Annotated in this window: 109 protein-coding genes, 6 tRNA genes, 1 other RNA gene and 1 riboswitch (1 of these 117 running past the window's edge); of the genes, 60 read left to right on the top strand and 56 right to left on the bottom strand. The window is 66.6% G+C overall.

Features of this window, described 5'->3' with window-relative positions:
• The first annotated feature begins 274 nt into the window (after positions 1-274).
• From fdxA to WS87_RS12640, 8 genes are all read left to right on the top strand, one after another.
• The gene (gene fdxA / locus WS87_RS12605; RefSeq protein ID WP_006753067.1) at positions 275-598 is read left to right on the top strand and encodes a ferredoxin FdxA; all 324 of its coding nucleotides are present in this window, start codon (positions 275-277) and stop codon (positions 596-598) included.
• Between the two features lie 103 nt (positions 599-701).
• Positions 702-777: transfer RNA gene (locus WS87_RS12610), tRNA-Asn, on the top strand.
• A gap of 75 nt (positions 778-852) precedes the next feature.
• Positions 853-928: transfer RNA gene (locus tag WS87_RS12615), tRNA-Asn, on the top strand.
• Between the two features lie 107 nt (positions 929-1,035).
• Positions 1,036-1,521, top strand: a complete 486-nt coding sequence (locus WS87_RS12620) for a CreA family protein (protein WP_059816104.1) — start codon at positions 1,036-1,038, stop codon at positions 1,519-1,521.
• A 61-nt stretch (positions 1,522-1,582) separates the two neighbouring features.
• Positions 1,583-2,485, top strand: a complete 903-nt coding sequence (locus WS87_RS12625) for an AraC family transcriptional regulator (protein WP_059816107.1) — start codon at positions 1,583-1,585, stop codon at positions 2,483-2,485.
• 122 nt (positions 2,486-2,607) lie between these two features.
• Positions 2,608-3,381 carry an AzlC family ABC transporter permease gene (locus WS87_RS12630; RefSeq protein ID WP_059816114.1) on the top strand — a complete coding sequence of 258 codons (774 nt, stop codon included), beginning with the start codon at positions 2,608-2,610 and terminating at the stop codon, positions 3,379-3,381.
• On the top strand, positions 3,378-3,716 hold the full coding sequence (locus WS87_RS12635; RefSeq protein WP_059816118.1) for an AzlD domain-containing protein: 339 nt from the start codon (positions 3,378-3,380) through the stop codon (positions 3,714-3,716). The genes WS87_RS12630 and WS87_RS12635 overlap by 4 nt, the downstream gene beginning before the upstream one ends.
• A gap of 158 nt (positions 3,717-3,874) precedes the next feature.
• Positions 3,875-4,651 (top strand): DUF4088 family protein, encoded by a 777-nt coding sequence (locus WS87_RS12640; protein WP_059816122.1) that lies wholly within the window; start codon positions 3,875-3,877, stop codon positions 4,649-4,651.
• Between the two features lie 117 nt (positions 4,652-4,768).
• Here WS87_RS12640 and WS87_RS12645 read toward each other — a convergent pair whose 3' ends face one another.
• Entirely contained in the window at positions 4,769-5,179 is a 411-nt protein-coding gene (locus WS87_RS12645) for a hypothetical protein (protein ID WP_059816124.1), read from the bottom strand.
• Positions 5,180-5,458: 279 nt separating this feature from the next.
• Between WS87_RS12645 and WS87_RS12650 the strand changes: the two genes are divergently transcribed.
• From WS87_RS12650 to fumC, 3 genes are all read left to right on the top strand, one after another.
• Positions 5,459-5,677, top strand: coding sequence for an RNA-binding S4 domain-containing protein (locus WS87_RS12650; RefSeq protein ID WP_006753074.1), 219 nt, complete (start codon positions 5,459-5,461; stop codon positions 5,675-5,677).
• A gap of 129 nt (positions 5,678-5,806) precedes the next feature.
• A complete protein-coding gene (gene norM / locus WS87_RS12655) occupies positions 5,807-7,195 on the top strand; it encodes a multidrug efflux MATE transporter NorM (protein WP_059816127.1) in 1,389 nt (462 codons plus the stop codon).
• A gap of 142 nt (positions 7,196-7,337) precedes the next feature.
• A complete protein-coding gene (fumC, locus tag WS87_RS12660; protein ID WP_059702519.1) occupies positions 7,338-8,732 on the top strand; it encodes a class II fumarate hydratase in 1,395 nt (464 codons plus the stop codon).
• Positions 8,733-8,788: 56 nt separating this feature from the next.
• Here fumC and WS87_RS12665 read toward each other — a convergent pair whose 3' ends face one another.
• Positions 8,789-9,301, bottom strand: coding sequence for an acyl-CoA thioesterase (locus WS87_RS12665; protein ID WP_014897688.1), 513 nt, complete (start codon positions 9,299-9,301; stop codon positions 8,789-8,791).
• A 145-nt stretch (positions 9,302-9,446) separates the two neighbouring features.
• Positions 9,447-9,587, bottom strand: a complete 141-nt coding sequence (locus WS87_RS33970) for a hypothetical protein (protein ID WP_175915183.1) — start codon at positions 9,585-9,587, stop codon at positions 9,447-9,449.
• A 177-nt stretch (positions 9,588-9,764) separates the two neighbouring features.
• On the opposite strand from WS87_RS33970, the gene WS87_RS12670 reads away from it, so the two are divergent.
• A complete protein-coding gene (locus tag WS87_RS12670; protein ID WP_059523783.1) occupies positions 9,765-10,472 on the top strand; it encodes an ArsR/SmtB family transcription factor in 708 nt (235 codons plus the stop codon).
• A 162-nt stretch (positions 10,473-10,634) separates the two neighbouring features.
• Positions 10,635-13,148 carry a DUF6600 domain-containing protein gene (locus WS87_RS12675; RefSeq protein WP_059816130.1) on the top strand — a complete coding sequence of 838 codons (2,514 nt, stop codon included), beginning with the start codon at positions 10,635-10,637 and terminating at the stop codon, positions 13,146-13,148.
• A gap of 25 nt (positions 13,149-13,173) precedes the next feature.
• Here the strand turns inward: WS87_RS12675 and WS87_RS12680 are convergent, their stop codons facing one another.
• On the bottom strand, positions 13,174-14,145 hold the full coding sequence (locus WS87_RS12680) for a thymidylate synthase (protein WP_059816398.1): 972 nt from the start codon (positions 14,143-14,145) through the stop codon (positions 13,174-13,176).
• Positions 14,146-14,187: 42 nt separating this feature from the next.
• Positions 14,188-15,585 carry a sigma-54 dependent transcriptional regulator gene (locus tag WS87_RS12685; protein ID WP_059523787.1) on the bottom strand — a complete coding sequence of 466 codons (1,398 nt, stop codon included), beginning with the start codon at positions 15,583-15,585 and terminating at the stop codon, positions 14,188-14,190.
• A 608-nt stretch (positions 15,586-16,193) separates the two neighbouring features.
• Between WS87_RS12685 and WS87_RS12690 the strand changes: the two genes are divergently transcribed.
• Positions 16,194-16,412, top strand: coding sequence for a hypothetical protein (locus WS87_RS12690; RefSeq protein ID WP_236873186.1), 219 nt, complete (start codon positions 16,194-16,196; stop codon positions 16,410-16,412).
• 291 nt (positions 16,413-16,703) lie between these two features.
• Positions 16,704-17,204, top strand: coding sequence for a dihydrofolate reductase (locus WS87_RS12695; RefSeq protein WP_059816134.1), 501 nt, complete (start codon positions 16,704-16,706; stop codon positions 17,202-17,204).
• An 83-nt stretch (positions 17,205-17,287) separates the two neighbouring features.
• Here the strand turns inward: WS87_RS12695 and pmbA are convergent, their stop codons facing one another.
• Entirely contained in the window at positions 17,288-18,658 is a 1,371-nt protein-coding gene (gene pmbA / locus WS87_RS12700; RefSeq protein ID WP_059523791.1) for a metalloprotease PmbA, read from the bottom strand.
• A 128-nt stretch (positions 18,659-18,786) separates the two neighbouring features.
• Here pmbA and yjgA point away from each other — a divergent pair, with 128 nt between their 5' ends.
• On the top strand, positions 18,787-19,392 hold the full coding sequence (yjgA, locus tag WS87_RS12705) for a ribosome biogenesis factor YjgA (protein ID WP_272482631.1): 606 nt from the start codon (positions 18,787-18,789) through the stop codon (positions 19,390-19,392).
• Positions 19,376-19,993: a molybdopterin adenylyltransferase gene (mog, locus tag WS87_RS12710; RefSeq protein WP_081259227.1), complete on the top strand. Its 618-nt coding sequence runs from the start codon at positions 19,376-19,378 to the stop codon at positions 19,991-19,993. The genes yjgA and mog overlap by 17 nt, the downstream gene beginning before the upstream one ends.
• Positions 19,994-20,009: 16 nt before the next feature.
• On the opposite strand, the gene orn is transcribed toward mog, so the two are convergent.
• Entirely contained in the window at positions 20,010-20,630 is a 621-nt protein-coding gene (gene orn, locus WS87_RS12715; RefSeq protein ID WP_049030222.1) for an oligoribonuclease, read from the bottom strand.
• Between the two features lie 117 nt (positions 20,631-20,747).
• Between orn and WS87_RS12720 the strand changes: the two genes are divergently transcribed.
• Genes WS87_RS12720 through WS87_RS12730 form a run of 3 tightly spaced genes read left to right on the top strand, consistent with a single transcriptional unit; the run spans position 20,748 to position 23,321 of the window.
• Positions 20,748-22,007, top strand: a complete 1,260-nt coding sequence (locus tag WS87_RS12720) for a M48 family metallopeptidase (protein ID WP_059816142.1) — start codon at positions 20,748-20,750, stop codon at positions 22,005-22,007.
• Entirely contained in the window at positions 22,004-22,945 is a 942-nt protein-coding gene (gene rsgA / locus WS87_RS12725; protein WP_059816145.1) for a ribosome small subunit-dependent GTPase A, read from the top strand. The genes WS87_RS12720 and rsgA overlap by 4 nt, the downstream gene beginning before the upstream one ends.
• Before the next feature lie 58 nt (positions 22,946-23,003).
• The gene (locus tag WS87_RS12730; protein WP_059816149.1) at positions 23,004-23,321 is read left to right on the top strand and encodes a putative signal transducing protein; all 318 of its coding nucleotides are present in this window, start codon (positions 23,004-23,006) and stop codon (positions 23,319-23,321) included.
• A 78-nt stretch (positions 23,322-23,399) separates the two neighbouring features.
• Here the strand turns inward: WS87_RS12730 and WS87_RS12735 are convergent, their stop codons facing one another.
• From WS87_RS12735 to rpsP, 6 genes are all read right to left on the bottom strand, one after another.
• Positions 23,400-24,338, bottom strand: coding sequence for a CobD/CbiB family protein (locus WS87_RS12735; protein ID WP_059523804.1), 939 nt, complete (start codon positions 24,336-24,338; stop codon positions 23,400-23,402).
• A 120-nt stretch (positions 24,339-24,458) separates the two neighbouring features.
• Entirely contained in the window at positions 24,459-25,145 is a 687-nt protein-coding gene (locus tag WS87_RS12740; protein WP_059816153.1) for a CoA pyrophosphatase, read from the bottom strand.
• A gap of 87 nt (positions 25,146-25,232) precedes the next feature.
• Positions 25,233-25,625 carry a 50S ribosomal protein L19 gene (gene rplS / locus WS87_RS12745; protein WP_006753174.1) on the bottom strand — a complete coding sequence of 131 codons (393 nt, stop codon included), beginning with the start codon at positions 25,623-25,625 and terminating at the stop codon, positions 25,233-25,235.
• A gap of 133 nt (positions 25,626-25,758) precedes the next feature.
• Positions 25,759-26,553 (bottom strand): tRNA (guanosine(37)-N1)-methyltransferase TrmD, encoded by a 795-nt coding sequence (trmD, locus tag WS87_RS12750; RefSeq protein WP_059816158.1) that lies wholly within the window; start codon positions 26,551-26,553, stop codon positions 25,759-25,761.
• Complete coding sequence (gene rimM / locus WS87_RS12755; RefSeq protein WP_059816162.1) at positions 26,553-27,230, bottom strand: ribosome maturation factor RimM; 678 nt, start codon at positions 27,228-27,230, stop codon at positions 26,553-26,555. Before rimM ends, trmD begins: the two co-directional genes overlap by 1 nt.
• A 42-nt stretch (positions 27,231-27,272) precedes the next feature.
• Positions 27,273-27,527 carry a 30S ribosomal protein S16 gene (gene rpsP / locus WS87_RS12760; protein WP_006476550.1) on the bottom strand — a complete coding sequence of 85 codons (255 nt, stop codon included), beginning with the start codon at positions 27,525-27,527 and terminating at the stop codon, positions 27,273-27,275.
• A 153-nt stretch (positions 27,528-27,680) separates the two neighbouring features.
• Here rpsP and WS87_RS12765 point away from each other — a divergent pair, with 153 nt between their 5' ends.
• The gene (locus WS87_RS12765) at positions 27,681-28,820 is read left to right on the top strand and encodes a PQQ-dependent sugar dehydrogenase (protein ID WP_059816167.1); all 1,140 of its coding nucleotides are present in this window, start codon (positions 27,681-27,683) and stop codon (positions 28,818-28,820) included.
• Between the two features lie 110 nt (positions 28,821-28,930).
• Complete coding sequence (locus WS87_RS12770) at positions 28,931-29,398, top strand: NINE protein (RefSeq protein WP_059523814.1); 468 nt, start codon at positions 28,931-28,933, stop codon at positions 29,396-29,398.
• Positions 29,399-29,420: 22 nt separating this feature from the next.
• On the opposite strand, the gene WS87_RS12775 is transcribed toward WS87_RS12770, so the two are convergent.
• The gene (locus tag WS87_RS12775) at positions 29,421-30,599 is read right to left on the bottom strand and encodes a PA0069 family radical SAM protein (protein ID WP_059816170.1); all 1,179 of its coding nucleotides are present in this window, start codon (positions 30,597-30,599) and stop codon (positions 29,421-29,423) included.
• 91 nt (positions 30,600-30,690) lie between these two features.
• A complete protein-coding gene (locus tag WS87_RS12780; protein WP_006762687.1) occupies positions 30,691-31,179 on the bottom strand; it encodes an Lrp/AsnC ligand binding domain-containing protein in 489 nt (162 codons plus the stop codon).
• Positions 31,180-31,323: 144 nt separating this feature from the next.
• Between WS87_RS12780 and WS87_RS12785 the strand changes: the two genes are divergently transcribed.
• Positions 31,324-32,610 carry a D-amino acid dehydrogenase gene (locus WS87_RS12785; protein WP_059816173.1) on the top strand — a complete coding sequence of 429 codons (1,287 nt, stop codon included), beginning with the start codon at positions 31,324-31,326 and terminating at the stop codon, positions 32,608-32,610.
• Between the two features lie 187 nt (positions 32,611-32,797).
• Here the strand turns inward: WS87_RS12785 and WS87_RS12790 are convergent, their stop codons facing one another.
• From WS87_RS12790 to WS87_RS12810, 5 genes are all read right to left on the bottom strand, one after another.
• On the bottom strand, positions 32,798-33,733 hold the full coding sequence (locus tag WS87_RS12790; RefSeq protein ID WP_059816176.1) for an electron transfer flavoprotein subunit alpha/FixB family protein: 936 nt from the start codon (positions 33,731-33,733) through the stop codon (positions 32,798-32,800).
• Positions 33,734-33,749: 16 nt separating this feature from the next.
• Entirely contained in the window at positions 33,750-34,499 is a 750-nt protein-coding gene (locus WS87_RS12795; RefSeq protein ID WP_059678648.1) for an electron transfer flavoprotein subunit beta/FixA family protein, read from the bottom strand.
• 229 nt (positions 34,500-34,728) lie between these two features.
• The gene (locus WS87_RS12800) at positions 34,729-35,523 is read right to left on the bottom strand and encodes a MetQ/NlpA family ABC transporter substrate-binding protein (protein ID WP_059529974.1); all 795 of its coding nucleotides are present in this window, start codon (positions 35,521-35,523) and stop codon (positions 34,729-34,731) included.
• A gap of 28 nt (positions 35,524-35,551) precedes the next feature.
• Entirely contained in the window at positions 35,552-36,205 is a 654-nt protein-coding gene (locus WS87_RS12805) for a methionine ABC transporter permease (RefSeq protein ID WP_059529977.1), read from the bottom strand.
• Positions 36,195-37,229 carry a methionine ABC transporter ATP-binding protein gene (locus tag WS87_RS12810; protein WP_059509785.1) on the bottom strand — a complete coding sequence of 345 codons (1,035 nt, stop codon included), beginning with the start codon at positions 37,227-37,229 and terminating at the stop codon, positions 36,195-36,197. Before WS87_RS12810 ends, WS87_RS12805 begins: the two co-directional genes overlap by 11 nt.
• 216 nt (positions 37,230-37,445) lie before the next feature.
• On the opposite strand from WS87_RS12810, the gene WS87_RS12815 reads away from it, so the two are divergent.
• A complete protein-coding gene (locus WS87_RS12815; protein ID WP_059816179.1) occupies positions 37,446-38,369 on the top strand; it encodes an alpha/beta hydrolase in 924 nt (307 codons plus the stop codon).
• Between the two features lie 22 nt (positions 38,370-38,391).
• Here WS87_RS12815 and WS87_RS12820 read toward each other — a convergent pair whose 3' ends face one another.
• Positions 38,392-39,315 carry a histone deacetylase family protein gene (locus tag WS87_RS12820; protein ID WP_059816182.1) on the bottom strand — a complete coding sequence of 308 codons (924 nt, stop codon included), beginning with the start codon at positions 39,313-39,315 and terminating at the stop codon, positions 38,392-38,394.
• Between the two features lie 43 nt (positions 39,316-39,358).
• Here WS87_RS12820 and mltB point away from each other — a divergent pair, with 43 nt between their 5' ends.
• Positions 39,359-40,708 carry a lytic murein transglycosylase B gene (mltB, locus tag WS87_RS12825; RefSeq protein ID WP_082750561.1) on the top strand — a complete coding sequence of 450 codons (1,350 nt, stop codon included), beginning with the start codon at positions 39,359-39,361 and terminating at the stop codon, positions 40,706-40,708.
• Between the two features lie 76 nt (positions 40,709-40,784).
• Here mltB and cysM read toward each other — a convergent pair whose 3' ends face one another.
• The 16 genes from cysM to gyrA all read right to left on the bottom strand — a co-directional run bounded on the left by cysM (position 40,785) and on the right by gyrA (position 58,534).
• On the bottom strand, positions 40,785-41,687 hold the full coding sequence (cysM, locus tag WS87_RS12830; RefSeq protein WP_059816187.1) for a cysteine synthase CysM: 903 nt from the start codon (positions 41,685-41,687) through the stop codon (positions 40,785-40,787).
• A 206-nt stretch (positions 41,688-41,893) separates the two neighbouring features.
• Positions 41,894-42,238: a ComEA family DNA-binding protein gene (locus WS87_RS12835; RefSeq protein ID WP_059816190.1), complete on the bottom strand. Its 345-nt coding sequence runs from the start codon at positions 42,236-42,238 to the stop codon at positions 41,894-41,896.
• 73 nt (positions 42,239-42,311) lie between these two features.
• The gene (gene rfaD / locus WS87_RS12840; RefSeq protein WP_059816193.1) at positions 42,312-43,304 is read right to left on the bottom strand and encodes an ADP-glyceromanno-heptose 6-epimerase; all 993 of its coding nucleotides are present in this window, start codon (positions 43,302-43,304) and stop codon (positions 42,312-42,314) included.
• A gap of 64 nt (positions 43,305-43,368) precedes the next feature.
• Entirely contained in the window at positions 43,369-44,319 is a 951-nt protein-coding gene (gene rfaE1, locus WS87_RS12845) for a D-glycero-beta-D-manno-heptose-7-phosphate kinase (protein WP_107938158.1), read from the bottom strand.
• Between the two features lie 7 nt (positions 44,320-44,326).
• On the bottom strand, positions 44,327-45,727 hold the full coding sequence (locus WS87_RS12850) for a UDP-glucose dehydrogenase family protein (protein ID WP_059816196.1): 1,401 nt from the start codon (positions 45,725-45,727) through the stop codon (positions 44,327-44,329).
• Positions 45,728-45,817: 90 nt separating this feature from the next.
• On the bottom strand, positions 45,818-46,990 hold the full coding sequence (gene lapB / locus WS87_RS12855; protein ID WP_059816199.1) for a lipopolysaccharide assembly protein LapB: 1,173 nt from the start codon (positions 46,988-46,990) through the stop codon (positions 45,818-45,820).
• Positions 46,991-47,043: 53 nt separating this feature from the next.
• Positions 47,044-47,337: a lipopolysaccharide assembly protein LapA domain-containing protein gene (locus tag WS87_RS12860; protein ID WP_059530004.1), complete on the bottom strand. Its 294-nt coding sequence runs from the start codon at positions 47,335-47,337 to the stop codon at positions 47,044-47,046.
• A gap of 210 nt (positions 47,338-47,547) precedes the next feature.
• Positions 47,548-47,871 (bottom strand): integration host factor subunit beta, encoded by a 324-nt coding sequence (locus WS87_RS12865; protein ID WP_006750752.1) that lies wholly within the window; start codon positions 47,869-47,871, stop codon positions 47,548-47,550.
• Between the two features lie 22 nt (positions 47,872-47,893).
• A complete protein-coding gene (rpsA, locus tag WS87_RS12870; RefSeq protein WP_059467119.1) occupies positions 47,894-49,606 on the bottom strand; it encodes a 30S ribosomal protein S1 in 1,713 nt (570 codons plus the stop codon).
• Between the two features lie 141 nt (positions 49,607-49,747).
• Positions 49,748-50,434, bottom strand: coding sequence for a (d)CMP kinase (gene cmk / locus WS87_RS12875; protein WP_059530008.1), 687 nt, complete (start codon positions 50,432-50,434; stop codon positions 49,748-49,750).
• Between the two features lie 13 nt (positions 50,435-50,447).
• The gene (gene aroA, locus WS87_RS12880; RefSeq protein ID WP_059816201.1) at positions 50,448-51,752 is read right to left on the bottom strand and encodes a 3-phosphoshikimate 1-carboxyvinyltransferase; all 1,305 of its coding nucleotides are present in this window, start codon (positions 51,750-51,752) and stop codon (positions 50,448-50,450) included.
• 20 nt (positions 51,753-51,772) lie between these two features.
• A complete protein-coding gene (locus tag WS87_RS12885) occupies positions 51,773-52,699 on the bottom strand; it encodes a prephenate dehydrogenase/arogenate dehydrogenase family protein (protein WP_059816204.1) in 927 nt (308 codons plus the stop codon).
• A gap of 188 nt (positions 52,700-52,887) precedes the next feature.
• Positions 52,888-53,970 carry a prephenate dehydratase gene (pheA, locus tag WS87_RS12890; RefSeq protein ID WP_059530016.1) on the bottom strand — a complete coding sequence of 361 codons (1,083 nt, stop codon included), beginning with the start codon at positions 53,968-53,970 and terminating at the stop codon, positions 52,888-52,890.
• 33 nt (positions 53,971-54,003) lie between these two features.
• Complete coding sequence (gene serC / locus WS87_RS12895; protein WP_059530019.1) at positions 54,004-55,086, bottom strand: 3-phosphoserine/phosphohydroxythreonine transaminase; 1,083 nt, start codon at positions 55,084-55,086, stop codon at positions 54,004-54,006.
• Between the two features lie 161 nt (positions 55,087-55,247).
• Positions 55,248-55,847 carry a DUF2059 domain-containing protein gene (locus tag WS87_RS12900; protein WP_059448245.1) on the bottom strand — a complete coding sequence of 200 codons (600 nt, stop codon included), beginning with the start codon at positions 55,845-55,847 and terminating at the stop codon, positions 55,248-55,250.
• A gap of 83 nt (positions 55,848-55,930) precedes the next feature.
• Positions 55,931-58,534: a DNA gyrase subunit A gene (gyrA, locus tag WS87_RS12905; protein WP_059816208.1), complete on the bottom strand. Its 2,604-nt coding sequence runs from the start codon at positions 58,532-58,534 to the stop codon at positions 55,931-55,933.
• Between the two features lie 536 nt (positions 58,535-59,070).
• Here gyrA and ompA point away from each other — a divergent pair.
• The 4 genes from ompA (at position 59,071) to ssrA (ending at position 61,707) form a co-directional block, all read left to right on the top strand.
• Positions 59,071-59,739 carry an outer membrane protein OmpA gene (ompA, locus tag WS87_RS12910; protein ID WP_006400736.1) on the top strand — a complete coding sequence of 223 codons (669 nt, stop codon included), beginning with the start codon at positions 59,071-59,073 and terminating at the stop codon, positions 59,737-59,739.
• A gap of 152 nt (positions 59,740-59,891) precedes the next feature.
• Positions 59,892-60,590 (top strand): bifunctional 2-polyprenyl-6-hydroxyphenol methylase/3-demethylubiquinol 3-O-methyltransferase UbiG, encoded by a 699-nt coding sequence (gene ubiG / locus WS87_RS12915; protein ID WP_059530025.1) that lies wholly within the window; start codon positions 59,892-59,894, stop codon positions 60,588-60,590.
• A 13-nt stretch (positions 60,591-60,603) separates the two neighbouring features.
• Positions 60,604-61,320: an HAD-IA family hydrolase gene (locus WS87_RS12920; RefSeq protein ID WP_059816211.1), complete on the top strand. Its 717-nt coding sequence runs from the start codon at positions 60,604-60,606 to the stop codon at positions 61,318-61,320.
• A gap of 17 nt (positions 61,321-61,337) precedes the next feature.
• Positions 61,338-61,707, top strand: a transfer-messenger RNA (tmRNA) gene (gene ssrA / locus WS87_RS12925).
• 261 nt (positions 61,708-61,968) lie between these two features.
• Here ssrA and WS87_RS12930 read toward each other — a convergent pair.
• The 3 genes from WS87_RS12930 to WS87_RS12940 all read right to left on the bottom strand — a co-directional run bounded on the left by WS87_RS12930 (position 61,969) and on the right by WS87_RS12940 (position 64,119).
• Positions 61,969-62,322, bottom strand: coding sequence for a DUF4148 domain-containing protein (locus WS87_RS12930; protein ID WP_059699488.1), 354 nt, complete (start codon positions 62,320-62,322; stop codon positions 61,969-61,971).
• Between the two features lie 316 nt (positions 62,323-62,638).
• The gene (locus WS87_RS12935) at positions 62,639-62,911 is read right to left on the bottom strand and encodes a hypothetical protein (RefSeq protein ID WP_059816215.1); all 273 of its coding nucleotides are present in this window, start codon (positions 62,909-62,911) and stop codon (positions 62,639-62,641) included.
• Positions 62,912-63,012: 101 nt separating this feature from the next.
• Positions 63,013-64,119 (bottom strand): substrate-binding domain-containing protein, encoded by a 1,107-nt coding sequence (locus tag WS87_RS12940; RefSeq protein WP_059816219.1) that lies wholly within the window; start codon positions 64,117-64,119, stop codon positions 63,013-63,015.
• Between the two features lie 131 nt (positions 64,120-64,250).
• Here WS87_RS12940 and WS87_RS12945 point away from each other — a divergent pair, with 131 nt between their 5' ends.
• Genes WS87_RS12945 through WS87_RS12960 form a run of 4 tightly spaced genes read left to right on the top strand, consistent with a single transcriptional unit; the run spans position 64,251 to position 69,553 of the window.
• The gene (locus tag WS87_RS12945) at positions 64,251-64,751 is read left to right on the top strand and encodes an NAD(P)H-dependent oxidoreductase subunit E (RefSeq protein WP_059816224.1); all 501 of its coding nucleotides are present in this window, start codon (positions 64,251-64,253) and stop codon (positions 64,749-64,751) included.
• A complete protein-coding gene (locus WS87_RS12950) occupies positions 64,748-66,325 on the top strand; it encodes a formate dehydrogenase beta subunit (protein ID WP_059816228.1) in 1,578 nt (525 codons plus the stop codon). The genes WS87_RS12945 and WS87_RS12950 overlap by 4 nt, the downstream gene beginning before the upstream one ends.
• Before the next feature lie 17 nt (positions 66,326-66,342).
• Entirely contained in the window at positions 66,343-69,294 is a 2,952-nt protein-coding gene (gene fdhF, locus WS87_RS12955; RefSeq protein WP_059816232.1) for a formate dehydrogenase subunit alpha, read from the top strand.
• Positions 69,295-69,301: 7 nt separating this feature from the next.
• A complete protein-coding gene (locus WS87_RS12960; RefSeq protein WP_059816236.1) occupies positions 69,302-69,553 on the top strand; it encodes a formate dehydrogenase subunit delta in 252 nt (83 codons plus the stop codon).
• Positions 69,554-69,561: 8 nt separating this feature from the next.
• Here the strand turns inward: WS87_RS12960 and WS87_RS12965 are convergent, their stop codons facing one another.
• Positions 69,562-71,226 carry an FAD-dependent monooxygenase gene (locus tag WS87_RS12965; protein WP_059816239.1) on the bottom strand — a complete coding sequence of 555 codons (1,665 nt, stop codon included), beginning with the start codon at positions 71,224-71,226 and terminating at the stop codon, positions 69,562-69,564.
• Between the two features lie 130 nt (positions 71,227-71,356).
• Here WS87_RS12965 and WS87_RS12970 point away from each other — a divergent pair, with 130 nt between their 5' ends.
• Positions 71,357-73,195: a tetratricopeptide repeat protein gene (locus WS87_RS12970; RefSeq protein ID WP_442861401.1), complete on the top strand. Its 1,839-nt coding sequence runs from the start codon at positions 71,357-71,359 to the stop codon at positions 73,193-73,195.
• 77 nt (positions 73,196-73,272) lie between these two features.
• On the opposite strand, the gene WS87_RS12975 is transcribed toward WS87_RS12970, so the two are convergent.
• The gene (locus tag WS87_RS12975; protein ID WP_059816248.1) at positions 73,273-74,568 is read right to left on the bottom strand and encodes an MFS transporter; all 1,296 of its coding nucleotides are present in this window, start codon (positions 74,566-74,568) and stop codon (positions 73,273-73,275) included.
• 41 nt (positions 74,569-74,609) lie between these two features.
• Here WS87_RS12975 and WS87_RS12980 point away from each other — a divergent pair, with 41 nt between their 5' ends.
• The gene (locus WS87_RS12980; protein ID WP_236873187.1) at positions 74,610-75,869 is read left to right on the top strand and encodes a hypothetical protein; all 1,260 of its coding nucleotides are present in this window, start codon (positions 74,610-74,612) and stop codon (positions 75,867-75,869) included.
• Positions 75,870-75,946: 77 nt separating this feature from the next.
• On the opposite strand, the gene WS87_RS12985 is transcribed toward WS87_RS12980, so the two are convergent.
• Complete coding sequence (locus WS87_RS12985; protein WP_059816252.1) at positions 75,947-76,639, bottom strand: DUF2968 domain-containing protein; 693 nt, start codon at positions 76,637-76,639, stop codon at positions 75,947-75,949.
• Positions 76,640-76,753: 114 nt separating this feature from the next.
• Positions 76,754-77,941, bottom strand: a complete 1,188-nt coding sequence (locus WS87_RS12990) for a gamma-glutamyl-gamma-aminobutyrate hydrolase family protein (protein ID WP_059816255.1) — start codon at positions 77,939-77,941, stop codon at positions 76,754-76,756.
• A gap of 278 nt (positions 77,942-78,219) precedes the next feature.
• Here WS87_RS12990 and WS87_RS12995 point away from each other — a divergent pair, with 278 nt between their 5' ends.
• The 8 genes from WS87_RS12995 to WS87_RS13040 all read left to right on the top strand — a co-directional run bounded on the left by WS87_RS12995 (position 78,220) and on the right by WS87_RS13040 (position 86,198).
• Positions 78,220-78,900, top strand: a complete 681-nt coding sequence (locus WS87_RS12995) for a GntR family transcriptional regulator (RefSeq protein WP_059816259.1) — start codon at positions 78,220-78,222, stop codon at positions 78,898-78,900.
• A gap of 7 nt (positions 78,901-78,907) precedes the next feature.
• Positions 78,908-80,284 (top strand): amidase, encoded by a 1,377-nt coding sequence (locus WS87_RS13000; RefSeq protein WP_059816262.1) that lies wholly within the window; start codon positions 78,908-78,910, stop codon positions 80,282-80,284.
• 149 nt (positions 80,285-80,433) lie between these two features.
• A complete protein-coding gene (locus WS87_RS13005) occupies positions 80,434-80,946 on the top strand; it encodes a disulfide bond formation protein B (RefSeq protein WP_059467072.1) in 513 nt (170 codons plus the stop codon).
• A gap of 614 nt (positions 80,947-81,560) precedes the next feature.
• Complete coding sequence (gene xdhC, locus WS87_RS13015; protein ID WP_059816265.1) at positions 81,561-82,565, top strand: xanthine dehydrogenase accessory protein XdhC; 1,005 nt, start codon at positions 81,561-81,563, stop codon at positions 82,563-82,565.
• An 18-nt stretch (positions 82,566-82,583) separates the two neighbouring features.
• On the top strand, positions 82,584-83,609 hold the full coding sequence (locus WS87_RS13020) for an adenosine deaminase (RefSeq protein ID WP_059816268.1): 1,026 nt from the start codon (positions 82,584-82,586) through the stop codon (positions 83,607-83,609).
• 27 nt (positions 83,610-83,636) lie between these two features.
• The gene (locus tag WS87_RS13025) at positions 83,637-83,999 is read left to right on the top strand and encodes a hypothetical protein (protein WP_059816273.1); all 363 of its coding nucleotides are present in this window, start codon (positions 83,637-83,639) and stop codon (positions 83,997-83,999) included.
• Complete coding sequence (guaD, locus tag WS87_RS13030; RefSeq protein ID WP_059699462.1) at positions 83,996-85,315, top strand: guanine deaminase; 1,320 nt, start codon at positions 83,996-83,998, stop codon at positions 85,313-85,315. The genes WS87_RS13025 and guaD overlap by 4 nt, the downstream gene beginning before the upstream one ends.
• Before the next feature lie 94 nt (positions 85,316-85,409).
• Positions 85,410-85,534: riboswitch (yybP-ykoY riboswitch) on the top strand.
• 91 nt (positions 85,535-85,625) lie between these two features.
• Positions 85,626-86,198 (top strand): TMEM165/GDT1 family protein, encoded by a 573-nt coding sequence (locus tag WS87_RS13040; protein WP_059448199.1) that lies wholly within the window; start codon positions 85,626-85,628, stop codon positions 86,196-86,198.
• A gap of 52 nt (positions 86,199-86,250) precedes the next feature.
• On the opposite strand, the gene WS87_RS13045 is transcribed toward WS87_RS13040, so the two are convergent.
• Positions 86,251-86,952, bottom strand: coding sequence for a DUF4136 domain-containing protein (locus tag WS87_RS13045; RefSeq protein WP_059816276.1), 702 nt, complete (start codon positions 86,950-86,952; stop codon positions 86,251-86,253).
• 186 nt (positions 86,953-87,138) lie between these two features.
• On the opposite strand from WS87_RS13045, the gene pepN reads away from it, so the two are divergent.
• From pepN to WS87_RS13085, 7 genes are all read left to right on the top strand, one after another.
• On the top strand, positions 87,139-89,832 hold the full coding sequence (pepN, locus tag WS87_RS13055; RefSeq protein WP_059816280.1) for an aminopeptidase N: 2,694 nt from the start codon (positions 87,139-87,141) through the stop codon (positions 89,830-89,832).
• Between the two features lie 288 nt (positions 89,833-90,120).
• A complete protein-coding gene (locus WS87_RS13060) occupies positions 90,121-91,140 on the top strand; it encodes a class 1 fructose-bisphosphatase (RefSeq protein WP_059530086.1) in 1,020 nt (339 codons plus the stop codon).
• A gap of 209 nt (positions 91,141-91,349) precedes the next feature.
• Positions 91,350-91,425: transfer RNA gene (locus WS87_RS13065), tRNA-Thr, on the top strand.
• Positions 91,426-91,606: 181 nt separating this feature from the next.
• Positions 91,607-92,416 (top strand): helix-turn-helix transcriptional regulator, encoded by an 810-nt coding sequence (locus tag WS87_RS13070; RefSeq protein WP_059816283.1) that lies wholly within the window; start codon positions 91,607-91,609, stop codon positions 92,414-92,416.
• A 176-nt stretch (positions 92,417-92,592) separates the two neighbouring features.
• On the top strand, positions 92,593-94,338 hold the full coding sequence (locus WS87_RS13075; RefSeq protein WP_059816286.1) for an FAD-dependent oxidoreductase: 1,746 nt from the start codon (positions 92,593-92,595) through the stop codon (positions 94,336-94,338).
• A complete protein-coding gene (locus WS87_RS13080; RefSeq protein ID WP_059530094.1) occupies positions 94,335-94,547 on the top strand; it encodes a hypothetical protein in 213 nt (70 codons plus the stop codon). Before WS87_RS13075 ends, WS87_RS13080 begins: the two co-directional genes overlap by 4 nt.
• 214 nt (positions 94,548-94,761) lie before the next feature.
• A complete protein-coding gene (locus WS87_RS13085; protein WP_059530096.1) occupies positions 94,762-95,016 on the top strand; it encodes a GlsB/YeaQ/YmgE family stress response membrane protein in 255 nt (84 codons plus the stop codon).
• A gap of 88 nt (positions 95,017-95,104) precedes the next feature.
• On the opposite strand, the gene WS87_RS13090 is transcribed toward WS87_RS13085, so the two are convergent.
• From WS87_RS13090 to WS87_RS13105, 4 genes are all read right to left on the bottom strand, one after another.
• On the bottom strand, positions 95,105-95,587 hold the full coding sequence (locus tag WS87_RS13090) for a hypothetical protein (protein WP_059816289.1): 483 nt from the start codon (positions 95,585-95,587) through the stop codon (positions 95,105-95,107).
• Positions 95,584-96,843 (bottom strand): sialidase family protein, encoded by a 1,260-nt coding sequence (locus WS87_RS13095; RefSeq protein WP_059816292.1) that lies wholly within the window; start codon positions 96,841-96,843, stop codon positions 95,584-95,586. The genes WS87_RS13090 and WS87_RS13095 overlap by 4 nt, the downstream gene beginning before the upstream one ends.
• Positions 96,831-99,179, bottom strand: coding sequence for a TonB-dependent receptor (locus tag WS87_RS13100; protein ID WP_059816295.1), 2,349 nt, complete (start codon positions 99,177-99,179; stop codon positions 96,831-96,833). Before WS87_RS13100 ends, WS87_RS13095 begins: the two co-directional genes overlap by 13 nt.
• Positions 99,180-99,306: 127 nt before the next feature.
• The gene (locus WS87_RS13105; protein ID WP_059816298.1) at positions 99,307-99,696 is read right to left on the bottom strand and encodes a DUF2946 domain-containing protein; all 390 of its coding nucleotides are present in this window, start codon (positions 99,694-99,696) and stop codon (positions 99,307-99,309) included.
• A gap of 197 nt (positions 99,697-99,893) precedes the next feature.
• On the opposite strand from WS87_RS13105, the gene WS87_RS33975 reads away from it, so the two are divergent.
• Together WS87_RS33975 and WS87_RS13110 are read left to right on the top strand one after the other, a co-directional pair.
• A complete protein-coding gene (locus WS87_RS33975; protein WP_167359231.1) occupies positions 99,894-100,040 on the top strand; it encodes a hypothetical protein in 147 nt (48 codons plus the stop codon).
• Positions 100,041-100,260: 220 nt separating this feature from the next.
• Positions 100,261-100,854 (top strand): chorismate mutase, encoded by a 594-nt coding sequence (locus tag WS87_RS13110; RefSeq protein ID WP_059530108.1) that lies wholly within the window; start codon positions 100,261-100,263, stop codon positions 100,852-100,854.
• 36 nt (positions 100,855-100,890) lie between these two features.
• On the opposite strand, the gene WS87_RS13115 is transcribed toward WS87_RS13110, so the two are convergent.
• Together WS87_RS13115 and WS87_RS13120 are read right to left on the bottom strand one after the other, a co-directional pair.
• Complete coding sequence (locus WS87_RS13115; protein WP_059816302.1) at positions 100,891-102,018, bottom strand: exonuclease domain-containing protein; 1,128 nt, start codon at positions 102,016-102,018, stop codon at positions 100,891-100,893.
• A 160-nt stretch (positions 102,019-102,178) separates the two neighbouring features.
• Positions 102,179-102,382 (bottom strand): cold-shock protein, encoded by a 204-nt coding sequence (locus WS87_RS13120; RefSeq protein WP_027783827.1) that lies wholly within the window; start codon positions 102,380-102,382, stop codon positions 102,179-102,181.
• A gap of 393 nt (positions 102,383-102,775) precedes the next feature.
• Here WS87_RS13120 and WS87_RS13125 point away from each other — a divergent pair, with 393 nt between their 5' ends.
• Positions 102,776-103,039 carry a hypothetical protein gene (locus tag WS87_RS13125; protein ID WP_059816306.1) on the top strand — a complete coding sequence of 88 codons (264 nt, stop codon included), beginning with the start codon at positions 102,776-102,778 and terminating at the stop codon, positions 103,037-103,039.
• 507 nt (positions 103,040-103,546) lie between these two features.
• Complete coding sequence (locus WS87_RS13130) at positions 103,547-104,689, top strand: porin (RefSeq protein ID WP_059816310.1); 1,143 nt, start codon at positions 103,547-103,549, stop codon at positions 104,687-104,689.
• Between the two features lie 107 nt (positions 104,690-104,796).
• Here the strand turns inward: WS87_RS13130 and greB are convergent, their stop codons facing one another.
• Positions 104,797-105,360, bottom strand: coding sequence for a transcription elongation factor GreB (gene greB / locus WS87_RS13135; RefSeq protein ID WP_059816313.1), 564 nt, complete (start codon positions 105,358-105,360; stop codon positions 104,797-104,799).
• Positions 105,361-105,490: 130 nt separating this feature from the next.
• On the opposite strand from greB, the gene WS87_RS13140 reads away from it, so the two are divergent.
• From WS87_RS13140 to WS87_RS13150, 3 genes are all read left to right on the top strand, one after another.
• A tRNA-Arg gene (locus WS87_RS13140) sits at positions 105,491-105,567 on the top strand.
• Positions 105,568-105,634: 67 nt separating this feature from the next.
• Positions 105,635-105,711: transfer RNA gene (locus WS87_RS13145), tRNA-Arg, on the top strand.
• A gap of 61 nt (positions 105,712-105,772) precedes the next feature.
• Positions 105,773-105,849, top strand: a tRNA-Arg gene (locus tag WS87_RS13150).
• A gap of 178 nt (positions 105,850-106,027) precedes the next feature.
• On the opposite strand, the gene WS87_RS13155 is transcribed toward WS87_RS13150, so the two are convergent.
• From WS87_RS13155 to WS87_RS13170, 4 genes are all read right to left on the bottom strand, one after another.
• Positions 106,028-108,394 (bottom strand): RelA/SpoT family protein, encoded by a 2,367-nt coding sequence (locus WS87_RS13155; RefSeq protein ID WP_059530123.1) that lies wholly within the window; start codon positions 108,392-108,394, stop codon positions 106,028-106,030.
• Between the two features lie 63 nt (positions 108,395-108,457).
• Entirely contained in the window at positions 108,458-108,661 is a 204-nt protein-coding gene (rpoZ, locus tag WS87_RS13160) for a DNA-directed RNA polymerase subunit omega (RefSeq protein WP_006025620.1), read from the bottom strand.
• A gap of 58 nt (positions 108,662-108,719) precedes the next feature.
• Positions 108,720-109,403, bottom strand: coding sequence for a guanylate kinase (gene gmk / locus WS87_RS13165; protein WP_059530126.1), 684 nt, complete (start codon positions 109,401-109,403; stop codon positions 108,720-108,722).
• Positions 109,404-109,409: 6 nt separating this feature from the next.
• Positions 109,410-110,333, bottom strand: coding sequence for a YicC/YloC family endoribonuclease (locus WS87_RS13170; RefSeq protein ID WP_059467048.1), 924 nt, complete (start codon positions 110,331-110,333; stop codon positions 109,410-109,412).
• A 175-nt stretch (positions 110,334-110,508) separates the two neighbouring features.
• Here WS87_RS13170 and rph point away from each other — a divergent pair, with 175 nt between their 5' ends.
• The 3 genes in view from rph to hemW are tightly spaced (at most 34 nt apart) and all read left to right on the top strand, a layout consistent with a single transcriptional unit that may run on beyond the window.
• Positions 110,509-111,249 (top strand): ribonuclease PH, encoded by a 741-nt coding sequence (rph, locus tag WS87_RS13175; RefSeq protein WP_059530129.1) that lies wholly within the window; start codon positions 110,509-110,511, stop codon positions 111,247-111,249.
• On the top strand, positions 111,242-111,871 hold the full coding sequence (gene rdgB, locus WS87_RS13180) for an RdgB/HAM1 family non-canonical purine NTP pyrophosphatase (RefSeq protein ID WP_059816316.1): 630 nt from the start codon (positions 111,242-111,244) through the stop codon (positions 111,869-111,871). Before rph ends, rdgB begins: the two co-directional genes overlap by 8 nt.
• A 34-nt stretch (positions 111,872-111,905) precedes the next feature.
• On the top strand, positions 111,906-112,067 hold the 5' portion of the coding sequence (gene hemW, locus WS87_RS13185) for a radical SAM family heme chaperone HemW (RefSeq protein ID WP_059816318.1). 1,053 nt of this gene lie beyond the right edge of the window; 162 of the gene's 1,215 nt are visible here — the first part of the coding sequence; its start codon is at positions 111,906-111,908; the stop codon falls past the right edge of the window.

The following is a 112,067-nucleotide window of genomic DNA, read 5'->3' on the forward strand; positions in this document are numbered from 1 at the left end:
AATATCGTGACAGGGCCCCGGCGCACCGCGCGCCGCCCGGTCTGCCGGCCATGTTACCCGAATGCGGGCCCGACCATCGTGAAACCGCCTCCCCCTTGCCCACCGCGTCGTGCAGCCGGCCGCACGCACCGCGCCCACGGTCGGCCCCATAAACTAATCACGAAACGATATAAGCCGGAAAGCCGACCACGCCATGCGGGTTTTGCGCTTCAGTTACAATGCCGCTTTTGGCGCAAACGCCACCCCATATATACCGCCAAGCAGGAGCGTTTTAATGACTCACGTTGTGACCGAAGGCTGCATCAAGTGCAAATACACGGATTGCGTGGATGTGTGCCCGGTGGATTGCTTCCGTGAAGGTCCCAACTTTCTCGCCATCGATCCGGACGAGTGCATCGACTGCGCCGTGTGCGTCGCCGAGTGCCCGACCAATGCGATCTATGCCGAAGAAGACGTTCCGGGCGACCAGCAGCAGTTCACCGAGCTGAACGCCGAGCTGGCGAAGAACTGGCCGTCCATCACGAAGACGAAGCCGGCACCGGCCGACGCGGACGAGTGGAAGGACGTGCAGGAAAAGCTGCACCTGCTCGAACGCTGATCGCGCAGCGGCGCCGCAAAATATTTTGCACGTCGCCGCTCAAAAGTATTGACAGGTTAGCGAACGCTCCATACAATCTCGTTTCTCTGCTGTTGTTGTTTGTTCCCCGATAGCTCAGTCGGTAGAGCGCCGGACTGTTAATCCGTAGGTCCCTGGTTCGAGCCCAGGTCGGGGAGCCAAAAACGCAAGAGCCCGTTGAAGGTGGACGGGTTTTTTGTTGGCCACCAAACAAGCACGCAGATGTACCGATTTATTCCCCGATAGCTCAGTCGGTAGAGCGCCGGACTGTTAATCCGTAGGTCCCTGGTTCGAGCCCAGGTCGGGGAGCCAGACAGCAAAAGGCCCGTCATTCGACGGGCCTTTTGTTTTTCCGGCGCCCGTCGGTCACCGCCGCGCATGCTAGAGTTTCTGTCCCGCATTCGCATCCGGTTCCATCGATGAAGCACCGCCTCCTTTCCGCTGCGCCGTTCACCCTTCTGCTCTCCGCCCTTGCCGCCGCGCCGCTCGCGCACGCGGAGGAAGTCGGCAGCGTCAACACCCATTTCCGCGTGACGGGCTCCGACCGCGTGGTCGTCGAAGCGTATGACGATCCGCTCGTGACGGGCGTCACCTGCTACGTGTCGCGGGCGCGCACCGGCGGGATCAAGGGCACGCTCGGCGTCGCCGAGGATCCGAGCGAAGCGTCGATCGCGTGCCGGCAAGTCGGTCCGCTCAGCTTCAAGGAGCCGCTCAAGCAGCAGACCGACGTGTTCAGCGAGCGGATGTCGTTCATCTTCAAGACGCTGCATGTCGTGCGCGTGGTCGACAAGAAGCGCAACACGCTCGTCTACCTGACCTACAGCGACCGCATCGTCAGCGGCAGTCCGAAGAACGCCGTGACCGCGGTGCCGATGCCGGCCGGCACGACGATTCCGGTCAAGTAAGCCCGCGCCGGCCGGGCGCTCGAGCGATACACTGTCGATTCGACCGCCCTCGCGCCCGACCATGTCCGCCCCCCGCCTTCTTCCGGACTCCGCACGTTACTGGCGCACGCCGCTGCTGCCGGACGCGGACCTGCTCACGGCGACCTATCGCGACCATACGTTCGCGCCGCACTGGCACGACGCGTACACGATTCCCGTGATCCTCGAGGGCGCGGAGCGCTACACCTGTCGCGGCAGCGGCCATGTCGCCGAAACGGGCACCGTGCCCGTGATCAATCCCGGCGAGGTGCACACGGGCTCGCGCGCGACGGACGAAGGCTGGTGCTATCGCGTGAGCTACGTGCCGGTCGACTACATTCGCGCGCTCGCGAGCGCGATCGCGGGGCGCCCGCAGGATGCGCCATGGTTCCCGTCCGACGTGATCCGCGACGCCGATCTCGCGGCACGGCTCGCGCTGGCCCACCGAATGATGGAGGCCGGCAGCGAGTGCATGCCGCCGTTCCATCCGCACGAGCAGCCGGCCACCGAGGCTCCGGCCGCCGCGCCGCGCGTCTACGATCCGCTCGCCGCCGAAACGGCGATGCTCGATGCGTTGTCGACACTGATCGCGCGCCATGCCGACGCGCGGCTGCAGCCGGCGGCGCTCGCGGCCGACGAGCCGCGCGTCGACGCGATGCGCGAGCGGCTCGCCGCCGATCTCACGTGCACGGTCACGCTCGACGACGTCGCGCAGGCCGCCGGCCTGTCGCCGTTCCACGCAGCACGCCTGTTCACCCGGACGATCGGGATGCCGCCGCATGCGTGGCGCAACCAGCTGCGGCTGCAGCGCGCGCTTGCGCCGTTGCGCGCGGGCGTGTCGATCGCCGACGTCGCCGCGGCCAGCGGCTTCGTCGACCAGAGTCACTTCTCCCGGCATTTCAAGCGGATGTTCGGCGTGCCGCCCGGACGCTGGCAGGCGCGCTGACGCGCACACGCCCATCCTGCATTCGACGATACGCGGCAACCGGCACGCAGATTGCGCCGCCGGCGCCGCGTGCGCAAGAACGTACAAGCCGCCACGAGCAGCGCACCGCTATCCTGCATTGCATGGAGACGCGCCCTGTGAAACCTGCACCCACACCTTCATCCCCGCCCCGCCGCCCGCTCAACGAATGGCTCGACGGCGCACGCGACACGATCCCGATGATGATCGGCGCGGCGCCGTTCGGCGTGATCTTCGGCACGCTGGTCGGCGGCGGCCCGCTCGCCGCATGGCACGGCGCGCTGATGTCGCTCTCGGTGTTCGCGGGCTCAGCGCAATTCATCGCGCTCGGCCTGATCGCCGGCAGCGCGAGCTTCGTCGTCGTGCTCGCGACGACGCTGATCGTGAACCTGCGTCACCTGCTGTACAGCGCGACGCTCGCCCCGTACGTCGCGCACCTGCCGCTGCGCTGGCGCGCGACGCTCGGCGCGCTGATGACCGACGAGGTGTTCGCGGTCGCCTACGCGCACTTCCGGCACTTCCCGCCCGGTGCGATCGGCCCCCACTACTTCTTCGGCTCGGGCCTCGCGATGTACCTGAACTGGCAGGTCTGGACGCTCGCGGGCATCGGTTTCGGCGCGGCCTTCCCGGGCCTCCAGTCGCTCGGCCTCGATTTCGCGATGGCGGCGACCTTCATCGCGATCGTCGTTCCGCAACTCGGCACGCTGCGCTATTTCGCGGCCGCCGCGACCGCCGGCACGCTCGCGTACTTCTGGCAGGGCTGGCCGTACAAGCTCGGGCTGCTGGGCGCGGTCGCCGCCGGCGTCGCGGTCGGCGTCGCGCTGACGCTGCGACACGAGCGTTCGCGCACCGCCTCACGCACGGAGACCGCATCGTGAGCTACGCGCTGCTGATCCTCGGGATGGCCGTGATCACCTATGCGATCCGGACGACGCTGTTCCTGTTCGGCGAGCGGCTGACCTTCCCGCCGCTCGTGCGGACCGCGCTCGGCTTCGTGCCGGTCACCGTGCTGACCGCGATCATCGTGCCGATGACCGTCTCGCCGCACGGCGGCACGGCCGAACTGACCTGGCACAATCCGCAGCTCGTCGGCGGGCTCGCCGCCGTGCTGGTATCGGCGACGACACGCCGGCCGCTCGTGACGATCGCGGTCGGGCTCGCGGTGTTCTTCTTCTGGCAAGGGATCGTGATGCCGCACTGGCTGCCGGCCTGAGCGAACGTCGCCGGCCGCGCTCAAGTTTTCGCCTGGCGCGCCGATATCGGGTAGGAAGACCCGCCATCGGCCTCGGCGCGAACCGGTCCGTCGACGCTGCGCCCGCACCGGTGCGCGGTGTCGGCCGCCGGCCGCGCGGGCCGCCATCGAGACGATTCATGGGCCAGATCACCCTTTCCCTCAAGGACGACACGCTTGCGTCCCTGCGCAAGGACTACGACGCATTCGTGCGCGTGTCGCTGAAACTCGACCCGCAGTTCGCGACGCCGTCGTTCGAGGATTTCCTGCGCGCCAAGCTGCTCGACAACATGGTGCCGCTGACCGAGCATGCCGTGCAGCGGATGCTCGAGGGCGGCCAGTACGCATGGGCGAAGCGCACGCTCGACAAGGAATTTCCGGACGTCGTCGCGATCCTGATGCGGCAGGCCGGCGAATTCGGCTTCGGCTTCGCGTCGCGCTCCGAATGGACCCCCGACGAGCTCGCGAAGGCGTGCCGCGACTGGGCCAAGGCGATCGTCGCCGAAGCACAGGGCGACGCGTCGCTCGTCGATCCGCTCGCCGCGCAGATCAAGAGCGCGGTGCACGACATCCAGGCGCTCGAGGAAATGATGCAGACGCCCGCATGGCGGCTTGCGGAATCGCTGCGCCAGCGCGTCTACGAGGCGAAGCTCGCGTGCGAGATGAGCGTCGGCAGCGCCGCGCGCGACAAGCTCGGCGAACTGCGCGGCCTGCTGCGACTCGGGCTCGCGCACGGTTCGTTCCAGAAACAGGAAGCGCAGCAGATCATGGAATACCTGCGGCTGCTGAAGCCCGAGATCTTCGTCGACGAGCCGTACGACGTTTTCGCGCGGCTTGCCGCGTGGCTGCGCAGCGTATTCACGCCGTCCGCCGCGCGACCGGCGCCCGGACCGGGCCAGGAACAGCACCGGCCATGACGGCCCGCGTCCACGCATGAAGAACGGCCCGGTTCGCGCGAAGCGAACCGGGCCGCCGATCGATCGCCGTCACGACGCGCCGTCCGGGGCGAACGTCGTGCGACGTCGGAGGGCCGCTTACTGTGCGGCGCCCGAGGCCGATGCGCCGCCCTGCACGCCGGCCGACGCGCCGCCGTCGACCGCCTCGTCGCCCACCTTCGACTTTGCCGTGCCGGCATGATGCTTGGCCGACTTCGCCGCATGCTTCGCGTGCTTCTTGGCCGAGTGCACCGACGACGACGCCGTATCCTTCGCGCCGTCGGCTGCCGCGCCGACCGCGTCGGTTGCGCCGCCGACCGCATTGCCCGACGCATTCGCGCCGGCATCACCCTGCATGCCCGCACCTGCGCCAGCCCCTGCTGCCGGCGCCTGCGCCTGCACGCCGGCACCTGCGGTGCCCTGTGCCGCGACACCCGTCTGCGCGAATGCGGCCGAAGTGGCGAACGCCGTCAGCGCGGCACCGATCAGCATCGAACGAATCTTGGACATGACAATCCTCCTCAAGAAGTTGTGGGCGCGGACCGCGTCGATGCGACCCGTCGCGTCCCCTGCCGCAACGCGCAGCAGGTACGACGAAAGACCCGCGGGCCGCACGTCCGGTTCTCGAATCTCTCAGACTGTTACCCACCGTTTCATTTGCTGACGAATCGCTCACAGTCCTTAACAACTGCGGCGCGCGGGCCTGCACGAGCGTCCGCACTCGCGCGCCGGCCGTCGGTGCCGTATGATGCGGGGCGATTCCTCCCGCGCACGCGCGCTCCCTTCGTCATGCCCAATCTGGATTTCACGCTGACCGGCGAATACGTCGAGCTGCACAACCTTCTCAAGATCACCGGCCTCGCGGATAGCGGCGGCACCGCGAAGATGTTCGTCGCGTCCGGCGCGGTGAAAGTCGACGGCGTGGTCGAGCTGCGCAAGACCTGCAAGATCCGCGCGGGTCAGGTCGTGCTGTTCGGCGATACGCGGATCGCGGTTCACGACGCGTAGCGGTTCCCCCTGACCGCGACATGGCCATCGGCGCGCGCGTTCGACACCGTTCGAATAAAGCCGTAAGCTAGCCGTCTCTCAAAATAAATACAGACAGCGCGGGCCCGCACCCGCGCGAGCGCTCACTCCATGTCGCATTCCGGTCTCACGCGGACGGCCGCCGCGCCGCCGTCGCTGTCCAGCCATGCCGCCGATACCGCGCGCCTCGCCGCGCCGCTCGCGATCGCACAACTCTCGCAGATGGCGATGAGCGTCACCGACACGGTGCTGCTCGGCTCGCTCGGCCCCGATTCGCTCGCGGCAGGCGGCCTCGGCGCCAACTTCTTCTTCGTCATCGTGACCGTGCTGCAGGGCGTGCTGTCGTCGATCAGCGTGAGCGTCGCGCATGCGCGCGGCGCGCAGGCGGAACATCGCGTGCCGCACATCTACTGGACCGGCTTCGTGCTGTCCGTGCTGCTCGCGATTCCGGCGATCGTCGCGCTGTCGCTGTCCGAACCGATCCTGCTGATGTTCCACGAGCCGCCGACGCTCGCGCATCACGTCGGCGAGTACACCGGCATCTTGCGGTTCGCGGCGCTCGGCAGCCTGATCGGCGTCGGACTGATGCGCGCATTCCTGCCGGCGATCGGCGCCGCACGACGCCTCCTGTGGGTGTCGATCGGCGGCGTCGGCGTCAACGGCGTACTGAACTATGGGCTGATCCACGGCGCGTTCGGCTTGCCGCGGCTCGGTTTCCTCGGCTCGGCGGTCGCGACGACCATCACCATCTGGCTCACCGCGCTCGCGCTGATCTGGCTGCTGCACGGCCGCCAGCGGTTCCGTCATTTCGTGACCGCCGCCCGCCCGAAATTGCCGGTGATGGGCGAGCTGATCGGCATCGGCTGGCCCGTGGCGATCACGTACGGGGTCGAATCGACGCTCTTCCTCGCCACGGGCCTCACCATCGGCGTGCTCGGCGCGACGTCGCTGGCCGCGCACCAGATTGCGCTGAACGTCGCGTCGGTCGCGTTCATGGTGCCGCTTGCGATCGGCCAGGCCGCCAACGTGCGGGTCGGCTACTGGGTCGGCGCTGGCCAGCCGGTCGCCGCGCGGCATGCGGGCTTCGTCGCGCTCGGGCTCGGCGTCGCGTTCATGTCGCTGTCGGGGCTCGTGCTGATCGTCGCGCCGCATGCGATCGTCGGCCTGTATCTGCAACTCGACGACCCGGCCAACGCGGCGACCGTGTCGCTGGCCGCGTCGCTCCTCGGCATCGCCGCGGTGTTCCAGATCGTCGACGGCATGCAGACCGTCGGGTCGGGTGCACTGCGCGGGCTGCGGGACACGCGCATCCCGATGCTCGCGGCGACCTTCGGCTACTGGGGCATCGGTTTCCCGACCGGTTACTGGCTGGCGTTCCATGCCGGCCTCGGCGCGCGCGGCCTGTGGTGGGGGCTCGCGGCCGGCCTCGCGAGCGTCGCCGTGCTGATGGCCTGGCGCTTTCACCGGAAGACCGCGTCGCTCGTCGCGCCGACGCGTTGAGCTCGGCACGACGCGAAATCGCGGCCGGCGCTATGCTTGTCGGCTGAAGACCCAAGGACGCCGCGCCAGCGGCGCGACTGCCTCACGATACGCCAGACGCCGCGCCACGCGCGGCCTTTCCCCTTCCCAAGAGGAGTGCATCATGAACGAAGCAGTTCGGATGGAACGCGACACGTTCGGCGAGATCGCCGTGCCGGCCAACCGGCTCTGGGGCGCGCAGACGGAACGCTCGCTGCAGAATTTCCGGATCTCGACAGAGAAGCAGTCGCCCGAGCTGATCCACGCGCTCGCGATCGTCAAGCGCGCCGCGGCCGCCGTGAACCAGTCGCTCGGCGTGCTGGCCGACGACAAGGCGCGCGCGATCATCGACGCGGCCGACGAGATCATCGCGGGCAAGCATCCGCGCGAATTCCCGCTCGCGGTCTGGCAGACGGGCTCCGGCACGCAGACCAACATGAACCTCAACGAGGTGATCGCGAACCGGGCGAGCGAGTTGCTCGGCGGCGAGCGCGGCGAAGCACGCAAGGTCCACCCGAACGACGACGTGAACCGCGGCCAGTCGTCGAACGACGTGTTCCCGACCGCGATGCATGTCGCGGCCGCCTACGCGATCGTCAACCACCTGCTGCCCGCGCTGCGCACGCTGCGCGCGACGCTCGACGCGAAGTCGAAGGCTTTCGCCGACATCGTGAAGATCGGCCGCACGCACCTGCAGGACGCGACGCCGCTCACGCTCGGGCAGGAGTTTTCCGGCTATGTCGCGCAGCTCGACCAGGGCGTCCGGCACGTCGAATCGGCGCTGCCGCACCTGTACGAACTCGCGCTCGGCGGCACCGCCGTCGGCACGGGGCTGAACGCGCATCCGGAGTTCGCGGTGCGCGTGGCCGACGAGATCGGCCGGCTGACGAAGCTGCCGTTCGTGACCGCACCGAGCAAGTTCGAGGTGATGGCGGCCGCCGATGCGCTGGTGTTCGCGCACGGCGCGCTGAAGACGGTCGCGGCCGGCCTGATGAAGATCGCCAATGACGTCCGCTGGCTCGCGAGCGGGCCGCGCTGCGGGCTCGGCGAACTGTCGATTCCGGAAAACGAACCGGGCAGCTCGATCATGCCGGGCAAGGTGAACCCGACGCAGTCGGAAGCCGTGACGATGCTGTGCTGCCAGGTGTTCGGCAACGACGTCGCGGTCAACGTCGGCGGCGCCAGCGGCAATTTCGAGCTGAACGTGTTCCGGCCGATGATCGCGCACAACGTGCTGCAGTCGGTGCGGCTGCTCGCCGACGGCGCGCAGAGCTTCAACGACCACTGCGCGGTGGGCATCGAGCCGAACCGCGCGCGCATCGACCTGCTGCTGAACGAATCGCTGATGCTCGTGACGGCGCTCAATCCGCACATCGGCTACGACAAGGCCGCGCAGATCGCGAAGAAGGCGCACAAGGAAGGCACGACGCTGAAGGCCGCCGCGCTCGCGCTCGGCTACCTGACCGAGGCGGAATTCGACGCGTGGGTGCGCCCCGAAGAGATGATCGGAGCGCGGTGATCGCGGGGAGGTGACGCGATGACGGGCGCGGCACGCATGCGCGGCGCCCGTTGTCGTCAGACGGTGCCCTTCGCCACTTCCTCGGGCTTCATCTCGACGATCTTGTCGAGCGCGGCGCGCACGTCGGCCGCATATTTGGCGAGCACCTTCTGCTCGTCGGTCTCGGGCACGAACGGCGGCACCGGCACCGGGTTGCCGTTCTCGTCGACCGCGACGAACACGACGAGGCAATCGGTCGTCTGGCGCAACACGCCGCCCTTCGGATCGCCGGCATGCACGGACACATGGATGTGCATGCTGGTGCGCCCCGTCGCGACGACGCGCGCCTTCAGTTCGACCAGGTTGCCGACGAGAATCGGACGCTGGAAGCGGATGTTGCCAACGCTGACCGTCACGCAATAGCGGCTCGACCAGACCGCCGCACACGCATACGCGACCTCGTCGATCCACTTCATCAACGCGCCGCCATGCACCTTGCCGCCGAAGTTCACGGACGACGGCTCGGCGAGGAAGCGGAATACGGTTTCGGTGCGGTCGAGGGCGGCCGGTACGGGGGACGGTTGGGACATCGTGGTAGCTCCAGGCGGCGGGGGCACTGCAATCGGCGCATTATACGTTGCACTGCGGCAACACGTCGCGGCACCCGCCGCGCGGCCGCGACGGCACGCCCGCCGCGCACGCTGAGCCGGCGTCGGCGCCGGAAATCGGCGCTCGTCAGCGGCGCACCGTGATGCCCTGGTCGATCGTCCCGTACATCTCGAGGCTGCCGCCCCGCGCGCCGGCGGCGCCCGCGCCGCCCTGCGCACAGGCCGCGCAGAGGAGCGCGGCCGCCAACAGACAGAAAATCGTCTTCATCGTTGCATCGTGTCGCATCCGGCGGCCCACTGCCGCCGCGTCGGGTCATTCTACGCGCGCGCGGCCGGCGGACGCGGGTCGCGCACCGCCCCGCCGCATCCGACATTTCATCCGAATGCGAAACATCGGATGCGCGCAGCGCCTACACTGCAGTCATTCCGCTGACGAGACACGACGATGACCGATCAAGACGACCACCACTTTCCAGGCCTGAGCCGGATCGGCGCACTGATCGCCGATCCGGGGCGCGCCGCGATGCTGTGGGTGCTGATGGACGGCAGCGCGCGGCCGGCCGGCGAACTGACGATGATCGCGGGGCTGTCGCCGTCCGCGGCGAGCGCGCACCTTGCGCGCCTGACCGAAGGTGGCCTGCTCGCGCTCGACGTGCGTGGCCGGCACCGCTACTACCGGCTCGCGTCGGCCGACATCGCGGCGTCGCTCGAGGCACTCGCGAACGTGGCCCGCGCGGCCGCGCCGAACCGTCCGGTGCCGCCGCCGTCGCGCACGGTGCCGGCCGAACTGCGCTACGCGCGCACCTGCTACGACCACATGGCCGGCGAACTCGCGGTCCGCATCTTCGACGGGCTCACCGCGCGCGGCTGGCTGCAGGCGGACGGCGACGCGATCGAGGCCACCGAGCTCGGCACGCAAGCGCTCGCGCGCTGGGGCATCGACGTCGCACAGCAGCGCACGCGCCGCCGCCGTTTCGCATGCGGCTGTCTCGACTGGAGCGAGCGCCGCCCGCATCTCGGCGGCGCGCTGGGCGCGGCACTCCTCGACAGCTTCTGCGCGCACGGCTGGATCGAGCGTGCCGCGCGGCCGCGCGTGCTGCGCGTCACCGTGCCCGGACAGCAGATTTTCGACGACTGGCTTACGTCCGCTTGACGCGCACATTGCGACCGGACGACAACGGCGCGCGATGGACAGGTTTTGTTACATCGCGTGCCATTAGACTTACAAAACACCGAGCACTGAAACAGGCCGAGCGGATATTGTGAACTCAACGGCACGAATCGACGCGCCGCGATAACGACGAAGACGCTCATCATGGCCTCCCTGTTCACGCTCAAGCGAACCGCCCACTGCACGCTGCTCGCGTTCGCCACGCTGGCGACCCTGCCCTCCGCATTCGCGCAAGCGACACAGGCCGCGGCGTATGCGGCCGCCGCCCGACAGCCGGGCGGCGATCCGCCGAGCCGCGTCGCACGGCTCAACTACATGTCGGGTGCCGTGACGACGGAGCCCGCCGGCACCGATATCTGGTCGTACGCCGCCGTGAACCGGCCGCTGACGACCGGCGACCAGCTGTGGAACGATGCCGGCGCGCGCTCGGAGCTGCACATCGGCTCGACCGCGGTGCGTCTCGGCGAATCGACGAGCCTGTCGGTCCTGAACCTCGACGACAATACGACGCAGCTGAAGGTCGGGCTCGGCACCGTGTCGACGCACGTGCGCGATCTGCCGCCGGGCGGAGCCTACGAAATCGATACGCCCAATCTCGCGCTCGGCGTCACGGGCCCCGGCGACTATCGCGTCGATGTCGCGCCGAATGGCGAGACGACGACGGTCACCGTCCGCAGCGGCAGCGCGACCGTCTACGGCAGCAACGGGCAGTATCCGCTGTCGCCCGGGCAGCAGGTCGTGTTCACCGGCACCGACCTGCAGGTCGCGCAGCAATCGGCCGCACCGGCCCCCGACGCGCTCGACCAGTGGGCCGCCGGCCGCGATGCGGCCGAGCAGCGCTCGGTGTCGGCCCGCTACGTATCGCGCGACGTTCCCGGCTATCAGGACCTCGACGCGAACGGTACTTGGCGCGAAACGCCGAATTACGGCAACGTCTGGGTGCCGAACGACACGCCGGCCGACTGGGCGCCGTATCACGACGGTCACTGGATCTGGCAGGCGCCGTGGGGCTGGACGTGGGTCGACGATGCACCGTGGGGCTTCGCGCCTTATCACTACGGCCGCTGGGCCTATGTCGACGACAGCTGGGCGTGGGTGCCCGGCCCGATGGTCGTCAGTCAGCCGCCCGTCTACGCGCCGGCGCTCGTCGCGTTCGTGGGTGGAGGCGGCGGTCCCGACTGGAGCGTCGCGCTGACGGTCGGCGGCGTCGCCGCGGCCGGCTGCGCGTGGTTCGCACTCGGCCCGGGCGAACCCTGGCATCCCGGCTGGGGCGGCTGGAGCCCGCATTACTACGATCGCGTGAACCGGAACATCGTGGTCAACAACGTGACGGTCAACAAGACCGTGAACGTGACGAACATCAACAACGTCACCAACATCACGAACATCAACAAGACGTACGTGAACTTCCGGGCGCCGCATGCGATCACGGCCGTGCCGGCATCCGCGTTCGTGCACGGTCAGCCGGTCGCCCACTTCTCGCAGCGCGTCGATCCGCAGCAATGGCGCAATGCGCACGTGATGCCGGGCACCCCCGGCATCGCGCCGGTACGCCAGAGCTTTACCGGCGGACTGCGCACGGCCAGCTACCGCCCGCCGGCGGCGATCGGACAGCACACGTTCGTCGCGACGCGCAATCCGGCGGTGCCGGCCGCGTATCGCGACCAGGCGGCCGCGCATCTCGCCCGGCAAGGCGGGCGCGTGCCGGGCGCGGGCGCGCCCGTCGCGAGGACGAATGTGCCGGCCGACTATACGGCTCGCCCGGTCCGCGTTCCGGGCAATCCGAAAGCCGGTGCATGGGCGATGCGCAACGTGCAGCTCGTGAATCCGCACGGTCCCGTCGTGCAACCGGCGCACGCGCCGCGCGACGGGCAGCCCGCTCCGGCACAGGCCGCACGGCCGGGTGCGCCGATGCCGATCATGCCGAATGGCGCGCGGCCGATGAACGGCGAAGGCCCCAATGCGCCGCGTGTCGCGAACGGCGCCACGCCGCAGGCGCCGGGCAATCCGGCTCCGCATCAGGCGCCCGGCGCCGGAAGTGGCGTCCCGCACCCGCCGACGGCCGTCAACGCGCCGACCGGGCACGACAACACGCACGCTGCCGCGGCGCCCGCGTGGATGCAGCCGCATACGCCGATGGAACGTCAGCGCCCGACGCCGCCGACGGCACTCCACGCAGCCGGACAGAATGCACTGCCGCCCGTGCGCAGTGCGGCGGCGGTCCCACATCCGGAAGCCGCGCACGGCACGCAACCCGATGCGCGGCAGGAAACGCCGCGCGCGTTACCGCAACCACGAATCGATACGACCACGCAGATTCCGCAGCCACGTCCGCGTCCTGACTTCGCGGCACCGGCCCAGCATGCGCAGCCGCGGCCCGAGCGGGCGACCCCGACACCGCAACCGCGCCCCGAATACGCGCAACCGGCACCGCGGCGCGAGGTCGCGCCGCCGCGCGTGAACGAGTACCGCCCGCCCGCGCCGGCCGTGCACGACATGCCGCGGCCGCAGCCGCAGCCGCAGGCGCCGCGCATGGAGCCGCGGCCGTCGATGCCCGCGCCGCACATGGAACCGCGGCCGCAACCGGCGCCGCACGTCGAGGCGCCGCGCCCGAGCAATCCGCCGCCCGGCGGCCACGAGGAGCGGCACCGCCAGTAACCGCGCCGCCATCGAACGCCGGGGCTCAGACCGCCATCGGCGCGGTCAGCGGCTCATGATGCCGGTAGCCGACGAGCGAGAAGTCGGACGGCTCGATCTGCTCGAGCCATTCGGGTGCATAAACGCCCGTCTTCGCATAGTCCGGCACGCGCTCAGCGATCTCGAGCCGCGGGCTGTCGTACGGTTCGCGCGTGAGCTGCTGCTGCAGCATGTCGAGCTGGTTCTCGTAGATGTGCGCGTCACCGATGAAGTACGTGAACCAGCGCGGCGTGTAACCCGTCAGCCGGCCGACGAGCGACAGCAGCGCGGCCCCTTCCGTCAGGTTGAACGGCGTGCCGAGCCCGACGTCGTTGCTGCGGATGTACAGGCACAACGAAATTTCGCGCTTCGTGACGTTCGGCAGGAATTGGTACAGCAGATGGCACGCGGGCAGCGCGATCTGGTCGAGTACGGCCGGATTCCACGCGTGAAACAGGATGCGGCGATCGGCCGGGTTCTCCATGATCGTGTCGAGACACTGGCGCAACTGGTCGATCGCCTTGTACAGCAGCACCTTCGGCGCACCGTCCTCGTCGAAGCGCGTGACGATCCGGAAACCGCGGCGCGTCGCGTCGGCGATCTGCGCGTCGGCGTCCGCGTCGAGCACCTTGTAGCCGGGCCACTGGCGCCATTGCACGCCGTACACGTCGCCCAGGTCGTCGACGCCCTGGCGGTACGGGTTCGCGAGCCACTGCGCATTGTCGTTCGCGTTCGCGTCCCACACCTTGCAGCCGAGTGCGCGGAAATCGGCCGCACTGCGCGATGCCCGCAGGAAGCCGACCAGTTCGCCGATCGCGGACTTGAACGCGAGCTTCTTGGTCGTCACGGCCGGGAAACCTTGCTGCAGGTCGAACCGCAGCATCGCACCGGGCATGCTGATGGTGCGGATGCCCGTGCGGTTCTCCTGCCAGGTGCCGGTGTCGAGGATGGTGCGAACGAGGTCGAGGTACTGTTTCATGCGGGTTCCTTCGGCCGCGAGGGCGGCCGTCACCCGCCAATTTTAGCAAGCGTGACGCGGAACCTCCGGCAACGGTGCCGAAAACCCTCCCAGCGGGTCGCTGCGATCGCGCATGCCATGCGCGCACATCAGCCGGTACAACGTGACGCGCGACACACCGAGTTCGCGCGCCGCATCGGCGAAACGGCCGCGGTGGCGCAGCAGCGCCTGCTCGATCGCCTGCCGTTCGGCCGCTTCCCGCGCCTCGGTGAGCGAGACGGGCGCCAGGATCGCGAATTCGTTGAGCTCGAGATCGGCCGCGGTAATCATCCGGCCCTCCGACATCACGATTGCGCGGCGCACGCGATTGATCAGCTCGCGCACGTTGCCGGGCCACGAATAACCGTACAGTGCGGCGATCGCGTCCGGCGAGAAACCGCGCAGACGGCGATGCGCATCGCCCTTGAAACGCTCGAGCATGTGGCGCGCCAGCAGCTCGATGTCCTTGCCGCGCGCGCGCAGCGGCGGCTCCTCGATCTTCAGCACGCACAGCCGATGGAACAGATCCTCGCGGAACCGCCCGTCGCGCAGCGCCGCTTCCATGTCCACGTGCGTCGCGCAGATCACGCGCACGTCGACCGGCACCGACACATGCGCGCCGAGCCGCTCGATCTTGCCTTCCTGCAGGAATCGCAGCAGGCTCGCCTGGCTCTCGAGCGGCAGGTCGCCGATCTCGTCGAGAAACAGCGTGCCGCCGTTCGCGGCCTCGACGCGGCCGATCTTGCGCTGATTCGCGCCCGTAAAAGCACCGCGCTCGTAGCCGAACAGTTCGGCTTGCAGCAGCGTCGACGGAATCGCACCGCAATTGATCGCGACGAATGGCGCCTGCGCGCGCGCCGAGCGCTCGTGGATCGCAACGGCCGTCAGTTCCTTGCCGGTACCCGATTCGCCGGAGATGAACACCGGTGCATCGGTCGTGGCGACGCGCCGGATGGTCCTGAAGAGCCCGAGCATCGCGTCGCAGGTGCCGACCATCTCGCCTTCGGCGCGCCCGGCGCCGACGGGCGACGCCACCGGGTCGGTCAGCGCGACCATGCCGTGCGCATGGCCGATGGTCTCGACGATGCGCGACGCCTCGTACGGCATCGTCACGTAGTCGAAGCAATAGTCGCGAATGAGATGTCGCAGCGTGGCGTCCTGCAACTGCCCACGCCGGGTCGCCGCGATCCAGCCGATTTGCTGGATGCTCAAGCACGTTTCGAGTTCGCGCAGATCCGCGGGCCGAAAACCCGGTGAGAAATCGAGCAGGCCGGCGGTTGCCACACCGTGCTGCACGACACGCCGCACGTCGCGTGCGCTTTCCGCAAGATCGACGCGCCACCCGCATTCGTCGAAATGCCCGCGCAACGCGTCGTTCGGCTCGCGCGAGAAATAGATCACATGCCGCTGCTCGGCTCCCATATGCCCACCCCGTTCATCAACCGTCTAACGATTGCCGTACACGCCAAGTCACGTGCAAAAGGATCGAACCGGGTCAGCCGAAGCGGCTCGATTCGCCATGCCGATGCGCGGCGGCGACCAGCCTCGCATGATGGCGCTTATCTCGCGTCCAGTTATTTTTTGGTCACGACGGCTTAGTTATAGGCGCTGAATACGACAAACCAATTGCAGCGCAAAGGGGCGAGCGGCCGAATCGCTCAATGGTCGACGTTTATCAATCATCTGCACATAGCACACGCGCAGCGACGCGTACCTGCATCGACACACGCGCAGATTTTCATCCTTGAAGCGTTTTGATTGAATCCGCAGTATTCCCAAGCCCCGTCGTTTCACGCCTGAAACATTTCCCGGCGTTTTCGATTGCGATTCGTGACGCTCCCCCGCAAATCGCAGACGCGACAATGCTCTTCGCCCGATGGCATGCATTTCGCTGAATGTGCAACGGATCGGAGAAGGCGGCCATGCGAACACTTTTTTCACGGTCTTGCGTGCAGATGACGATTGCGTTTGCGCTCGCGTGCCCGTTCATGCCGGCACGCTCGGAAGAAGGCGCGCGGCCCGAACGCGCGATGCTGCTTGCCGATAACGCGCCGCGCATGCAACAGGACAACCGCGTCGGTATCGTGCCGATCGCCGCACCCAAACCGCGTTCGTCGGGCAACACATGGGTGACGCTGTGGGACGAGCTCGCCCCGCCTGCTCCGCTGCCGATCCCGATTCCTGTTCCGCTTCCCGGCAACGCGCAACATGCGATGGAGGGAAACACCGGAAACCGCATGCATCGATAATCCGCTCACGACGCCACATGCCGCTCAATCGATGAGGATTACAGATCGAGTGGGATGAATCAGGCCGTTTCACGCAGCGTCGATATCTCGACGCGAACCGTTTTTTGTGTCCGTCCCCCGGCGGGCACTCTTTTTATTCTGGACATCACGGCGCAAAGGCCGCACCTCGTCGCCGACGAGGCGCGGCGGACCGAACACCGCCAATGCGCCCGCGCGCCCACATCGATGCGGTCGCGCGCCGCCATTCCGGTAGAATCGGCGCCATTCCGGTTCTCCTCTTCCCCGACCTTCATGACGACGTTGACCCTGATCGTCGCGCGCGCCCGCAACGGCATCATCGGCCGCGACAACCAGTTGCCCTGGAAACTTCCCGAGGACCTCGCGTTCTTCAAGCGCACGACGATGGGCGCGCCGATCGTGATGGGCCGCAAGACCCACGAGTCGATCGGTCGGCCGCTGCCGGGCCGCCGCAATATCGTCGTCACGCGCGACGCAACGCGCCGCTTCGACGGCTGCGACACCGTCACGTCCCTCGCCGATGCGCTCGCGCTCGCCGCGCGCGACGGCGTCGCCGAAGCATTCCTGATCGGCGGCGCACAGCTCTATGCGGAAGGCCTGGAGCTCGCCGACAAGCTGGTCGTCACCGAAATCGACGCGGACTTCGACGGCGATGCGTCGTTCCCGGCGCCCGATCCCGCGCACTGGCACGAAGTGTCGCGCGACCCGCACCAGGCCGCCGCGCCGAACACGTTCGGCTATGCGTTCGTCGTCTACGCGCGCAAGCGCGGCTGACACGCGACCCACGACAAAAAGCCCGACCGGCGCATCCACGCCGGTCGGGCTTTTTTGTTTCCTGGCGGCCGACGCCGCGCCGTTTACTGCCCGGCGATCGTCATCTGCTCGATCAGCACCGAGCCCGTTTCCTTCGTACCGCGCACGATCGAATCCGCACCGATCGCGACGATATGCCGGAACATCTCCTGCAACGTGCTCGCGACGGTGATTTCCTCGACCGGATACTGGATCACGCCGTTCTCGACCCAGAAGCCAGCCGCGCCGCGCGAATAATCGCCGGTCACGTAGTTCACGCCCTGCCCCATCAGCTCGGTCAACAGCAGGCCCGTGCCGAGCTTCTTCAGCATCGCGTCGAAATCGTCGCCCGGCTGCGTGTTCGAACTGCGCAGCGCGAGGTTGTGCGAGCCGCCCGCGTTGCCGGTCGTCTGCGTGCCGAGCTTGCGCGCCGAATAGGTCGACAGGAAGTAGCCTTCGACGACGCCGTCGCTGACGACGCTGCGCGCACGCGTGCGCACGCCTTCCTCGTCGAACGGCGCGCTGCCCATCGCACGCGGCACGTGCGGATCCTCGACGACCTGCACGTGCGGCGCGAACACCGGCTTGCCGAGGCTGTCGACGAGGAACGACGTCTTGCGGTACAGCGCGCCGCCGCTGACGGCCTGCACGAATGCGCCGAGCAGGCCGGCCGCGAGCGGCGCCTCGAACAGCACGGGCACCTTGCGGGTGTCGAGACGGCGCGCGCCCATCCGCGCCAGCGCACGCTCGGCCGCATAGCGCCCGACGGCTTCCGGCGCAGCGAGGTCGACCGCGCTGCGCTTCGACGAATACCAGTCGTCCCGCTGCATGTGGCGGCCGGTGCCCGCGATCGGCGCACATGCGATGTAGTGGCGCGAGTACGGGTAGCCGGCGAGGAAGCCGCGCGACGTCGCGAGCACGAACTGCGAATGCTGTGCCGACACGCTCGCGCCTTCCGAGTTGCGGATCTGCGGGCTGACCGCGAACGCGGCGTCTTCCGCGCGGCGGGCGAGCTCGACGGCCTCGTCGGCCGTCAGCGCCCACGGGTGGTAGAGATCGAGGTCGCGCGGGTCGGTTTCGAGCAGCTCGGCCTCGGCGAGGCCGGCCGCGTCGTCCTCGGCCGTGAAGCGCGCGATGTTGTACGCCGCGGCGACAGTATCCTTGATCGCGGCCGGCGAGAAATCCGACGTGCTCGCGTTGCCGCGCTTCTTGCCGATGAACACCGTCACGCCGACCATCTTGTCGCGGTTGTGTTCGATCGTCTCGACCTCGCCGCGGCGCACCGACACCGACAGGCCGTCGCCTTCGGAGATTTCGGTCGCGGCGTCCGTCGCGCCGAGTGCCTTCGCATGGCGAAGGATGTCCGAGGCAATTTCTTTGAGCTGGTCCTGCGTGTGCGGGAAATAGCGCGCTTGTACGTCGAGATTGGCTGCCATCGTCGTGATATCCGGTGGCGGGCGAGCCGCCCGCATGTTCAAAATGTTGCGTATCCCGCGATCATAGCAAGGTCCGGGGCCACATACCGACAAGCTTGGGGTGTCCGCGCCGCGATACAATGCCGCCCATGACACGCAAAACCCGAATCCAGCCGATCGAGCACGCCGACGACGACGTCGGCAATGGCTACGATCGCCCCAGCAAATCCCAGTTGAAACGCGAGATGCACGCGCTGCAGGAGCTCGGCCAGGCCCTGGTCGACCTGCCGAAGGACGCGCTCAAGCGCATGCCGATGCCCGAGGACCTCGCCGACGCCGTGCGCGAGGCGCGCCGGATCACCGACCACGAAGGCAAGCGCCGCCAGCTCCAGTACGTCGGCCGCGTGATGCGCTCGCTGACGGACGAGGAAACGGCCGCGCTGCGCACCGCGCTGGACGCCCAGCGAGGCGTGAACAAGGCTGCGACCGCTCGCCTGCACTGGATCGAGCGCACGCGCGAACAGCTGCTCGCCAGCGACGACGCGCTGACCGAATTCCTCCGCCAGCACCCCGAAGCCGACATCCAGGAAGGCCGCATGCTGATCCGCAACGCACGCAAGGAAGCGCAGCAAGGCAAGCCGCCGCGCTATTTCCGCGAGCTGTTCCAGTGGATCAAGACCGCGAGCGGTACGGACGAGGCCGACGCAGACGAAGCGCCGGACCAAGCCGGAGACGACCATGACGACGAAGCGTAACCACCCGGACGAGCTCGTGGTCGGCCTCGTGTCGATCAGCGACCGCGCCAGCACGGGCGTTTATGAGGACAAGGGCATTCCGGCGCTGCAGGAATGGCTCGCCGGCGCATTGCGCTCGCCGTGGCGCGCCGAAACCCGGCTGATCCAGGACGACGCGCCGACGATCTCCGCCACGCTGGCAGAACTCGTCGACGTCGCGGGTTGCGATCTGGTGCTGACGACCGGCGGCACCGGCCCCGCGCGGCGCGACGTGACGCCGGAGGCCACGCTGGCCGTTGCGACGAAGGAAATGCCGGGATTCGGCGAACAGATGCGGCAGATCAGCCTGAATTTCGTGCCGACCGCGATCCTGTCGCGGCAGGTCGCGGTGATCCGCGAGACGGCCGACCACGCGGCGCTGATCATCAACCTGCCCGGCCAGCCGAAGTCGATCCGGGAAACGCTCGAAGGGCTGCGCGACGCCGACGGCAAGTCGACCGTGCCCGGCATCTTCGCGGCTGTACCCTACTGCATCGACCTGATCGGCGGCCCGTACATCGAGACCGACGCCGCGGTGGTCGCGGCGTTCCGGCCGAAGAGCGCGCAACGCGCGCCGCGCTGAGCGCGTGCCGGCCCGCTCAGGCGGCCGGCGCGGACTCGCCTGCCGGCGCCGACGCGGCCGGAATCAGAAAATGCTCGCGGTAATACTTCAGTTCGTCGATCGACTCGTGGATGTCCGCGAGCGCCGTGTGCATCGCGCGCTTCTGGAAGCCCTTGTAGATCGCGGGCTGCCAGCGGCGGCACAGCTCCTTGAGCGTGCTGACGTCCAGGTTGCGGTAGTGGAAGAACCGCTCGAATTCCGGCATCCAGCGCGCCATGAAACGGCGATCCTGGCAGATCGAATTGCCGCACATCGGCGACTTGCCGGGCGATACATACTGCGCGAGGAACGCCTGCAGCTGCGCGGCAGCCTCCGCCTCGGTCACGGTCGACGCGCGCACGCGATCGATCAGGCCCGAGCGGCCGTGCGTCGACTTGTTCCAGTCGTCCATCTTCGCGAGCGTTTCGTCGCTCTGGTGGATCGCGAACACGGGGCCTTCCACCGCGATGTCGAGCGTGGAATTGGTCACGACGACCGCGATTTCGATGATGCGGTCGTTATCCGGGTCGAGGCCCGTCATCTCCATGTCGAGCCAGACGAGGTTCAACTCGTTGCGCACGAGCGCGGGCTGGCTGGCGGAAGCGGCGGTATCGGTCATGAGTCATCCTGGAAAATGGCGGACGGCGCGTGGCGCCGCCCGGGCGGCCGGCATCGCGTGAGCGGGCCCGGTCCGCAAGAACATATAATTCTCGCATAGAACCCTTTGGCGCCTTCGATGTCACCCTTTTCGTTCACCCTGCTGTTCGCGATCGTCGTGCTCGCGATGGTCGTCACCAAGCTGTGGCTCGCATCGCGGCAGATCCGCTTCGTCGCCGCACACCGCAACGGCGTGCCCGCGCAGTTCAGCGCCACCATTCCGCTGACCGCCCACCAGCGCGCGGCCGACTACACGGTCGAGCGCACCCGGCTGGCGATGTTTGAAATCGTCGTCAGCGCGGCCGTGCTGGTCGGCCTCACGCTGCTCGGCGGCGTCGGCGCCCTCGACACGCTGCTGACGGGCTGGTTCGGCCGCGGCTACGGTCAGCAGGTCGCGCTCGTCGCCTGCGTGCTCGCGATCATGAGCGTGATCGACGTGCCGTTCGAGTATTACCGCCAGTTCGGGATCGAACAGCGGTTCGGCTTCAATCGCATGACCAAGCGCCTGTTCTTCACCGACATGCTGAAGAACACGCTGCTCGGCGCCGTGCTCGGCCTGCCGCTGCTGTTCGTCGTGCTGTGGCTGATGAACCAGGCCGGCAGCCTGTGGTGGCTGTGGACCTGGATCGTCTGGGTCGCATTCCAGATGCTCGTGCTGCTGATCTACCCGACCTTCATCGCGCCGATCTTCAACAAGTTCGAACCGCTGAAGGACGAAGCGCTGCGCACGCGCATCGAGTCGCTGATGAAGCGGTGCGGCTTCGCGGCGAAGGGCCTGTTCGTGATGGACGGCAGCCGTCGTTCCGCGCACGGCAATGCGTACTTCACGGGCTTCGGTGCCTCGAAGCGGATCGTATTCTTCGACACGCTGCTCGCGCGGCTGTCCGGCCAGGAAATCGAGGCCGTGCTCGCGCACGAACTCGGCCACTTCAAGCGCCGCCACGTAATGAAGCGGATGCTCGTGTCGTTCGTGCTGAGCCTCGTGCTGCTCGCGCTGCTCGGCTGGCTCGCACAGCGCACGTGGTTCTATACGGGGCTCGGCGTCACGCCGTCGCTCGACACGAGCAACGCGGGCGCCGCGCTCGTGTTGTTCTTCCTCGCGATCCCCGTGTTCCTGTTCTTCGCGACGCCGTTCAGCAGCCTCACGTCGCGCAAGCATGAATTCGAGGCCGATGCGTTCGCGGCCAGCCAGACCGATGCGCAGGATCTCGTCAGCGCGCTCGTGAAGCTTTACGAGGACAACGCGTCGACCCTCACGCCGGACCCCGTCTACACGGCCTTCTACTATTCGCATCCGCCGGCGTCGCAGCGGATCGACCGCCTGATGCAGCACGCATGAGCCGGCCGACCTCCCGCAAGCCGGCTCCGCGCGCATCGGGCGCGCCGCGTGTCGAAGGCCGCGTGATCGCGGCGCACGGGCGCCACTATATCGTCGCGCCCGACGACGGCGGCCCGATGCTGCAGTGCTTCCCGCGCGGCAAGAAAAGCGAGATCGCGGTCGGCGACCGCGTCGTGTACGAACAGGCGTCGGCCGACCAGGGCGTGATCGTCGAGATCGGCGAGCGGCGCAACCTGCTGTACCGCTCCGACCAGTTCAAGTCGAAGCTGTTCGCGGCCAACCTCGATCAGTTGCTGATCGTGCTCGCGACCGAGCCCTATTTCAGCGAGGATCTCCTCGGCCGCGCGCTGATCGCGGCCGAAGCGAACGAACTGAAGCCGCTCGTCGTGCTGAACAAGATCGACGTCGAGGCCGCGCTGCCGGTCGCCCGCGAGCGCCTCGCGCCCTACCGCGTGCTCGGCTACGACGTGCTCGAACTGTCGGTGAAGGGTGCGCCCGACGATGCGCGCGCGCAACTGATGCCGCATCTGGCCGGGCATTCGACGATCCTGCTCGGCCAGTCCGGAATGGGCAAGTCGACGCTCGTGAACCTGCTCGTGCCCGATGCCGAAGCCGCGACCCGGGAAATCTCGGCCGCGCTCAACAGCGGCCGTCACACGACGACGTTCACGCGCCTCTACCCGCTCGACGGCGGCGGCGCGCTGATCGATTCGCCGGGTTTCCAGGAATTCGGCCTCTACCACCTGACGGAAGGCCGCCTCGAGCGCGCGTTCCCGGAATTCCGCCCGCTGCTCGCGGACTGCCGTTTCTATAATTGCCATCATCTGCACGAGCCGGGCTGCGCGATTCTCGAAGCCGTCTCCGACGGCCGCATCTCACCGTCGCGGCATGCGCTTTACGCTCAGCTCGTGCACGAGGCGAGCCAGATCGTCCGCTGACCGCACGGCGGGCAGAAGGCGGCCGGGGCTGACCCGGCCTTCACCGACAGGAGCCGCGATGCGTTTCAAGGCCCCCGATCTCGCCACCGCGCAGCATTGGGCGAATGTGCTGCAGGCGGCCGGCATCGGTTGCGAACTGCACAACTGCTACGCGACCGGCGCGCTCGGCGGCCTGCCCGCCGACGCGTGCGCCCCCGAGCTGTGGCTCGACGACGAGCGCGATGATGCGCTCGCTCGGCGGCTCCTCGATGCGGCGTCGCATGGCCCGTCGGCCGGCGCCGCTCCGTGGCGCTGCCGCCAATGCGGCGAGGCGCTGGAGGCCCAGTTCACCGCCTGCTGGCAATGCGGCGCCGTACGCGATCCGCTCGACGACTGAGCGGACTGACCTGGCACATAGCAAAAAGGCCGGCATGAAGCCGGCCTTTTCGTTTCATCACGCACCTGCGCTGCCGCGTCACGACACCCAGACGGCCAGCGTCAGCATCAACAGCAGAATCATCCACAGGATCACGGCGCGCCAAACCAGGCCGACCGCGGACTGCAGCGTGCGCGGCGTGCAATCATCACCGACCGTCAACGGGCCGCTGTCGCCGACCGCCAACGCGTCGAGACTCGACGGTTCCGCGAGCGGCCCCGCGAGGCGCGCGCCGAGCGCGCCGCTACCGGCCGCGAGCAGCACGCCGTCGTTCGGGTCGGGCCACTGGCGCGTGTGATTGCGCCACGCGTAGATCGCATCCTCGAAGTTGCCAACGATCGCGAAGCCGAGTGCGGTCAGTCGCGACGGAATCCAGTCGATCACGAAGAACGCGCGCTGCGCGAACGTCGAGAACGCGGCGGTGCGATCGTCGCCCGGCGTCGACCAGCTGCGCGCGAGATATTCGGAGATGCGGTACAGCACGGCACCGGCCGGACCGATGGGCAGCACGTACCAGAAGAACACGCCGAACACGTGGCGATGCGACGCAACGACCGCATGAATCAGCGTATGGCGGACGATTTCGCCGACCGGCATGTCGACCGTGTCGAGGCCCGTCCACTCGTGCAGGATTTCACGCGCGCGCGGCACGTCGTCGTTGTTGAGCGCGAGATGGATATCGGTGAAATAGTGGCTGAACTGGCGGAAGCCGAGCGTGAAATACACGACGACGACGTTCCAGATGAACGCGAGCACGAAGCTCACCTTGAACAGCAGAAAGTAGATCAGCGCGACGATCAGCACCCACGGCAGCACGACTGCAAGCCATGCGAGCACGCCATGCTTTTGCTTGCCGGCGTCGAGGCCATGCGCGACGGTTTCCGCATGAAACTGGAACAGGGCGAACACCGGATTGCTCGGCGACAACGCGCGGACCTGTTCGATGATGAGGGCGAGAAGAACCGAAAAGAAAGTCATGCGTGGCGCCGTCTTCGGAGTTATGTCATTTTTTGCATAACGATAGCACAGCGTAAGCGGCGCATGGCTGCCGACGCGACGGGCCGGCAGCCGGCCGCGTGCGCGGGTTCGGGCCGGATGCTATCCGGCTGCCAAGAAGCGGTACAGATTGCGCAACATGCCGGCAGTTGCGCCCCAGATGAAGTAATGCCCGGCCGATTCGCCGTTCGGATAGGGCATCGCAAAAAAACGACGCTCGCCGCCTTCCCAGCGGAACACGCGCACCTGGTGGTTCGCCGGACTCATCAGGAACGCGAGCGGCACCTCGAAAATCTCGGCAACCTCGAACGTGTCGGCCTGCACGGTAAACGGCGGATGCACGAGCCCCACGATGGGCGTCACGCAGAAGCCGGTCCCCGTCAGGTAGTCGGGCAGCGCACCGAGCACCTCCACCGGTTCGGCGGCCAGTCCGATTTCCTCCTTCGCCTCGCGCAACGCGGTCGCCGTCGCATCGCGATCGAACGGCTCGCGACGGCCACCGGGGAAACTGATCTGCCCGGCGTGATCGTTCAGGTGGTCGGCGCGCTGGGTCAGCAGCACGGTGAGGCCGCCCTCGCGAACGACGAGCGGGATGAGGACGGCGGCGCTGCGCGGATCGACGCCCTCCTGCAGCCGTACCTCTCCAGGCTCGACGCTCCATTCGAGCGTGCGCGCGAAACGCTCGCGCAGCCCGGGCGGCGTCATCAAGCGGGTTTCGATGGACGGCAAGCCGGCGCCAGTGCCTTCGACCGGCAGCACTTCGGGATCAATGATGGGGCGGCGATTCAATGGGGATCTCGAGTTCGTGACGTATCGAGCATATTGTCGCGCCAGAATGAAAAAAGCACCCGGAAGGGTGCTTTTTCCTTACAGCTCTTACTCTTGGGAAGCTGCTGCGGCGCGATCCTTCGACACCAGCTTTTCCTTGATTCGAGCCGACTTGCCCGAACGCTCGCGCAGGTAGTACAGCTTCGCGCGACGCACATCACCGCGACGCTTCACGACGATGCTCGCCAGCAGCGGCGAGTAGGTCTGGAACGTACGCTCGACGCCTTCGCCCGACGAAATCTTGCGGACGATGAAGTTCGAGTTCAGACCACGGTTGCGAATCGCGATCACGACGCCTTCGTACGCCTGAACGCGCTTGCGGTTACCTTCAACCACGTTCACGTTCACGATCACCGTGTCGCCCGGGGCGAATTCGGGGATCGTCTTGCCGGCGAGCGCGCGCTCGATCTCTTCCTGCTCAAGTTTTGCGATCAGATTCATCACTGACTCCTAAAGCCATCTTGTCGGCGTTTGCACCCGCCTGCTTCCAGGCTTGGCCCCGATAGAGGATGGATTCACATCAGGCACCGCGCACGCATGCACGGCACCGCCAATTCCCGCCCGCGCCGCCGCCTCAGGAGGCGTTCTTCGCTTCGCGCGCGAGGTTCGCAAGCCATGCCTCGTCGGCACGGCTCAACAACTTCTCGCGGCGCGCCCGGACGATCAGGTCCGGCCGCTTCCGCAATGTATTCCTCAATGCTTCCTGGCGCCGCCACCGCTCGATCTCGGCATGATGGCCGCCGAGCAGCACGTCCGGCACACGCATTCCCTCGTATTCCTCGGGGCGCGTGTAATGCGGACAATCGAGCAGCCCGTCAGCGAAGCTGTCCTGCACAGCCGACTGCGCGTCGTTCAGCACGCCGGGCAGCAGGCGCACGACGGCATCCATCATCGCCATCGCCGGCAGTTCACCGCCGGACAGAACGAAATCGCCGAGGCTGACTTCCTCGTCGACGCACCGGTCGAGCAGACGCTGATCGATCGCCTCGTAGCGGCCGCACAGCACGATGACACCAGGCTCCTGCGCCATTCGCACCGCACGTTCGTGCGTGAACGGTGCACCTTGCGGCGACATCATCACCACACGCGTGCTCGCGACCCCCTGCTCCGCCTGCGCTGCTTTCGCAGCGCCGATCGCGGCCTCGAGCGGCCTGGCCAGCATCACCATGCCCGGACCGCCGCCGTACGGACGATCGTCGACCGTGCGGTAGTTGTCCGTCGTGAAATCACGCGGATTCCAGGTGCGCAGCCCGAAGCGCCCCTGCTTCACGGCCCGGCTGGTGATTCCCCAGTCGGTCAGCGCGCGGAACATTTCGGGAAAGAGCGTGACGACGTCGAACTGCACCGCGCTCTCCGTAACCTGGTTCATTAGTAATCGGCTTCCCAGTCGACGACGATGCGACGTGCCGCCTGATCCACCGTTTTGACGTAGACGCCGACGAACGGAATCAGCCGTTCGTCGGTGGTCGGCCGACCATCCTTGCCGACTGCCGGATACTCGACGCGCATGATCGAATGCACGCCGTTGTCGATCATCCCGCTCACCGTCCCGAGCGCCACCGATTGCTCGTTGACGACCTCGAGGCCGATCAGGTCGACCCAATAGAATTCGTCCGCGGCCAATGCCGGAAAATCTTCCCGGCGCACGAACACGCGAAAGCCGCGTAAAGCCATTGCGGCATCGCGGTCGCTGACACCCGCGGTATGCGCGACGACTGTGTCGCCGTGCGTCTTCGACTGCAGGATGCGGGCGGACAACCGCTCCCCACCCCGTTCCAGCCACCAGCGGCGCGCCTTGAGCAGCGCATCGCCGCCGCGACCGGCGTCTGCATGCGTCGCCACCTTGACCCAGCCTTTCAGGCCATAGGCGTCGACGACCGCCCCGACCTCGACAGCATCGTCGGGCCAGGCTTGTACTGCCTCGAGACTGCCCTGCTCGGCAGCCACACCGGCGCTCGCGACAGTGTCGCGCTCGACCGGCTTGCGGACGAATGCGCCAAATGACGCTCGCCCGCGCTTTGCGTTACCGGAATCGTGACCGGACATCAATGCTCCTTGCAGCCGGCACGACCGGCACACCGCGCCATGTTAGGCAGCCGGTTGCGCCTTTTGCGCTTCCTTCACGAGACGCTGGACGGTCGGCGACAGTTGCGCGCCAACGCCTTGCCAGTACGTCAGGCGGTCCTGAGCGATACGCAGCGATTCGCCCTTCGTGGCGACCGGGTTGTAGAAGCCGACGCGCTCGATAAAGCGGCCGTCACGACGGTTGCGCGAATCGGTAGCGACGATGTTGTAGAACGGGCGCTTCTTCGAGCCGCCGCGAGCCAGACGGATGATAACCATATGAAATCCTTCGGGAAAACCGGGTTCGAAACTACTGAAACGTGCGATTATAGCCGGAAACCAAAGCCACAACAAACACTTACGCGCAAAAATTCCACGGACGCCCTGCACGCCGGGCATACAATCGTCGTGTCCTCGACGCTTACCGCCGCCATGCCGCCACCTTGCGTCACCCCGGCGCGCCGCGCGCAGCACCGCCTCGCGGGCTTGCTGACCGGCCTCGTTGCCTGCCTCGCAGCCACCGCGGCTTGCGCCGCAACGCCAGCGGACAAACTCGTCGTGCCACCCGGCTTCCACGTCGACGTGCTGACCGACGCCGTGCCAACCGCCCGCGAAATGGCGTGGTCGCCGCGCGGAATTCTGTATGTCGGCTCGCGGGAAGGCCGCGTGCATGCATTTGTGATGCAGGAGGGCCGGATCACGACCCGCTACGTGATCGCATCGGGGCTCGACATGCCCGTCGGCGTCGCGTATCGCGACGGCGCGCTCTATATCTCCGCCGTGTCGCGTATTCTGCGCCTCGATCACATCGACGACCGGCTCGCCAGGCCTCCGGCGCCGGCGGTCGTGACGGATGCGCTGCCGACCGATCATCATCACGGCTGGAAATTCATCGCATTCGGCCCCGACGGCAAGCTCTACGTGCCGACCGGCGCCCCATGCAACGTGTGCCTCGCCGATCGCGATCGATACGCGATCATCGCACGCATGAACGCGGACGGCAGCGGCCGGGAAGTGTTTGCCCGCGGCGTGCGCAATACCGTCGGCTTTGCCTGGCACCCCGAGTCGCGCGAGCTGTGGTTCACCGACAACGGGCGCGACTTGATGGGTGACGACGTGCCCGACGACAAGCTGAATCGTGCGCCGCGCGCAGGCCTCGATTTCGGCTTTCCATACTGCCACGGCGGCGACACGCCCGACCCTGAATTCGGGAGCGCCGACGTGTGTCGCCGCTACGCGCCGCCCGTGCTGAAACTCGGCGCGCACGTCGCGGCACTCGGCATGCGCTTCTATACGGGGACAATGTTTCCGGCGTCATATCGCAACAACATCTTCATTGCCGAGCATGGTTCGTGGAATCGCAGCACGAAGGTCGGCTATCGCGTAATGCGCGCGGTCGTGTCGGCCGACGGCAGCCATGCAAGCCAGACTCCGTTCATCACAGGCTGGCTGCGCGCGGACGGCACCGTGTGGGGGCGCCCGGCCGACGTACTGCCGCTGCCGGACGGCTCGCTGCTCGTCAGCGACGATTACGCAGGCGCCATCTACCGCATCACCTATGCGGCACCTTGACGCAGGCAAGGGGTGACCCGGCCCGACCGGGCATCGTAGAATGCGTGCCGGGCCGAGCGCCCCGCGCCGGCCTGCCGGCCGCCCATGCCAACGATAATCCGCCGCCATCCATGTCCAGCAGCACCGCATCGTCCCGCCGCTTCCGCTCCAAGACGCTCACCGCCGCCCTCGCATTCCTGCTCGGTTCGCTCGGTGCGCACCGCTTCTACCTGTACGGCTTTCGCGACGTGTACGGTTGGGCGCACCTGCTCGCGACGATCGTCGGGATCCCGGGTTTCCTGCTGCTCGCCGCGACCCAGCGCAGTGCCAACCTCGGCTGGTGGCTCGCCGTGCCGGGTGCGATCTCGCTTCTGGCTGCGTTCCTCGCCGCGCTCGTCTACGGCCTGCGCCCCGACGAGAAGTGGGACGCGCAATTCAATGCCGACACCGGCAAGCACAGCCAGTCAGGCTGGACGGTGATCTTCATCGTGATCTTCTCGCTGCTGATCGGTGCGTTCCTGCTGATGACCGCCCTCGCCCTGTCGTTCCAGACGTACTTCGAATCGCAAGTCGAAGCGGCAAAGCAAATCTCGCAGTAAGCGCCAACACGCGTCGGGCAGATCAGAACAGGCTCAGTTGCACGTCGTCACGCGACTTCGTGCCGGTCGCGCCCGCCACCGTGCGCTGCGCTGCCGCCCCGGTCGCCGGCGCACCGCGAAACTGCGACAGATCCAGAATGCCGTTCGCACGCTCGTTCAACCCTAGCCGCTTCACGGCCTGACGGAACCGCTGCCGCAACAGGTCGGCCCAGATTCCCTCGCCCTTCATCCGCTTCGCGAAATCCGAGTCGTAGTCCTTCCCGCCGCGCATGTCGCGCACGCGGTTCATCACGCGCTCCGCGCGATCGGGGAAATGCGCGGAGAGCCAGTTCTTGAACAGCGGCGCGACCTCCCACGGCAACCGCAGGATGATGTAACTCGCGTGCGTCGCGCCGGCTTCCGCACAAGCTTCCAGCACACGCTCCATGTCCGGCTCGGTGACGAACGGGATCATCGGTGCAATGCTGACGCCTACCGGCACGCCTGCATCGCGCAGCGCGCGGATCGTGCGCAGCCGGCGCGCCGGCGTCGCCGCACGCGGCTCGAGCGTGCGCGCGAGATCGGCATCGAGGGTCGTGATCGTGACCGCGGCCATCACCTGCCCGCGCTCGGCCATCGGGGCCAGCAGATCCAGATCGCGCTCGATCAGGGACGATTTCGTGATCGCGGCGAACGGCAGCCCGTGATCGTGCATCACCTGGATCACGCTGCGCGTGATGCGCAAATCGCGCTCGACCGGCTGGTATGCATCGGTGTTGACGCCGAGCGCGATCGGCTCCGGCACGTAGCGCTTGCGCGAAATCTCGCGCTCGAGCAATTCGGCCGCGTTGACCTTCGCATAGATGCGGCTCTCGAAATCGAGCCCCGGCGACAGACCGAGGTAACTATGGGTCGGCCGTGCAAAGCAGTAGATGCAGCCATGCTCGCAGCCGCGATACGGATTGAGCGACACGCTGAACGGTATGTCCGGTGACTGGTTGTGCGTCAGGATGCTCTTAGCGTGCTCCTCGAACACCTGCGTGCGCAGCGGCGCGGGCAGATCGGCGTCGTCCGATTCGTGTGTCCAGCCGTCGTCGACCGCTTCGCGCAGCGCCGTTTCGTATCGCCCCTGGAGGTTGTCGACCGCACCGCGCCCCTTGCGGGGCGCCGGCGGCGCTATCGGAAATTCGTTGTCGGACTGACCGTCCATGCGCTCACCCATTCGCCTGCACCCAATACTGTACATTTATACAGTATTGGGTGCAGCATGCCAAGGGCGCGATAGAGGGACGGACTGCCGGCAGCAGCCACGGTCATTCGCCGACCGAGATCGTCAGCGTCTCCTTGATTTCTTCCATCACGACATAGCTCTTCGACTGCACCGCGCCGGGCAGCTGCAGCAGGATGTCGCCCAGCAGCTTGCGATAGTCGGCCATTTCACCGATGCGTGCTTTGATCAGGTAATCGAAGTCGCCGGACACGAGATGGCACTCGAGCACCTCGTCGATCTTCATCACTTCGCGCCGGAACTGCTCGAACATGTTGCCGCCCTTGTGGCCGAGCGTGATCTCGACGAACACCAGCAACGCGGCGCCGAGCTGCCCCGGATCAACGCGTGCGTGATAGCCGGTGATGACACCGTCGCGCTCCATGCGCCGCACGCGTTCGATACACGGCGTGACGGTCAGCCCGACCTGCTCCGCGAGGTCCTTCATCGCCATCCGGCCGTCGTCCTGGAGCAGTTTGAGGATGCGCCGGTCGAGCTTGTCGAGCGAGCGTACTGGCTGGCGTTGCGTTCTCATTTGTTTATGCTGAAAACCTGAAAAATACGATAACAAAACCTACACATTCGACAATACCATAGCGCAAAAAACTAGATCAGCTAGAGGTTACACGGAGACGCACGTGCGCCCGGCCTCGCCCTGATCCTTCCATCTGGAGCAGCTATGCGAGTCGTCATTCTGGGCAGCGGTGTGGTGGGCGTGGCAAGCGCGTATTACCTCGCGCGCGCCGGTCATGAAGTCACGGTGATCGACCGGGAAGCCGGCCCGGCGCTCGAGACGAGCTTCGCGAACGCAGGTCAGATCTCGCCCGGCTATGCCGCGCCGTGGGCCGCGCCCGGCGTGCCGCTGAAGGCCGTCAAGTGGATGTTCGAGAAGCACGCGCCGCTCGCGATCCGCCTCGACGGCACGCGCTTCCAGCTCCAGTGGATGTGGCAGATGCTGCGCAACTGCACGGCCGAGCGCTATGCAGTCAACAAGGGCCGCATGGTCCGCCTCGCCGAATACAGCCGCGATTGCCTGCAGGCGCTGCGCGCCGACACGGGCATCCAGTACGAAGGCCGCACGGGCGGCACGCTGCAGCTGTTCCGCACGCAGCAGCAACTCGACGGCGCGGCGAAGGATATCGCGGTGCTGCAGGAAGCGAACGTGCCGTTCGAACTGCTGTCGCCGGCCGAGCTCAGGAATGCCGAACCGGCGCTCGCCGCCGTGTCGCACAAGCTGACGGGCGGCCTGCGCCTGCCGGGCGACGAAACGGGCGACTGCCAGTTGTTCACGACGCGCCTCGCGGCGCTCGCGGAATCGCTCGGCGTGAAGTTCCGCTACAACACGCCGATCGACGCGCTGGCGATCGCGGGCGGCAAGATCGCCGGCGTGCAGTGCGGCAGCGAGACGGTGCGCGCGGATGCATACGTCGTCGCGCTCGGGTCATACTCCACCAGCTTCATCTCGAACCTGATGAAGATCCCCGTCTATCCGCTGAAGGGCTATTCGATCACCGCGCCGATCGTCGACGAGACGGCCGCGCCCGTGTCGACGGTGCTGGACGAAACCTACAAGATCGCGATCACGCGTTTCGATCAGCGCATCCGCGTCGGCGGCATGGCGGAGATCGTCGGCTTCGACAAGAACCTGCGTGCCGCGCGTCGCGAGACGCTCGAAATGTGCGTGAACGACCTGTTCCCGGGCGGCGGCGACACGTCGAAGGCAACGTTCTGGACCGGCCTGCGCCCGATGACGCCGGACGGCACGCCGATCGTCGGCCGCACGCCGGTCTCGAACCTGTTCCTGAACACCGGCCACGGCACGCTCGGCTGGACGATGTCGTGCGGGTCGGGCCAACTGCTCGCCGACCTGATTTCGGGCAAGAAGCCGGCAATTCAGGCCGACGACCTGTCGGTGCATCGCTACCTGAAGGACGTGGCCGGCCAGACGCGCCCGGCATACGCATAAGTCGTAACGGTCCGCCGCGACGCAGGCCGGTCCGCATCAACGAAAAAGGCGCCCACGGGGCGCCTTTTTCGTTACAGCGAATGCGTTGCGGGCTCGAAACAGCGCTTCCGTCATCGCACAAAAAAAGGGGCGCTCATCGCGCCCCTCGTCTTGCGTACTTGCCGCCGAAGCGTCAAGTCACACCGTGTCAGCCCAGTTCGTTCACGAGTTCCGGCACGAGCGCGAACAGATCGCCGACGAGGCCGTAGTCGGCCACGCTGAAGATCGGCGCTTCGGGATCCTTGTTGATCGCGACGATCACCTTCGAATCCTTCATGCCGGCCAGATGCTGGATCGCACCCGAGATGCCGACCGCGATGTACAGCTGCGGCGCGACGATCTTGCCGGTCTGGCCGACCTGATAGTCGTTCGGCACGTAGCCGGCGTCGACTGCCGCGCGCGACGCGCCCAGTGCTGCCGACAGCTTGTCGGCCAACGGCTCCAGCACCTTCGTGTAGTTCTCGCCGCTGCCCAGACCGCGGCCACCCGACACGATGATGCTCGCCGACGTCAGCTCCGGACGATCCAGCTTCGTCACTTCACGGCTCACGAACTGCGACTTGCCCGCATCGGCCGCCGCTTCGATCTTCTCGACCGATGCGCTGCCGCCTTCGGCCGCAACCGGATCGAAACCCGTCGCACGCACCGTGATCACCTTGATCGGATCGCTCGACTGCACCGTCGCGATCGCGTTGCCCGCGTAGATCGGACGCTCGAACGTGTCGGCCGAATCGACCGCCGTGATGTCCGAAATCTGCGCGACGTCCAGCTTCGCGGCGATGCGCGGTGCGACGTTCTTGCCGTAGGCGGTTGCCGGCGCGAGGATGTGCGAATAGTCCTTCGCGATGTTCAGCGCGGTCGCCTCGACGTTTTCCGCCAGGCCCGCTTCGAGCTGCGGCGCGTCGGCCAGCAGCACCTTCGACACGCCTGCGATCTTTGCTGCCGCATCGGCCGCGCCCTGCGCGTTGTGCCCCGCGACCAGCACGTGAATGTCACCGCCAATCTTCGCTGCCGCCGCCACCGTGTTCAGCGTCGCGGCCTTGATCGACGCGTTGTCGTGTTCTGCAATCACCAGAATCGTCATTTCTTTCCGCTCCCTCTTACAGCACCTTGGCTTCGGTCTTCAGCTTCTCGACCAGCGTCTTCACGTCCGGCACCTTCACGCCGGCCGCGCGCTTCGGCGGCTCGGCCACCTTCAGCGTCTTCAGACGCGGCGTGACATCCACGCCGAGGTCTTCCGGCTTCACCGTTTCCAGCGGCTTCTTCTTCGCCTTCATGATGTTCGGCAGCGTCACGTAGCGCGGCTCGTTCAGGCGCAGGTCCGTGGTCACGACTGCCGGCAGTTGCAGCGACAGCGTTTCCGCGCCGCCGTCGACTTCACGTGCGACCGTGGCACGGCCATCGGCGATCGTGACCTTCGACGCGAACGTCGCTTGCGGCAGGCCAGCCAGGGCGGCCAGCATCTGGCCCGTCTGGTTCGAATCGTCGTCGATCGCCTGCTTGCCGAGGATCACGAGTTGCGGCTGTTCCTTGTCGACCAGCGCCTTCAGGATCTTCGCGACGGCCAGCGGCTCGACGCTGTCGTTCGACTCGACGAGGATCGCGCGATCGGCACCGATCGCCAGCGCCGTGCGCAGCGTTTCCTGCGCTTGCGTCACACCGACCGACACCGCGATCACTTCGGTCGCCACACCCGCTTCCTTCAGGCGCACCGCTTCTTCCACCGCGATTTCGTCGAACGGGTTCATCGACATCTTCACGTTCGCGATGTCGACGCCGGTGTTGTCCGACTTCACGCGGACCTTCACGTTGTAATCGACCACTCTTTTCACTGGCACCAGGATTTTCATGCACACGCTCCAAAGTTACGAATACGACCAGAGGCCATTCTATAGCGAGGCCTCATGACTGCGCGGCCAAGCGGACCAATCCATCGCGGCTATCGAGGATAGCGCTCCTCTTCGGTGCGCCGGCAATAGCGAACGGTCGTTCTATTTTAAAAGAGAAAAAACCCGGACGCAAAGCCCGGGTTTTCGATCATCGACTCTAATCGTCACCGGGCGCGCCCAGCACCACGTATCACCAGGCGGCGATGACCGCGCCGCCGAACTTCTGTTCGATGAACTGCTTCACTTCCGCGGAATGGTAGGCCGCGACCAGCTTCGCGACCCACGGCTTGCTCCGGTCGGCCTCGCGAATCGCGAGGATGTTCGCGTAAGGGCCGTTCGGACCCTCGATCGCGATCGCGTCCTGTTTCGGCTTCAACCCCGCTTCCATCGCATAGTTGGTGTTGATCGCCGCAGCGTCGACGTCGCCGAGCGAGCGCGGAATCTGTGCCGCATCGAGTTCGACGATCTTCAGCTTGCGCGGATTGTCGACGATGTCGAGCGGCGTCGCCTTCAGCCCGGCGTCCGCACGCAGCTTCAGCAGGCCCTGCTTCTGCAGCAACAGCAGCGCGCGGCCGCCATTGGTCGGATCGTTCGGCACCGCGATGCGCGCGCCGGGCTTCAACTCGGCCAGCGACTTCACCCGCTTCGAATAGATGCCCATCGGGAACGTGACGGTATCCGCGACCTTGATCAGCTTGTAGCCGCGATCCTTCACCTGCGCCTGCAGATAAGGATCGTGCTGGTAGCTGTTCGCGTCGAGATCGCCCGACGCGAGCGCCGCGTTCGGCTGCACGTAATCCGAGAATTCGACGATGCGGATATCGAGGCCGCTCTTGGCCGCGACCTTCTTCACCACGTCCATGATCTGCGCGTGCGGACCGCCCGTCACGCCCACCTTGATGGTTTCGGTCTGCGCGTGCGCGCTCGCGAACAGCGCGGCCGCGCCAAGTGCGGCCGCGAACTTCAGCATGAAACGTCGTTGCATCGTCTCCCCCTACCCATGAATGTCGTTATTACTTGTGGCTCAGCCGGCGCACGAGCCAGTCGCCGAACGATTGCACGATCTGCACGAACACGATCAGGATCGCGACGACCGTCCACATGACTTCCGGCAGATAGCGCTGGTAGCCGTAACGGATGCCGAGATCGCCGAGCCCGCCGCCGCCGATCGCACCGGCCATCGCCGAGTAGCCGACGAGCGACACGAACGTAATCGTCAGGCCAGCGACGATGCCGGGCAGCGATTCAGGCAGCAGCACCTTGAACACGATTTGCGACGTCGTCGCGCCCATCGACTGCGCGGCCTCGATCAGCCCGCGGTCGACTTCGCGCAGCGCCGTCTCGACCAGCCGCGCGACGAACGGCGCGGCCGCGAGCGTCAGCGGCACGACCGCCGCAGCCGTGCCGATCGACGACCCCGTGACGAGCCGCGTAAATGGAATGACCGCAACCAACAGAATGATGAATGGCGTCGAGCGCACCGCGTTCACGATGCCGCCGAGCACGCGATTCACGCCGAGGTTCTGCAGCACGCCCTGGCGGTCGGTCAGGTAGAGCAGCACGCCGAGCGGCATCCCGACGAGCGCGCCGACCGCTCCCGAGATGCCGACCATGATCAGCGTCTCCCAGAACGACTGCACGAACATATCGAACATCTCACTCAACATACGAAAGCTCCTCTACCACCACACCTTGCTCGCGCAGGAACGCGAGCGCCTGCCCGACCTTGCCCGGTTCGCCGCCCGCGAGCACCGCGAGCGACCCGAACGCCTGCCCCTGGATCTCGTCGATCTGGCCGTGCAGGATATTGAAATCGAGTTCGTACCGGCGAATCGTCTCCGACAGGATCGGCTGGTCGACACCCGAGCCTGTGAATGCGAGCCGCAGCAAATGCCCGCTGCCCGTCTTCAGCCGCTCGGCCACGCGTGCCTTCAGCGCGGGCGGCAGTTCCTGCGCGATCACGTCGCCGATCAGCGCGCGCGTCACTTCGTGATGCGGCTGCAGGAACACGTCGATCACGCGGCCTTCCTCGACCACGCGACCCGCGTCGAGCACCGCCACGCGATCGCACACCTGCTTGATCACTTCCATCTGGTGCGTGATCAGCACGATCGTCAGGCCGAGTTCGCGATTGATGCGCTTCAGCAGGTCGAGGATCGCGCGCGTGGTCTCGGGATCGAGCGCCGACGTCGCTTCGTCCGACAGCAGCACCTTCGGCTTGCTCGCGAGCGCGCGGGCGATGCCGACGCGCTGCTTCTGGCCGCCGCTGATCTGCGCCGGGTAGCGGTCCTTCTGCGCGGACAGCCCGACGAGATCGAGCAGCGGCAGCACGGCGGCCTCGATGTCGGCACGGCTCGCGCCAGCCAGCTCGAGCGGCAACGCGACGTTGTCGAACACCGTGCGCGACGACAGCAGGTTGAAGTGCTGGAAGATCATGCCGATTTCGCGGCGCGCTTCGCGCAGTGCGCCGGCCGGCAGCAGCGTGAGATCGCGCCCGCCGACGACGACGTTGCCTTCGGTCGGCCGCGTGAGCAGGTTGATGGTGCGCACGAGCGTGCTCTTGCCGGCGCCGCTTCGGCCGATGATGCCGAACACCTCGCCCTGAGGGATCGTCAGATTGACGTTGTGCAATGCGTCGACCCAGCCGGTCGGCCCGGGGAAACGCTGCGACAGATTGCGTAATTCGATCATGTAAACAAAACGGCGGCCGACAGGCGAAGCCCGCCAGTCGGCCGCCGATGCATCTGGAATAGCCGGCGATTTTACCGCAAACGCCTCATTCCACTTAATAATCGATTTCGATCTTTTCATAACCAGACGAAATTAGAGGGGCACTGCTGGCCCGCCGTGCGAGTGCCGCGACTATGATCCGGAACACCGATGCCAACTAAACAGGGGACCCGCCAGATGACCGCCACCACGACGCAGACCGCCGCGCCCGCCGCCTCTGCGGCACTGGACACGGCAGCGCCGCCCACTCCGCGGATGGGCCGGCTGCGTACCGCGGACGGGCTCGAACTGGCGTCGTATCGCTGGCCGGCCGGCGACGGCACGGAGCCGCCGCGCGCGACGATCGCGCTCGTGCATGGCCTTGCCGAGCATGCGGGCCGCTACGCGGCGCTCGCGGCCAGATTGAACGCGGCCGGCATCGACGTGCTGGCGATCGATCTGCGCGGGCACGGCCAGTCGCCCGGTAAGCGCGCGTGGGTCGAGCGTTTCGACGATTACCTGAACGATGCGGATGCCCTCGTCGCCGAAGCTGCCCGCGACGATACGCCGCTCTTCCTGATGGGCCACAGCATGGGTGGCGCCGTCGCGGCGCTGTATGCGATCGAACGCGCGCCGGTTCGCGGCCATGCGCTGGCGGGCCTCGTGCTGTCGAGCCCGGCGCTCGCGCCGGGACGCGACGTGCCGCGCTGGATGCTCGCGATGAGCCGCTTCATCAGCCGCGTGTGGCCGAGCTTCCCCGCGATCAGGATCGACGCGGCGCTGCTGTCGCGCGATCCGGCCGTCGTCGCGGCCAATCGTGCCGATCCGCTCGTGCACCACGGCGCGGTGCCGGCGCGCACCGGCGCCGAGATCCTCGATGCGATGGCGCGCATCGAGCGTGGTCGCAGCGCGCTGCGCGTGCCGGTGCTTGTCTATCACGGCACCGAGGACAAGCTGACCGAACCGGACGGAAGCCGTGCGTTCGGCGCACGCGTCGGCTCGCCAGACCGCACGCTGACGCTATACGAAGGCGGGTTCCACGAAACGATGAACGATCTCGAGCGCGACCGCGTGATCGATGCGCTGATCGCATGGATTCACTCGCACGTGCCGGCACGCTGAACGCGCGCCGGCTCGCTCCCGGTCAGATGCCGGCCAGCACGCGCAGGTGCGCGACCACGCTGCGGCCGAGCGCGGACAAGTTGTAGCCACCCTCGAGGCAGCTCACGATGCGGCCCTGCGCGTGCCGGCGCGCGACGTCGACGATCTGCGTGGTCAGCCATTCGAAATCGGCCTCGACGAGACCGAGGTTGCCGATGTCGTCCTCTCGATGCGCGTCGAAACCGGCCGACACGAACAGCATCTGCGGCTTGAACGCGTCCAGACGCGGCAGCCAGGACATGTCGACCGCTTCGCGGATCGCCATCCCGTTGCTGCGCGCAGGCATCGGCAGATTGACCATGTTCGGCGCCTGGTGATCGACGCCCGAGAACGGGTACAGCGGATGCTGGAAGAAGCTGCACATCAGCACGCGCTCGTCGTTCGCGAACGCGGCTTCGGTGCCGTTGCCGTGGTGAACGTCGAAATCGACGATTGCGACACGCTCGAGGCCATGGACATCGAGCGCGTGCCGCGCGGCGATCGCGACGTTGTTGAAAAAGCAGAAACCCATCGCGCGCGCGGGTTCCGCGTGATGGCCGGGGGGCCGCACGCTGCAGAACGCATTCGCGTAGCGGCCTTCGATCACGGCGTCGGTCGCCGCGATCGCCGCGCCGGCCGCACGCAGCGCGGCGCGCCACGTGTCGCGGTTCATCAGCGTGTCGGGATCGATCTCGACGTAGCCGTCAACGGGCGTCATGCTGCGGATGTAGTCGATGTGAGCCTGCGTATGCACGCGGCCCAGCGCCACCTCGCTCGCGAACGGCGCGGTTTCGTGCACGATCAGGTCGTCGATGCGGCTCGCGATCATCTGATCCTGGATCGCCGACAGGCGGGCCGGGCATTCCGGATGCCATTCCCCCATCTCGTGCAGCATGCAGTCGGGGTGCGTATAGAAGGCGGTTGCCATAAGCTGTCATCCGCGACGCGGGGTGCGCCGCAGGTCTCCATCAATGATGTCCATCGTCTGCCGCGAATTCGCCGCTAACTTACCACAACGGTGCGCTGCTTCGCCCCGGCACGCAGGATGCGTCGGGTATACTGCGCCGAACCCCATCGCCCTGTCCGCCCGCTTCGACATGAATTCCAGCAAGCCTGCCGCCCTTCTCTCCGCACTGTTCAGCGTTCGCGTCCCGCTCGTTGCTGCTGCCGTCGCCGTTACCGTGGCCGCCGCGCCCGCCATCGCGCAGACGCAGCCCGCGAAGTCCCCCGGCACGCGCGTCGCGCAGGCGCAACCGCAGCAGCCGGCGCCGCAAGGCCAGACCTTCGAAGAGGAAATCGTTCCGCAGCGTTACGCGAACAACGCGAAGGTCGATGCGTTCATCGACGAGATGGTGAGCCGCAACGGCTTCGATTCCGCGAGCCTGCATGCGCTGTTCTCACGCATCAGCTACTCGGCCACCGCCGTGAAGCTCGTGAAGCCGGCGCCGACGCCTTCGGTGAAGAACTGGCGCGTCTATCGTTCGCGCTTCATCGAACCGATCCGCATCAACGCGGGCGTGAAATTCTGGAAGGCGAACAAGGCGACGCTGCAGCGCGCGTCGGAGGAATTCGGCGTGCCGCCCGAAGTGATTGTCGGCATCATCGGCGTCGAAACGATCTACGGCCGCTACATGGGCAACTTCCGCGTGCTCGATGCGCTGACGACGCTCACGTTCGACTACCCGGACACGCCGAATCGCGACAGCCGGCAGGCAACGTTCCGCAAGAATCTCGAGGACTTCCTCGTCTGGACCCGCGACAACCAGCTCGACCCGACGACCGTGCTCGGCTCGTACACGGGCGCGATCGGCATCCCGCAGTTCCTGCCGAGCAGCATCCGCGAGTATGCGGTCGACTACGACGGCGGCGGCCACGTCGATCTGCGCAGCAGTCCTGCCGATGCGATCGGCAGCGTCGCGAACTACCTGAAGCAGCACGGCTGGGAAACCGATCGCCCGGTAGTCTGGCGAATCACGCCCGACACGGGCAGCCTCGGCATCGCCCAGGCGGCCGCGGACGGTCAGCCCGAACCGCACTGGGCCCTGTCGCAACTGCTGCGCGCCGGCATGACGCTCAACGAGCCGACAGTCAACATCACCACCGAAGCCGGCACGCCGGTCACCGTGGTCGATCTGCCGTCGCCGGGGAGTGCGACCGAATACATGCTCGGCCTCAAGAACTTCTACGTGCTGACGCGCTACAACCGCAGCTTCTTCTACGCACTCGCCGTGTACCAGCTCGGCGAAGCCGTGAAGGCGCAGATGGAAGCGAATGGTGCATTGCCGCTGCCTGCGGCGGACACGGAAGCGCCGGCGCAGTAAGCACGGTCCGCGCAAAGAAAAAGCGCCGCTTGTGCGGCGCTTTTTTATCGCGTGATGCTGCTGATGCCGTTCGGGCTCAGGCAGGAAATACGCCAGTCGACAGATAGCGGTCGCCGCGATCGCAGACGATGAACACGATCGTCGCGTTCTCGACCTGACGCGCGATACGCATCGCGACTTCGCATGCGCCGCCCGACGAGATACCGGCAAAGATGCCTTCGACAGCCGCGAGCCGGCGCGCCATCGTTTCGGACGCGGCCTGGCTCACGCTCTCGACGCGATCAACGCGGCTGCGATCGAAGATCGTCGGCATATAGGCTTCCGGCCACTTGCGAATGCCCGGAATGCGCGACCCTTCTTCCGGCTGCGCGCCGACGATCTCGATCGCCGGATTCTGTTCCTTCAGAAAGCGCGACGTGCCCATGATCGTGCCCGTCGTGCCCATCGCCGACACGAAGTGTGTGACGCGCCCTTCGGTGTCGCGCCAGATCTCCGGGCCCGTTCCTTCGTAGTGCGCGATCGGATTGTCGGGGTTCCCGAACTGATCGAGGATCACGCCCTTGCCTTCGCGCTGCATCTGCTCCGCGAGGTCGCGCGCCAGTTCCATCCCGCCCTTTACCGGCGTCAGGATGATTTCGGCGCCGTAAGCGGCCATGCTCTGGCGGCGCTCGATCGACAGATCCTCCGGCATGATCAGCACCATCTTGTAGCCGCGGATCGCCGCTGCCATCGCAAGCGCGATGCCCGTGTTGCCGCTCGTCGCCTCGATCAGCGTATCACCCGGCTTGATGCGACCGCGCGCCTCGGCCTTGCTGATCATCGACAGCGCCGGACGATCTTTCACGGAACCGGCCGGATTGTTGCCTTCCAGCTTCGCGAGCACCACGTTGTTGCGTGCGCGAATCTCGTCGTCCGGCAGGCGGACCAGTTGCACGAGCGGCGTGTTGCCGATCGTGTCTTCGATAGTTTTGTAAGCCATGGAGATACCGTGAGTGCGAGGCCGATCAATCGATTGATTGTAAACCAGCACCGGGGCTCGCGCCGGCAACCCCATTGTGACGATGGAATAGACGCGCCACACGATTCACGCGTGTGCGTGTGCAGCATGCACGCAAAAAACCCGCGGCAAGCCGCGGGAAGCCGTCGCAATGACGGCGACTGAAGGAGCCCTTTGTCTCGCGTGCGTTATTTCTGCGCGGTGCGGGCAGGTGCCGCAGCAGGCTTCGCCGCCGCCGGCTTGCCCGCGGCCGGTGCCGCCGCACCCGAGCCTGCCGCACCGATCGTCAACCCTTCCCGCTGAAGGCGCTCGACCATTTGGCCGCCCATGCCTTTCACGCGCGATGCGAGATCGTCTGCATTCCTGAACGGCCCGTGTGCGCCGCGCTCGTCGAGAATCGCCTTCGCCCGCGCGGGACCGATGCCCTTGATGCCGACGAGTGCATCCTCGTTCGCGGTGTTGACGTCGACGGCCGCCCAGGCCGACGCGATCGCGCCGAGCATCGCGGCGGCGGCAAACCATTTCCTGATCATGTGCTGGATCTCCGATGAAATCGGTCGGCGGCTGCCGACCGTGAGACCCAGTCTAGCGATGCGACGCGCAGGCTTAAACCTGGCCGGATAGCCAACGCACATAGCGGTCGACACCTTCCTGCACCGTCAGGAACGGCGCATCGTAGCCGGCAGCACGCAGTTTCGTCTGGTCGGCCTGCGTGAAGCACTGGTACTTGCCACGCAGCGCATCCGGGAATGGCACGTATTCGATCAGCCCTTGCTCGACCTGCTGCGCGAGCGTCAGCGGCGGCAGGTTGTCGAGTGCGCGCAGCGTGTTCACGACCGTCGATGCGATGTCGTTGAACGGTTGTGCCCGGCCTGTGCCGAGGTTGAAGATGCCCGATTTCTCCGGATGGTCGAAGAAGAACAGGTTCACCTTCGCGACGTCCTCGACCGACACGAAGTCGCGCGTCTGCTCGCCCGGCGCATAACCGTTGTACTCGCCGAACAGCTTGACCTTGCCTTCCGCGCGGAACTGGTTGAAGTTGTGGAACGCGACCGAGGCCATGCGGCCCTTGTGCGTCTCGCGCGGACCGTACACGTTGAAGTAGCGGAACCCGGCGATCTGGCTCTTCGCGCTCGGCAGCACGCGGCGGATCACCTGGTCGAACAGGAACTTCGAATAGCCGTAGACGTTCAGCGGCGCCTCGACCTCGCGCTCCTCGACGAATCGCGTCGAGCCGCCGTAGATCGCGGCCGACGACGCGTAAAGGAACTGCGCGCCCTGCGCGAGGCACGCATCGAGCACCGCGCGGCTATAGCGGAAGTTGTTGTCCATCATGTAGCGGCCGTCGGTTTCCATCGTGTCCGAACAGGCGCCTTCATGGAACACCGCGCGTACCTTGCCGAAATCGCCGCGCGCGAAGCGGTCGACGAATTCCGTCTTGTCGAGATAGTCGTCGATCTCGCAATCGACGAGGTTCCGGAACTTGTCCGCGCGCGTCAGATTGTCGACCGCGATGATGCGCGACTCGCCGCGCTCGTTGAGCGCCTTGACGATGTTCGCGCCGATAAAACCGGCTGCGCCGGTGACGATGATGGTCATGGTCGTTCTGCCTGAAAAATTGCAAGACATACGTGCGGCGCGCTCGGCGCGCCGCCGAATGCGCTCAGTGAAACAGTTCGTCGTAGTCTACCGTGGCCGTACCCAGCTTGCCGACCACGATGCCTGCTGCGCGATTCGCGAGCACGACGGCATCGACGAGCGGCACGCCGGCGCCGAGCATCGTCGCGACCGTCGCGATCACGGTATCGCCCGCGCCGGACACGTCATACACCTCGCGCGCGAGCGCCGGTGCATGCAGTTCGCCCGCTGCGGAAAAAAGCGTCATCCCCTCTTCCGAACGCGTGAGCAGCAACGCATCGAGATCGAGCTCCGCACGCAGCTTCGCGACACGCGCGCGCAGGTCGTCTTCCGATTGCCACTGACCGATGACCTCGCGCAACTCGGCACGGTTCGGCGTGATCAGCGATGCGCCGCGATAGCGCGCCCAGTCGCCGCCCTTCGGGTCGACGAGCACCGGCTTGCCGGCCGCGCGCGCCTTCTCGATCATCGTCGTCACGTGCGTCAGACCGCCTTTCGCGTAATCCGACATCAGCACGACGTCGTGCTGCGGCAGCAGCGCATCGAATCGCGCGAGCCCGGCGAGCAGCACCTCGTGCGTCGGCATCGCCTCGAAGTCGACGCGCAGCAACTGCTGCTGGCGCGCGAGCACGCGCAGCTTGATCGTCGTCGGCAGTGACGCGTCGCGTTCGAGATGGGGAGTCACTCCACTACCGTCGAGCAATTCGACGATGCGCTCGCCCGGCTCGTCGCAGCCGACCACGCACAGGAGCCCGGCCTGACCGCCGAGCGTCACCGCGTTGCGCGCGACGTTGGCCGCACCGCCAAGCCGCTCTTCCTGGCGCTGCACGTGCACGACGGGAACCGGCGCTTCCGGAGAAATGCGCTCGACGTTGCCGAACCAGTAGCGGTCGAGCATCACGTCGCCGACCACGAGCACGCGCGAACGCGCAAGCTGCGCGCGCGGTACCGGCACCACTTCGCGAAGGGTAGTCATCGTGCGTTCATCCACGGGGAGAGGACTGGGGATCGACATGCGGACGCCCGATCGCATGGTAGTCGAAGCCGAGTTCGGCCATCGCGTCCGGCTCGTACAGATTGCGTCCGTCGAAGATCACCGGCGCCTTCAGTTCGGCCTTCAGGCGCGTGAAATCCGGGCTCCTGAATTCCTTCCATTCGGTGACGATCACGAGCGCATCCGCGGCGGTCACGGCCGCGTCCTGGGTATCGACGAAGTGAAGGCGCGCAAGCGCGTCGGAAGCCTCGCCAAGGTCGAGCGCGAACACGCGGCGCGCCTCGTCGATCGCGACTGGATCGTACGCGCGCACGGTCGCGCCACGCCCGAGCAGCGCGGCGATCAGCCGACGGCTCGGCGCCTCGCGCATGTCGTCCGTATTCGGCTTGAACGCGAGGCCCCAGACCGCGAATTCGCGACCGGTCAGGTCTGCGCCGAAGCGCTGCTCGATCTTGCAGATCAGCACGTCCTTCTGGGCGGAGTTGGCCGCTTCGACGGCCTCCAGGATGCGCAGCGGCTGGTCGTTTTCGCTCGCGGTGCGAATCAACGCCTGCACGTCCTTCGGGAAGCAGGAGCCGCCGTAACCGACGCCCGCGTACAGGAAGTGATAGCCGATACGCGGATCGGAACCGATCCCGCGGCGCACGGCTTCGATGTCGGCACCGACCTTGTCGGCGAGATTCGACATTTCGTTCATGAACGAAATGCGCGTCGCGAGCATCGCATTCGCCGCATACTTCGCGAACTCCGCCGAACGCACGTCCATGTAAATCGTGCGCTCGTGATTGCGGTTGAACGGCGCATACAGCTTCTTCATCTTCTCGCGCGCCACCGTGCCCGTCTCGTCGTTGTCGACACCGATGATGATTCGGTCCGGGCGCATGAAGTCCTCGACCGCCGCGCCTTCCTTCAGGAATTCCGGATTCGACACGACCGAGAAACGGTGCGCGACGCTGCCCGCGAGGCCGCGCGCACCGAGTGCCTCGTCGACCACCGGGCGCACGCGCTGCGCGGTGCCAACCGGCACCGTCGACTTGTCGACGATCACCTTGAAACCGGTCATGTAACGGCCGATGTTCCGCGCGGCTTCGAGCACATATTGCAGGTCGGCCGAACCGTCCTCGTCGGGCGGCGTGCCGACCGCGATGAACTGGATCTCGCCGTGCGCAACGCTCGCCTCGATGTCGGTTGAGAAGCGCAGACGCCCTGCCGCGCGGTTGCGCGCGATGATGTCCAGCAGGCCCGGTTCGTGAATCGGCATCCCGCCGTTGTTCAGGATCTCGATCTTGCGCGGATCGACATCCAGACAGAAGACGTCGTGGCCGATCTCGGCGAGGCAGGAGCCCGTGACGAGACCGACATAGCCAGTGCCGATGATGGTGATTTTCATAGATGTTCCGGTACGTCCCGGTAAATGACTAACTTGGCCGCCGGGCCAGGCCCGGCGACAACCGCAGCGCTTGCGCGGCGAACGCCGGGATCAGCCCGGCATCGCAGGTTCGACGCGGCGCGGCGCATAGGTTTCCCAGCCGCTGCATCCGGGGCACTGCCAGTAGAAGAGCCGTGCCCGGAAACCGCAATTCTGGCACGTATAGCGTGGCAGATTCTTGGTGCGCTGCTTGATCAGCGCACGCATCATTTCAAGTTCCTTACGGCGCGGCTCGTCGGCGGCCGCGATCTGCGCATCGAGCAGGTGCAGCATGCCCGACAGATTCGGCGACTTCTCCATCTGCGTACGCGCGAGCGTATGCGCCGCTTCCTGGCCGCGCAACCCTGCGATGTGCTGATAAGCAATATCGAGCAAGTCGTTCGACGGATAACGATCGACGTAGCCCATCAGCAACTCGGCGCCCTCGACCGGCTTGCCGAGCGCGACGTAAGCCTTCATCAGCTTGTCGGCGACGAGCGGCAGATACGCCGGATTCTGCGCTTCGACACGCTTCCAGTGCTCGATCGCGGCCGCGTGATCGCCCGCCGCCTGCGCGGCATCGCCGGACAGGATCGTCGCGCGAACGTTCTGCGGGTTCGCAGCAAGCGCGAGCTTCAGTTGCTCGGCCGCGTCCGTGGCGTTCTTGCGTTGCAGCGCATCCTGCGCGAGTTCGCAATGGAACTGCGCGATTTCGGCGCCGAGCGGCTTGTCGCTCATCGATTCGATGCGTCTCGCGGTATCGATCGACTTGTTCCAGTCCTTCTCGATCTCGTAGATCGTCAGCAGCGCCCGCTGCGCGCCCAGCGCGTAATCGCCATCGGCGAGCCGGTGGAAGGCCTCCTCCGCACGATCGAGCAGGCCGGCCTTCAGGAAATCCTGGCCGAGCTCGTACAGCGCGTGGTCGCGCTCGTTTACCGGCAGGTCCGTGCGGCTCAGCAGGTTCTGATGCACGCGGATCGCACGGTCCGTTTCGCCGCGGCGGCGAAACAGGTTGCCGAGCGCGAAGTGCAGTTCGACGGTCTCGGGATCGAGCTTCGCGACCTCGATGAACGCGTCGATCGCCTTGTCCGGTTGTTCGTTCAACAGAAAGTTCAGGCCGCGGAAATACGATCGCGGCAGGTTGGCACTCTCCGACAGGAGATTCTTCAGGTCATAGCGTGACGCCGCCCAGCCGAGCGCGAACGCCACCGGAATCGCGAGCAACCACCAGAAATCCAGATCCATGCGAAATATCGAAGCAGAGACGAAAACCGCGCGAAGGTCGCGCGGCGTCCGTGTTAAATGACGGGCGGCATCGGCGGCTGGTCGACGACGGCCGGGGTTTCGCGCGCCGTACGCAGATCGCGCTTCAGGCGCCCGTTCTCGAGGCGCATGCGGAAGATCGCCGGCAGCGCGGACAGCAGGCCTGCCAGCAGCCCCACGACGAAGAACGCGAGGCCGATCAGGATCAGCGGCGCTTGCCATGCGTAGCCGGCAACGAAATTCAGCGTCGCGGTTTGCGTATTGGCCAGCGCGAGCACCAGCAGCAGCACGAACACCAATACCCGGATCAGCCAGACGATAAACTTCATGTAGCCCTCTCTTTGTTGAGGTTTGCCGTGGCGCGCGACTCCCCTTCGCGGCGCCGAATCGACCCGTATTGTAAAGGAAGCGTTTCCGCGTCACCGCACATCCTGCGGGTGCACGTTGTCATGCGGCCGCCGAAAATGAAAAAAGCGCCCGCAAGGGGCGCTTTTTTCTTCAGCCTTCGCCGGACGGATTCCGGGCAAGCCGAACGACGCTCAACGCTCGTCGTCCGGATCATCAGCTTTCAGCGGCTCGCCGGCGCGGCCGTCGACGCGTTCACGCAATTCCTTGCCGGGCTTGAAGTGAGGCACGAACTTCTCGGGCACCTGCACTTTCTCCCCCGACTTCGGGTTGCGTCCGACGCGTGCCGGGCGACGGTTGAGGCCGAAGCTGCCGAAACCCCGAATTTCGATGCGATGCCCTTTCGACAAGGCATCGGACATCGCATCGAGCATCGTTTTCACCGCGAAATCCGCATCCTTGAGGACAAGTTGCGGAAATCGCAGTGCCAGCTGCGCGACCAACTCGGATTTGGTCATACTTCAGCAGACCTCGTAAGGCTTACTGGTTCTGGCCGTCGAGCTTCGCCTTCAGCAGCGCGCCGAGGTTGGTCGTACCGGTCGCAGCAGCGCTGGTGTCCGACTGCAGGCCGCGGATCGCTTCCTGTTGTTCAGCCGAATCCTTCGCCTTGATCGACAGGTTGATGCCACGCGACTTGCGATCGATGTTGATCACCATCGCGTTGACCTTGTCGCCTTCCTTCAGCACGTTGCGAGCGTCTTCAACGCGATCCTGCGAGATTTCCGATGCACGCAGGTAGCCTTCGACGTCGCCCGTCAGCGTGACGACAGCGCCCTTCGCATCGACCGACTTCACCACGCCGTCGACGATCGAACCCTTGTCGTTCATCGCAACGTAGTTGCTGAACGGGTCGCCTTCGAGCTGCTTGATGCCGAGCGAAATACGCTCCTTCTCGACGTCGATGCCGAGCACGATCGCTTCGACTTCGTCGCCCTTCTTGTACTTGCGAACGGCTTCTTCGCCGGCTTCGCTCCACGACAGGTCCGACAGGTGGACCAGGCCGTCGATGCCGCCCGGCAGACCGATGAACACGCCGAAGTCGGTGATCGACTTGATTGCGCCCGTGATCTTGTCGCCCTTCTTGAAGTTGCGGCTGAAGTCATCCCACGGATTCGGCTTGCACTGCTTCATGCCGAGGCTGATACGACGACGGTCTTCGTCGATCTCGAGGACCATGACTTCGACTTCGTCGCCCAGCTGGACAACCTTCGACGGAGCAACGTTCTTGTTGGTCCAGTCCATTTCCGACACGTGGACGAGGCCTTCGATGCCCGATTCCACTTCGACGAATGCGCCGTAGTCGGTGATGTTCGTGACCTTGCCGAACAGGCGCGTGCCCGACGGGTAACGGCGCGAGATGCCTTCCCACGGATCGTCGCCCAGTTGCTTGATGCCCAGCGAGACGCGGTTCTTCTCTTGGTCGAACTTGAGGATCTTCGCGGTGACTTCCTGGCCAACCGACAGGACTTCGCTCGGGTGACGCACACGACGCCATGCGATGTCGGTGATGTGCAGCAGGCCGTCGATGCCGCCGAGGTCAACGAATGCGCCGTAGTCGGTGATGTTCTTGACCACGCCGTTGACGATCGCGCCTTCCTTCAGCGTCTCGAGCAGCTTCGCGCGCTCTTCGCCTTGCGTTGCTTCGATCACTGCACGACGCGACAGCACGACGTTGTTACGCTTGCGATCGAGCTTGATCACGCGGAACTCGAGCGTCTTGCCTTCGTACGGGGTCGTGTCCTTGACCGGACGCGTGTCGACCAGCGAACCCGGCAGGAACGCGCGGATGCCGTTGACCATCACGGTCATGCCGCCCTTCACCTTGCCCGTGATCGTGCCGGTGACGAGTTCGTTGTTGTCGAGGGCCTTTTCCAGCGACAGCCACGATGCAAGGCGCTTCGCCTTGTCGCGCGACAGGATCGTGTCGCCGTAGCCGTTTTCGAGTGCGTCGATCGCGACGGACACGAAATCGCCCGACTGCACCTCAACCTCGCCCTGATCGTTCAGGAATTCCTCGATCGGAATGTAAGCCTCGGACTTCAGGCCTGCATTGACGACCACGAAGTTGTGGTCGACGCGCACGACTTCGGCAGAAATCACTTCGCCGGCGCGCATGTCTTGGCGGGTCAGCGACTCTTCGAACAGAGCCGCAAAGGATTCGGTATTCGGGGTGGAGGTTTGCAGGTCGGACATAAAAATCTGATTGTGCATGGATCGCTGTGCCACGCCGGCCGGAATGGCAGGCTGAAAGGGCCAGATCGAAGCCACACGGGGTTAAGGGTTCGAAACACGCTTCGCGCTTCTCGCGCGAGGCACCTACTGCTGCCCGCCTTCTCAGGCCGGCTGACCGAGCGCCCGGTACCACTGCAGCACCTGGTCGACTGCTTCATCGACCGAAAGCGCCGACGTATCGAGCAGCTTGGCATCTGCCGCAGGCTTCAGCGGCGCGGCCGCGCGATTGCTGTCGCGCGCGTCACGTTCACGAAGATCCTGAAGCAAGTTATCTATATTAGCAGAAAAACCTTTTTGCATCAATTGCTTATGCCGTCTGGCCGCGCGCGCCTCGGCGCTGGCCGTCAGGAACACTTTCAGCACGGCGTCCGGGAAGATCACTGTGCCCATGTCGCGGCCGTCGGCGACGAGGCCCGGTGTCTTGCGAAACGCGCGCTGGCGCGCGACGAGCGCGGTACGCACCGGCCCGTGCACGGCAATCGCCGACGCGCGGTTGCCAACCGCTTCGGCGCGGATGTCGTTCGACACGTCGACGCCGTCGAGCTGCGCGCAGCCCTCGCGGAACGTGATGTGAAGATCGTCGATCAGCTTCACGAGCGCATCGATATCCTCCGCCGCGATGCCGTAGCGCACGCTCGCGAGCGCCGCGAGACGGTACAGCGCGCCGCTGTCGAGCAGGTGGAAGCCGAGATGCGCGGCGACGAGCGCCGCGACGGTCCCCTTGCCGGAAGCAGTCGGACCGTCGATCGTGATGACGGGGGTCGGGTGAAAGGGTCGGGTCGATTTCATCGGAACTGTCGGGTCAGGCTTTGGCGAGCGCGGCAAAGCGGTCGAAATAGTCGGGGAACGTCTTGCCGACGCACTTCGGATCGTTAATCCGCACGGGCACGCCGCCCAGGCTGACGAGCGAGAAACACATCGCCATCCGGTGATCGTCGTACGTGTCGATCGCTGCGTTCGGCGTGAGCCGTTGCGGCGGCGTGACGACCAGATAATCGGGGCCTTCCTCGACGATCGCGCCGACCTTGCGCAGTTCAGTCGCCATCGCGGCGATGCGGTCGGTTTCCTTCACGCGCCAGCTCGCGATGTTGCGCAGCGTGCTCGTGCCGCTCGCGAACAGCGCCGCGACCGCGATGGTCATCGCCGCGTCGGGAATCAGGTTGAAATCCATGTCGATCGGCTCGAGCTTGCCGTGGTCATGGCCGATGCCGCGCACCTCGATCCAGTCGTCGCCCATCGATACGTTCGCGCCCATCTGCATCAGCGCATTCGCGAAGCCGACGTCGCCCTGGATGCTCGCGCGCCCCACACCCTCGACGCGCAGCGGGCCGCCGCCGAGCGCGCCGGCCGCGAGGAAGTACGAGGCCGACGATGCATCACCCTCGACCATGATGCGCCCCGGCGAACGGTAGCGGACGCCGGCCGGCACGACGAAGCGTTGCCAGCCGTCGCGCTCGACGGTCACGCCGAAGCGGGCCATCAGTCGGATCGTGATGTCGATGTACGGCTTCGAGATCAGTTCGCCATCGACTTCGACGACGATCCTGCCGTCCTTCGCCTTCACGAGCGGCAGCGTCATCAGCAGCGCGGTGAGGAACTGGCTCGACACATCGCCGCGCACGCGGATCGGCGCGTCGACCGTGATCGCCGCAGGCTTGATCCGCAGCGGCGGAAAGCCATCGTTTTGCTCGTAGTCGATCTGCGCGCCGATCTGCCGCAGGCCGTCGACGAGGTCGCCGATCGGCCGCTCGTGCATGCGCGGCACGCCGTGCACGCGATAGTCGCCGCCGTTGACTGCGAGCGCCGCCGTCAACGGTCGCACCGCGGTGCCCGCGTTGCCGAGGAACAGATCGGCGGTCTTCGCGGTGAACGCGCCGCGCGTGCCGGTGACGACACAGGTGTCACCCTCGCGCGCGAGCTTCACACCGAGCTTGCCGAGCGCGTCGAGCATCACGCGCGTGTCGTCGGAATCCAGCAGGTTGGTGATCGTCGTATCGCCTTCGGCAAGCGCCGCGAGCAGCAGCACGCGGTTCGAGATGCTTTTCGAGCCGGGCAGGCGCACGGTGCCCGATGCGCTGGAATACGGGCCGAGATCGAGATAGTCCATGGGAATCGTCCTGTTTCCTGTTATTTCTTGACCGGTTCGGCAGCGGGCTGCGCGCCACGTTCCTGCCATGCCTTGCGTGCAGCGCGCGAGCGCGTGAACACGGCTTCGAGCGCCGCGCCATCGCCAGCGTCGATCGCCGCACGCAGCCGGGCGAGCACGCGCGTATAGCCGTCGAGCTCATCGAGTAGCGCCGCGCGATTCGCGACACACACGTCGCGCCACATTTCCGGGCTCGACGCCGCAATCCGCGTGAAGTCGCGGAAGCCGCCCGCCGCGTACGAGAATTTCAGTTCGGCATCCGCCTCGCCGAGTATCTGCTCGACGAGCGCGAACGACAGCACATGAGGCAGATGACTGATCGACGCAAACACGCGATCGTGCTGCGTCGTGCTCATCGTGCGCACGTCGGCGCCGGTCGCCCGCCACATCGCATCGATCCGCGCAACCGCTTCGGGCGCGTTCTCCGGCAGCGGACACAGCACGACGTTGCGACCGACGTACAGATCCGGCAGCGCGGCCTCGACGCCGCTCGATTCGCGCCCGGCGATCGGATGGCCCGGCACGAATTGCGCGATCCGCGCACCGAGCACATCGCGTGCCGCCGCGACGACGTCGGACTTGGTGCTGCCAGCGTCGGTGACGATCGTCGCAGCGTCGAGCCACGGCGCGATGCGCGCGAGCAGCGGGCCCGTTTGCGCGACCGGCGCGGCCAGCAACACGAGATCGGCGCCGGCGAGCGCGTCGCGCAGCTGCGCATCGTCGTCGAGCGCCGCTGCGCGATCGATCACGCCGAGCGCGAGGGCGCGCTCGACCGACGCACGCGAACGACCGACGCCGACAACTTCGCCCGCGCCGCCCGGTGCGCGCTCGCGCAGGGCGCGCGCCAGCGATCCGCCGATCAGGCCGACGCCGAAGATGACAAGTTTGTTGAATGCAAAGCCTGACACGACAAGAGCCAAGTGACGCGCGCGGAACGACGCCCCGCGCACGGAAGTCCAGATTCCGGGCAACGGGCCCGCACCCGGCGCGACCTGCACCGGATACCGCCCGAACCCGCCTTGGGCAGCGCCGCCCGGCCTGCCCTGCCCGCTTCGCCGCGCCGCCCGCTCGGTGCTGGGCGACGGGCCGCTACGCGTCAGCGCGCGCGCGGATACGAACCGAGTATCTTCAGGAACGCGGCCTTCTGGCCGAGCTCCGCGAGCGCGGCGGCCACGGCTGGTTCGTCCCGGTGCCCTTCGATGTCGATGTAGAAGTAATACTCCCACGTGCCGACCCGCGCCGGACGCGACTCGAAGCGCGTCATCGATACACCGTGCCGCGCGAGCGGTTCGAGCAGCTTGAACACCGCGCCCGGCTCGTTCTTCACCGACACGATCAGCGACGTCTGGTCGTGACCGCTCTGCCCGGCCGGCTGCTTGCCGACGATCACGAAGCGCGTGCGATTGTGCGGATCGTCCTGAATCAGCGAGAACGCGATCTGCAGGCCGTAGTGCGCGGCCGCGCGGTCGCCAGCGATCGCAGCGACGCTCGGGTCCGCCGCTGCGAGACGCGCGGCCTCCGCATTGCTCGACACCGCTTGCCGCTCGAGCTGCGGCGCGTTCGCGGAAAGCCACTGCTGGCATTGCGCGAGCGCCTGCGCATGCGCGCAGACACGTGTCACGCCGTCGAGCGTGCCGCTCTGCGTGAGCAGGTTGTGATGGATCGGCAGCGCGAGTTCGCCGCTGATCAGCAACTGCGTCTGCAGTAGCAGGTCGAGCGTGCGCGACACCGCGCCTTCGGTCGAGTTCTCGACTGGCGCGATGCCGAATGCGGACGCGCCCGCCTCGACCGAGCGGAATACCTCGTCGATCGACGGACACGGCAGCCCTTCGATCGACTGGCCGAAATACTCGAACATCGCCTGTTCGCTATACGTGCCGACCGGCCCGAGAAACGCGACGTGGATTGTCTGTTCGAGCGCGCGGCTCGCGGCCATGATCTCGCGCCAGATGGCGCTGATGTGTTCGCTCGCGAGCGGCCCCGCGCTCATGTCCTGCAGGCGCGCGATCACCTGCAGCTCACGCTCCGGCCGGAACACCGGCGCGTTGAAATGCTTCTTGACCTCGCCCACCTCGAGCGCCACCGCGGCGCGCTGGTTGAGGAGCGCGATCAGCTGCGCGTCGATCGCGTCGATGCGGTCGCGCAGCGGTTTCAGGCGGGAATTCAGTTCGTCGTCCATGCGTAGTTGCCGTGCTGTTTGAACAGCGCGCGCTCAGGCGCCGCGCTGTTCGAAGTCCTTCATGTACTCGACGAGCGCCTTCACGCCCTCGAGCGGCACCGCGTTGTAGATCGACGCCCGCATGCCGCCGACGGACTTGTGGCCCTTCAGCTGCAGCAGCCCGCGCGCCTTTGCGCCGGCAAGGAAGTCTTCGTTGCGCGTTTCGTCGGCCAGGAAAAAGGGCACGTTCATACGCGAACGCACCGCCGGCTCGACCTTGTTCAGATAGAAGCTGCTCGCATCGATCGTGTCGTAGAGCAGCTTCGCCTTCTCGATATTGCGCGCCTCGATCGCCTCGAGGCCGCCCTGCCGCTTCAGCCACTGGAACACGAGGCCCGCGATGTAGATCGCATACGTGGGCGGCGTGTTGTACAGCGAGTTGTTCGCGGCGACCGTCTTCCATTCGAATGCGGACGGGCAGATCGACAGCGCGCGATCGAGCAGGTCCTCGCGAACGATCACGACCGTCACGCCGGCCATCCCGATGTTCTTCTGCGCGCCGCCGAACAGCACGCCGTACTTCGCGACGTCCATCGGACGGGACAGGATGTGCGACGACACGTCCGCGACGAGCGGCACGTCGCCGAGGTCGGGAATCTCGAACGTCTCGACGCCGTCGATCGTCTCGTTCGTGCACAGATGCACGTAGGCCGGATCGTCCGACAGCTGCCATTCGGCGCGGGCGGGCGCGCGCGTGAAACCGTCGGCCGTCTTGCCGGATGCGGCCAGATGCGGCGTGCCGTATTTCTTCGCTTCATTGAACGACTTCTGCGACCACGAGCCCGTCACGACGAAGTCGGCGGTCTTGCGCGAACCGAGCAGGTTCATCGGCACGATTGCGTTCTCGGCAATGCCGCCACCCTGCAGGAACAGGATCCGGTGGCTGGCCGGCACATCGAGCAGCTCGCGCAGGTCGGTCAGCGCTGCCTCGTGGATCGACATGAATTCCTTGCCGCGATGGCTCATCTCCATCACGCTCATGCCGCTGCCGTGCCAGTCGAGCATTTCGTCGGCGGCCTGCCGCAGCACTTCCTCGGGGAGCGCCGCAGGACCGGCGGAGAAATTAAAGACGCGCATCGTGAAAACCTCGGGAGGGACGCGACCGGCTCGCTGCCGGCAGAAAGAACCGCGCCAGAAAAGGAATGGCCGCTTGCGCTCGCGCGCAAACGGCCATTATCGCACTGTCATCAGGCTCCCGCCAAACCCGGCCGAACGGCCGGGCGGCGTGCCCGGACGGCTTACTTGCCCGGCTTGACTGCCGCGACTTCCTTGTCAGCCTGTGCGCGCGTTGCCTGGATCGCTTGCGGCATGTACTTCTGCATCAGGCCGTTGACCACGTCGCGGCCGACCTGATCCTGAACCTGGATGAACTTGCGGCCCGTCGGGCTCTTGTAGAACGTCGTCAGATCCTTGATCTCCGACGTGCTGTAGTACTTCGCGTAGGCGTCGTACTGAGCCGACATCGCGTCGCTCTGGAACTGTTGCGTGCCGAACACCTTGCCCGCGCCGTCAACCAGCTTCGGCACCGCATTCTTCTGCAGCGTCGGCACGGCGGCTTGCTTTTGCTTGTCGTTCAGCGTCTTGTTTTCCGACAGCGCGTCCGACAGGATCGCCGGCACGAGCTGCTTTGCCTGCATCTCGGCGCTGTTGCCGATAGCCGACACGAGCTTCGGCGCGTCGATCGCGTCGAGCAGATCCTTGATCGCCGCCTTCTTGTCGGCGTCGATCGGCGCAGCTGCCGCGGTCGCAGCCGGTGCGGAATTCGACAGCGCTTGCGCCATCGCGAACGTCGGCACCAGTGCAGCCAGCAGAACCAGTTGCTTGAATTGCTTTTGCATCATCACTCCCTTTTGGAAATATGAATGGTTGCTCGCCGACCGCGGCGCCTGGCGCGCGCGGCGGCTCGAGTCTCATCCGTTCTTCAGGCTTCGCCGTCCGACGCCTCGTCGGCCTCGCCATCGCCCTCTTCGGCTTCTGCGATCTGCTGCAGGCCGGAGAGCTTGGTACCCTCATCGAGACTGATGAGTGTAACACCTTGCGTGGCACGTCCCATCTCGCGAATCTCGGACACGCGGGTACGAATCAACACGCCGGCGGTCGTGATCAGCATGATCTGATCCTCGGCGTCGACGAGCGTGGCGGCGACGACCTTGCCGTTGCGCTCCGACGTCTGGATCGCGATCATCCCCTTCGTGCCGCGGCCGTGACGCGTGTACTCGGTGATCGGCGTGCGCTTGCCGTAGCCGTTCTCGGTCGCGGTGAGCACGGTCTGCTCCTCACTGCCGGCAACCAGCAGCGCGATGACCTGCTGCCCGTCCTCGAGCTGCATGCCGCGCACGCCGCGCGCTTCCCGGCCCATCGGGCGCACGTCGTTCTCGTCGAAGCGCACGGCCTTGCCGGCGTCGGAGAACAGCATCACGTCGTGCGCGCCGTCGGTGATCGATGCACCGATCAGGAAATCGCCCTCGTCGAGACCGACCGCGATGATGCCCTTCTTCATCGGGCGGCTGAATGCCTCGAGCGGCGTCTTCTTCACGGTGCCGAGCGACGTCGCCATGAACACGAACTTGTCGGCCGAGAACTCCTTGACCGGCAGCACGACGTTGATCTTCTCGCCGTCCTGCAGCGGGAACATGTTGACGATCGGACGGCCGCGCGAGTTGCGCGAACCCTGCGGCACTTCATAGACCTTGACCCAGTACACGCGGCCGCGGTTCGAGAAGCACAGGATGTAGTCGTGAGTGTTCGCGATGAACAGCGTCTCGATCCAGTCGTCTTCCTTCATCTGCGTCGCCTGCTTGCCGCGGCCGCCGCGCTTCTGCGCGCGATACTCGGACAGCGGCTGCGACTTCACGTAGCCCGCGTGCGACATCGTGACGACCATGTCCTGCGGCGTGATCAGGTCTTCGGTATTCAATTCGGTCGCATTCAGCTCGATCTTCGAGCGGCGTGCGTCGCCGAATTCGGCCTTCACCGTCGTCAGCTCCTCGCCGATCATCGTCGTGATCCGCTCGGGGCGCGCAAGGATGTCCAGCAGGTCGGCGATTTGCGCCATCACTTCGCGGTACTCGCCGATGATCTTGTCCTGCTCGAGACCGGTCAGGCGCTGCAGACGCATCTGCAGGATCTCCTGCGCCTGCGTGTCGGACAGACGGTACAGCCCGTCGGTCTGCATCCCGAACGCCGGGTTCAGGCCTTCCGGACGGTACGCGGAGCGGCCGCCCGCCGCCGCATTCTCGGTCTCGGCGCGCGTCAGCATCTCGCGCACAAGCGACGAATCCCACGGCTTCGCCATCAGCTCCTGCTTCGCGATCGGCGGCGTCGGCGCCGCCTTGATGATCGCGATGAACTCGTCGATGTTCGCGAGCGCGACCGCGAGACCTTCGAGCACGTGGCCGCGCTCGCGAGCCTTGCGCAGTTCGTAGATCGTGCGGCGCGTCAGCACTTCGCGTCGATGCGACAGGAAGCACTGCAGGATTTCCTTCAGATTCAGCAGCTTCGGCTGGCCATCGACCAGCGCGACCATGTTCATGCCGAACGTGTCCTGCAGCTGCGTCGCCTTGTACAGGTTGTTCAGCACCACTTCGGGCACTTCGCCGCGCTTCAGTTCGATCACGACGCGCATGCCGCTCTTGTCGGACTCGTCGCGGATGTCGGAGATGCCCTCGAGCTTCTTCTCGTTGACGAGCTCGGCGATGCGCTCGAGCAGCGAGCGCTTGTTCACCTGGTACGGCAGCTCGTCGACGATGATCGCCATCCGCTGGCCGCGGTCGATCTCCTCGAAGTGCGTGGCCGCACGCATCACGACGCGGCCGCGCCCGGTGCGATAGCCGTCGCGCACGCCGGCGACACCGTAGATGATGCCGGCCGTCGGGAAGTCCGGCGCCGGGATGATCTCGATCAGTTCGTCGATCGTCGCTTCCGGGTTGTTCAGCAGGTGCTGGCACGCGTCGACGACTTCGTTCAGGTTGTGCGGCGGGATGTTGGTCGCCATGCCGACCGCGATACCCGACGAGCCGTTGATCAGCAGGTTCGGGATGCGCGACGGCAGGACCGACGGCTGCATCTCGTTGCCGTCGTAGTTCGGCTCGAAGTCGACCGTTTCCTTGTCGATGTCGGCGAGCAGTTCGTGACCGATCTTCGCCATGCGAATTTCGGTGTAACGCATCGCCGCGGCATTGTCGCCGTCGATCGAGCCGAAGTTGCCCTGTCCGTCGATCAGCATGTAGCGCAGCGAGAAGTCCTGCGCCATCCGCACGATCGTGTCGTACACCGCGGTATCGCCGTGAGGGTGATACTTACCGATCACGTCACCGACGATACGCGCCGATTTCTTGTACGCGCGGTTCCAGTCGTTGTTCAGTTCGTGCATCGCGAACAGTACGCGCCGGTGCACGGGCTTCAGGCCATCGCGGACATCCGGAAGGGCACGTCCGACGATCACGCTCATCGCGTAATCGAGATACGAACGGCGCATTTCCTCCTCTAGGGAGGTGGGCAGGGTCTCTTTGGCGAATTGATCCATGTATCCGTATCGTTTCGGAGCGAAGACGGCGAACGCCTTTCGCGTGGGCGCTGCATGCGCAACGCAACGCGAGATTCTAACATGCGCCCATCGGCCGCCAATTCGCCACCCCCTCTATATGTAAACAGCAAAAATCGCCGTCCGTGGAAAAGGCACCCGAACCGGCCATGATCGCGCCCCTTCAGAAGGCTTGGGCGTCGTTCGGATCCTTGTCACGCACGCGCGTAAACCCTTGCCGCCTTTCACGCAATTTCGTGGACACGCTCTTGACAATCCCTAAAAGTTACGGCAGGCGGGTGTTGCGCATGCACCACAAAGTTGAAGCGATCTTGGGGTGGGGAGGATTTTTTTTCGTAGGAAGGGAACGATATGGCAAAATGCCAACGCACTGAAAGTTAGACGCTGCTCGAAGTCTACACAGAGCGGTGCCACGTTTTTTGTGCCGCACCAATGTTATACTTCGAGCAATGTATGACTTGTCACCGTCAACAGGCTCGCAGTAAACCTGCGGTAATCTCAATTTCGAGAGGAGAAATATGAATAAACTTTCAAAGCTCGCGTTCATTGCAGCTACCGCAGTTATGGCTGCATCCGCTTCGGCACAGTCGGTGCCGGCGTCGCGTCAAGCCGTCAACGACAACTGGGTGAACGGCACGGGCGAATGGGTGTGGATGAACGGCACGAACGAGCTCTGCTGGCGTGACGCGTTCTGGACGCCGGCCACCGCCAACGCGAAGTGCGATGGCGCACTGGTCGCCCAGGCACCGCAGCCGCCGGTCGCTCCGGTTGCTCCGGCCATCACGAGCCAGAAGATCACGTATCAAGCCGACGCGCTGTTCGACTTCGACAAGGCAACGCTCAAGCCGCTGGGCAAGCAAAAGCTGGACGAACTGGCTTCGAAGATCCAGGGCATGAACACGGAAGTGGTCGTCGCTACGGGCTACACGGACCGCATCGGTTCGGACAAGTACAACGACCGTCTGTCGCTGCGCCGTGCGCAAGCCGTCAAGTCGTACCTGGTCAGCAAGGGTGTCCCGGCCAACAAGATCTACACGGAAGGCAAGGGCAAGCGCAACCCGGTCACGACCGGCTGCAACCAGAAGAATCGCAAGCAACTGATCGCCTGCCTCGCACCGGACCGCCGCGTGGAAGTCGAAGTGGTCGGTACGCAAGAAGTCCAGAAGACGACCGTTCCGGCGCAGTAAGCCGCGGTTTTCGACTGCTTCAAAGCCCCGCTCCGGCGGGGCTTTTTCTTTGACGCCCGTCCTGGCGCTCGCTGGCCTCGTTGTGCGCCCCCTTATATACTCGGGGCTGACGTACCGACGCACCGCCCTCCTTCCGTAGCCCGTTTGCCGACATGACCAACGCCGATCCGCACGAACTCCAGAAATTCAGCGACCTCGCCCATCGGTGGTGGGATCCGAATGCCGAATTCAAGCCCTTGCACGACCTGAATCCGGTCCGGCTCGGCTGGATCGATTCGCATGCGCACCTCGCCGGCAAGCGCGCACTCGATATCGGCTGCGGCGGCGGCATCCTGTCCGAATCGATGGCAGGGCTCGGTGCGCAGGTGAAAGGCATCGACCTGTCGACCGAAGCGCTCGGGGTCGCCGACCTGCACAGCCTCGAAAGCGGCATCACGGTCGACTACGAGGCGATCGCCGCCGAAGCGATCGCCGAACGCGAGCCGGGCACTTACGACGTCGTCACCTGCATGGAGATGCTCGAGCACGTGCCGTCGCCGGCCGGCGTCGTCGCCGCGTGTGCGACGCTCGTGAAGCCGGGCGGCTGGGTGTTCTTCTCCACGCTGAACCGCAACCTGAAGTCCTACCTGTTCGCGGTGATCGGCGCCGAGTACATCGCGCAGATGCTGCCGAAGGGTACCCACGACTACGCGCGCTTCATCCGCCCGTCGGAACTGGCGAGCTTCATTCGCGGGACCGATCTGCACATCGTGGAGATCAAGGGTATTACCTATCACCCGATCGGCAAGCGCTTCGCGCTGTCGAACGACACCGACATCAACTATCTCGTCGCGTGCCGCCGCGGCGCGTGACCCTCCGACCGGCATGACGATTCCCCTTTCGACCGAGCGGCCTGCATTCGACGCGCCGCGCCTGCTGCACTGCGATGCCGTGCTGTTCGACCTCGACGGCACGCTCGCCGACACGGCACCCGATCTCGCCGCTGCAGTCCACAAGATGCAGCGCGTGCGCGGCCTGCCCGAAACGTCGCTCGACGTGCTGCGGCCGCTGGCATCGGCCGGTGCGCGCGGCCTGCTCGGCGGAGCATTCGGCATCGACCCGCAATCGCCCGGCTACGACGCGATGCGCGACGAGTTCCTGACCAATTACGCGACCGACATCTGCGTGCACACGGTGCTGTTCCCCGGCATCGGCGACGTGCTCGACGAGCTCGATGCACGCGGCGTGCGCTGGGGCATCGTCACGAACAAGGCGATGCGCCTCACCGCGCCGCTCGCCGACCTGCTCGGCCTCGCGCCGCGCGCGGCCTGCATCGTCGGGGGCGACACAACGCCGCACTCGAAACCGCATCCGGCCCCGCTGTTGCATGCGGCGGAACAAATGACGCTCGCGCCGGAACGCATCGTCTACGTCGGCGACGATCTTCGCGACATCCAGGCCGGCAGCGCGGCAGGGATGGCGACGGTCGCGGCCGCGTACGGCTATTGCGGTGACGGCGTCGCGCCGGCCGACTGGCAGGCGCAGCATCTTGTCGGCACGACGCAGGAACTGCGCGAACTGCTGCGCGATGTTGGGCTATAATGATCGATCTTATCCGCGGGGGCGACCTGGTTTCGACAGGGGTTGTGAAGCGGCTAGGGCATGTCGAGGACCCGTCACCTCGTTAATCAATGGGAAAATCGTAACTGCAAACGACGATACGTTCGCACTGGCAGCCTAACGGCCGCCGTCCTCTGCCTAGTTCACTGACGGGCTAGTGTCGCAAGACCGGTAGCAATACCGCCAGAGGTCATTTACGTCAGTTAAGCCCTGTCGGCGTCGCGACGCCAGGGTCGAAAATCTAGCGAATCGCCGTAGTGCAGCGTGTTCGTCCGCGTCGCTGCGGTTAAATCAAATGACTGAACTAAACATGTAGAACTAGTCGTGGAGCGCTTCTGGACGCGGGTTCGATTCCCGCCGCCTCCACCAAATTCCGCGCTTGACGCACGAACCCCGCACGACGCGAGTCTGCGGGGTTTTTTGTTGCCGGAGAGGCCGAACATCCCGCGCCCTCCGAAAAAGCGCCCGGCCTCGGACGGGCCGGGCGGAATGCCGCCGGCATTCCGGCGGCAGGAGGTGACGGATGTTCGACGTCGCCCGCGAGGTGATCGACCGCGGCGGACGGTCCCCTTGCCCGGCACGCGACGCTTCATCGCAGCCGCAGCACGGCCTCACCGGGCGACGAGCCGCTTAGCTGCCGCGATACAGCGACTTCATTTCTTCTGCGCTGGCAGGACGCACGCCGATCGCACGCGAACCCGATGCCGATGCGCCCTGCACCTGCGCGCCATAACCGCTGGCGTCGGCGCCTTGCGCTTGGGCGAGCGCGCTGCGCTGTTGCTCCGCGACACGCGCCGTGGCGGCCTGGATCGCTTCCGGATAGTGCGGATCTTCGCCGCGGGCGGTGTTGTAACCGGCCTGCTGGAGCTGAACCAGTTCGGCGCGAACCTGTGCGCGGGTGAGTGCCGAGCCGGACTGCGCGAACGACACGACCGGGGCAACGAGAGCAGCAGCAACGACAACGGCTTGAACGAGCGACTTCATGATGACCTACCTCCAGATTTGTCTGATTTCGCGGTGAACACCCGTTCATCGCTGACAAACCGAAGTTTATGTAGGCATGTGCTTAAGAATAAGGCAGGTTTCAGGAAGACATCCTTCCCGAAACAAGGGTTAACCCTAGATCCATGCAGACATGGGCCAGCACCGCAAGATCGCACCACGCGAGACCGAACCGAGCCCCACAAAGCACGAGCCCCGCAAGGCAGTACACCCTGCGGGGCTCGAAAAGAACCGCGCGGCATCGGCGCGGTCTGGACAAACGATCGCGGCGTCGGCCACCCGGCGCGTCAGCGCCTGCTTATTGAGTGTCCATCGGACACTTCAGGTTGCAGCCGTTCGGGTCCCCCAAATCGCCCTTGCGGCGCAATGCCGACTTCTTGCCGCTCTGGTATTTCTGCGACGGCGCAGACGCCGCGAACGGCATCTGCGGATGCTCGTTCAGGCGGAACTGCTCGCTCAGGATCCCGCCGGGCACGCCCGGTGAATTCTGCGCGAACGCCAACGGCGAAACAACAGCAACAAGAAGCCCTGCGGTCAACGCTGCCGCGGAGAAGGGAACGGATAGTTTCATGGCGGGATGACGCCTGAACGGCGTGCTTGTTGGAACGTTGATCAAGCGGCAAGCGTAGCGCAAATCCCTCGCTGCTGCAGCGCGGTTCGCGCGCGTCCCCGTTACCGTGCGTTGCCGTCCAGCATACCGCCCCCGGCGATACCGGCGAATCCCTCCGCGATGCCGATCAGCGTCCCGCACGCGGCCGGATCGTAGCCGTCGAGATGCGCGACGCGGTCGACGAAGCGCGCATCGCGCAACAAGGCGAGCACGCCGGCGAGCGGTCGCGAATCGAGCTGCGCGCGTTCGCACGCAAAGTAATAGTCCTCGTCGACGACCGGAATGAAATCGAGCCCGAAGTGATGGGCGGCCGGCTCGACGCCGAAGCCGAGATCGGCCATCCCGCTCGCGACGAACGCGGCGATCGCCGAATGCGTGAGCTCGGCCGACGCATAGCCGTCGATACGCTCGGGATCGATGCCGATCGCGCGCAATGCAAGATCGAGCAGCATCCGCGTGCCCGACCCCGGCTGCCGATTGACGAAGCGGATGTCGTTGCGGGCGAGATCGGCGAGCCCGCCGACCTGCTTCGGGTTGCCCCGCGGTACGAACAGCCCCTGCTGGCGGCGCGTCAGATGAATCAGCACGTGACGCGCGTCGTCGAGCCACGGCCGGTAGATCTGCGCGCACTGTTCGCGGAACGCGCCGCGTGGCAGATGAAAACCGGCCAGCTCGCATTCGCCGCGCGCAAGCGCCTGCACGGCCTCGACGCTCTCGCGATATTTGATGTCGACGGCGGCCTGCGCATCGACAAGCGCGGAAACGAGCGTCGCAACCGCGTAGCCGTGCGACGCATGGATGCGCACGGCGCCGTCGCGCTGCGCGAGCCGCCGGTTCAGGTCGCTCGCCACCTCGGCCGCCAGCGCGCGCAGGTTGCCGTCGAGACGGCTGCGCGCGAGCCGCTGCGCGTCGACGATCGCCTGCCCGAGCTCCGACAGCGTCGACCCCTTGCCGCGCGCCGTCTCGATCAACTCGCCGCCGACGCACGCCTCCAGCGCCCGCAGCATGCCCCACGCGTGCCGATACGACAGACCTTTCGCCTGCGCGGCCTGCGCGATGCTGCCCGTATCGGCCACGAGCTCCAGCAACGGGGCGACGTCCGACAGGCTGGCGGTGCGGCCCTCGGTGTCGCGTACGGTCAGATACGCGTCGCATTCGATTCGAATCAATTATGCACTCCGATTTCCTATTGCGACTGCGGAATCTTCCGCTTATCGTTGCTCAAAATCAATCAGGACGAAGTCCCGATGTGCACTATATGAATTAGAGGCACATATGAGACTTTGGAGGAGCATAACCGATGTCCCCGAATTCCCCTGCGCCCGACGCGCTCGTCGAGCGCCACGCGCGTGCCGGCCGCTCGCTCGTCGCGATCCTGCATGCGATCCAGGACGACGCAGGCTACGTGCCGGCAGGCTGCGTCGCGCCGCTTGCGAAGGCACTGAATCTGTCGCGCGCCGAAGTGCACGGCGTGCTCACCTACTATCACCACTTCCGCACCGCGCCGCCCGCGCGCATGACGATCCAGATGTGCCGCGCCGAGGCGTGCCGCAGCATGGGCTGCGAAGCGCTGGCCGCGCACGCGGAAGCGCGCACGGGTTGCCGGTTCGACGCGGCGCACGGCGATGGTGCCGACGCGCACGCGCCGGGTGACGTCGCGCTCGAATCGGTCTACTGCCTCGGGCTGTGCGCGCAATCGCCGTCGATGACGGTCAACGGCGTGCTGCACGCAAAGGTCACGCCGGAGAAGTTCGACGCCCTGCTCGCCGACGCGACCGCCCACACCCCGGAGGCCGCATGACGACCCGCATCTACGTTCCGCGCGATTCGTCCGCGCTGGCGCTCGGCGCCGACGCCCTCGCCGCCGCGATCGTCGCGGAAGCCGAGCGGCGCGGCGTCGCGATCGAACTGATCCGCAACGGCTCGCGCGGGCTGCTGTGGCTCGAGCCGCTCGTCGAGGTCGGCACGGCCGCCGGGCGCGTCGGCTACGCGAACCTGTCGGCCGCCGACGTGCCTGCCCTGTTCGACGCGAACTGGCTCGACGGCGGCGCGCATCCGAGCGGCGTCGGCCTCGTCGACGCCCTGCCCTATCTCGCGCGCCAGCAGCGCCTCACGTTCGCGCGCATCGGCCTGACCGATCCGCTGTCGATCGACGATTACCTGAAGCACGACGGCCTCGCCGGCCTGAAGAACGCGCTCGCGCTCGACGGCGGCGCCGCATGCGAATTGCTGATCGAATCGGGGCTGCGCGGCCGCGGAGGCGCAGCCTTCCCGGCCGGCATTAAATGGCGCACCGTCCGGCAGGCCAGCGCGACGCAGAAGTACATCGTCTGCAACGCGGACGAAGGCGATTCGGGCACGTTCTCCGATCGGCTGATCATGGAAAGCGATCCGTACTGCCTGATCGAAGGGATGATCATCGCGGGCATCGCGACGGGCGCGACGCTCGGCTACATCTACGTGCGCAGCGAATACCCGCACGCGATCGCGGCACTGGAAACCGCGATCGAGCGCGCCCGTGAAGCCGGCTGGCTCGGCGAACGCGTGCTCGGCTCCGCGCATGCATTCGACCTGCACGTCGCAAAGGGCGCCGGCTCGTACGTGTGCGGCGAGGAAACGGCGCTGCTCGAATCGCTCGAAGGCAAGCGCGGCGTCGTGCGCGCGAAGCCGCCGCTGCCCGCGCTCGCCGGCCTGTTCGGCCAGCCGACCGTGATCAACAACGTGATCACGCTCGCGACCGCGCCGGTGATCTTCGCGCGCGGCGCCGCGTTCTATCGCGACTACGGGATGGGCCGCTCGCGCGGCACGCTGCCGTTCCAGCTCGCGGGCAACATCCGCTACGGCGGCCTCGTCGAGCTCGCGTTCGGCGTCACGCTGCGCGAGCTGCTGTTCGACTACGGCGGCGGCACGGCCAGCGGCCGGCCCGCGCGCGCCGCCCAGGTCGGCGGCCCGCTCGGCACCTATCTGCCGGAACACCAGTGGGACGTGCCGCTCGACTACGAGGCGTACACGGCAATCGGCGCGGTCGTCGGCCACGGCGGCATCGTGCTGCACGACGACACGTCGAATCTCGCGGAACTCGCCGAATACGCGATGAAGTTCTGCGCGATCGAATCGTGCGGCAAGTGCACGCCGTGCCGGATCGGATCGACGCGCGGCGTCGAGACGATCGCACGCATTCGCCAGGGCGACAAGTCGGAGCGACAGGTCACGCTGCTGCGCGATCTGTGCGACACGATGCTCGCCGGCTCGCTGTGCGCGATGGGCGGGATGACGCCTTACCCGGTGCTGTCCGCGCTCGACCATTTCCCCGAAGATTTCGGGCTCGCCGCCGGCAAGCAAGCCGCGTCGGGTCCGGTCAAGGCCGCGGCCTGACCCAGAAGGAGCCCTGAATGTCCCTCGACACGAACAACGTCCGCCAAGGCGGCTGCGGCTCGGGCCAATGCGCGTGCAAGAGCGCCGCGCAGGCGCGCGTGCGCGATCCGTTCGACGAAACCGACTACGGCACGCCGCAACGGCATGCCGATACCGACGTCACGCTCGAAATCGACGGCCAGCCGGTGACAGTGCCGGCCGGCACGTCGGTGATGCGCGCCGCGATCGAAGCCGGCGTCAATGTGCCCAAGCTCTGCGCGACCGATTCGCTCGAACCGTTCGGCTCGTGCCGCCTGTGCCTGGTCGAAATCGAAGGCCGGCGCGGCTATCCGGCATCGTGCACGACGCCCGCCGAAGCCGGGATGAAGGTGCGCACGCAGTCGGACCGGCTGCAGTCGCTGCGCCGCAACGTGATGGAGCTGTACATCTCCGATCACCCGCTCGACTGCCTCACCTGCCCCGCCAACGGCGACTGCGAGCTGCAGGACATGGCGGGCGTGGTCGGGCTGCGCGAAGTGCGTTACGGCTTCGACGGCGCAAATCACCTGCGCGAGCAAAAGGACGAATCGAATCCGTACTTCACGTACGATCCGTCGAAGTGCATCGTCTGCAACCGCTGCGTGCGCGCATGCGAGGAAACGCAGGGCACGTTCGCGTTGACGATCGCCGCGCGCGGTTTCGAATCGCGCGTCGCCGCCGGCGAAAGCGAATCGTTCATGGCGTCGGACTGCGTATCGTGCGGCGCCTGCGTCGCCGCGTGCCCGACCGCCACGCTGCAGGAAAAATCCGTCGTCCAGCTCGGCCAGGCCGAGCACTCGGTCGTCACGACCTGCGCGTACTGCGGCGTCGGCTGCTCGTTCAAGGCCGAGATGAAGGGCACGCAGGTCGTGCGCATGACGCCGCACAAGAACGGCCTCGCGAACGAAGGCCACGCGTGCGTGAAGGGCCGCTTCGCGTGGGGCTACGCAACGCACAAGGACCGCATCACGAAACCGATGATCCGCGAGAAGATCACCGACCCGTGGCGCGAAGTCAGCTGGGAAGAGGCGCTGACCTACGCGGCGACGCAATTCCGCAAGCTGCAGCAGAAATATGGCCGCGATTCGATCGGCGGCATCACGTCGTCGCGCTGCACGAACGAGGAAACCTACCTCGTGCAGAAGCTTGTGCGCGCCGCGTTCGGCAACAACAACGTCGACACCTGCGCGCGCGTGTGCCACTCGCCGACCGGCTATGGCCTGAAGACGACGCTCGGCGAATCGGCCGGCACCCAGACCTTCGCGTCGGTCGGCCAGGCCGACGTGATCGTCGTGATGGGCGCGAACCCGACCGACGGCCACCCGGTGTTCGGCTCGCGCATGAAGCGGCGCATCCGCGAAGGCGCGAAGCTGATCGTGATCGACCCGCGCCGCATCGATGTGGTCGACGGCCCGCACGTGAAGGCCACGCACCACCTGCAGCTGCGCCCCGGCACCAACGTCGCGATGGTCAATGCGCTCGCGCACGTGATCGTCACCGAAGGGCTCGTCGCTGACGCGTTCGTCGCCGAACGCTGCGACACGCGCGCGTTCGAGCAATGGCGCGACTTCGTGTCGCGCGCCGAGAACTCGCCCGAGGCCACCGCTGAGGTGACGGGCGTACCGGCTGAACGGGTGCGCGAGGCCGCACGCCTCTATGCGACCGGCGGCAACGCCGCGATCTACTACGGCCTCGGCGTGACCGAACACGCGCAAGGCTCGACGACGGTGATGGGCATCGCGAACCTTGCGATGGCGACCGGCAACATCGGCCGTGAAGGCGTCGGCGTCAATCCGCTGCGCGGCCAGAACAACGTGCAAGGCTCATGCGACATGGGTTCGTTCCCGCACGAGCTGCCCGGCTACCGGCACATCAGCGACGCAATCGTGCGCAGCCAGTTCGAGCAAGCATGGTCGGCCACGCTGCAACCGGAACCGGGGCTGCGCATCCCGAACATGTTCGACGCGGCGCTCGACGGCAGCTTCAAGGGGCTTTACTGCCAGGGCGAGGACATCGTCCAGTCGGACCCGAACACGCAGCACGTCGCGGCCGCGCTGTCGTCGATGGAATGCATCGTCGTGCAGGACATCTTCCTGAACGAAACCGCGAAATACGCGCACGTGCTGCTGCCGGGTTCGACGTTCCTCGAGAAGGACGGCACGTTTACGAACGCGGAGCGCCGCATCTCGCGCGTACGCAAGGTGATGCCGCCGCTCGCAGGTTACGCCGACTGGGAAGTGACGCTGCTGCTGTCGCAGGCGCTCGGCTACGACATGCATTACACGCATCCGTCCGAAATCATGGACGAGATCGCGCGGCTCACGCCGACCTTCTCTGGCGTGTCGTACGAGAAACTCGACGCGCTCGGCAGCATCCAGTGGCCGTGCAACGAAGCCGCACCGGACGGCACGCCGACGATGCACATCGACGCGTTCGTGCGCGGCAAGGGCCGGTTCGTGATCACGCAGTACATTCCGACGCCTGAAAAGGTCACGCAGCGCTATCCGCTGATCCTGACCACGGGCCGCATCCTGTCGCAATACAACGTCGGCGCGCAGACGCGCCGGACCGAGAACGTCCGGTGGCACGAAGAGGATCGCCTCGAGATTCATCCGCACGATGCGGAGGATCGCGGGATCCGGACCGGCGACTGGGTCGGCATCGAATCGCGGGCCGGCCAGACGGTACTGCGTGCGCTCGTGTCCGACCGTATGCAGCCGGGTGTCGTGTACACGACGTTCCACTTCCCCGAGTCAGGGGCGAACGTGATCACGACGGACAGCTCCGACTGGGCCACGAACTGCCCGGAATACAAGGTCACGGCCGTGCAGGTGCTGCCGGTTGCGCAGCCGTCGGACTGGCAGCGCGCGTATGCGCGCTTCAACTCGGAGCAGCTCGATCTGCTCGAGCGCCGCGCCGCCACGCCGGCTGCCGCGACGACGGGCAAGTGAGGACGCGATGGACATCGGACACCTGATCGACATGGCCAACCAGATCGGCGCTTTCTTCGAATCTATGCCCGATCGCGAAGAAGCGCTGGCCGGCATCGCCGAACACATCCGGCGCTTCTGGGAACCGCGGATGCGGCGCGCGCTACTCGCCGCGCTCGACGATCCATCGAGCGAAGCCGGGCAACGCGCCGCGCCGATCGTGCGCGACGCGATCGCCGCGCACCGCGCATCGCTCACGCCGGCCGCGGCCCCCGCCTGAGCGCTCCGCTACGCGGGCACTGGCATGCCCGCGAACCAGCTTTCGCAATGGCGCAGCAGCGCGTTCGCGTCGGTGGCGGTACGGCCGCGCACCGCGATGTAGCCATCGGGGCGCAGCAGGTAGAACGACGGCCTCGAACGGCCGTATACCTGCGCGAGCCCGTCCGTGCCGTCGCTTTCGGCATCGGCGACGCGCCAGGTTCGCACGGCGCCCGGCATAATCCGCTCCAGCCCCTGCACGAGCGCCTGCGCGTCCGCGGGCATCGGCGGCACATCGGCCGTATCGCCCGTGTCTGCACCTGCCGGCTCCTCGAGCAACAGCAGCGTAAAGCTCGCCGGATCGTGCAGGTCGTATAGTCGCGCGGTCCCGGGCGCCCGGCCGAGCGGCCCGTCGACCACGTGCACGAGCGCGTCGGGTGCACGCTCGCCTGCGCGCGGCCCGCCATCGAGCACGCGTTCGAGCGTGAGCGGGCTTTTCCGGTATTGCACACCGAGCTCGCTGACGGTGCGGCGCACCGCGTCACGCACCGGCCCGAACGACGCCAGCAGCGGCACGACATGATCGCGCAGCAGCTTCATCGCGCCGTGGTCGGCTTCGACGATCTGCGTGATGAAGCCGGTCTGCCGCAATACATCGCGCTCGATCGGATGGCGCTCCGCGTGATACGTGTCGAGCAGCCGCTCCGGCGTGCCCGCGCCAAGCACGCGCGCGAGCTTCCAGCCGAGATTGAACGCTTCCTGGATACCCGTGTTCATGCCCTGCGCACCCGCCGGGCTGTGAACGTGCGCGGCGTCACCCGCGAAGAACACGCGCCCGTGACGCAGCCGGTCGACCATCCGGCTATGCAGACGGAAATACGCCGACCACGCGAGATCGCTCGGCGCGATCGACGCGCCGACGCGAGCGCGCACGATCGCCTCGCATTCGTCGAGCGTCGGGGTCGGCGGGGTCGACGCATCGGGCGGTGCGTCGCCGCCGGGCGGCCGGTCGGCGACAAGCCGGTAGCGGCCGCCGCCCATCGGAAACAGCCCCGCGATGCCGTCCGGCGTCGTGAACAGGTGGATCTCCTCGTCCGGCCAGTCGGGTATCGCCGCGAAATCGGCAAGCAGGAAGGTCTGCTCGAACGCATGCCCGGCGAAGCCCAGGCCGAGCAGATGGCGCACCGTGCTGTGCGCGCCGTCGGCGGCGATCAGGTACGACGGTGCGAACGCCTGTTCACGACCGTCGGCGCCGCGGATCGTCACGTCGAGCGACGTACCGCCCGCGTCGCACGCGGTCAGCGTGACACCGCGTTCGACCGTCACGCCGAAACCGGCCAGGTGCTCGGCGAGCAGCCGCTCGGTGATGCTCTGGTCGAGAAACAGCAAATACGGATAGCGTGTTTGCAGTGGATCGAAATCGAGCCGCGCGATCACGCGGCCGTCCGCATGCAGTGCGGCCGCATGCGCACGATGGCCCAACGCGAGAAACGGTTCGACCGCGCGATGCTGCTCCAGCAGTTCGAGCGTGCGCGCCTGGATGCCGATCGCGCGCGAATACGGTGCGGGCGCGGCGAGCCGGTCGATGATGCGCACCGGCACGCGGGCACGCGCGAGCGCCATTGCGGCGGCAAGGCCGGTCGGGCCCGCGCCGACGATCAGCACGGGCGGGATATCGAGCAGTGTGTCAGCCATGAGAACCTCGATGACACGCGATTGTGCAAGTCTACGCCGCTCCGCGTGACGGGGCCATATGCCGACCGGCCGATCTGGGGTACCCCCGCGCAGTGTGGGAAAATACGCGCTTTCCGTCAGTTTTCGCGTCATGGATTCCGCATTCGACCGAGCGTATGCCGCTCACCGCGCGGGCCGCCTCGCCGAGGCCGAGCACGGCTATCGCACCGCCCTCGCCACCAATCCCGCCGACGCCGACGCACTGCATCTGTTCGGCGTGCTGCGGCATCAGCAGGGCCAGCATGCCGAGGCGGCCGATCTCGTCGGGCGTGCGGTCGACCTGCGCCCGAACGATGCCGCGCTGCAGCTCAATCTCGGCAACGCGCTGAAGGCGCTCGGCCGACTCGACGAAGCGATCGACCGCTTTCGCAACGCGCTCACGCTCGCGCCCGAATTTCCGCTCGCGCACTACAACCTCGGCAACGCGTATGCGGCGCTGCAGCGCCACGAGGATGCCATCGACGCGTTCGGCCGCGCGCTCCGGCTCACGCCCGACGACGCATCGATCCACAACAACCTCGGCAACGCGCTGAATGCCCTCGGCCGTCACGACGACGCGCTCGCCGCATTCCATCGCGCCCTTGAGTTGCGGCCCGGGCATGCCGGCGCGCACAACAATCTCGCGATGGCGCTGAACGCGATGGGCCGGGCCGACGACGCGATCGCGCACTTCCAGGCGGCGATCGCCGCGCAGCCGCGCTTCGTCGCCGCGCATTTCAATCTCGGCAACACGCTCGAGGCGGTCGGCCGTCACGCCGAAGCCGCCACCGCATTCGAAGCCGCGCTCGCGCTGCACCCGCCGTTCCCGCTCGCCCTTTTCGGGCTTGCGAACGCGCTGTGCGCGCAGGCACGCCAGCGCGAAGCGCTGCCCTATTACGAACGCGCGGTCGGCCTCGATCCGTCGTTCAGTCTCGCGTGGCTGAACCTCGGCAACGCGCATCACGCACTCGGCGCGCACGAGATGGCGCTGCGCGCGTACGATCAGGCGCTGCGCGTCGCTCCCGACCTCAAACTCGCGCACCTGCATCGCGCCGTCACGCTGCTGACGCTGGGCGACTTCACCCGCGGCCTGCCCGCATACGAAACGCGTCACGACACGCCCGGCGCGACGCCGCTCGGCACGCTGCCGCGCTGGCAAGGCGAGCCGATTGCGTCGCGCACGCTGCTGATCCGCGCGGAACAGGGCTTCGGCGACACGCTGCAGTTCGTCCGCTTCGTGCCGCTCGCGCGCGCGCGCTGCGCGCGCGTCGTGCTCGAAGTGCAGCCGGAACTCGTCACGCTGCTCGCGCCGGCCGCGGCACGCTGGCGCGTGACGCTCGTCGCACAGGGCGCCGCGAAGCCGCCGGCGGCGGACGTCGCGTGCACGCTGATGAGCCTGCCGTTCCTGCTCGGCCTGCAGCCGGCCGACATCGTCGCGGGTAGACGCTACCTCGACGCGCCGGACAACGCGCACCGGCGCTTTCGCGGCTCGCTCGGCGGCCAGTCGAAGCGCAAGTTCGGTCTCGCGTGGTCAGGGCGCCGGCAGGCGCAGGAAAACCGCTCGATGCCGTTCGACGCGCTCGCGCCGCTGCTCGCGCTGCCGGACATCGACTGGGTCGTGCTGCAACCGGCGCTCGACGAAGATGAACGCGCGCGCGTCGACGCGCATCCGCGCGTGCATCGCCTCGATGGGCGACTGAACGACTTCGCCGACACGGCCGCGCTGATCGAACGGCTCGACGGCGTCGTCACGATCGACACGGCGGTCGCGCACCTCGCGGGCGCACTCGGCAAGCCGCTGTGGATCATGCTGCCGTTCGCGCCCGACTGGCGCTGGTTCACCGGCGACGATTGCCCGTGGTATCCGCACGCGCGGCTCGCCCGCCAGTCCGCACCGGGGCAATGGCTCGACGTGGCGACGGCGGTCGCCGGCGCGCTGCGCGACGCCTGACCACGGCCGCACGCAGATGAAAAAAAGGAGCGCGACGCGCTCCTTTATTCATTCGACGCGATGCGACGCGGGTGGCGTCAGGCCGCCTTATACTGGTTGCGCGATTCGGGCGTGCGATACAGCACGAGCGTCGCGATCAATCCGCAGATCGCGGCGACGCTCAGCCACAGCCCCGGAGCCGCCTTGTTGCCCGTCTGGTGGATCAGCAACGTCGAGATCGCCGGCGTGAAACCGCCGATCGTCGTCGCGAGGCTGTACGCGAGCGAGAAGCCGGCAGTGCGCACGTCGGCCGGCATGACTTCGGTCAGCGCGACGACCATCGCGCCGTTGTACGAGCCGTACAGGAACGACAGCCACAGCTCGACCGCCAGCAGCCGCAGGAACGACGGATCGGCCACGAGCCACAGCACGGCCGGGTAGGCCGACAGCAGCGTGAGCACCGTGAACGCGATCAGCACCGGGCGGCGGCCGATGCGATCCGACAGCGCGCCGGACAGCGGCAGCCAGACGAGATTGGACAGGCCGACGCAGACGGTCACGACCAGCGCGTCGAGCGACGACAGGTGCAGCACTTCCTTGCCGAATGTCGGCGTGTAGGCCGTGATCATGTAGAACGACACCGTCGTCATGATCACCATCCCCATGCCGGCGATCACGACACCCCAGTTCTCGAGCATCGAACGCATGATCTCGCCCATCGTCGGACGATGACGCTTCGCGAGGAATTCGTCGGTCTCCTTCAGCGAACGACGGATCAGGAACAGGAACGGGACGATCAGACAGCCGATCAGGAACGGAATGCGCCAGCCCCACGCGGTCATGTCCTCGACCGGCAGCGCGCGGTTCAGCAGCACGCCGACGAACGCGGCGAACACGACCGCCACCTGCTGGCTGCCCGATTGCCACGACGTATAGAACCCCTTGTGGCCCTTCGTCGCGATTTCCGACAGGTAGACCGACACGCCGCCGAGTTCGACGCCCGCGGAAAAGCCCTGCAGCAACCGGCCGAGCAGCACGAGCACCGGCGCGAGCACGCCGATCGTCGCATAGCCGGGTATCGCGGCCACCGTGAGCGTGCCGAGCGCCATCAGCCCAAGCGTCAGGATCAGCCCCTTGCGGCGGCCGTGGTGGTCGATGTATGCGCCGAGCACGATCGCGCCGACAGGACGCATCAGGAAGCCCGCGCCGAACACGGATAGCGACAGCATCAGCGACGCGAACGCGTTGCCGCTCGGAAAATAGGTTTTCGCGATGGCCGACGCGTAATACCCGTAGACCATGAAGTCGTACATTTCCAGGAAGTTGCCGCTGACGACCCGGAACACGGTACGAACCTTCGATTCCTGGGCGACGGCGTGTGTTGCTGTGGACATGTTGTTCTCTCTCGGCGCGGATGGCGCGACATCGGCGCCGTATGGATCCGACGATGCAGTGGCACCGGACCGGCACGCACGAACATCGCTGCCAGCCGACGGCACGCCGCGCAACGATGTGCACGCCGGCATGGTCGGCAAATGATGCCACGCGAAGCCGACAATTGCCTTGGGCCGGGGCCGTGATCAACGTCGCCGCGTACGTCTCGTACGAATCGCCTCGAAAAACGCACGAAAATCAGATCGGTCTGATCGACAGGTCGCCGGCGACTCACCACAATGTCACGACTCGCCACGCTATTCGCGCCGCGGCCGGCATCGTCGCCCGTGTCGCACCGTGTACCGCCCTCATGATCCCAACGCCTCTCGTTTCCGTCGAAGGTCCGCTTGCCCGCCCTCGTGTCGCGCCCCTCGACGGCGTGCCGCCGTTCGGCCGCGAATGGACGTTCCGCGGCGCGCCCGGTACCCGGCTCGGCACGCGCTGCGCTGCCATCCTGAAGACCTCGTGCATCGACGTCGAAGCACCGCATCGCATGTGCCGCTGGCAATCGCCGCCCGCCGCGCGCCCGGTGTCTGCCGGTGTACCGGCCGTTGCGGCGCGCGCCGCCGGCCAGCACATCGAGCATGCCGCCGGTCGCGCGCATGACCGGCGTGCGCGGCACGCCGCCTGCTGGAGCATCGGCGCACTCGGCATCATCGGCTGGTTGATCGCCGCGCACGAGCCGTTCCCGGGTTTCGCGCCTGCGCCCGCGATGCAGACCGTTGGCGTCGAGCCGAAGCACGCCGTGCAGTCCATGGGTGCCGTGCAAACGGCCGCGGTGGCGCCCGCCACACCGACCATCGCGCCGGCTCAGCCCGTCGCGGTGCGGCCGGTTGCGACGCCCTCCACAGGCGCGCCCGTCACACGCGGCGCGACGACCAATCCAGCGCCGCGCCGTGCCGACACGACACCGAACGTTCAGCGCGTCGCCACTGCAGCGCCGCCGACGCCGCATCGTTCGGACAACAGGCGCACGGCAACGGCACGCGTACAAGCACCTTCCACGCCGCGATTCACCGCCCGCCCGTCAGTCACTCACCACGCGTCGCGCACGCCGACGCCCGATCGCGTCGGTTCGCCTGCGCATCCCGGAGCCCCCCGCGACCCGCTCGACGATCCGCTCACGCTTATCGCGGTGGCGAACGCGCTGCAGGCCGATCGCCCGGCACCGGCGGCCAATGGGCCCGTCGCCGGCTTCGACTGGACAGCGCAATTGTCCCATCGCCGCCTGACCGACGTACCGGATACGCTCACCCGCTGACAGCGCCCAACAAAAAAACCGGCGAAGCAGGCTTCGCCGGGTTTTTTGTCCGTCCGTTGGTCCATCGGACCGAATCGTCACTTGTGCGCGGGCAATCCCGTTTCGGACTGCCGCTCGAGTTGCCGTACCTGCTCCTGCAGATCACGCAACTGCACCTGCGCGGCCCGCTTCTCGATCTGCAGTGCCTGCGTCTGCTCCTGCTCCGCCTTCTGCCGCTGCGCGACCTCGGCCTGCTGGCCGCGCGCGATATTCAGATCCGCCTGCAGTTGCTGCGCGCGATTCGCCTGCAGCGCGATCACGCGTTCGAGGAACGTCTTCTGCGCCTGGAGTTCGGTGCGACGAATTTCGACATCTGCGAGCTGCGCCGTCTGCTGGACGAAGTTCGCGTACACCATCTCCGCGCGGTTCTTCTCCTGCGACCTGATCACGCGCCACAGATGCTTGTCCTGAAACAGCGCGACGTAATACGTCATCTCGCGCGGATCGAACATCAGGCTTGCGCCATAGCTGCCGTTGTAGGTGGTGCGCATCTCGACGATTCGGCCGTCATGCAGCATCTGCGTGAGTTCAGCGACGTTGCCTTGCGCCGCGGCCTCCGTGGCGGACGCCGGCGCCGCGGTCGCCGCATCGCCGCTCAGGCTCGTCACCGCGGGGCGCGTGCCCGCGACCGGCGCGGTCGCGTCGGACCACGCCGCGCCCGCGTGCGCGCAGGCGGCCAGCGCAACGATCCACGTCGCGCATCGTGCAGGGGAAAAATCTCGGAAGGCCAACGTCAGACTCCGTCGAACGAATCGGGAGTCGCGATTATCGTTCAAAACGAAACGGCCGCATCTCGAATTTATCGGGATGCGGCCGGCTTTCCTGCGCGGCAATACAAGAACGGGTTACAGGCGGGTCTCGCGAGCGGCGCGCAGGAACGCATCGAGCAGCGGCGTGCAGTCGAGCAACTCGGAGCCGCCGGCACGATGAAACTCCGGGTGCCATTGCACGCCGACGACGAACGGCGCACGCCGGTAGCGAATGCCTTCGATGATCCCGTCGCCGGCCGACACGGCCTCGATGTTCAGATCGCGGCCGAGATCGCGGATCGCCTGATGGTGGATCGAGTTCACGATCGCTTCGCTGCGCCCGGGGAACATGCTCGCGAGCGTCGACGAGTCGGGGAAGCGGATGGCGTGGCGATGCTGGTCGTAATGCTCGCTCACGTGCGCATTCGCGGTCGGCACGTCCGTCGCGATGTCCTGGTACAGCGACCCGCCGAACGCGACATTGATCAGCTGGGCGCCACGGCACACGCCGAGCACCGGCTTGCCGGACTCGACGAACTCGTGAAACAGCTCGAGCTCGTACATGTCGCGCACGCGGTCGCCCGGCCACTCGGGGCGCGCATCCGACGCCGCGTAGGTCTGCGGCGACACGTCGGCGCCGCCTTGCAGCAGCAGGCCGTCGAGATGCTTCGCGTAGTCGCGCAGGCGGATGTTGCTCGGATGCAGCATGCCCTGGTGACCGACGGTCGGGATCATGAACACGAGCACGTCGCGCGACATCACCCAGTGCGCGATCGATTCTTCGAGATACTGCAGCGTCTTGCCGCGCAGCCCCTTCGCGCCCGGCTCCGGATGAAAGATCCGCGCCGACACGCCGATGCGCAGCGTGCGCTGCGTGATCCGCTGGCCGGCGCGATCGAAGATCCGGCGTGCGCGCGCCGCGACGATCCGGCCGAACACCGACCACGGCGTGTCGCTTTGCTTCAGGTACGCCGGCGGCGCGTTCGGCGCGCTCGCGGGCGGCGGACGCGGCGTGTCGAAATCGGGCTGCGCGCCGAAACCGGGCGGCGCGGCACCGTGTTTCGGCGGCACTGCACGGCCTTCTGAGGCAGCGCCTGTCGTGCCCGCGGCGCCGGGCTCGGACGCCGCCGTGACCGGCGACGCGCCGTCCGCCGCGACGATCTGCGCGGCGGCAGCCCGCGTGGCGGGCGCCTCCGGCGTATGCGCCGGACTGGAACGGGGGGAATCGGTAGAAGCGGAAGATGTGCCGGGCAGACCGGCCGGGGAAGGCGTGTTTTCGCTCATGACGATGGTCTGGTACGTCGCTCGCGCGTGGTGGATTGACGAGGATTCATTATGCTTCAGTGCACGATGGCGCGGTAAACGAGCAACATCCTGTCGATATTGTTGCAACTCGTCGCATCCGCCGCGACGCGCATCACCGGCCCCGTTCGACAACATCGACAGTCGCCCGGGCCAACTGGACATCAGTGATATATCACAATAATATTCACGAGTCGCCCACGCTACCCGATCGACCGCGCCATGATCGCGCCCTGCCCGGCCACCGCGCCGCCGCCCGCATGAACGACCTGACCGACGCCCTCAACGACCGACCCGCCGCATCGGCGGTCAGCCTCGCCGATCGCGCATACGCGCTGATCCAGCGCGACATCATCACGATGCGCCTGAAGCCCGGCGCCGCGCTCAACGAAGCCGACCTCGTCGCACGCACCGGCATCGGCCGCACGCCCGTCCATCAGGCCGTCCACCGGCTGGTGCTCGAAGGGCTGCTGTCCGTGATGCCGCGCAAGGGGCTGATGGTGCAGCCGCTGTCGCTCGACGACATCGTCGCGGTGATCGACGTGCGCCGCATCAACGAAGCGCATTGCGTCGAACTCGCCGCCCGCCATGCGACGCCCGACGATTTCTCGCGCATGGCCGCGCTGCTTGACGACGGGCAGGCCTGCGTCGACACGCACGACGTCGAAGGCATGATGGAGCTCGACCGCGCGTTTCATCAGACGATCGCCGCGGCGGCACGCAACACCGTGCTCGCGGAAATCCTGCGCGCGCTGCACGAACGCTCGCTGCGCTTCTGGTTCGTCACGCTGTCCGAGCCGCGCCACCTGTCCGAGGTCCAGCGCGAACACCTCGAATTGTTCGAACGGCTGTCCGCGCGCGATGCCGCCGGCGCACGCACGGCCGTCGAACGCCATATCGATTCGTTTCGCGCCACGCTTGTCCAACATCTTCGTCCCTGAGCCGCCCATGACCACCTTCACGCCCTTCCCTCCGCTCGCCCAGCTCGCCGCCGACCTCGCCGCCGGCCGGACCACGAGCCGCGCGCTCGTCGACGTCGCGCTCAACCGGATCGCCGATCCGTCCGGCCAGGGTGCCGCCGTCTTCACCGAAGTCGACGCCGACAACGCGCGCGCGGCCGCCGATGCCCACGACCGCCTGCGTGCGGCGGGCACCGTGCTGTCGCCGCTCGCGGGCATCCCCGTGTCGGTGAAGGATCTGTTCGACGTCGCGGGCCAGGTGACGCGCGCCGGCTCGCGCGTGCTCGACGGCGCGCCGCCCGCCAAGTCCGACGCGGTCGCCGTCGCGCGGCTCAAGCGCGCGGGCGCGGTGCTGGTCGGCCGCACCAACATGAGCGAGTTCGCGTTCTCGGGGCTCGGCCTGAATCCGCACTTCGGCACGCCGCGCTCGCCGTACCGCCGCGACGTGCCGGGCGACGCGCGAATTGCCGGCGGTTCGTCGTCCGGCGCAGCCGCGTCCGTCGCCGACGGGATGGCGGCCGTCGCGCTCGGCACCGACACCGGCGGCTCGATCCGCATTCCGGCCGCGCTGTGCGGGCTCACGGGCTTCAAGCCGACCGCGAGCCGGATCCCGACGCAAGGCGGCGTGCCGCTGTCGACCACGCTCGACTCGTTCGGCCCGATCGGCCTGACGGTCGCCTGTTGCGCACTCGTCGACCGCATGCTCGCGGGCCTCGAGCCGCACGTGCCGGCCGCGCGACCGCTCGAAGGCGTGCGGCTCGGCGTGCTGACCAACTATGTGACGGACGGTGTCGACGCCGATGTCGCCGACGCGCTCGACGCATCGCTGAAACACCTCGAAGCCGCCGGCGCGATCGTCACGGAAGTGCGCTTTTCCGCGCTCGACCGGTTGCCGGACATCAACCGCTTCGGCTTCTCGCCGATCGAGGCCTACGCGTGGCATCGCCCGCTGCTCGCGCAGCACCGCGACCAATACGATCCGCGCGTGCTGTCGCGCATCCTGAAGGGCGAGCCGGCGAGCGCGGCCGACTATCTCGACCTGGTCGCCGCCCGCCAGGCGATGCTGGACGAAGCGGCACACACGGTCTGGTCGCGCTTCGACGCGCTCGTCGCGCCGACGGTGCCGGTCGTGCCGCCGCGCATCGCCGAACTCGAAGCGGACGACGCCGCCTTCACGCGCACCAACGCGCTGATCCTTCGCAACCCGAGCGCGTTCAACTTCCTCGACGCCTGCGCGCTGTCGCTGCCGTGCCATCCGCGCGACGCAGCGCCGGTCGGCCTGATGCTCGCGGCCGCGCCGCATCGCGACGACGCGCTGCTCGCGATCGGCCAGGCGGTCGAAGCCGTGCTGAACACGATCCGGTGACCGCACGGGCGCAATGACGGCGGCAGATGCCCCGGACGCAGTGGCTGCGGCGGGGTGCCGCACGTGCGCTGTCAGTTTCGTGCCAGATCGTTCGCGCTAAAATCGCGCGATTGTTTATCGGACCGACCAACGACAGGAATCCCGCCGACATGAACGACTCCACGCTCGCACTCCGCCGTGAACGCCGCCTGCTGATGCTGCTCGGATGGGTGTGCATCGCCCTGCTGGCCGGCGCGCTCTATCTGCAGTACGTGAAGAACGAAGATCCGTGCCCGCTGTGCATCATCCAGCGCTACTTCTTCGCGGCGATCGGGATCTTCGCGTTCCTGGCGGCCGGGATGCGCAACTGGCGCGGCATCTGGGTGCTCGAGCTGCTGATCGCGATCGCCGCGGCCGGCGGCGTCGGCACCGCCGCGCGGCACCTGTCGATCCAGATGAATCCGGGCTTCAGCTGCGGCTTCGACACGTTGCAGCCGATCGTCGACAGCCTGCCGCCCGCCCAGTGGTTCCCCGGCATGTTCAAGGTCGCCGGCCTGTGCGAGACGGTCTACCCGCCGATCTTCGGCATCCTGCTGCCGGGCTGGGCGCTGATCGGCTTCGCCGCGATCCTGATCGCCGTCGCCTCGAGCCTCTGGCGCCATCGCCGCAAGCTGGCAGGCTGACCGGACGCGCCACGCGGTCCGGCCGACCGGTCGAGGCCGCGCGGGCGCGTCGCGCCGCTCACCCGGCTGCGCCGGCGCAGCCCCGACGCGCCCGCACCGTGCCCGCCGCGCGTAAACACCTACCCCCGCCGCACCCCGGATTTCCGGGCGAACGCACGTCGCGCGACATCCGCGCGCACGCCCCGCCGCACATGCGTTTCGGGCCGATGCCCGTGCATCTGTGCCCCGATTCCGCGCGGCGGGCCTATGATCGACATGATCGCCGCCTGATAGCCCGGATCACCGCCCGGCAATGTTTCCGCCGCCTTGCGGTGCTATCTTCGCGACTGGATGGCGATCTACGTGCGCGAGGCCAGCGGTCTCACCTCCTGCGTAACGCGCGCCCGATCCGCAATGTCGACTGGATTCATCATGACAACGCAAACCATCCGCATCCGTCACCCTCATGGCGTCCGCGCGTCCCGCGGCGTCGTTCGCGCGCGCCTTCGGCCCACGGCCGCCGCGCCGAACAAGTCGGGCCGCCGGCCCGCGTCGCTCCCATCCGTCCTCGTTGCCGCCGCGCCCGCCAGCCCGCGCCGCGCGTCGTGCCGCGTCGTCCCGACCGGAGCGTGCTGATGGAAGCCTGGCTCGGCGATTTGCAGCAACTGCTCGCGCACGGCGAAGCGGCCGTGCTCGTGACGGTCGCGCACACCGACGGCTCCGCGCCGCGCGAGGCCGGCACCAAGATGCTCGTCACGCGCGACACGGCCCGCCATACGATCGGCGGCGGTCATCTGGAATGGAAGGCGATCGAGATCGCGCGGCATCTGCTGAAGGACGGCGCGCACGTGCCCCACGCACGCCGGCTCGAACGGCTCGCGCTCGGCCCGAGCCTCGGCCAGTGCTGCGGCGGCGCGGTCGTGCTCGCGTTCGAGCGGCTCGACGTCGGCGACCTCGGCTGGATCATGTCGCTCGCCAAGCGCGTCGCGGCGGGCGCCGCGACCGTGCGTAGCGTATCATTCGGCCCCTCGCCGGGCGCGCCGCTGCTCAGCGAACCCGAATCGCCCGCGGCGCACGCCGATTGCCTGCTGTGGGAAACCGGCGGCGTGTCGCTGATGACCGAAACGATCGCGCCGTTTGCGTTCCCCGTCGTGCTGTTCGGCGCGGGACACATCGGCACCGCGCTCGTGAAGGTACTGGCGACGCTGCCGTGCCACGTGCACTGGATCGACGGGCCCGACGCGGTGTTCCCGCCGGCCGACGCACTCGCCGGGATCGGCAATCTCGCGATCGATGCGGTGGCCAGCCCGGCCGATGCCGTCGACACGGCGCCGCCGCATGCGTACTTCGTCGTGATGACGCACGACCACGCACTCGATTTCGTGCTGGCCGAACGCATCCTGCGGCGCGGCGACTATGCGTATTTCGGGATGACCGGCTCGCTCACCAAGCGCGTGCAGTTCGATCATCGGCTGGCGGCGATCGGCATCGACCCGGCCCAGGTCGCGCGGATGCGCTGCCCGATCGGCGTCGAAGGCATCGTCGACAAGGCACCCGAAGTGATCGCGATCTCGGTGGCCGCGCAGTTGCTGCAGGCCGTCGAGGCGAACGCGCCCGTGCAGGTTTCCCCACAATTCTGACCGACCAAGAACAACGCCATGACCCCGACATTCAAGGACAAGATCGCCCGCGCTCCGAAAGCGGAGCTGCACATCCATATCGAAGGCTCGCTCGAGCCCGAACTGATTTTCGCGCTCGCGCAGCGCAACGGCGTGAAGCTCGCGTACGAGTCGATCGACGCGCTGCGCGCCGCGTATGCGTTCACCGACCTGCAGTCGTTCCTCGACATCTATTACGCCGGCGCGAGCGTGCTGCTGACCGAGCAGGATTTCTACGACATGACGGCCGCGTACTGCGAACGCGCACTCACCGACAACGTCGTCCACACCGAGCTGTTCTTCGACCCGCAGACGCACACCGAACGCGGCGTGCCGATCGAGACGGTCGTTGCCGGCATCGACCGCGCGCTCGCCGATGCCGAGCAGCGCGGGCTGTCGAGCAAGCTGATCCTGTGTTTCCTGCGCCACCTGTCCGAAGAAGATGCGCTCGCGACGTTCGAATCCGCGTTGCCGCTGTTCGAACGCTATCGCCACCGGCTGATCGGCGTCGGTCTCGATTCGTCCGAGCTCGGCCATCCGCCGACGAAGTTCGCGCGCGTGTTCGAGAAGGCGCGTGCGCTCGGGCTGAAGCTCGTCGCGCATGCGGGCGAGGAAGGTCCGCCCGCCTACATCCACGAAGCGCTCGACGTGCTGAAGGTCGACCGGATCGACCACGGCGTGCGCAGCATCGAGGACGCGGCGCTCGTCGAACGCCTCGCGCGCACGCGCACGGCGCTGACCGTGTGCCCGCTGTCGAACCTGAAGCTGTGCGTGTTCGACGACATGACGAAACACACGCTGAAGGCGCTGCTCGATCGGGGTGTCGCGGTGACGATCAACTCCGACGATCCGGCCTATTTCGGCGGCTACGTGAACGACAACTACTTCGCGACGGTCGACGGGCTGCAACTGACGGACGCCGAAGTGCACGCGGTGATCCGCAACGGCTTCGAGGCGTCGTTCGTCGACGCCGCGCAGCGCGATGCGCTGATCGCGCGTCTCGATTCGTACTGGCAAGCCGCGTGACGGCCGGCATCGAGGTTCGCTAGACAGATGAAACACGTCGACGACATCCGCTTCGTGGCGACCGGCTCGACCCTGCGCCATGCCGGCCGCGTGCGTGCCCCGCGCGCGCGCGCCGACGTCGCGCCCGTCGCCCGCGTGGCGACGGCGTTGTGCGACGTCGCGCGCCGAAGCCTGTCGTGGCGGCTCGTCATGCAGCTCGCCGCCGTGCCGGTCGCACATGCCGCCGCACATGCCGCCACGCTCGCGTGCGCGCTCGCCATCCGCGGCGCCCCGGCCTTCGCGCTTCGCCGCGTCGCGCATGCCCGGGCAGCACCCGCCATGCCGTCGCCCGCGCGGCGCCGACCGCTTTCTTCTGTTCGCCTTACCTTGATGCAGGACCATTCGTCATGACGCAAACCGCTTTCCGTTCCCAACTGCTGACCTTCAACGGCGACCCGGCGCAGTCGAGCCAGGCCGCGAACCACGAGACCGACGGCCTCCTGATCGTCGACGACGGCAAGGTCGTCGCGGCCGGCCCGCATGCGCGGCTCGCCGCGACGCTCGCGCGCGACGCGGTCGTCCATGACCTGCGCGACAAGCTGATCGTGCCCGGCTTCATCGACACGCACATCCACTATCCGCAGACGGACATGATCGCGTCGCCGGCGCCCGGCCTGCTGCCGTGGCTCGACAAGTACACGTTCCCGACCGAGCGCCAGTTCGGCGATCCGGAACATGCGCGCGAGGTCGCCGACTTCTTCGTCGACGAACTGCTCGCCTGCGGCACGACGAGCGCGCTCGTCTACTGCACCGTGCACAAGCAGTCGGCCGACGCGCTGTTCGCGGCAAGCGACGCGCGCGACCTGCGGATGATCGCGGGCAAGGTGCTGATGGACCGGAACTGCCCCGAATTCCTGCGCGACACCGCGCAATCGGGCTATGACGACAGCGCCGAGCTGATCGGCCGCTGGCACGGCAAGGGCCGCCAGATGTACGCGCTGACGCCCCGCTTCGCGCCGACGTCCACCGAGGCGCAGCTCGAGGCATGCGGCGAACTCGCGCGTCGCCATCCGGACGTGTTCGTGCAGAGTCACGTCGCGGAAAACGTCGATGAAGTGAAATGGGTGGCCGAGCTGTTCCCCGGCCACCGCAGCTATCTCGACATCTACGATCGTTACGGACTGCTGCGCCCGCGCGCGGTGTACGGCCACTGCATCCACCTCGACGACGAGGACCGTCGCCGGATGGCCGAGACGCGCACCGTCGTCGCACACTGCCCGACGTCGAACTTCTTCCTCGGCAGCGGGTTGTTCGACTTCGACAAGGCCGGCGAATTCGACGTGCCCGTCACGCTCGCCACCGACGTCGGCGGCGGCACGTCGTTCTCGATGCTGCAGACGATGAACGAGGCGCACAAGGTCGCGCGGCTGTCGGGCCACCACCTGACCGCGACGCGGATGTTCTGGCTCGCGACGGCCGGCGCCGCCCAGGCGCTCGACCTCGCCGACACCGTCGGCACGCTCGCGCCGCGCACCGAAGCCGACTTCGTCGTGCTCGACCCGCAGGCCACGCCGCTGCTCGCGCGCCGCACGAAACGCGCGGAGTCGCTCGAGGAACTGCTGTTCGCGTTCGCACTGCTCGGCGACGACCGCGCCGTGTACCGCACGTATGCGGCCGGCCAGCTCGTGCACGAGCGCGGCGCCGCACGCCGCACCGCCGCCGCGTAACGCGCGCGCTCGCCCATGCCTGCGCCGGCATGCGTCGCGACGCATGCCGGCGCAACCGGATTCGCATCGCGCACGCCACACGGCGTGCTAGAATTCGCCGCTCATTGGGGAGTAGCCGCTCCGCTCGATGCCCCGCGCCAACGGCGCGCATCGTGACGGAGGCGTCCGTCAACAGACTTGGCCTTTCGGCCATGGCGGACGCAGCCACGAAGGCCTGGCGAGACCGATGGTTCACTGCGCGCCGCATCAGGGCCCGGCGCGCGGCGGATCGTCGCTCGCACGCACAACACTGGCCCGTGGAACCCCATACGTGTCCCAAGCCTTCCTGATCTCCACCGGCGCCGTCGCCCTCGCTGAAATCGGCGACAAGACCCAACTGCTGTCCCTCGTGCTGGCCGCGCGCTATCGCAAGCCCGTGCCGATCATTCTTGGCGTGCTCGTCGCGACGCTCGTGAACCACGGCTTCGCGGGCGCACTCGGCGAATGGCTCGGCGCGCTCGTCACGCCGTCGATCATGCGCTGGGCGCTCGCGTTCTCGTTCATCGCGATGGGGCTGTGGATCCTTGTGCCGGACAAGCTCGATGCGGACGAAGCCAATGCCAACCGCTCGCGGCTCGGCGTGTTCGGCGCGACGCTCGTCGCGTTCTTCCTCGCGGAAATGGGCGACAAGACGCAGATCGCGACCGTCGCGCTCGCCGCGCGCTTCCAGGATTACATCGGCGTGGTGGCCGGCACGACTTTCGGGATGATGCTGGCGAACGTGCCCGCCATCCTGCTGGGCGACCGTTTCGCGCACCGCTTGCCGACGAAGCTGGTGCACGGCATCGCGGCCGTGCTGTTCGTCGTGCTCGGCGCGCTGGCGCTGCTGGGCGTCGGGGCGTGACGCGCGCAGGCACGTGGCGCGGCCGGGCGGCCGCGCCGGTGTCGATACCGCATTACTTCGCGACCGCCGCCCCCGATGCCGGCACGGCCGGCACCGCACGCTCGTTGGCGGCCGGCGCGGCCGGGCCGCCGCGCTTGTCGACCGGCAACCGCACCGTGCGGATCGCGCCGTTCGCCAACGGGAAATCGGCGAGCGCGCTGCGCGCGAGGAACGGCATCGCATACAGCAGCGCACCGTTATCGCCGGTGGTGCGCGCGGTCACGTTGTAGACTTCCTTGCCGGTCGCGCGCTCGGTGATCCGGATGCCGAGCGTGTAGTCGAAGACCTGATAGGTCTGCGCGACGTAGCCGGCCGGCATCGGCCCCCAGGGCCCCCACGGGCCCCACGGCCCGCCCCGCCAGTACGGCCCCGGCCCCATGAACCACGGGTCGTAGTAAACCGGCTGCGGCACCGTCACCAGATCGCTGCCGACCCCGTAGGCCAGCCCGATCAGATAGCGGGCCTGCGCAGCCGGCACCTGCCTGAATGCATACGCGGACAGCTCGTTCGCGACGATCGGCTCGTAAGTCGATTGCTCGATGCTGTGCTTCTGCGCATCCGTGCGCGTGAAGGCGTACGTGCGTGTCGCGTCGCTGCCGCTCCAGTCGGAGAAGGCCGTGACCTGCGTCGTCACATAGCTCGTGCAGCCCGTCAGCAGCGCCACGCACAGCACCGCCGCCCAGCCCGCACTCCGTTGAATCCATTCATGTTTCATGTCGATCCTCGTCGCTCCGTCATCCGTTCGTCGCACCGCGCGAACCGCACGGGATGCCGATAATACGCGGACAGCCAAAACCGGTAAAAAGTTCGCCCGGCACGCAGCCGCCAGCCTTTGTACAATGGCCCGGTTCGCCCGGCCCGCGCCGCGGGCCCGATCCCCATTCCACCGATCTCGACGACCATGTCCGACAACGCATCCTCCACTGTGATCCGCCGCGCCGACTATACGCCGCCGGCCTTCCTCATCGATTCCGTCGCGCTCGAATTCGATCTCGCGCCGGCCCGCACGATCGTCAGGAATACGATGCGCGTGCGCCGCAATCCGGACGCGGCGCCGACGCCGCATCTGGAGCTGCTGGGCGAAGCGCTCGAATTCCTCGGTGCACACCTCGACGGCGCGCCGTACGGCGCGGTGCGCGTGCACGAACACGGGCTGACCGTCGAAAACGTGCCCGACACGTTCGAGCTCACGCTCGACAGCGCGTGCGCGCCGGACCAGAACACGACGCTGTCCGGCCTGTACGTGTCGAGCGGCAACTTCTTCACGCAGTGCGAGGCCGAAGGCTTTCGCCGCATCACTTATTTCCTCGACCGCCCCGACGTGATGGCGTCGTATACCGTCACGCTGCGCGCCGACAAGACCGCGTATCCGGTGCTGCTGTCGAACGGCAACCTCGTCGACTCGGGCGAACTGCCCGACGGCCGCCACTTCGCGAAATGGGAAGACCCGTTCCGCAAGCCGAGCTATCTGTTCGCGCTGGTCGCGGGCAAGCTCGTCGCGATCGAGGAGAAGATCACGTCCGGCTCCGGCAAGGAAAAGCTGCTGCAGGTCTGGGTCGAACCGGCCGACCTCGACAAGACCCGTCACGCGATGGATTCGCTGATTCACTCGATCCGCTGGGACGAGAAGCGCTTCGGCCTCGAGCTCGATCTCGACCGCTTCATGATCGTCGCCGTGGGCGACTTCAACATGGGCGCGATGGAGAACAAGGGGCTCAACATCTTCAACACGAAGTACGTGCTGGCGAACCCCGAGACCGCGACCGACACCGACTTCGCGAACATCGAATCGGTGGTCGGCCACGAGTACTTCCACAACTGGACCGGCAACCGCGTGACCTGCCGCGACTGGTTCCAGCTGAGCCTGAAGGAAGGCCTGACGGTGTTCCGCGACCAGGAATTCTCGGCCGACATGGCGGCAGGCGACGACATCGATTCCGCGGCCCGCGCGGTCAAGCGCATCGAGGACGTGCGCGTGCTGCGCCAGCTGCAGTTCGCCGAGGATGCGGGCCCGATGGCGCATCCGGTGCGTCCGGAAAGCTACGTCGAGATCAACAACTTCTACACAATGACCGTCTACGAGAAAGGCTCGGAAGTCGTGCGGATGTACCAGACGCTGTTCGGCCGCGACGGCTTCCGCAAGGGAATGGACCTGTACTTCAAGCGCCACGACGGTCACGCCGTGACGTGCGACGACTTCCGTCATGCGATGGCCGATGCAAACGGACGCGATCTCGCGCAATTCGAACGCTGGTACAGCCAGGCCGGCACGCCGCGCGTGTCGGTGCGCACCGCGTACGACGCAGCCGCGCGCCGCTACACGGTCACGCTCGCGCAAGGCTACGGCAATGCGTCGCCGGCCGCGCGCGAGACGCAGCAGGGGCCGCTGCTGATTCCGTTCGCGATCGGCCTGATCGGCCGCGACGGCCGCGACCTGCCGTTGCGTCTCGACGGCGAAGCGGCCGCGTCGGGCACGACGCGCGTGCTCGACTTCACCGACACCGAACAGACCTTCACGTTCGTCGACGTGCCGGAGCAGCCGCTGCCGTCTCTGCTGCGCAATTTCTCGGCACCGGTGATCGTCGAGTATGACTACAGCGACGACGACCTCGCCTTCCTGCTCGCCCACGACAGCGACCCGTTCAACCGCTGGGAAGCCGGCCAGCGCCTCGCGACGCGCGCGCTGCTGACGCTCGCCGCGCGCGCCGCCGCGAACGAGCCGCTCACGCTCGGCGAGAACTTCGTCGCCGCGTTCCGCCGCGTGCTGACCGATGCAGACCTGTCGCCCGCGTTCCGCGAACTCGCGTTGACGCTGCCGTCGGAAACGTATCTGGCCGACCAGATGGCGGAAGCCGATCCGGCCGCCGTGCATCGCGCGCGCCAGTTCGTGCGCCGCCAGCTCGCGACCGCGCTGCGCGCCGAGTGGCTCGCCGCGTACGAGCAGCACCAGACGCCGGGCGCGTACGAGCCGACGCCCGACGCATCCGGCCGCCGTGCGCTGAAGAACCTCGCGCTCGCGTATCTCGCCGAACTCGAGGATCCGGCCGACGCCGTGCGCATTGCGACCGCGCAGTACGACGCGGCGAACAACATGACCGATCGTGCCGCCGCGCTCGGCGCGCTGCTGTCCGCCGCGGCATCGGGCGCGAACGACGCGGCCGCACACGCGCTCGACGACTTCTACCGTCGCTTCGAGAAGGAAGCGCTCGTGATCGACAAGTGGTTCGCGATGCAGGCCGCGCAGCGCGGCACGTCCACGCAGCCGACGCTCGCGAAGGTCCGCAAGCTGATGGCCCACCCCGCGTTCAATCTGAAGAACCCGAACCGCGCGCGCTCGCTGATCTTCAGTTTCTGCGCGGCGAACCCGGCGCAATTCCACGCGGCGGACGGCTCGGGCTACGCGTTCTGGGCCGAACAGGTGCTCGCGCTCGACGCGATCAACCCGCAGGTCGCCGCGCGCCTCGCCCGCTCGCTCGAACTGTGGCGCCGCTTCACGCCGGCGCTGCGCGACCGGATGCGCGATGCGCTCGAGCAGGTCGCCGCCGGCGCGAAATCGCGCGACGTGCGCGAGATCGTCGAGAAGGCACTCGCATAACGTCACGCACGCGATTCGCGTCGCGTGCCCGTGCGACGAAGCCGGCGCCGCCCCGTTGCGGCGCCGGCTTTTTTGTCGTCTGAAGGTTGGCGGGGTCGGAGCCGGACCATGTGTTCAGCCGCCCGGTTTTACCGCCGCTTTCGCGCCGAGCCGCCGCGCCACGCACGCCGGCACCCGGCCGGGACGGCCAACCGACCATGTAACCGGACGAAAAAAGGCGGCGGCTCGGGAGGCGCGCCGGGTAAAATTGCGGCAATTCAAGGATTCTTTGGCCTTTCGGAGTCTGTCATGTCCATTGCCCGCCGCACCACGCTGTCCAAGTTCCTGATCGAGCAGCAGCGTGAGACCAACAACCTCCCCGCCGACCTCCGCCTGCTGATCGAAGTCGTCGCCCGCGCGTGCAAGGCGATCAGCTACAACGTGTCGAAGGGCGCGCTCGGCGATGCACTCGGCACCGCAGGCAGCGAGAACGTCCAGGGCGAAGTGCAGAAGAAGCTCGACATCCTGTCGAACGAAATCCTGCTCGACGCGAACGAATGGGGCGGCAACCTCGCCGCGATGGCGTCGGAAGAAATGGAAACGTTCTTCCCGATCCCTGCGAACTACCCGCGCGGCGAATACCTGCTCGTGTTCGACCCGCTCGACGGCTCGTCGAACATCGACGTGAACGTGTCGATCGGCACGATCTTCTCGGTGCTGCGCTGCCCGGACGGCAAGCAGGCGACCGAGGAATCGTTCCTGCAGCCGGGCACGGAGCAGGTCGCGGCCGGCTACGCGGTGTATGGCCCGCAATCCGTGTTCGTACTGACGACCGGCAACGGCGTGAACTGCTTCACGCTCGACCGCGAAGTCGGCTCGTGGGTGCTCACGCAAAGCAACATGCAGATCCCGGCCGATACGCGCGAATACGCGATCAACGCATCGAACGCACGTCACTGGTATGAACCGGTCCAGCGCTACGTCAGCGAACTGAACGCCGGCAAGGAAGGCCCGCGCGGCGACAACTTCAACATGCGCTGGATCGCGTCGATGGTGGCCGACGTGCACCGGATCCTGAACCGCGGCGGCATCTTCATGTACCCGGCCGACAAGCGCACGCCCGATCGTCCGGGCAAGCTGCGCCTGATGTACGAAGCGAACCCGATGTCGTTCATCGTCGAACAGGCCGGCGGCGCCGCGACGACGGGCACGCAGCGCATCATGGAAGTGCAGCCGACCGGCCTGCACCAGCGCGTGCCGGTGTTCCTCGGTTCGAAGAACGAAGTCGAGCGCGTGACCAGCTATCACAACGAAGGCGAAGGCAAATAAATTTGCACTGCAGCACTAGACGGAGGTGCGAGACGCCAGTACAATCGCGCCTTCGCGATGTGGCCCTGACAGGCTGCATCGCAGTGAAGTGAAAGCGGGAAGTCCGCCGGATCGATGGTTTCGCGAAGCAGCCGCAGCAAGCTGAAAAAAATTTCGCAAAACCTATTGCCAAGATCTCGGATTTCACCATATAATTTCATTTCTCTGCTGCCGGTGTAGCTCAGTTGGTAGAGCAGCGCATTCGTAATGCGAAGGTCGTAGGTTCGACTCCTATCTCCGGCACCAAGATATAAAGGCCTGATAAGCATCGCTTATCAGGCCTTTTCTCTTTTCCGGCGACGATTTCCTATACACGACGAAGTCCTGCGCCACCCTCCCCGTCATTTCCGCTTGCGGGCATCCCCCGACTCCCGCGCCGCGCGCCGCCGATTACAATCGCCGGACCACCCGGCCCTTCCCCCGCATCATGCGCATCTGGCGCCTCGAACGACCCAACCTCGGCGGACAACTGGACGTGTCCCGCGCGACCGGTCTCGTCACCGCGATCGGCGGCAGCGAGCCGAATGCGTTCGCCGCGGAAATCCTGAAGCTGTTCGACGATGCGCTGTCCGTCACGCAGTGCACGATCTTCGCGTATGAGTTCGGCAGCCGGCCACGCACAGTGTCGGTCGCCGATCATCGCGGCGGCCGCTACCTGCGTGACGTCGCCGACACCTACGTGCGACATTTCTATCCGCTCGACGGCAACCAGAAGATCGTCTCCGCCGCGGGTCGCGCAACGCACCGCCGCGACGTGCTGCTGCATCAGCAGGCCGGCGACGAGATCTGCCACGACGCATATCGGGCAGCCTGCTACCGCGGCCCCGACGTGTCCGATCGCCTCGCGTTGCTGATGCAGCCGAACGACTCGACCTGGCTGTCGATCAACCTGTATCGCGCGCATCGCAGCGGCGCGTTCCAGCCGCGCGAGATCGCGGCCATCGAAACGCTCGCACCGCTGATCGCGCAGGCCGCACAGCATCACTACGCGCTCGCCGGCGCGGCGCAGATCGGCATCCCGCAACTGATGCTCGCGCGGCTGCGCGGCGCATGCCCGGCACTGTCCAAGCGCGAACTCGACGTGCTGCGCGGCGTGCTCGAAGGCCAGACCGCGCAGGAGATCGGTGAAACGATCGGCGTGAAGGCCTCCAGCGTCGTCACCTACCAGAAACGCGCGTACCGGCGCCTCGGCATCTCGAGCCAGCGCCAGCTTTTTGCGCTGTGCCTGCAACCCTGAACCGCGCTCGCCGATCCTGAACGCGTCGGGGGTAAATCCCGGCCCGCCGCCGGCCGTACGCTGTCCCCGGAATGGGGACAGCGGTGTTCGGTACGGCTTCCATACTGCATCCAGCCTGCCGCACGCATCGCGTCGTCGAGCGTGCGCAGTCCAACAGTGCAACCTGGAAGCCAACGATGGGCATCAAATTCAAGCCATATCCGTTCGTCGCCGCGCGCCATCCCGCGCATCTGCCGACCTGCAGCGACAGTGTCGACATGCAGCGGCACCGCGTCGCGATCGTCGGCGGCGGGCCGGTCGGCCTCGCCGTCGCGCTCGGCCTCGCCAATCACGGCATCCGCAGCGTGCTGCTCGAAGCCGATGATTCAGTCTGTCACGGCAGCCGCGCGATCTGCATCTCGCGACGCAGCCTCGAGATCATCGAACGGCTCGGCGCACTCGATGGTTTCCTTCGCGTCGGACTGCCGTGGAGCGGCGGACGCAGCTTCTATCGTCACGACGAAGTGCTGCATTTCACGATGCCGCAGGACGAAAACCAGAAGCTGCCGCCGATGGTGAACCTCGCGCAGTATCACATCGAGCAGTTCCTGCTCGACGCCGCACTGCGCCGCCCCGAACTCATCGAAGTCCGCTGGCAGACGAAGGTCACCGGCGTCGCGCAGCGCCCGGACGGCGTGCGTCTCGACGTCGATACGCCGCTCGGCGGCTACGCGCTCGATGCCGACTGGGTCGTCGCGAGCGACGGCGGGCGCAGCACGATGCGCGATGCGCTCGGCCTGTCGCTGCACGGCACCAGCTACGAAGGCCGCTACGTGATCGTCGACATCGCACTCGACAGCGATCGGCCGACCGAGCGGCTCGCCTACTTCGACCCGGCGTCGAATCCGGGCTCGACGGTGCTCGTCCACAAGCAGCCCGACAACGTGTGGCGGATCGACTACCAGCTGCGCGACGATGAGGATCCCGAAGCGGCCGTCAAACCCGAGAACGTGATCCCGCGCGTGCAGAGCCTGCTCGACATGATGGGCGAGCGCGGCGACTGGTCGCCGATCTGGATCACGATCTACAAGGCGAACGCGCTGACGCTCGAACGCTACCGGCACGGCCGCGTGCTGTTCTGTGGCGACGCCGCGCACCTCGTGCCGATCTTCGGCGTGCGCGGCGCGAACTCGGGCATCGACGACGCCGACAATGTCGCGTGGAAACTGGCGTACGTGATTCGCGGCCTCGCGTCGGACGCGCTGCTCGACAGCTATTCGGACGAGCGCGTGTTCGCGACGCACGAGAACCTGCGCTACGGCACCAAGAGCACCGAGTTCATGGCGCCGCCGTCTTTCGCATTCGACCTGATGCGCAAGGCCGTGCTGACGCTCGCGGCCCGGCATCCGGCGTTGCGTTCGCTGATCAATCCGCGTCAGACATCGGCCATCGCTTACACAGCGTCGCCGCTCAATGCGGACGAACGCGATGCGTTCTCCGCTGGGCCGCCGCCCGGCATGGTACTCGCCGAATGTCCGCTGATGCTGCAGGCGTCGAGCGACATCGGCAACGACAACGGCGCGCGGCGCGGTCACCTGACCGATCTCGTCGGCGCGTGCTTCACCGCTTTCCGCTTCACACGCGACGGTGCGTCCGATCCGTCGTTCGCCGATCTCGAACGACGCCTGCACGACGCCGGCATACCGTTCGCGCTGGTCACGCTCGCGCGGCACGCGGCACCGCAACATCCGCGATGCGGCGGCTACGATGCCGACGGCCGGCTGTTCGACCTGTACGGCGCGCGCGACGGCACCGTCTATCTCGTGCGTCCGGACGGACATGTGCTCGGCCGCTGGCACGATGCGCGCGTCACCGACCTGAGCGCCGCACTCGAACGCGTGCTGCACCCGCACACGTCATCCGATCCTCAGGAGAACGCATGATGACCGACACCGAACGCGACATCCTTTACACCGACCTGTGCCGCACGATGACTCGCATCGGCGAAACCGATGCATCGCTCTTTCTCGCGCGCTTCGCACTGCTCGCGATCGAGGCGATCGGCGACGCGGCGACCGTCACCCGCCTGATTGCCGACGCCGGTGACGGCCTGCCCGACACCGACGCATCGACGCCGACGCACGGACGATGACACATGGCGCCCCTTTCCTTACAGATTCATTGCGTAGCCAGACGAATCCCCTGGAAAAACCCGTTAAGGGTGCATAACATTACTTAACGATTCCGACCCGTCTATCGCGTTACATTGCGTGGGCGGCGCGGCGGGTCGCATGCCGCCTTCATGCAGCTTGCGGCGAAACAGCCGACGTCCGGTCATTTCGACTCAACACAAGGAGAGGATCACCATGACTCATGGCTTGATTATGTGGCTCATCATCGGCGCGATCGCCGGCTGGCTGGCGGGCCTGCTCGTCAAGGGCGGCGGGTTCGGCCTGATCGTCGATATCATCGTCGGCATCGTCGGCGCGGTGATCGGCGGCTGGCTGGCCGGGGTGCTCGGCATCAGCCTCGGCAGCGGCTTCATCGGTTCGGTGATCGTCGCGGTCATCGGCGCCGTGATCCTGCTGTTCGTGATCCGGCTGTTCAGGCGCGCGGCCTGACGATCTTCTTGCGTGCCTTCGGGCGCGCTTTCGATTCGTATTTGCATCGAAGCGGCGCGCGGCATCGCCCGCGCGCCACCTTCCGCTTTCACCGGCGCTTGCCGCCTTGCAACCAGCCGTCGAGCACGTCGGTCGTCAGCAATCCGCTGCGCGCCTCGCGTGCGCCATCGCGTCCGATCCACACGGTACGCGGCATTTCTCCCCGCCACCTCGCATCGAGTGCCGCTCGCAGACGCTCGGGCATCGGCTCCGCGTTCGCATATTGCGCGACCTGCGGCGGCAGGTTCATTTGCGCGAGCGCCTGTGCGATTGCCGCACCGTTGTCGTCGTACGCGTCCATCGAGACCATCGCGAGCCGCACGTCCGGATGCCGGCGCTGCCACGCGACCAGATGCACGGCGTTCTCGCGGCAGTAGCCACAATCGAGCGACCAGATCTCGACCGCGAGCGGCCGTTCTGTCGCCGTCGCGTACAACTTCGCGACCTCGGCCGCGCGCAGCGGCTGCAGTTCACCGGCCCATGCGGGCAAGCTCGCAAGCACGGCGCCGATCGACACCATCAGCCGTTTCATTGCTCTCCCTCCACGGGAATGAGTCGATAGCCGTCGTGGCGCGTACGCCACGACAGGTAGATGCGTCCTGCATCGTCGAGCAGTTGCGGGTTGTCGCTCGCACCCGACGTCGACGCGATCACGCGCGGCGCCGACCAGTGCTCGCCGCGATCGTCCGAGCGGCGCAGCTTGATCTGCATCGTGTCGCCGTCGAACGCCTTCCATGCGAGCCACACGACATCGCCGCGCGCGACGAGCGCCGCATGCGATGCCTGCTCGGCCGGTACCGCCGGATTCGCGCCGAACGCCCAGGGCGTGCCGAGCGCCCGGTCATCGGCGCCGATGCGCGAATAGAACACGTCGGCGCGACCCTCGACGACGCCGAACCACGCAATGTGGCGCGTGCCGTCCGGCGTGATCGCGAGCGCCGGCCCGTGCTCGGGGCACGCCTCGACGTGCCAGTTCGAGAACGTCGCGCGCACCGGCACGACGGGCTCCGACGCCGACACGGGCAGCACCGCGAGCGCATGATCGCGGATCTGCCCCGGGAACACGTTGCGCCACACCGCTTCGATATGTCCGGCCGGATCGATCGCCATCGCGATGCGGCAGCATTCGCATGTGTGATCGGTGACCTTGCGCTCGGGCTCGAACGACGCGCCGCCGTCGCGCGACACGGCGAAGTAGACGGCCGCGCCGTCGTACGTCTGCCCCGCCACCTTCGCCGCGACGAGATCACGCTTGTCGATCCACGCGATCGCGATGTTGCCGGCCGGATCGACCGCCATCATGTCGAAGCGGTGCGTGATCGCCTGCCGGTCGCGATGCACGGTGACGGGCACGCTCCAGGTCGCGCCGCCGTCGAGCGAACGCGAGAAGCGCACCATGCCGGTGTACGGCGCATCGAGCGGCATCGACCACGACACGTACACCGCGCGACCGTCCGGGCTCGTCGCGATCTTCGGGCGATTCTCCGCACTCGTGTAGATCGGCTCGGGCATCGCGTTGACGGTCGTGGGTGCGGACAGCGTGCGACCCGCGTCGTCCGAGCGCGCGACGACGACGTGCGCGCCTTCGACCCATGCGACCCACAGCCGGTGCCGCGCGTCGAATGCGGCGCCGGTCGCGAGCGGCTGCTTCTGCTGCGCCGGCGCGGCCTGCATGCTCATGTGCGCCGCATGCGGATCGACGGCGTTCGGCGCGTCGTGCGCGCGTGCGGGCGACAGCGCCGCGAGCCACAGCGCACAGCCTGCCGCGAACGATTTCACAGCGACCATTTCAGTTCTCCGAAGAAAGTGCGGCCCGGATACGGGTGGAATACGTAATAGCGGCGGTCTGTCAGGTTGTCGATGCCGAGCGATGCGGTCCAGTGACGGTCGAACCGGTAGCGCGCCTTCAGGTCGACGACCGTGAAGATGCTCGTGCCGCCGTACACGTCCGGATTCACGTCGCCGTTGTCGAGCGTATTGAACTGGCGGCCCGAGTAGCGGACGCCGACGCTCGCGAGCCAGTGCTCGTCGAAGCGGTACGACGCGAGCAGGTTCGCGCGCATGCGCGGGATGCGCGGGAAGCGCGAACCGACGTAAGCCGGATTCGCGGTGTCGGCCAGAATCTGCGCATTGCTCGCCGACACGTTCGCGTCGATGTCGAGCCCGCGCAGCCCGACGTTCTGACCGCTGAAAGCGAGTTCGACGCCGCGTACGCGCACGCGATCGACGTTCGAGATGTTGGTGACGGTCGATGCGCCCGACACCGTCGTCTGGCTGTAGATCGAATCGCGCAGGTCGCTCTGGAACACGCTCGCGCGCACGACGCCGACGCCCACGTCGCGCTCGGCCGTGAAGTCCCAGTCGATCGCCTTTTCCGGACGCAGGTTCGGGTTGTTGTTGAGGATCGCGTTGTTCGAGATCGTGCCCTGGAACAGTTCGCCGACCGTCGGAAAGCGCGTGCCGGTCGCGAACGACAGCCGGAAGCGCCAGACGTCCGTCGCGTCCCATTGCAGCGCGACTTTCGGCGACAGCGCATTCGCGCCGCGGTCCGCGTAGCCGAGCATGCCGTTGGCGTTGCCGAGCGCGCCGCCGTATGCATCCCAGCGCTCGTAGCGCAGGCCGAGGGTCGCGAGCCAGCCGGGCGCGAAACGCCACGCGTCCTGCGCGAACAGCGCCTGCGTGCGCGTGTCGCCCCGGTAGACGCTCGCGACCGACGTAGTCGGCCCGGCCAGCCAGTCGGCCGTATTGAACGTGACGTTGCGCAGGAAATAGTTGTCGTAGTGATAGCCGAACGTGAATGCGTGGCCCTTCACTTCCGGCGCCTCGGCCTTCAGGTCGAACGTGCGCCAGCCCGTGCCGTCGCCCTGGAACAGCGTGCCCGCCCCGCCCTGCACGGTCGACGCCGCGCGCAGCACGTCGCGCGACACGTCGTACGCCGACACCACGCCCGACAGCCGCCAGCCCGAATCGAGCCGGCCGTTCAGGCCGAGCGCGTACAGCCAGTTCTCCTGGTCGCCGCGCTGCGGCGCGAACGCGCTCGGCGCGACGGTCATGTTCCGGCCGCCGATCGACACGTTGCCGCCGTAGACGGGATTGCCGGCCGCATCGCGCAGGAAGGTTTCGCCGTGCTGCCGGTAATGGTTTTCCCAGTGCCCGAGCGTCAGTGTCGCGTCGACGCGGTCCGTGAACGCGTAGCCCATCCGCACCGTCCCGTTGAGCTGCTCGGTCCGCTCGATGGTCTGCGCGCCGACGATCGTGCGCGGCTTGCCGTTCGGTCCGATGTCGGTAGCCGCCCCCGTCACCGGCACCGCGGCGCCGAGCTTCGGGTTGTAGGCTGAATTGGGGCCCGCATACTGCATCGGCTGGCCGTTGTTCTCCAGCCGGTCGAGCGACAGCGAAAACCAGAACTTGCCGATGCGGTTCGCGATCCGCGCGGTCTGGTGATTGCCGCCGAAGCTGTCCGCGAAGCCGTAGCCATCGTGATAGCGCTGCGTGAAGAATTGCGTCGACAGCGACGCCTCGAGTGCGTCGGGACGCCGCGTCGTCAGCAGCACGGTCGAGCCGATCGCGTTGCCGGGATACAGCGCGGAAAAGGGACCATACAGCACGTCGACGCGCGCGATATCGTCGGGCGCGATCAGCGACCAGCGCGGCGGATACGCATAGCTCGACCCGAGCAGGTTCGACAGCAACAGGCCGTCGGCGTAGACGAGCCCGCGCGCGCTCTGCAGCTCGTTGAAGTCGCGGCCGGCGAACACGCTGTTGCGGTCGCCGATGTAGCGCTTGCGAACCATCAGGTTGGGGGCGTACTTCAGCGCGTCCTCGGTGGTGACGTTGGTGTGCGCGTCGATCTGCTCGCGCGTGATCGACTCGACGACGGCCGGCGTATCGGGATCGACGGGTCGCCGCCGAGCGGTGACGCTGACGGCGGTCAGCGTGTCGCCGGTCGGCGCGGGCGCGGCAACCGGTGCGGCATGGCCGGCCGGGTCGCCCGGACCGCCGGGCGCCGGGTCAGCGGATACGCCATCGATCGTGGCCGCCTGCGCGGCAGGCCAGGCAAAAACGGCCGCGCAGGCGAGCGCGAGCCGGCCGCGCGACGGCCGCGCGGCGAAGGTGAACGGCATGGATGAATTCCTGGAAACGTGACCGGACACCGCCGGGCGCGAGCCGACGCGCCGCGCGCACACGGCGCGGCGCGCGGACCGGGCCGCGGGCGGCACGCGCGCCACCGGGACGCGCGGACGATATCAATCAGATCGGGACGTTTTCAGGCGGGCCGCGCGGCTGCGCGAGACGGATGCCCTTGCGGGGAAAAACGGGAACGGCCGGGGCGGCCGCCCGGTACGCGAAGGCGCGCACGAAGCCCGGCAACGCAGGCAGGCTCGTGCCGAGCGCCACGTTCGCCGCGAAGCCGGGACAGTACACGCAATGCGGCACGCCGGCATGGTCGAACGACGATGTGCCGCGGTCGTCGCCCGACTGCGCGAGGACGATCTGACGCGCACCTGCCGCACTGCACAATTCGAGCGTGAGCTCGCCGGAACCGTTCGATGCGAGACGCGCGTAGCCGACGACGGGCGACAGTACGTTCAGTACGAGCGCCAACCATACGAGGCCGATCCATCGCATCGTTCGTTTCATCGCGGTCCAGGAAAAAGTGCGCGCAAGTATAACAAGCGGCCTGATCGTTGCCGACGTGCGAGGTGCAATAGTCGGCATCGCACGGTGCGCAGCAGCGCATGTGCCGTTAATACAACAGAGACAAAATCTAACGATTCGCCTCTGGCAAAAATCCGAGCGCGAGGTTGATAATTATTGAACCTGCTGGAGAAATGACCATGGACGAAAGACCAACCCGCATGCCCCCGCCCGAGCAAGTGATGAGCCCGGATCCGGAACCCGTCGGCGTGGAATTCCTCGCCGAGTTGCCCGAGTATGTCCGGGCATTCTTCGACGAGCAGCACAAGCTGTACTCGCCGAAGTGAACCTACGTTCCGTTCTGTAACCGCCACGTGTCGATCGATATCGTGCGGTTCATCGCTGCGTTTTCGGCGCAGATCGCTTCGCACCCGGGCTGCAACGGCCTGACGGTGCCGGATCAGCGCGTCCGCTGATTCTTCTGTCGCGTCGTTCCGCCGCGCGACTGTCTTCGTCTATCCTTCTGGTTTTCCACCTCCGGCCCGTCCGGTTCTCCCGATCGTTCCGATGAAACAAGCCATTCGTGCCAGCGTCGCTGTCGCCGCGCTCGGCGTCGCCCTTTTTTCGTCGCCGCACATCGCACGCGCGGACGGCGACGACACCGCGCTCACCAATCTCGTCGCGCTCGCATCGCAGCGGCTCGCCCTGGCCGAACCCGTCGCGCGATGGAAATGGGCGAATCACAAGGCAATCGAGGACCAACCGCGCGAAGCGGCACTGCTCGCATCGGTCGAGAAGCGCGCCGCACAGTCCGGCGTGGATCCGGCGTTCGCGCGCACGTTCTTCGAGGATCAGATCGCCGCGAGCAAGGACGTGCAGAACGCGCTCTTTGCAACGTGGCGCGCGACGCGGCCGCCGGAAGGCTCCCCGCCCGACCTCGCGACCAGCACGCGGCCGGCGCTCGATCAGCTCACGCAAAAGATGCTGGCCGGCCTCGCGCAAGTCGCACCGCTGCGCGACGCACCCGACTGCCAGGCGCGGCTCGCACGCAGCATCGCGAACTGGAAGACACTGACCCGCTACGACCGCACCCAGACGCAGGCGCTCGGCATCGCGCTGTCGCACGTCTGCTCCGCCGGCGGCGCCAGCGCGATCGGCTGACGGCGCACGGCCATTGCGCGCGGCAGCCGGCCGTGCTCAGTCGGCAGGCGTGAGCGCCGCTAGCGGAATCAGTTGCAGGCCGCGCGCGAGATGCGTCTGCAGCAGGCGATGGGTATGCGGTTCGAACGCACCGTCCGCGCCGTCGGCCACGAGCCGCGCGGCCGCATCGAGCGATTCGGCCGCACCGAGGTAGCGCCAGCCGTCGATCACGTGAAACAGGCGGCGCTCGCCGCTCGCCTCGAACGCGACCGGGCCGTCGAACGGCCAGGGCGCATTGCCGGCACGGCCACTTTCGGCCGCGGGACGCCGGTTGTATGACGGACGCAGGCGAGCAATCCACTGGGCTTCCGCAAGCATCGCGCCGAGTTCGTTGCCGGTCTCCCGCCATTCGACACGCCGCACCTGCTGCGCAATCCGCATTTCCTTCGACGAACGCCGCTCGCCGGTCAGCAGCGCACGCAAGCGCTGCCGCACGCGCACGCTGCGGCCGACGTACAGCGCTTCGTCGCCCTCCCCGAACAAGGCGTACGCACCGCATCCGGCCGGCGCGGTATCGAGCCACGCTTCGGTCATGCCGCCCGCGAGACGGAAGTGGCGCGTCGTGCGCGCAATCTGGTCGCGCAGACGCTCGAGCGGCACGATCTCGTGCAATTGCCGCCAGAACTGCCAAAGGAGATCGGCATCCGCTAGCGCCCGGTGGCGGGCGGCGGGGACGAGACCGTGGCGTTCGATCAGCGCATCGAGTCCGTGTCGCGCCTCCCGCGGAAACAGCGCGCGCGACAGCCGCACCGTGCACAGTACGTCCGGATTGAACGCGAAGCCGGCGCGCTCGAATTCGGCACGCAGGAAGCCCCGGTCGAAGCTCGCGTTGTGCGCGACGAACAGCTTGCCGTCGAGCCGCTCGAACAGCACGGGCGCGAGCGACGCGAACGACGGCGCGTCGCGCACCATCTCATCGGAAATGCCCGTCAGTTGCTGGATGAACGGCGGAATCGATTGCCCCGGGTTGACCAACGTCGTCCATGTCGATATGCCCAGCGGGCCGATTTCGACCACGCCGATTTCAGTGATGCGGTGCTCGGCGGACGAACCACCGGTGGTTTCGAGGTCGACGAAGACGAGCGGCTGTTCGCAGGCGGGATCTGACGGGCTGAAATCGGACATAAAAGGCGGGAGAAACGATGCTTCCGTGAGTATGCACCGGCAGGCGTGTTCGCGACCAGTCCGAAGCGGATTCGATTCACCGGTCTCGGGTTTTCGTGCCCCAAAAAGCAAAAAGCCCCCGCGATGCGGGGGCCGGACGAGTTCGGCAATGCGTGGCGCGTCAGACCGCCTGGATATTCGCTGCCTGCTTGCCTTTCGGCCCGACTTTCACTTCGAAGGAAACGCGCTGGTTTTCCTTCAGCGTTTTGAAGCCGTCCATGCGGATTTCGGAAAAGTGCGCAAACAAATCTTCGCCGCCATTGTCGGACGTAATAAAGCCGAAACCTTTAGCATCGTTAAACCATTTTACGATACCGGTATCCATACCTTCGTTCCCCACTCGATTAGATCAAAAAAGCTACTGTTTATAGCCGCTTCCCGAAATCCCGCAACGGCGCGCCGACACTCACCCCCAGCGCTCCGCCCGGGGACGGAGTGCTGACTTTATAAATTGGACAATCCAGGCGCGTCAAGGGAATTTTTGGCACTTTCTTTATCAAAAAAACGTCAATACCACTGGAATCGGTACACCATCGTCTTTTATTAATTGATCCGCATCAAAAACCTGTCAATATTACCTGGATCGAATCCCACATAATCGAAACAGTGAAAAACCTACCGGGGACAAATCGGGTCGGTAAAATCCTCGGGTTTTTTCCGGATTGCGAAGAACGAGGGACGTTGCGATGCTGGTGCAAGGCAATGGAAGGAGAAGGTCATGTGGCTGGACGGAATCAAACGCTTCGCGAGCCGACTCGCACGCGTGCGCCGCAAGTCCCGCGCGTTGGCCGAGTCCCGTGACACACCTTGCGACACCGAATTCGACCCGACGTGGCACGGCGATCATTGGCAGAACCTGCTGGCGTCACCGCTGGACGCCCGTCACTACGTGATGGAAGACTGGACGTATACGCCGCCGCAACCCGAAGCCGACGACACGCCGCCGACGGGCAAGCGCAAGCGACGCTCGTACCCGCGATAGGGATCGGGACGACGGGCAAAAAAAAGCGCGACTGGGAAGTCGCGCCGACAAAGGTTTGGAGATCTTTTCCGTCAACGAAAAAGTCTGCTTCGGAAAGCAGAGATCGCAGTATAGCGAGAGATCATCCTTTCATTATCCATGCCCCACACAAACCTCTATTGCCGATGTGTCAATAATCGCGCTAGTCCTACTTCCGCCCGCCAGTGAGTGCCTGTCGCGATCGCGCAACGTCCACGACACCCTTTACGCAGTCCTGAGCACCTTCTCCACCTGCTGCGCTGCCGCAAAGCCTTGGTGGCCGGGGCTCCCGGCGCATACACTTATTCTTGCGGGATTCAAAATACAGTATTGCCGGAAGCAATTTTCTTCTGCACCCGGCCCCATCCGTACACTGCAAATGGATTTCCGACGAGGGTGCCGCGCTCCACGCGCACGGTGTCGCCGACCCGCGACGCCGCCGATGCCCGCAGCAGGTTCGATCGACATCATCCTGTTTGGAGACAGATCATGAAAAAGCCCCTGATCGTCGCGGCATTGACCGGCATGTGCGCCACTGCCGCCCATGCGCAAAGCAGCGTCACGCTGTACGGCCTGATCGACGCCGGCATCACTTATACGAACAACCAGGGTGGCCACAGCGCGTGGCAGGAGACGAGCGGCTCGATCAACGGCAGCCGCTGGGGCCTGCGCGGCACCGAGGATCTCGGTGGCGGACTGAAAGCCATCTTCACGTTGGAAAACGGCTTCGGCATCAACAACGGTTCACTCAAGCAGAACGGCCGCGAATTCGGCCGCCAGGCGTTCGTCGGCCTCGCGCACGAGAGCTACGGGTCGCTCACGCTCGGCCGCCAGTACGACAGCGTCGTCGATTTCCTCGGCCCGCTGTCGCTGACCGGCACCCAATACGGCGGCACGCAGTTCGCGCACCCGTTCGATAACGACAACCTGAACAACTCGTTCCGGATCAACAACTCGGTCAAGTATCAGAGTGCCAATTACGGTGGCCTGAAGTTCGGCGCGCTGTACGGCTTCTCAAATTCCAGCGATTTCTCGAACAACCGCGCATACAGCGTGGGCGCGTCGTACAGCTACATGGGCTTCAACGTCGCGGCCGCGTACATGCAGCTCAACAACAACATCAACGCGCTGTCGCTCGCAGCCAGCGACCCCGGCGCGGTGGCCGGCGACTGGACGTTTGCCGCCAGCCGTCAGCGCACCTGGGGCGCGGGCCTCAACTACACGTTCGGGCCCGCGACGGCCGGCTTCGTGTTCACGCAGACGCGCCTGACCGATTCGGCCAGGATCAGTGCCGGGCAGTCCGGTGTGTCGGGCGGCATCCCGCTCACCGGCGGCACGCGCTTCAACAATTACGAAGCGAACGGCCGCTACGCGCTGACACCGGCGTTCTCGCTCGCGGGCTCGTACACGTACACCGACGGCCGCCTCGACGGCCAGACGCCGAGCTGGCACCAGTTCAACCTGCAGGCCGACTATGCGCTGTCGAAGCGCACCGACCTGTATCTGCAGGGCGAGTACCAGCGGGTCAATGCGGACGGCCTGGCGGTCGGCGCGAACATCAACGGGCTCGGCACCGCGTCGTCGACGAACAAGCAGATCGCGGTCACGGCCGGCATGCGCCACCGCTTCTGAGCAACGCAATCGCTCCCGCCTCTTCGGCCCGGAGCGCCATGACAAGCGCCCCACCCCGGGGCGCTCGTCGTTTCAGCGCGGCACTGCGCGGATGCACCACTCGCTACTCACGCGCTGCCCGGTGCCGGATAGCGAACGTCGAGCACGTCGATCGGCTGGGGACCGGCCGGCGTCATCAGCGTGACGGTGTCGCCGATCTTCGCCTTGATGAGTGCCCGCGCGACCGGCGAGATCCAGCTGACACAACCGCGATCGAGATCGACCTCGTCGATCCCCACGATCGTGACGGTGTGATCCTCGCCGTCCGGCGTCGCGTAATCGACAGTCGCGCCGAAGAACACCTGGTCGACATTCTCCTGCCGGCTCGCGTCGACGACTTCGGCGAGATCGAGCCGCTTCGTCAGGAAGCGGATCCGGCGGTCGATTTCGCGCAACCGCCGCTTGCCGTAGATGTAGTCGCCGTTCTCCGACCGATCGCCGTTCGACGCGGCCCACGACACCAGCCGCACGACCTCGGGACGCTCGACGTCGATCAGGTTCAGGAGTTCGTCCCTGAGCCGCTTGTGGCCGGCCGGGGTGATGTAGTTCTTCGTGCCCGCCGGAATCGCGGGTTGACTCGAGTCGAGATCGTCGTCGTCGCCGTCCGACTCTTTGACAAACGCCTTGTTCATGATGCAGATTCAACACATGGATGACTGATGCATCAAGGGTACACGAACGCGGCCGCCCAAGATCGGGTGACATTTTTTGCGAATAAGGCTTCCCTTTTTATACAACCCTGCTATACTTCCGCTTCTGCGTGCGGCTGTAGCTCAGTTGGATAGAGTACTTGGCTACGAACCAAGGGGTCGTGGGTTCGAATCCTGCCAGCCGCGCCACCTTTTTCGAGGGCCTTCCAAACCGAAGGCCCTTTCAGTTCGATGTTGTAGCGTTTTGTTTTTGCGTGCGGCTGTAGCTCAGTTGGATAGAGTACTTGGCTACGAACCAAGGGGTCGTGGGTTCGAATCCTGCCAGCCGCGCCACCTTTTTGGGGGCCTTCCCATCGCAGAAGGTTCCGACAGTTGAAGCAGTACCGTTTTGCGTGCGGCTGTAGCTCAGTTGGATAGAGTACTTGGCTACGAACCAAGGGGTCGTGGGTTCGAATCCTGCCAGCCGCGCCACCTCAGAAGGGCCTTCCTCCGGGAAGGCCCTTTTTCTTTTCTGCCCCCTCTTCTCTTCGGCCATCGCCCGCTCGGCCCGCGTCGGGTTGCCGCTGCGCGACACCGCCCGACCCACGGCACAAACGAAAACGGCGGCCCGTGGCCGCCGTCGTATCCCGCCGCAAACCAACGCGCGGCGTCAGTAATCCTGCCGCTCGCGCTCGATGCGCATGCCACCGTCGTGACGCGCATGCACGCTGTCGTCGGTCGAGCGCTCGCGCATGATCCGCATCACGTCCGGATTGGTCCGCACGCGCCGCATCACGTTCGCGAGATGCACGCGATCGCTGACCTGGATCACGAACCGCAGCACCGTCGATTCGTGCGTCAGATCCTCGTCCATCGCGATGTGCACGATGTTCGCGTCGGCCGACGTGATGTCCGCCGCGACGCGCGCGAAGATGCCCTTCGTGTTCTTCACGAGCGCCTTCACCGCGACGTCGAACAGACGACCCGGCTGCGGCGCCCACTCGACGTCGATCCAGCGGCCCGGATCGCGACGATGGATGCGCTGCGCGACCCGGCAATCGGTCGTATGAATCGCCATCCCGAGGCCGATGCCGATATAGCCCATGATCGCATCGCCCGGAATCGGCCGGCAGCACGCCGACAGTTGCACGGACATCCCTTCGGTGCCGGTAATCACGACCGGCGGCGCATTGTGTGCGGGATGCCGCTCGGACTTCGGCAGATCGTCGTCCGCATCGCGGCCGCTCATCAGCACCTCGATGCGCTTGGCCATCACCGCGGCGACGCGCCGGCCGAGGCCGATGTCCGCGAAGATTTCCTGGCGACTCTTGTTACCCGTCCACTGGACGAGCTTCTCCCACACCTCGGGCGCGACATCGGCGAGCGCGAGCCCGTAACCCTTCAGACTCTGGTCGACGAGCCGCTCGCCGAGCTGCACCGACTCGTTCAGGCGCATCGTCTTCAGGTAGTGACGAATCGCCGAGCGGGCCTTGCCGGTGCGCACGAAGCCGAGCCACGCCGGGTTCGGCTTCGAATACGGCGCGGTGATCACCTCGACGATATCGCCGCTCTTCAGCTCGGTACGCAACGGCAGCAACTCGTTGTTGATCTTCACGGCCACGCACTGGTTGCCGAGATCGCTGTGAATCGAATACGCGAAATCGAGCGCCGTCGCACCGCGCGGCAACGCCATGATCTTCGACTTCGGCGTGAACACGTAGACCGCATCCGGGAACAGGTCGATCTTCACGTGCTCGAGGAATTCGCTCGAATCGCCGGCTTCGCTCTGGATGTCGAGCAGCGACTTCAGCCACTGATGCGCGCGCTTTTGCACGTCGTTCAGATCCGCGCCGCCGTTCTTGTACAGCCAGTGCGCGGCCACGCCCGCCTCGGCGATCTCGTGCATCTTGCGCGTGCGCACCTGGAACTCGATCGGCGCGCCGAACGGGCCGACGAGCGTCGTGTGCAGCGACTGATAGCCGTTGATCTTCGGGATCGCGATGTAGTCCTTGAACTTGCCGGGCACGGGCTTGTACAGCGCGTGCAACGCACCGATGCACGTGTAGCAGTCGAGGGGATTCTCGACGACGACGCGAAAGCCGTATACGTCGAGCACCTGCGAGAACGACAGCTGCTTGTCGCGCATCTTGCGATAGATGCTGTAGATCGTCTTTTCGCGGCCGGTGATCTCGGCGTCGAGCTTCGCGTCGCCCATCGCGCGCTGCGCGGCCTCGAGGATTTTGCTGATCACTTCGCGGCGATTGCCGCGCGCGGCCTTCACGGCCTTCTCGAGCGTCGCGTAGCGATGCGGGTTGAAGTTCGCGAAGCTCATGTCCTGCAGCTCGCGATACGTGTTGTTCAACCCGAGGCGGTGCGCGATCGGCGCATAGATGTCGAGCGTCTCGCGTGCGACGCGGCGGCGCTTTTCCATCGGCACCGCGCCGAGCGTGCGCATGTTGTGCAGACGGTCGGCGAGCTTGACGAGGATGACCCGCACGTCGCGCGCCATCGCGAGCAGCATCTTGCGGAAGTTTTCCGCCTGCGCTTCCTCGCGACTGCGGAACTCCATCTTGTCGAGCTTCGACAGGCCGTCGACCAGCTCGGCGACCTTCGGGCCGAACCGTTCGGCCAGCTCGCTCTTGGTCACGCCCTGGTCTTCCATCACGTCGTGCAGGAGCGCGGCCATCACGGCTTGCGCGTCGAGCTTCCAGCCGGCGCAGATTTCCGCGACGGCGACGGGATGGGTGATATAGGGTTCGCCGCTCTGGCGATATTGACCGAGGTGGGCTTCGTCGCTGAAGTGGAACGCCGCCTTGACCTCTTTGATTTCTTCCGGAGGGAGATACTCGGCAAGCGCGGTCGTCAGTTTCGCGATCGAAACGACGCCGTGCTTGCGCGGCTGCTCCGGAGTGGCGGTCGGCCCGAACAGATGCCGGAAGGACTGTTCGAGGACCGCGTCGATGTACTGGCGCGCAGGCGACTGGGCCGTGGCTTCGGTGGTCGAATCCGCGGAGGCGGACGATGGGGTGGTGCTCATATTCGCCTCCAGGTCGAGTCGTTGCGCGCGTGGACTACATGGCTGGAACGGGCCGGATGCGCGTTACACCGGCACCTTCTTCAGCATCTCGACGCCGACCTGGCCGGCGGCGATCTCGCGCAGCGCGACGACGGTCGGCTTGTCGCGGCTCTCGATCTTCGGCGTATGGCCTTGCGCGAGCTGCCGCGCGCGGTAAGTGGCGGCGAGCGCCAGTTCGAAGCGGTTGGGGATTTGCTTCAGGCAGTCTTCGACGGTAATGCGAGCCATGTTGGTAATTCCTTCTGAATATAGTCCCTATTCTACCTTATGTCCCTCTACTCCCGCGTCATTCCGCGTGGGGCAAATGGATGCCGAGCTCGATGAACAGCTCGGCATGTCGCGCGTACTGCGAAGCAAAGCGCAGGCGCGTCGCCGCGACGATGCATTCGAGCTCGGCCAGTGCACGATCGAAATTCTCGTTGATCACGACGTATTCCGCTTCGGACGCGTGCGCCATCTCGCTGCCCGCCGCGAGCAGGCGTCGCGTGATCACGTTCGGTTCGTCCTGGCCGCGCTTCTTCAGACGTTCCTCGAGCGCGTCGAGCGACGGCGGCAGAATGAAGATGCCGACCGCGTTGCGGAACTGCTTCTTCACCTGCTGCGCGCCCTGCCAGTCGATCTCGAGCAGCACGTCGTGGCCGTTCATCATCTGCTCTTCGATCCAGACGCGCGACGTACCGTAATAGTTGCCGTGCACTTCCGCGCTTTCGAGGAATTCGTGCGCGGCGTGGCGCGTGCGGAAATCCTCGACGGTCGTGAAGTGGTAGTGCTGGCCGTCCTGCTCGCCCGGGCGCGGCTTGCGCGTCGTGTACGAAATCGACAGGCAGATGTCGCTGTCCTTCGACAGCAGCGCGTTCACGAGCGTCGACTTGCCGGCGCCCGACGGCGCGATGACCATGAACAGGTTGCCGGGATAGACGCCGCCGTGCAGCGCGTGCGATGCGTGGCCGTCGTGAGTGGGGTGGGTCATGTTGCGTTACTCCAGGTTTTGCACTTGCTCACGCATCTGCTCGATCAACAGCTTGAGCGCCATCGATGCGTCGGCCAATTCCTTTGCCGCCGCCTTCGAGCCGAGCGTGTTTGCTTCTCGATTCAGTTCCTGCATCATGAAGTCGAGACGCTTGCCGACGCGGCCGCCCTTCTCGATCACGTGACGCGTTTCGTTCAGGTGCGCGGTGAGTCGCGACAGTTCTTCCGCGATGTCGATCCGGATGCCGTACATCGTCACTTCCTGACGAATGCGTTCCGCGGCCTCCTCGCGCGTGACGATCGGCGCGCTGCCTTCGGGCGCCGCGAGGCCGAGCGCTTCCTGCAGCCGCTCGACGATCTTCTGCTGATGCTTCGCGATCAGCTCCGGCACGAGCGGCGTGATGCGCGCGACGATCGCTTCCATTTCAGTGACATTCGACAGCAGCATCGTCGCCAGCTGCGCGCCTTCGCGCGAACGCACGACGACGAGCTCGCCGATCGCTTCCTTGCCGCACGCGAGCACCGCGTCGCGGATCGCTTCCGCCGACACGCCGCTCTCGGCGAGCACGCCCGGCCAGCGCAGGATCTCGCCCGCGCGCAGGCGGCCGACGCCCGGGAACGAATCGAGCACCGAGCGCTCGAGCTCGGCAAGCTGGCCGAGGGCCGTCTGGTTCAGCGCGCCGGCGCCGATGCTCTGCTCGCCGCGCTGCAGGTTGATGCGCACGTCGACCTTGCCGCGCGACAGCTTGTTCATCAGCATTTCGCGCAGCGCGGGCTCGCACGCGCGCACGTCGTCCGGCATGCGGAAATTCAGGTCGAGGAAGCGCGAGTTCACGGTGCGCAGTTCGACCGACACGCTGGTGCCGCCGTTGCCGGTAGCCGTCGCGAGTTCGCGCGTCGCGCTCGCATAGCCCGTCATGCTGTAGATCATGGTTCGTCTCGCCGTCTGGGTGCCCTTCTCGGGCGGGAATATGTCGAGGCGCCCGGCGCATTGCAAGGCGCGGGGCGGGAAGCGCGCATTATCCCATTTTTGCGCCCCACCCCGCCGGGCAAGGCTGCCGTTCGGCGCTAAAATCGGGGTTTCCTCTTCCGTCCACGATTCCCCCATGACGTCTTCCCTGTCCCGCCCGAGCGGCCGCCGCGCCGACGAACTGCGCAAGGTCGCCCTCACGCGCCATTACACGAAACACGCCGAAGGCTCGGTACTCGTCGAATTCGGCGATACCAAGGTGATCTGCACCGCGAGCGTCGCCGAACGCGTGCCCGAATTCCTGCGCGATCGCGGCCAGGGCTGGCTGACGGCGGAATACGGGATGCTGCCGCGCGCGACGCACACGCGCAGCGACCGTGAAGCCGCGCGCGGCAAGCAGACGGGCCGCACGCAGGAAATTCAGCGCCTGATCGGCCGCGCGCTGCGCGCGGTGTTCGATCTCGAAGCGCTCGGCCCGCGCACGATCCACATCGACTGCGACGTGATCCAGGCCGACGGCGGCACGCGCACGGCCAGCATCACCGGCGCCTTCGTCGCCGCGCACGACGCCGTGTCGAAGCTGATCGCGGCCGGCAAGCTTGCGCGCTCGCCGATCACCGACCACGTCGCCGCGATCTCGGTCGGCGTGTACGAAGGGGCGCCCGTGCTCGATCTCGACTACGCGGAAGATTCGCGCTGCGACACCGACATGAACGTCGTGATGACGGGCGCCGGCGGCTTCGTCGAAGTCCAGGGCACCGCCGAAGGCGTGCCGTTCTCGCGCGCTGAGATGAACGCGCTGCTCGACCTCGCGCAAAGCGGGATCGGCCAGCTCGTGCAGCTGCAGAAGGACGTGCTGGGCGCCGGCCATGTCTGACGATCGCACCCTCGCGCCGCTGTCGCGCATCGTGCTCGCGTCGAACAACGCCGGCAAGCTGCGCGAGTTCACCGCGCTGTTCTCGACGGTCGGCATCGAGATCGTGCCGCAGGGCGACCTGGCCGTGCCGGAGGCGGAAGAACCGTTCGGCACGTTCATCGAGAACGCGCTGACGAAGGCGCGCCACGCGTCGCGGCTCACCGGCCTGCCGGCGATCGCCGACGATTCGGGCCTGTGCGTGCGCGCGCTGCGCGGCGCGCCGGGCGTCTATTCGGCACGCTACGCGCAGCGCGCGGGCGGCGACAAGGGCGACGCGGCGAACAATGCGTACCTCGTCGAGCAGCTGCGCGGCGTCGACGACCGGCGCGCATACTACTGCTGCGTGCTCGCGCTGGTGCGCCATGCGGACGATCCCGAGCCGCTGTTCGCCGAAGGTCGCTGGGCAGGCGAGATCGTCGACACGCCGCGCGGCGAGCACGGATTCGGCTACGACCCGTATTTCCACCTGCCGTCGCTCGGCGCGACGGCGGCCGAACTCGAGCCGGCCGTGAAGAACACGCACAGCCATCGCGCGCTCGCGCTGAAGGCACTGCTCGCGCGGCTCGCGGAGGAACCGGCATGATCGACTTCGTCACGCATTCGCAACCGGAGGCCGCATGAGCCAGGCGGCGGAAACCGGCGCGCGCGTCGTCGCGGCCTTCACGTCGCCCGGGCAGGTACGGCTCACGTCGCTGCCGCCGCTCGCGCTGTACGTGCATTTTCCGTGGTGCGTGCGCAAGTGCCCGTACTGCGATTTCAACTCGCACGAGTGGAAGGGC

This window comes from Burkholderia sp. MSMB0856, from assembly GCF_001524645.2.
Lineage (GTDB): Bacteria > Pseudomonadota > Gammaproteobacteria > Burkholderiales > Burkholderiaceae > Burkholderia > Burkholderia diffusa.

What these genes read in the sequence shown, in the direction of transcription:
- fdxA (WP_006753067.1), top strand. Translation starts at nt 275, where the DNA reads ATGACTCACGTTGTGACCGAAGGCTGCATCAAGTGCAAATACACGGAT.
- WS87_RS12620 (WP_059816104.1), top strand. Translation starts at nt 1,036, where the DNA reads ATGAAGCACCGCCTCCTTTCCGCTGCGCCGTTCACCCTTCTGCTCTCC.
- WS87_RS12625 (WP_059816107.1), top strand. Translation starts at nt 1,583, where the DNA reads ATGTCCGCCCCCCGCCTTCTTCCGGACTCCGCACGTTACTGGCGCACG.
- WS87_RS12630 (WP_059816114.1), top strand. Translation starts at nt 2,608, where the DNA reads ATGGAGACGCGCCCTGTGAAACCTGCACCCACACCTTCATCCCCGCCC.
- WS87_RS12640 (WP_059816122.1), top strand. Translation starts at nt 3,875, where the DNA reads ATGGGCCAGATCACCCTTTCCCTCAAGGACGACACGCTTGCGTCCCTG.
- WS87_RS12645 (WP_059816124.1), bottom strand. Translation starts at nt 5,179, where the DNA reads ATGTCCAAGATTCGTTCGATGCTGATCGGTGCCGCGCTGACGGCGTTC.
- WS87_RS12650 (WP_006753074.1), top strand. Translation starts at nt 5,459, where the DNA reads ATGCCCAATCTGGATTTCACGCTGACCGGCGAATACGTCGAGCTGCAC.
- norM (WP_059816127.1), top strand. Translation starts at nt 5,807, where the DNA reads ATGTCGCATTCCGGTCTCACGCGGACGGCCGCCGCGCCGCCGTCGCTG.
- fumC (WP_059702519.1), top strand. Translation starts at nt 7,338, where the DNA reads ATGAACGAAGCAGTTCGGATGGAACGCGACACGTTCGGCGAGATCGCC.
- WS87_RS12665 (WP_014897688.1), bottom strand. Translation starts at nt 9,301, where the DNA reads ATGTCCCAACCGTCCCCCGTACCGGCCGCCCTCGACCGCACCGAAACC.
- WS87_RS33970 (WP_175915183.1), bottom strand. Translation starts at nt 9,587, where the DNA reads ATGAAGACGATTTTCTGTCTGTTGGCGGCCGCGCTCCTCTGCGCGGCC.
- WS87_RS12670 (WP_059523783.1), top strand. Translation starts at nt 9,765, where the DNA reads ATGACCGATCAAGACGACCACCACTTTCCAGGCCTGAGCCGGATCGGC.
- WS87_RS12675 (WP_059816130.1), top strand. Translation starts at nt 10,635, where the DNA reads ATGGCCTCCCTGTTCACGCTCAAGCGAACCGCCCACTGCACGCTGCTC.
- WS87_RS12680 (WP_059816398.1), bottom strand. Translation starts at nt 14,145, where the DNA reads ATGAAACAGTACCTCGACCTCGTTCGCACCATCCTCGACACCGGCACC.
- WS87_RS12685 (WP_059523787.1), bottom strand. Translation starts at nt 15,585, where the DNA reads ATGGGAGCCGAGCAGCGGCATGTGATCTATTTCTCGCGCGAGCCGAAC.
- WS87_RS12690 (WP_236873186.1), top strand. Translation starts at nt 16,194, where the DNA reads ATGCTGCTTGCCGATAACGCGCCGCGCATGCAACAGGACAACCGCGTC.
- WS87_RS12695 (WP_059816134.1), top strand. Translation starts at nt 16,704, where the DNA reads ATGACGACGTTGACCCTGATCGTCGCGCGCGCCCGCAACGGCATCATC.
- pmbA (WP_059523791.1), bottom strand. Translation starts at nt 18,658, where the DNA reads ATGGCAGCCAATCTCGACGTACAAGCGCGCTATTTCCCGCACACGCAG.
- yjgA (WP_272482631.1), top strand. Translation starts at nt 18,787, where the DNA reads ATGACACGCAAAACCCGAATCCAGCCGATCGAGCACGCCGACGACGAC.
- mog (WP_081259227.1), top strand. Translation starts at nt 19,376, where the DNA reads ATGACGACGAAGCGTAACCACCCGGACGAGCTCGTGGTCGGCCTCGTG.
- orn (WP_049030222.1), bottom strand. Translation starts at nt 20,630, where the DNA reads ATGACCGATACCGCCGCTTCCGCCAGCCAGCCCGCGCTCGTGCGCAAC.
- WS87_RS12720 (WP_059816142.1), top strand. Translation starts at nt 20,748, where the DNA reads ATGTCACCCTTTTCGTTCACCCTGCTGTTCGCGATCGTCGTGCTCGCG.
- rsgA (WP_059816145.1), top strand. Translation starts at nt 22,004, where the DNA reads ATGAGCCGGCCGACCTCCCGCAAGCCGGCTCCGCGCGCATCGGGCGCG.
- WS87_RS12730 (WP_059816149.1), top strand. Translation starts at nt 23,004, where the DNA reads ATGCGTTTCAAGGCCCCCGATCTCGCCACCGCGCAGCATTGGGCGAAT.
- WS87_RS12735 (WP_059523804.1), bottom strand. Translation starts at nt 24,338, where the DNA reads ATGACTTTCTTTTCGGTTCTTCTCGCCCTCATCATCGAACAGGTCCGC.
- rplS (WP_006753174.1), bottom strand. Translation starts at nt 25,625, where the DNA reads ATGAATCTGATCGCAAAACTTGAGCAGGAAGAGATCGAGCGCGCGCTC.
- trmD (WP_059816158.1), bottom strand. Translation starts at nt 26,553, where the DNA reads ATGAACCAGGTTACGGAGAGCGCGGTGCAGTTCGACGTCGTCACGCTC.
- rimM (WP_059816162.1), bottom strand. Translation starts at nt 27,230, where the DNA reads ATGTCCGGTCACGATTCCGGTAACGCAAAGCGCGGGCGAGCGTCATTT.
- rpsP (WP_006476550.1), bottom strand. Translation starts at nt 27,527, where the DNA reads ATGGTTATCATCCGTCTGGCTCGCGGCGGCTCGAAGAAGCGCCCGTTC.
- WS87_RS12765 (WP_059816167.1), top strand. Translation starts at nt 27,681, where the DNA reads ATGCCGCCACCTTGCGTCACCCCGGCGCGCCGCGCGCAGCACCGCCTC.
- WS87_RS12770 (WP_059523814.1), top strand. Translation starts at nt 28,931, where the DNA reads ATGTCCAGCAGCACCGCATCGTCCCGCCGCTTCCGCTCCAAGACGCTC.
- WS87_RS12775 (WP_059816170.1), bottom strand. Translation starts at nt 30,599, where the DNA reads ATGGGTGAGCGCATGGACGGTCAGTCCGACAACGAATTTCCGATAGCG.
- WS87_RS12780 (WP_006762687.1), bottom strand. Translation starts at nt 31,179, where the DNA reads ATGAGAACGCAACGCCAGCCAGTACGCTCGCTCGACAAGCTCGACCGG.
- WS87_RS12785 (WP_059816173.1), top strand. Translation starts at nt 31,324, where the DNA reads ATGCGAGTCGTCATTCTGGGCAGCGGTGTGGTGGGCGTGGCAAGCGCG.
- WS87_RS12790 (WP_059816176.1), bottom strand. Translation starts at nt 33,733, where the DNA reads ATGACGATTCTGGTGATTGCAGAACACGACAACGCGTCGATCAAGGCC.
- WS87_RS12795 (WP_059678648.1), bottom strand. Translation starts at nt 34,499, where the DNA reads ATGAAAATCCTGGTGCCAGTGAAAAGAGTGGTCGATTACAACGTGAAG.
- WS87_RS12800 (WP_059529974.1), bottom strand. Translation starts at nt 35,523, where the DNA reads ATGCAACGACGTTTCATGCTGAAGTTCGCGGCCGCACTTGGCGCGGCC.
- WS87_RS12805 (WP_059529977.1), bottom strand. Translation starts at nt 36,205, where the DNA reads ATGTTGAGTGAGATGTTCGATATGTTCGTGCAGTCGTTCTGGGAGACG.
- WS87_RS12810 (WP_059509785.1), bottom strand. Translation starts at nt 37,229, where the DNA reads ATGATCGAATTACGCAATCTGTCGCAGCGTTTCCCCGGGCCGACCGGC.
- WS87_RS12815 (WP_059816179.1), top strand. Translation starts at nt 37,446, where the DNA reads ATGACCGCCACCACGACGCAGACCGCCGCGCCCGCCGCCTCTGCGGCA.
- WS87_RS12820 (WP_059816182.1), bottom strand. Translation starts at nt 39,315, where the DNA reads ATGGCAACCGCCTTCTATACGCACCCCGACTGCATGCTGCACGAGATG.
- mltB (WP_082750561.1), top strand. Translation starts at nt 39,359, where the DNA reads ATGATGTCCATCGTCTGCCGCGAATTCGCCGCTAACTTACCACAACGG.
- cysM (WP_059816187.1), bottom strand. Translation starts at nt 41,687, where the DNA reads ATGGCTTACAAAACTATCGAAGACACGATCGGCAACACGCCGCTCGTG.
- WS87_RS12835 (WP_059816190.1), bottom strand. Translation starts at nt 42,238, where the DNA reads ATGATCAGGAAATGGTTTGCCGCCGCCGCGATGCTCGGCGCGATCGCG.
- rfaD (WP_059816193.1), bottom strand. Translation starts at nt 43,304, where the DNA reads ATGACCATCATCGTCACCGGCGCAGCCGGTTTTATCGGCGCGAACATC.
- rfaE1 (WP_107938158.1), bottom strand. Translation starts at nt 44,319, where the DNA reads ATGACTACCCTTCGCGAAGTGGTGCCGGTACCGCGCGCGCAGCTTGCG.
- WS87_RS12850 (WP_059816196.1), bottom strand. Translation starts at nt 45,727, where the DNA reads ATGAAAATCACCATCATCGGCACTGGCTATGTCGGTCTCGTCACGGGC.
- lapB (WP_059816199.1), bottom strand. Translation starts at nt 46,990, where the DNA reads ATGGATCTGGATTTCTGGTGGTTGCTCGCGATTCCGGTGGCGTTCGCG.
- WS87_RS12860 (WP_059530004.1), bottom strand. Translation starts at nt 47,337, where the DNA reads ATGAAGTTTATCGTCTGGCTGATCCGGGTATTGGTGTTCGTGCTGCTG.
- WS87_RS12865 (WP_006750752.1), bottom strand. Translation starts at nt 47,871, where the DNA reads ATGACCAAATCCGAGTTGGTCGCGCAGCTGGCACTGCGATTTCCGCAA.
- rpsA (WP_059467119.1), bottom strand. Translation starts at nt 49,606, where the DNA reads ATGTCCGACCTGCAAACCTCCACCCCGAATACCGAATCCTTTGCGGCT.
- cmk (WP_059530008.1), bottom strand. Translation starts at nt 50,434, where the DNA reads ATGAAATCGACCCGACCCTTTCACCCGACCCCCGTCATCACGATCGAC.
- aroA (WP_059816201.1), bottom strand. Translation starts at nt 51,752, where the DNA reads ATGGACTATCTCGATCTCGGCCCGTATTCCAGCGCATCGGGCACCGTG.
- pheA (WP_059530016.1), bottom strand. Translation starts at nt 53,970, where the DNA reads ATGGACGACGAACTGAATTCCCGCCTGAAACCGCTGCGCGACCGCATC.
- serC (WP_059530019.1), bottom strand. Translation starts at nt 55,086, where the DNA reads ATGCGCGTCTTTAATTTCTCCGCCGGTCCTGCGGCGCTCCCCGAGGAA.
- WS87_RS12900 (WP_059448245.1), bottom strand. Translation starts at nt 55,847, where the DNA reads ATGCAAAAGCAATTCAAGCAACTGGTTCTGCTGGCTGCACTGGTGCCG.
- gyrA (WP_059816208.1), bottom strand. Translation starts at nt 58,534, where the DNA reads ATGGATCAATTCGCCAAAGAGACCCTGCCCACCTCCCTAGAGGAGGAA.
- ompA (WP_006400736.1), top strand. Translation starts at nt 59,071, where the DNA reads ATGAATAAACTTTCAAAGCTCGCGTTCATTGCAGCTACCGCAGTTATG.
- ubiG (WP_059530025.1), top strand. Translation starts at nt 59,892, where the DNA reads ATGACCAACGCCGATCCGCACGAACTCCAGAAATTCAGCGACCTCGCC.
- WS87_RS12920 (WP_059816211.1), top strand. Translation starts at nt 60,604, where the DNA reads ATGACGATTCCCCTTTCGACCGAGCGGCCTGCATTCGACGCGCCGCGC.
- WS87_RS12930 (WP_059699488.1), bottom strand. Translation starts at nt 62,322, where the DNA reads ATGAAGTCGCTCGTTCAAGCCGTTGTCGTTGCTGCTGCTCTCGTTGCC.
- WS87_RS12935 (WP_059816215.1), bottom strand. Translation starts at nt 62,911, where the DNA reads ATGAAACTATCCGTTCCCTTCTCCGCGGCAGCGTTGACCGCAGGGCTT.
- WS87_RS12945 (WP_059816224.1), top strand. Translation starts at nt 64,251, where the DNA reads ATGTCCCCGAATTCCCCTGCGCCCGACGCGCTCGTCGAGCGCCACGCG.
- WS87_RS12950 (WP_059816228.1), top strand. Translation starts at nt 64,748, where the DNA reads ATGACGACCCGCATCTACGTTCCGCGCGATTCGTCCGCGCTGGCGCTC.
- fdhF (WP_059816232.1), top strand. Translation starts at nt 66,343, where the DNA reads ATGTCCCTCGACACGAACAACGTCCGCCAAGGCGGCTGCGGCTCGGGC.
- WS87_RS12960 (WP_059816236.1), top strand. Translation starts at nt 69,302, where the DNA reads ATGGACATCGGACACCTGATCGACATGGCCAACCAGATCGGCGCTTTC.
- WS87_RS12965 (WP_059816239.1), bottom strand. Translation starts at nt 71,226, where the DNA reads ATGGCTGACACACTGCTCGATATCCCGCCCGTGCTGATCGTCGGCGCG.
- WS87_RS12970 (WP_442861401.1), top strand. Translation starts at nt 71,357, where the DNA reads ATGGATTCCGCATTCGACCGAGCGTATGCCGCTCACCGCGCGGGCCGC.
- WS87_RS12975 (WP_059816248.1), bottom strand. Translation starts at nt 74,568, where the DNA reads ATGTCCACAGCAACACACGCCGTCGCCCAGGAATCGAAGGTTCGTACC.
- WS87_RS12980 (WP_236873187.1), top strand. Translation starts at nt 74,610, where the DNA reads ATGGATCCGACGATGCAGTGGCACCGGACCGGCACGCACGAACATCGC.
- WS87_RS12990 (WP_059816255.1), bottom strand. Translation starts at nt 77,941, where the DNA reads ATGAGCGAAAACACGCCTTCCCCGGCCGGTCTGCCCGGCACATCTTCC.
- WS87_RS12995 (WP_059816259.1), top strand. Translation starts at nt 78,220, where the DNA reads ATGAACGACCTGACCGACGCCCTCAACGACCGACCCGCCGCATCGGCG.
- WS87_RS13000 (WP_059816262.1), top strand. Translation starts at nt 78,908, where the DNA reads ATGACCACCTTCACGCCCTTCCCTCCGCTCGCCCAGCTCGCCGCCGAC.
- WS87_RS13005 (WP_059467072.1), top strand. Translation starts at nt 80,434, where the DNA reads ATGAACGACTCCACGCTCGCACTCCGCCGTGAACGCCGCCTGCTGATG.
- xdhC (WP_059816265.1), top strand. Translation starts at nt 81,561, where the DNA reads ATGGAAGCCTGGCTCGGCGATTTGCAGCAACTGCTCGCGCACGGCGAA.
- WS87_RS13020 (WP_059816268.1), top strand. Translation starts at nt 82,584, where the DNA reads ATGACCCCGACATTCAAGGACAAGATCGCCCGCGCTCCGAAAGCGGAG.
- WS87_RS13025 (WP_059816273.1), top strand. Translation starts at nt 83,637, where the DNA reads ATGAAACACGTCGACGACATCCGCTTCGTGGCGACCGGCTCGACCCTG.
- guaD (WP_059699462.1), top strand. Translation starts at nt 83,996, where the DNA reads ATGACGCAAACCGCTTTCCGTTCCCAACTGCTGACCTTCAACGGCGAC.
- WS87_RS13045 (WP_059816276.1), bottom strand. Translation starts at nt 86,952, where the DNA reads ATGAAACATGAATGGATTCAACGGAGTGCGGGCTGGGCGGCGGTGCTG.
- pepN (WP_059816280.1), top strand. Translation starts at nt 87,139, where the DNA reads ATGTCCGACAACGCATCCTCCACTGTGATCCGCCGCGCCGACTATACG.
- WS87_RS13060 (WP_059530086.1), top strand. Translation starts at nt 90,121, where the DNA reads ATGTCCATTGCCCGCCGCACCACGCTGTCCAAGTTCCTGATCGAGCAG.
- WS87_RS13070 (WP_059816283.1), top strand. Translation starts at nt 91,607, where the DNA reads ATGCGCATCTGGCGCCTCGAACGACCCAACCTCGGCGGACAACTGGAC.
- WS87_RS13075 (WP_059816286.1), top strand. Translation starts at nt 92,593, where the DNA reads ATGGGCATCAAATTCAAGCCATATCCGTTCGTCGCCGCGCGCCATCCC.
- WS87_RS13080 (WP_059530094.1), top strand. Translation starts at nt 94,335, where the DNA reads ATGATGACCGACACCGAACGCGACATCCTTTACACCGACCTGTGCCGC.
- WS87_RS13085 (WP_059530096.1), top strand. Translation starts at nt 94,762, where the DNA reads ATGACTCATGGCTTGATTATGTGGCTCATCATCGGCGCGATCGCCGGC.
- WS87_RS13090 (WP_059816289.1), bottom strand. Translation starts at nt 95,587, where the DNA reads ATGAAACGGCTGATGGTGTCGATCGGCGCCGTGCTTGCGAGCTTGCCC.
- WS87_RS13095 (WP_059816292.1), bottom strand. Translation starts at nt 96,843, where the DNA reads ATGGTCGCTGTGAAATCGTTCGCGGCAGGCTGTGCGCTGTGGCTCGCG.
- WS87_RS13100 (WP_059816295.1), bottom strand. Translation starts at nt 99,179, where the DNA reads ATGCCGTTCACCTTCGCCGCGCGGCCGTCGCGCGGCCGGCTCGCGCTC.
- WS87_RS13105 (WP_059816298.1), bottom strand. Translation starts at nt 99,696, where the DNA reads ATGAAACGAACGATGCGATGGATCGGCCTCGTATGGTTGGCGCTCGTA.
- WS87_RS33975 (WP_167359231.1), top strand. Translation starts at nt 99,894, where the DNA reads ATGGACGAAAGACCAACCCGCATGCCCCCGCCCGAGCAAGTGATGAGC.
- WS87_RS13110 (WP_059530108.1), top strand. Translation starts at nt 100,261, where the DNA reads ATGAAACAAGCCATTCGTGCCAGCGTCGCTGTCGCCGCGCTCGGCGTC.
- WS87_RS13115 (WP_059816302.1), bottom strand. Translation starts at nt 102,018, where the DNA reads ATGTCCGATTTCAGCCCGTCAGATCCCGCCTGCGAACAGCCGCTCGTC.
- WS87_RS13120 (WP_027783827.1), bottom strand. Translation starts at nt 102,382, where the DNA reads ATGGATACCGGTATCGTAAAATGGTTTAACGATGCTAAAGGTTTCGGC.
- WS87_RS13125 (WP_059816306.1), top strand. Translation starts at nt 102,776, where the DNA reads ATGTGGCTGGACGGAATCAAACGCTTCGCGAGCCGACTCGCACGCGTG.
- WS87_RS13130 (WP_059816310.1), top strand. Translation starts at nt 103,547, where the DNA reads ATGAAAAAGCCCCTGATCGTCGCGGCATTGACCGGCATGTGCGCCACT.
- greB (WP_059816313.1), bottom strand. Translation starts at nt 105,360, where the DNA reads ATGAACAAGGCGTTTGTCAAAGAGTCGGACGGCGACGACGACGATCTC.
- WS87_RS13155 (WP_059530123.1), bottom strand. Translation starts at nt 108,394, where the DNA reads ATGAGCACCACCCCATCGTCCGCCTCCGCGGATTCGACCACCGAAGCC.
- rpoZ (WP_006025620.1), bottom strand. Translation starts at nt 108,661, where the DNA reads ATGGCTCGCATTACCGTCGAAGACTGCCTGAAGCAAATCCCCAACCGC.
- gmk (WP_059530126.1), bottom strand. Translation starts at nt 109,403, where the DNA reads ATGACCCACCCCACTCACGACGGCCACGCATCGCACGCGCTGCACGGC.
- WS87_RS13170 (WP_059467048.1), bottom strand. Translation starts at nt 110,333, where the DNA reads ATGATCTACAGCATGACGGGCTATGCGAGCGCGACGCGCGAACTCGCG.
- rph (WP_059530129.1), top strand. Translation starts at nt 110,509, where the DNA reads ATGACGTCTTCCCTGTCCCGCCCGAGCGGCCGCCGCGCCGACGAACTG.
- rdgB (WP_059816316.1), top strand. Translation starts at nt 111,242, where the DNA reads ATGTCTGACGATCGCACCCTCGCGCCGCTGTCGCGCATCGTGCTCGCG.